The organism is Rhodovibrio salinarum DSM 9154 (assembly GCF_000515255.1).
GTDB classification, from domain to species: domain Bacteria; phylum Pseudomonadota; class Alphaproteobacteria; order Kiloniellales; family Rhodovibrionaceae; genus Rhodovibrio; species Rhodovibrio salinarum.
The window spans coordinates 3681797-3793911 of sequence record NZ_KI911559.1; the positions used below are offsets into that span (position 1 = coordinate 3681797).

The window sequence follows — 112115 nt, forward strand, 5'->3', positions numbered from 1 at the left end:
CTTCCCCCGCGCACGCCTGGCGCGGGGGCTTTTATGGGTAGCTGCGGCCTCTGTGGGTGCGCCGATCTGCGCGGCTGTCTCCAGCGCCGCTCGATACATCCTCCCCCACCGCTAACGGGCCGCCCCTACATCAAACCGGCTGGGCATCAAAGGCGGCTGGGCAGCTTGGCCAATTCCGCGTCCAGGTCCTTCGGCATGGTGTGCTGCCGCAGGTAGTCCTCATCGAACCCAGTCACGGCGCACAACTGAACGCTGTCCAGGATGGTCACGGATTCCCGCTTTACGGCCAACAGGCCTTCGGCAGCGAGCTGGCGCAGCGTGCGGTTCACGTGCACCACCGAAAGGCCAAGCGTGTCCGCGATCACGTTCTGGGTCAGGGGCACATTAAGGTGAGTCGCATCGGCAAGCCCGCGCATCTGTAAGCGGGCCCGCAGCTCTAGAAACAGGTGCGCCACCCGCTCGCGCGCCGACCGTCGGCCAAGACTGACCATATGTTCGGCCAGGACTTCCTGCTCGCCCATAACAACCCAGATCATGGCGGCCGTCAGGCGCGGCGACCGCACGGCCACCGCGAAAACGTCCGTGGGCCTGAACGGAACGACTTCAAGCTCGCTTAGCGCCGTGACCGCGCTTACAGCCGGCGGGGAAATGCCCCCGAACAACCCGACCACGTCCCCCGGTATCAGGAACGACAGAACCTGCCGCCGGCCATCGGACAGCGTTTTGTACCGCGCGGCCCAGCCCCGGAGAACGATATAACCTTCCGGCTTGTGTCTCCCCTGGGCGACCAAATCGGCACCACGGCGTACCCGGCGACCGGATTGGTACACCGCATCACCCAGGGCCTGTTGCTCCCGGTCGGAAAGGGTGGCGAACGGCGTCAACCTCTTGAACAGTGCCTGCGCACCCGGCGACGTTATCGTGCTTTCCATCGGCTTGTCTGGACGCTCCCAACGCACGGCCGCAGCGACCCGGCTTAGCGTCACAATCTTCCCGGGCATTCATATAGCGACCCGTGGAATCGGCGGAATCCCATGCCCGTCACGCCGATCAAACCCAACTTCCACGTGAGTTTGACAGAAGTCGCACTTCCTTAAAAGCCCAACGCTGGCGGGCATTTTCGGCGATATCGAAACTGCCGTTCATGTTCACGGCCTGCTGCCATGATTTTGTTGAATTTCTCGTTTTCTTGCTTTGTGTTGGCGATTTTTGCGGCGCAAAAGGCATACAATTTGATTGTCGATCCTGCCGGAAACCCAAAACAGGCATTTGACCGGGAATAACGGCCAAAGTTCGCCGTTAGCAAACCGCGGGCTCGACCGCCGCACCGGTTGCCGATCTTCCGCGATCGGTACGCTGCGGCACCAGACCGAGGGGAGACCACCTGAATGCTAAGTGAAGGCCAACGCTTCGCGCTACTCGATCACCGCGGACGTCGCGTAGAGGAATGGGAGGTTGCAGCGATCTACCGCGCGCGCGGCGTGCGCACCCGCGCCACCCTGATCGATCCGGATGACCAATTCCGGCAGCTAGAGCTGGCTGCCGACGACCTGTCCGACCGCCGGCGCTTCCGCCCGGTCCCGGCGATGCTTCGGCATCGACCGCTGACCAAGGCTGTTTGAGCGACGGCTTCCTGCGGCCGGCCATCCCCCCGGCCGGCCGCAGCGCTTTTCCGCATGAGCATCGCCTGCGAAGGCAACTCTGAGCGAGGTTGATCGGGAAGGCATCCAGTCGCGCTGTACAACAGCCCGGACCAACCTCACCCATCATCGGAAGAAGCCCAAAAAGGCCACGTCGGGCGCGGCTACCGTCGGGTGCGGAAAAAATCTTCCAACAAGGCGGCGCAGGCGCGCTCGTCCAGACCGCCGATCACCTCCGGACGCCAGTTGCACTGCGGCTGGTCGAAGACGCGGGCGCCGTGCTCGACGCCGCCGCCCTTGGGATCGTAGGCCCCGAAATAGACCCGGCGGATTCGTGACAGCGCCAGCGCCGCCGCGCACATCGCGCACGGCTCCAGCGTGACGTAGAGGTCGCAGTCCTCCAGCCATTTGTGTCCCAGCGCCCGCGTCGCCGCCCGGATCGCCAGCAGTTCGGCATGCGCGCAGGGATCGCCGTCAGCTTCCACCCGATTGTGCGCTTCGGCAACGATCTCGTTCCGGTCGCCCGAAACCACGACCGCGCCGACGGGCACCTCCCCCATCGCGGCGGCCTGCTCGGCCAGCGCGCGGGCGCGGCGCATCGGCGTCTGCTGGGTCGCGCTCTGCTGATGGGTCATGGGGCTGATGGGTCATGGGGATGAAAAACGTATCAGACTCTTGGCGCGGGAGACGGCAAGCTCCCAACTATAGCGATATTAGCTGACACCCTCAGCGGCCCCGTTCCCGAGGTCAAGCGGTCCAGCTGTACCGTTCTCATGAGGTGCGTCCATGCCGCATTCGCACGGCATGTTGATCTGGGGGACGAAAGCCGCTAGCACCCGGAATTCGGGGGACGATCCGGGCGTCCCGCCGAACACGCCAATCGACCACGTGACAGGCAGGGAGCGCGCGCCATGCTGGATACCGACCTCGAGACGATTTGCTGGCTGATCGTCAAGGTGCGCGAATTCGAGGTGGACGACTCGATGCCGACAGAAGCCGCCGACGACGACAGTACGCTCGCGCCCGACCCGCAAGAAACCGACGAGGAACTGGGAGAATCGGACGAGGTCCGCGCCCAGGACGACCCGATCTACGCCGAGGCGAAGCGCGTGATCGACGAGCTGAACGAGGACGCGCAGATCGAGCTGGTCGCACTGACCTGGCTCGGCCGCGGCGACTACACCGGCCCGGACGAGTGGCAGGAGGCCGTCGACGAGGCCACCAACCGCCACGCCGAGATCAACGCCGCGGAGTACCTGCTGGGAAATCCGCACGTCGCCGACTACCTGGAGGAAGGTCTGAGTCAGCTCGGCCTGTCCTGCGAGGGCACCGACGCCTTCTCGATGTAGGCTTTTGTCACCGCCGCCGTTCCCCGCCGCATAAAGGCCCGCAGCCATGTCGACGCGCCCCCTGATCGGTCTTTCGCTGGACAGCGAAGAGGCCGGCGGCTGGTCCAAGATGCCGTGGTACGCCCTGCGGCAGAACTACTGCACGGCCGTCGCCACCGCGGGCGGCCTGCCGGTCGCGCTACCGCACGAGGCGGAGGCCGCCGAGGCCTATCTCGACAAGCTGGACGGCCTGGTGATCACCGGCGGGGCGTTCGACGTCGACCCCAGCCTGTTCGGCGCGGACGCCAAGCACGAGACGGTCAAGACCAAGGACGCGCGCACCCGCTTCGAGCTGGCGATCCTGAAGGGCGCGCTGGCGCGCGACCTGCCGATCCTGGGGATCTGCGGCGGGCAGCAACTGCTGAACGTCGCGCTCGGCGGCACGCTGATCCAGCACATCCCCGACAGCGTGCCGGACGCGCTCGCCCACGAGCAGCCGAACCCGCGCACCGAGGCCGGGCACAGCGTGACCCTGGTCAAGGGCACCCGCCTGCACGCGATCTGCGGGGCGGACGAACTGCAGGTCAATTCCGCTCACCATCAGGCGGCCGCCGACGTCGGCGACGGCGTGGTGGTCAATGCCTGGGCCCCGGACGGCGTGATCGAGGGGATCGAGGCGCCGGACCGCCGGTTCTGCATCGGCGTGGAGTGGCACCCGGAATTCCACATCTCCGAGGGCGACGCCCGGATCTTCGACGCCTTCATCCAGGCCGCGCGGGACGCGTAACGCCATGAGCGACAAGACGGACGAGACTCGCGCCTCCGGGAATGCGGGGGCCCAACGGGTCGCCAAGCTGATCGCGCGCGCCGGCGTGTGCTCGCGGCGGGAGGCCGAGCGGCTGATCGAGCAGGGCCGCGTCGCGGTCGACGACGAGACCCTGACGACACCGGCCGTCACGCTCGACGATCCCCAGCGGATCACAATCGACGGCGAGCGTCTGCCGCAGCCGGAGCCCACGCGCATCTTCCGCTTCCACAAGCCAAGCGGCGTGGTCACGACCGAGCGCGACCCCGAGGGCCGCAAGACGATCTACGACATCCTGCCCCCGGGACTGCCGCGGCTGATGCCGGTCGGCCGGCTCGACCTGACCTCCGAAGGGCTGCTGCTGCTGACCAACGATGGCGCGCTCAAGCGCAAGCTGGAGCTGCCGGATACCGGCTGGCTACGGCGGTACCGGGTGCGCGTGTTCGGCGAGCCGGACCCCGAGCAGCTTGCGACCCTGCAGCAGGGCATCACGGTCGACGGCGTGCGCTACGGCGCGATCGACGCGCAGGTCGACACCACCTCGGGCGCCAACACCTGGATCACCGTCTCGCTACGCGAAGGGCGCAACCGGGAGGTCCGGCGGGTGATGGAACACCTCGGCTACCGGGTGAACCGGCTGCTGCGCGTCGCCTACGGTCCCTTCCAGCTCGGCTCGATGAAACGCGGCGAGGTCCGGGAGGTGCCGCCCAAGGTATTGGCCGAGCAGTTGGGCCTGGAGCAGTCGCCGGCACGCAAGACCGGCACCGCCAAGGCCAAGGCGCCCAAGAACGCACGCAAACCGGACAAACCGCGCAAGCCGGCGGGCACGCCATCCGACCGCCAGACCAAACAGGGCAAGCCACATGCGCATCGTCGCCGGACGTCATAGGGGCCGCCCGCTAAGCGCCCCCGCGGGCGAGCAGACGCGCCCGACCAGCGCGCTTACCCGGGAGTCCGTCTTCAACATCCTGACCCACGGCAAGTTCGCCGCCGACGGCGACCCGCTGCAGGGGGCGACCGTGCTCGACGGCTTCGCCGGTGCCGGCGCCAACGGGCTGGAGGCCTTGTCGCGCGGCGCCACGCACGCCGTGTTCATGGAAAGCCAGGCGGCTGCGATCACGGCTCTGCGTGAGAACCTGAGCGCGCTGGACGAACATGCCAACGCCACGGTGGTGCACGGCGACTGCCTGCATCCCGCGCGCGCAAGCCGGCCCTGCGAGGTCGTTTTCCTGGACCCGCCTTACCGCCAGGGCATGGCGCCACCCGCCCTGCGCGCGCTCTGGTCCAGCGGCTGGATCGCGGCCAACGCGCTGGTGGTGGTCGAGTTGATGAAGACCGAAGACCTGAGCGTGCCGGAGGAGTTCGCGGAAATCGATACCCGCAAGTACGGCAAGGCGAAGGTCATATTCCTGCGCGCACCGGCGGGGTGAGACCAGCGTCAGGGCGCTTGCGCGCCGCGTTCAACAAATCGCGGCGCGCTAAGCGGCGTCTGGTTCAAGCACCCGCTCGGAAACCCGGCGGACGAGCTGGGTCTGAAGGCGACGGATCGCGGCTTCAAGGGCGGTGACATCAACGGCGTTCTGCCGGCCGTATTTGCGCACGCACGCGAGTGCCTCGTCGAGCTTCGCGGTCGTCGCGTCGGGAGTCTGCATACGGTTGCTCATGGGTAATTCCTCTCTGGCCTCTGCCACTTGGGGGCGTGTGCCGACGGTAGGGTGCGCGGCGGCGATCAGGCTGCCTGGGGCTGAGAAGCGGTGGTCGCCGGCGTGCCGTGCGCCCCGTCCAACGTCTCGATCAGCGCGATCAGCTCGCGGAGCTCGCGCGCACTTTCTGGATCCTCTTCCGCAGCGGTGCGCAGGCGGTCCACGGCGAGCCAGAGGTTGATGTTCTGCATGGCGGCACGTCTCCCTTTCTGGGTGACAGAGGTCGTCCAAACGACCGTTTCGACGCCTTCCACCCTCTCGCACCGCCCGTGAAATACCGATTCAATTTTTAGATTGTCGCATTGCACAAAACTATTTCTACAGAATTCGAATGTAACTTTTCCACGCATCACCCAAGGGATACGGGCCTGGGCGGCGCCCCGTCTTATCGAGACCAAGTGACACTTTGTCGCAGACAAGAAAAACCCGGCATCGGGACACCCCAATGCCGGGTTCAAAAACGGCGGCAGGAACCGCCGGCGCCAGTCAGGGACCGTTTACGCTGCCTTTTGCAGCAGCGGCTTGATGTCCTTGCGCGGCCGGGCGCCCAGGTGGGCGATCGCCTCCGCCGCCAGACGGGCGCCAAGCGCGCCGCTGTCGGCATGCGACCAGCCGTGCGTGACGCCGTAGAGGAAGCCGGCGGCGTACATGTCGCCCGCGCCGGTGGTGTCCTCCAGCTGTGCCGGCTTGACCGCCGCGACCTCGGTCGTCTGGCCGCCATCGACCACGATCGAGCCGTTCTCGCTGCGGGTGACCACAGCGATCAGACCATCACGCTTCAGCCATTCGACCGCCGACCAGACATCGCCGGTCCCGGCAAGGGTCTTGGCCTCTTCCTCGTTGGCGAGCAGGATATCGAGACCGTCGTCGAGGACCTTGCGGAACTCCTCAAGATGACGCTCGACGCAGCCGGCGTCCGACAAACTCAACGCCGTCTTGGTGGCATGCTTGCGCGCCGCCGGCAGGGCGAGATGGCAGGCCTCGTTCGCCTGCGGGCTGTCGAACAGATAGCCCTCGAGCAGCAGCACCTCGGCGTCCGCGATCAGGTCGTTGTCGACGTCGTCCTTGGACAGCGTGATCGCCGCGCCCAGCGAGGTGTACATCGTGCGCTGGGCATCCGGGGTCACCGCGACCAGCGAACGCGCGGTGGTCATCTGCCCGTCCGCACGGTCGGCCTGGAAGGTGACGCCGTTGGCCTTCATGTCGTGGGCGTAGACCAGGCCCAGCTCGTCGTCGGCGACCTTGCCGATGTAGCCAGTCTTGGCCCCCAGCGCGCCGAGCGCGGCGACGGTATTGCCGACCGACCCGCCGGAACACTCGATGCCCGACGGCATGGCCTGGTATAGCCGCTCGGCCGTTTCTTCGTCGCCGAGCTGCATGCCGCCCTTGGTCAGGCCGTGCTTCTCCAGGAAGCTGTCCTCGACGTTGACCAGCACGTCGACGACCGCGTTGCCGATCCCGACAACCTTGTAGTTCTTATCGGCCAAGGTTGATCCTCCCTTGTCGAATGGTCTCTCGCGCAGCTAGCGGCTGCCCGTTCGATAGGCGTCGCGGCCCCTCCCTCCCCCTCAAGGAAGCGGGAGGGGCCGCGTCTCCGCCGCGCCGGGCGCGCTTAGTAGCGGTAGTGGTCGGGCTTGAAGGGACCGGTCTTGGGCACGCCGAGGTACTCGGCCTGCTGCTCGGTCATCTGCTCCAGCTTGACGCCGATCTTGGACAGGTGCAGCGAGGCGACCTTCTCGTCCAGGTGCTTGGGCAGCACGTAGACGTCGTGCTTGTAGTCCTTGGCGTTGTGCCAAAGCTCCATCTGCGCCATCACCTGGTTGGTGAAGCTCGCCGACATCACGAAACTCGGGTGGCCGGTGGCGTTACCCAGGTTCACCAGGCGGCCCTCCGACAGCACGATCAGCCGCTTGCCGTCCGGGAACTCGACCTCGTCGACCTGCGGCTTGATGTTGTCCCACTTGAAGTTCTTCAGCCCGTCGATCTGGATCTCGTTGTCGAAGTGGCCGATGTTGCAGACGATCGCCCGGTCCTTCATCGCCCGCATGTGGTCGACCGTGATCACGTCGACGTTGCCCGTCGCGGTGACGAAGATGTCGGCCAGCGGCGCCGCCTCCTCCATCGTCGTCACCTCGTAGCCTTCCATCGCCGCCTGCAGCGCGCAGATCGGGTCAACCTCGGTCACCATCACCCGGCAGCCCGCGTTGCGCAGGCTCTGCGCCGAGCCCTTGCCGACGTCGCCGAAGCCGGCCACCAGCGCCCGCTTGCCGGCCATCATCACGTCGGTGCCCCGGCGGATGCCGTCGACCAGGCTCTCACGGCAGCCGTAGATGTTGTCGAACTTGCTCTTGGTCACGCTGTCGTTGACGTTGATCGCCGGGCACAGCAGCTCGCCCTTGCGCGCCATCTGGTACAGGCGCGCCACGCCCGTCGTGGTCTCCTCCGACAGCCCCTTGACCTGCTCCTTCAGCAGCTCCGGGAACTTCTCGTGCATCATCGCGGTCAGGTCGCCGCCGTCGTCCAGGATCATGTTCGGACGCCAGCCGTCCGGACCCACGATCGTCTGCTCGATCGCCCACCAGAAGCTGTCCTCGTCCATCCCCTTCCAGGCGAACACCGGCACCCCGGCCGCGGCTACCGCCGCCGCCGCCTGGTCCTGGGTCGAGAAGATGTTGCACGACGACCAGCGCACTTCCGCGCCCAGCGCCGTCAGCGTCTCGATCAACACCGCCGTCTGCACCGTCATGTGCAGGCAGCCCGCAATCCGCGCCCCCTGCAGCGGCTTGGCCGCCCCGTACTCCTCGCGCAGCGCCATCAAACCCGGCATCTCCGTCTGCGCGATCTCGATCTCCTTGCGACCCCACTCCGCAAGCTTGATGTCCGCTACCTTGTAGTCGGTGAATTCCTGCATTGATGGCCTCCAATGACCTGATCTGTCGTCTCCGGCGAGAATCGCCTGCGCGCAATCACCGCCCGGGCGACTGTCGGCACCGGGGCGCGCGGGGCGCCGGAGGGATGTTCACGTGATTAAGCGTATGCGTCGTCTCGAAACCGGCCGCGGCCCGGGGCCTGCCGGCCGACTGCCCAATCCTGGATCGGCTGAGCAAAAGACCATCCCCGCGCCGAACCTCCCGGGATCGGCGGCGGGGATGGTTGGTCGCCGTTCAGCAGTACTTACTGCGCGGCGTGGGCCGGCGCCTCGGCGCGCAGCGCCTCGACACGGTCCTTCTTCTCCCAGGTGAAGTCGTCCAGCTCGCGACCGAAGTGCCCGCCGCTGGCGGTCTGACGGAAGATCGGACGCTGCAGATCGAGCATGTTGACGATGCCCTTCGGCCGCAGGTCGAAGGTCTCGCGGATCAGTTGCTCGATGCGGCGCTCGGGGATCTTCGCCGTACCCTGAGTGTTGACGTGGACGCTAGTCGGCTGCGCCACGCCGATGGCATAGGACAGCTGCACCTCGCAGACATCGGCCAGACCGGCCGCGACCACGTTCTTGGCGACGTAGCGCGCGGCGTACGCGGCGGAGCGGTCGACCTTTGTCGGGTCCTTACCGGAGAAGGCGCCGCCGCCGTGCCGGCCGATCCCGCCATAGGTGTCGACGATGATCTTCCGACCCGTCAGGCCGCAGTCGCCGTGCGGACCGCCGACCACGAAGCGCCCGGTCGGATTGACCAGGAACTTGGTGTCCTTGGAGATCATGTCGGTCGGCACGACCGGCTTGATGATCTCCTCGATGACACCCTCGCGGATCGTCTCGTAGTCGACCTCGTTGTCGTGCTGGGTCGACAGCACGACCGTGTCGATCGCCTTCGGGATGTCGTCCTCGTAGATCACCGAGACCTGGGACTTCGCATCCGGACGCAGCCAGTCGAGCTGCTTCTTCTGGTAGGCCTCGGCCTGACGCTCGGTCAGGCGGTGCGAGAGCTGGATCGGCATCGGCATCAGCTCGTCGGTCTCGCGGCAGGCGAAGCCGAACATCAGGCCCTGGTCACCCGCGCCCTGGTCGAGGTCGAGGCCGGAGCCCTCGTCGACGCCCTGCGCGATGTCCGGGCTCTGCTTGTCCAGCGCGATCAGGCAGGCGGCACTGGTGCCGTCGAAACCGAGCGCGCTGTCGGTGTAGCCGATGTCGCAGACCACGTCGCGGGCGAGCTGCTGATAGTCGACCTGCGCGGTCGTGGTGATCTCGCCGGCGAGCAGGATCAGGCCGGTGTTGACCAGCGTCTCACAGGCAACGCGGGCGCCCTTGTCCTGCTTCAGGATCTCGTCGAGCACCGCGTCGGAGATCTGGTCGGCGATCTTGTCCGGGTGGCCCGGACCGACAGACTCGCTGGTGAGGATGTAGCCTTCAGACATGAAGTGCTCCTTTGCGTTGGCGTCTTGCGCGCTTGGTGGCAGCGCCCGATCGCGGCGGCCCAGATGATGAACCGCACGCGCCGAACGGCGCCGAGCGCGCTACGTTTGGCGACACGCCCCAATACGCCGCGCCCTCCCGGGGACGCGCGAACGCGCCCGGCCAGGAACCGCAGCCTAGGGGGAGCGCCGCGCGCCCCGGCAGGCGGCGTCGTTCCGCCGCTTACTTTCGGGCGATGAAGTATTCCCAGCCGATCTTGCCGGCGTTGGCGCTGTCGACCCAGTACTGCAGCTTCTGCGAGGTGTCGTCGACGCGCTCCTTGCCGATGCGCGGCTCGAACTCGTCGCGGCGCTGCTCGAGCTGGGAGCGTACCCAACCGTAGGTCGGGGCCACGTTGGACGACCAATCCTCGTGACGCTCGATCGTGAAGCCGATGTCCTTGAGCGCCTCGACGTAGTGATGGCCGTCCCACATGTCCGGGCTGTTCACCCGCGAATAGATGACCTCGCGGTCCTCTTGCGGAGTGCCGTCACGCACCAGCAGGTCGGTCATCACCAACTTGCCGCCCGGCTTGAGGACCCGATAGGCTTCCTCCAGCACCTTCCGCTTGTCGACGGCGTGCAGGAACGCTTCCTGCGACCAGTAGTAGTCGAAGGTGTTGTCCTTGTACTGCAGGTCGTGGAAGTCGGCCCACTCGAAGCTGACCTTGTCTTCCAGGCCCTCGTCACGGGTCAGCTCGCGGCCCCAGTCCAACTCCTTCTCGGAGATGTTCGAGGCGACCACGCGCACGCCGTAGTTCTTCGCCAGGAAGCGGGCGAGCGCGCCATAGCCGCAACCGACGTCCAGCAGCAGCCCCTCGGGCTTCAGCTCGACCGGGTCGGCCTGCTTGACGTTGGAGCGGTGCATCGCGGTGGGAAGATCCTCGGTCTCGGGATCCTCGAAGTAGCCGATGTGGACGTTCTCGCCCCAGATATCGCGGTAAATCTCGTCCGCGGGACCGTCGTAATAGGCCTTCGTCGTCTCGACGATATCGCGGATGCTTTGAGCGGCTTCCGCCATGATCTCAGCCTCCCTTTACCCTGTCTCGTGGGCCGTCCGCGCCAACACCTGGGCGGTGGAACACCCCCGGTGCGCGCGGCCCAACCTATGCCGAAACGGCCCGCCGCACCGTGGTGCGTCGCGGGCCGTGGACGGGTGGCTTAGTGGCGCGGCTTGCGACCAACGACCTGCAGGAAGTCGACGTTCTCCGGATCGTACTTCTTCTCGAAGTCGCCGTAGCTGTGGAGCTCGGTGAAGCCCGCCTCGTCCATCAGGCTGCGCATGTAGGACTGGCGCAGCGGGAACATGGTGAGGTGGAACTTGTTGCCATCCGGATAGCTGTACTCGAAGCGCACCATGTCGTCCTGGATGATCACCGGACGGGCGTCGACGCCGCTGCCGACGTAGTAGTACTGGTGCTTGCTGTCGTAGCCGTGGTCCAGAATCTTATCGTAGTTGCGGTGGTCGATCACCGCGATACCGCCCGGCTTGAGGACGTTCAGCATGGCCTCCAGCGAGCGCCGACGGTCGTCCTCGTCGAACAGGTGCGTGAAGGCGTTGCCCAGGCATAGCAGCGAATCGAAGCTGTTGTGCGCGAACACCTTGTCCAGTTCACGCCAGTCGACGGTCTTGGCGTCCTTCAGGGTGACGTCCATCTGCCGGGCGTTTTCCTTGGTCTTTTCGACCATCGCCTCGGCGCCATCGGCGGCGGTGACCTCATAGCCCTGGTCGGCCAGGATGACAGCGTGGAAGCCGGTGCCCGTGGCAATGTCCGCCACGCTCTTGCAGTTGTATTGATCGAGCAGGCCTTCGAAGAAGCCATCTTCGCCCTTCGCGCGGCCTTCCCAACCAATCAGCTTGTCCCAGCGGTTCACGAAGTCGTCGGTGTATTCACGCTGATAGGTTTCGCTTTCCATAATCGCCTCCAGCTTTTTTGCGCTATTGACCATTTTCTTTGGCGATATGCCCGGGAGCGCCTTCTGTGCTGCGCCGCACACGTTGGGGCCGAACGCGCAGGTTCGCCCCGCCCCCGGTCGCCAGTATTGTTTTGTTTTTATGTCATCACGGCGTGCGAACGTGGGCCTTGCCCCTAATCGCCGCACCTCCGTCGCGGCTGAGTGCCGCTTTCGTGTGCGTCACCATTGAACGGTGTTTTTTCACATTTTCAACCACATTTTCACGCTATCGGTTGAAGCCTTATCTAAGACCGTATTTTAGCACGGTTTTTTTGGATACTTTTAACCTATATTTCCACTCCTTAGACCCGCCGCTCGGGCGACAGTCGCCGCAGAGCAACATAAGTTGTTCAATAGCGACCGATTGTTTGGTATCTACGTCATCGGGCGGCGAAGGTTCCCTCTCCACACGCAGCGGAATACTGGCCGCCGAACAAGACAGAAACTGGACCGTCTGGCATCGCGATCCGCAGGGTCGTGCCGTGACCCCACGTCCACATAGACCGTGAACGACCGTTATTGACGGGAAAGCGACATCGAGGCGACGCGATATCGATATCGCGCCAGCAGGCGCCGGGAAGCGGAAAAACCAATAGCGCATCGGCGACGGGACGATGCCGCACCGCGTGCCCAAGCTACGGCTACAGACGCAAAAGCGCGCGAAATCATCGGCGCCCAAGGTTGCTCCACGGGGTAGGCGCCGCCATCGCAGAACCAAGGAGGGGCTCATGCCCAAGGTACTGATCGCCGACAAGCTGTCCGAAAGCGCAGTGGAGGTGTTCCGCCAGCGTGGCGTGGACGCCGAGATCGCCACCGGTCTCAGCCCGGAAGAGCTGAAGAAGAAGCTGCCGGGCTTCGACGGCCTGGCGATCCGCTCCGCCACCAAGGTCACCAAGGAGATCCTGGACGCCGCCCCCGACCTCCGGGTGGTCGGCCGCGCTGGCATCGGTGTCGACAATGTCGACCAGGAGGCCGCGACCGCCCGCGGCGTGGTGGTGATGAACACCCCCGGCGGCAACGCAGTGACCACGGCCGAGCACGCGATCTCCCTGATGCTCGCGATGGCGCGGCGAATCCCGCAGGCCGACGCCTCCACCAAGGCCGGCAAGTGGGAGAAGTCGAAGTTCCAGGGCGTCGAGGTGACCAACAAGACCCTCGGCCTGGTCGGCTGCGGCAACATCGGTGCGATCGTCGCCGAGCGCGCCCGTGGCCTGCGCATGAAGGTGATCGCCTACGATCCCTACCTGACCCAGGAGCGCGCCCGGACGCTCGGCATCAAGCGTGTGGAGACGCTCGACGAGCTGTATGGACAGGCGGACTTCATCACCCTGCACGTGCCCAAGACCGACGAAACCACGGGCATGATCGACAAGGCGGCGATGCAGAAAATGAAACCGGGCGTGCGGATCATCAACTGCGCGCGCGGCGGTCTGATCGTCGAGCAGGACCTCGCCGACATGATCCAGGACGGTCATGTCGCAGCGGCGGCGATCGACGTCTACGACGAGGAGCCGGCCAAGGCGAATCCGCTGTTCGAGCTGGAGAACACGGTCTGCACGCCGCACCTGGGCGCCTCGACGTCCGAGGCACAGGAGAAGGTCGCCGTGCAGGTCGCCGAGCAGATGGCCGATTACCTGACCACCGGCGCAGTCTCCAACGCCCTCAACATGCCGAGCCTGACGGCCGAGGAATCCGAGCACCTGGGCCCTTACATGACGCTCGCCGACCAGATCGGCTCGTTCGCCGGCCAGTTGACCCGCAGCGGCATCTCCAGCATCAAGATCGAGTACGAGGGCACCGTTGCCGGCCTGAACACCCGCCCCATCACACAAAGCGCGCTGGCCGCGCTGCTCCGGCCCGTGCTGGCGTCGGTCAACCTGGTCAACGCGCCCGTGGTGGCCCGCGAGCGCGACATCGAGGTGTCCGAGGTCAAGCACGAGCGCGACCACGACTACCAGACGCTGGTCCGGGTCAGCGTACAGTCGGAAAGCGGCAGCCACAGCATCGCCGGCACGCTGTTCGGCGGCGACAAACCACGCCTGGTGGAAATCAACGGCATCGCCGTGGAAGCCGAACTCGGCCCGCGCATGCTATACATCTCCAACGAGGATAAGCCGGGCCTGATCGGCGACGTCGGCAATACGCTCGCCGAATCGGGCATCAACATCGCGACCTTCCACCTCGGCCGGGCAGAACGCGGCCGCGACGCGCTGGCGCTGATCGAGGTGGACGACGACGTCGCCCCGTACGTCGTGGAGAAGCTGAGCAAGCTCCCCGCGATCCGCGACGTGAACGTCTTCCGGCACCCGCAGATCCAGCTGGCCGAGGCCGCGGAATAGCGGCCGGCACGCTTGTGCCGGGCGACCCGAGCCCCCCGGTCGCGGCCCTGCGGCCGGGGGCGTTCTCGTTTGTGCCACCGAACGCGACTCCCGATCCCGGCGTTGGCGTTCACGACCGAGGACGACCGAAAGGACCGATTCTGGCATGAGCCGACACGACGTCTACGGCCGCCGCTACTGGTCCGTCTCAATCTACCAGGCGCGCCTTCTGTTCTTCCTGCCGGCGGACTACGTCACGCTGCGCGAACTGAAAGACCGGGCCGAGAAGGAAGGCGGCCTGTCGCTGAAGAAACTCAATTGGGAAAAGCTGCACGTCCTGGGCCTGCTGGAAGTCGACCGCACCACCTGGTCCTGGGTGATGGTGCGCCAGGGGCCGCTGTGGCGGGCGTTCTGGGACGCACTCGACATTCACCCCGCGGCCGACGACACGGACATCAGCGAACAACTCCGCCATCTGGATAACCTGTTCGCCGACGCCTCCCAGAACACGATCTCCCTGCCCCACCTGACGGTCGAGTGACCCTAACGTCGCCCGTCATCGAACGGTCGCTTGCCGCGCCGCACCGCCCACCGCGATACTGCGGTCCATGGACAGTTCGCATGCGCGTGTAGCAGCGGTGGCGGCCGCCCCAGGGCACAACTTCAGCAAGCAGCGCCTGGCCGCGATCGAGCTGGTCGCAGGTTTCGGCGTGGCCGGAGACGCCCATGCGGGGGCGACAGTCAAGCACCGCTCCCGGGTCGCCCGCGACCCCGATCAGCCCAACCTGCGGCAGGTGCACCTGATCCATGTCGAACTGCTGGACGCGCTGAACGCCCGCGGTTTCGACGTGGCACCAACGGCCCTGGGCGAAAACGTCACCACCCGCGGCATTGACCTGCTGAATCTGCCGACCAGCACCGTGCTGCGCCTGGGCGCGCACGCGGAAGTCGAGATCACGGGGCTGCGCAACCCCTGCCGCCAGTTGGATAGCTACCGCAGGGGGCTGATGCAGGCCGTGCTCGACCGCGACGGCGCGGGCCAACTCGTCCGGCTTGCCGGCGTGATGGCCGTCGTGCGGACGGGCGGCCTGGTCCAACCGGACGACGCCATCGCCCCCCGCCTGCCCGAGCGACCGCACCGGCCATTGGAACCGGTGTGACGCCGCGAAAAGACGTTGCGGTTTCACGAAACCGACGTTACCGGCCGCGCCCGCACGCCCAATCCAGGGTCTGGGTGCTACGCGGGGCGATCGCCGGACCGATTCGGCTCATACCGAGCATCAACTGCACGTCCCGCCCCACGACCCCGGCGACATCGTCGACCGTGCGATTGCCGTCGCGACTGGCAAAACGGGGCTGGCGCGGACGCACCACGATCGGCGCCGACTGGGCGACCCGCCGGCCGGTCTCCGGGTCCAGGCGATAGAGCGCGATCCGTTCGCCCGTCGCCCAGTCGACCGCACCGTCCGTCACCAGCAACAGCCGGTCGGAACGGAAGGCGAGGCTGCCGGGCTCGACGAAATAGCCCCAGCCCGACCAGCAGGCCGCGCGGGCCAGGACGGGCGACGCGCCCATGGAGAGCCCAGCGGCGAGCAAACAGGCCAACAGCATGAGCCCGAAGACGCGGGTCATGGCGCGTTGTACCGCACCGTACCCAGGCCGGAGATGTCGTAGCCGCCCAGACGTTGCGCCCGTTCGGCAAACGCCGACGTGCGCGCGAAGGTCATCAGCGTCTGGACCGCCGGGCCGAAGTAATCCCGTCGGGCCATCAGCAGATCGAAGCGCTCGACCATCAGCGGCACGAAGGCGAGTTGCAGGCTGCGCGCCACCGCCTCCACCGCCACGCCGGCGCGCGCTCGGCCCTCCAGGATCGCCAGCCCCAGATCCATCTCGCTGCGCGCCGTCTCCGCGACGAACGCGAGGTCGCCGGGTGCCAGCCCCGCCTGTCCGGCCAGATAGTCAAGCAGCAGGCCGCTGCCGGATTCGGCCTGGCGCCGGGCAACCGGCAGACGCCGGTCGGCCAGGTCACTCAAGCCTGCCACGCCGTCGGGATTGCCGGCTGGCAGCACCAATCCCTGGGTACGCTGGGCCCATTCGATCAGTACCGCATCCGCGGGCGCGCCCGTCTCCTTGACGTTCGGGAGGTTGAACGCACCGTCCGGGTCGCTGTCGGCAAGGTCGGCATGGAACAGGTGCAGGCCGGCCAGCCGCGCCGCGCCTTCGTTCAACCGCTTCAGCCCGTCCAGGCTACCGCCCGGCAGCAGCGCCAGACCGCAGCCACTTTCCTTGACCGCCCAGTCAAGCAACGGGTCGTGGCTGCCAGCGACCACCGGCGGCGTCTCGCGCGCGCTCGCCGGCGCCATCTCCAGCTGTTCGGCGATCCAGCGGTCGATCAGGGCGCGCGGGAACAGCCACTTTCCGGTCGCCCGGGTACAGGGGATCGCGCGTTGACGGACCAACTCATAGACCCGCCGTTCCTTGATCCGCAGATAGTCGGCGACCTCGTGGGTGGTCAGGTAGTCGTACACGTCCCGTCCGCCTCATGTGATCCGGTTGCTCAATGCCGCGCGGGCCAGTTTCCGCACGATGCCACAACATGCGCCCTGGGCCACACGACGTTTGGGGGTGCCTGGCAAGGCACCATCCCTCACCCCAGAAACGCGATCCAGGCGCCATAGATGGCCGCGCCGGCCAGCGTCGGCAGTACGAAGCCGCCGGCCACGCGTTTAACCGCGATCACGCCCGCAAACGCGACGGCCGCGCCCGCCGCCCCGGTCGTGCCGGTCTGCTGGACGGCGCCCCAGACGGACACCACAAGCAGCCCCATGATCGCGGCCGGCCCAATCGCCCGCAGAAAGCCCTCGAAGCGGGGGTGATCGCCGGCGAGCTGGCCCCGGGTGCTGCGCAGCCACATCGGGCCCAGACGCATCAAAAAGGTCCCGATCCCGCAGAGAATGATCGTCAGGGCTACGCTCGTGTCCATACCGACCTCTGGAACAGGCCGCACGCGGCCCCGGCCAGCATGCCGATCGCCAAGGCTGCATTGGCCGGCAGCATTGTCATCGAAACCACCGTGGCGATCCCGGCTACTCCGATCGGCCCACGGTGAGCCTGCACCCCGAGATCCAGAAGCAGGCTCAGGAACAGCGCCGGCAAGACGAATCCAAGCGCTTCGCGCAACCACACCCAGTCCGCCGGCACCAAGCCGCCCAGCTGGCTACCAAGCAACGTGCCCACGATCCAGGCGGTATAGGCACCGATCCACAGGCCCGTCACCCAGACGTCCCGGTCGTCCTCCACCACCTGGCCCGAACGGGCAACCGCGGTCGCCATCACCTCGTCGGTCAGGCCGAATGCCATCACCGCCAGCGGCACCCGGCTGGGACGGCCGCCCAGGCGGTCCAGCACGGTGGGCCCGTAGAACAGATGCCGGGCATTGATCAGCCAGATCGCCGGCACGGCGGTCAACGGCCCGCCCCCGGACGCGAGCAGCGCCACCAGCAGAAACTGACTGGCCCCGGCGAACACCACCGCCGAGATCAGAAAGGCCGCCAGCGGGGACAAGCCAGCCTGGCTCGCCGACAAACCGAACGAGAACGCGATCGGCAGGTAGCCGGCCGCAATCGAGGTGCTGGCCCATAGCCCGCGCGCGAACGGCCGCAACGCCGAGCGCCCGGTCATGCGGCGGATCCCCGGAAGATGACAATGCGGACGTGGGCAGCCACCGTACGATAAGGCATGGCCTCGCCACTGTCCGGTCGAAAGAGAGAGTGCATTCCCACGAGGCCTACCGAGACGTCGTCCTGCCCTAGTCTGTTCCTCACCGAACGTATGGCAGTATGTCGAACGATCAGTCGCACCGCAAAGCATCGGCCACGATCCAGCGGTCCCGGGCCCGGCCGTTTTTAGAATAATTTTAGGGTCGTCTGCGAGCGTCCCAACTCGTTAGAGTGGCACGACGAATCGAACAAGGCTGGGGCGCTACCGACTGCCGCACGCCACCGCTGGGACACCGCTCGGAACCCCCTAACCATGCATCTCAAGAACAAGCGCGTGCTCGTCTGCAACTGCGCGCGCGACAAGGCGCTTGATCCCAAGAAGCTGACCCGGGCCCTGCACGCCGTCGGCGCGGATGGCGAGGCGGAGGTCTACACTAGCCTCTGCCGCGCGCAGCTGGACAGCTTCCAGAACGCGCTCGCCCAGGATCGCGACGTGCTGGTCACCTGTGCGCAGGAAGCGCCGCTGTTCCGGGAAGTCGCGGCCGAGGAGGCCCCGGAGGCCGGCCTCGCTTTCGCCAACCTGCGGGAAAAGGCGCTCTGGTCGGACGAAGCGAAGCAGGCGCATCCCAAGATGGCCGCATTGGTTGCCGAGGCCGCGCTCGACCTTGAGCCGATGCCGACGGTGGCGATGGAAAGCGCGGGCACCTGTCTGATCTACGGCCGCGACGAGACGGCGATCGCGCTGGGTCGGCAACTGTCCGACAAGCTGGACGTCACCGTGCTGCTCGCCGATCCAGGCGAGATCATGCCGCCGCGCACGATGGACGTGCCGGTGTTCAAGGGCCGGATTCGCGAACTACGCGGCCACCTTGGCGGCTTCGGCGTGATGGTCGACGACTACGCGCCCGCCCTGCCCGCCACACGCCAGAGCCTGCAGTTCGAGCTGGGCCGCAACGGCGCGTTCAGCGAGTGCGATCTGGTGATCGACGTCACCGGCGAAGATCCGCTGGTGCGCGCGCCGGATAAGCGCGACGGCTATCTGCGCGCCGCCCCGGACGACCCCGCGCGCGTGCAGCGAATCGCCTTCGAAGCGGCCGACCTCGTGGGCACCTTCGAAAAGCCGAAGTACGTCGCCTACGACCCGTCGATCTGCGCCCACGGCCGCTCGCGCAAGACCGGCTGCACCAACTGTCTGGACGCCTGCCCCACCGGCGCGATCCAGAGCCTGGGCGAGACGGTTGAGATCGACCCGTACGTCTGCGCCGGCTGCGGCTCCTGCGCCAGCGTCTGCCCCACCGGAGCGGCGAGCTACAACCTGCCCCGCCCGTTCGACCTGGGCGAACGGCTGCGCACCCTGATCGGCGGCTACCTGAAGGCCGGCGGCACGGACCCGGTGCTGCTGATCCACGACGCGGCCCACGGCGAGGAGCAGATCGCCATGATGGCCCGCTACGGCCGCGGCCTGCCGGCGCGCGTGCTGCCCTTCCAGGTCAACGAGGTGACGCAGATCGGTCTGGACGCCCTCTCGGCGGCGTTCGGCTACGGCGCGGCGCGGGTGGTCTTCCTGGTGCCGCCCGCCAAGCGCCGGGAGGGCGAGCTGGACGGCCTGGAAACCCAGATCGCCACGATGGACTCCATCCTGGCCGGCATGGGCTATCGAGCCGGGCGGATCACGCTCATCGAGGAAGCCGACCCGGACGCGGTCGAAGCGCACCTCTGGGACCTGGACAAGCCGGCGGCGCCGGAGCCGGGCACGTTCCTCGCCATGGGCGGCAAGCGCAGCCGCACCATGCTGGGCCTGCGCCATCTATACCAGCACGCGCCGACCCCGCAGGAGATCGTGCCGCTGCCCCAGGGCGCGCCGTTCGGCCGGGTGCACGTCGACACCCAGGGCTGCACGATGTGCCTGGCCTGCGTCTCCGCCTGCCCGACGGGGGCGATGCTGGACGACCCGGACAGCCCCTGGCTCGGCTTCAACGAGGAGACGTGCATCCAGTGCGGCCTGTGCGCCACCACCTGTCCGGAGAACGTCATCCAGCTGGAGCCCCGGCTGAACCTGAGCGAGGACGCCCGCAGCCCGATCGAGCTCAACCGGCAGGAGCCGTTCCACTGCGTGCGCTGTGGCAAGCCGTTCGGCGTGGAAAGCTCGATCCGCCGGATCGCCGACCAGCTGGCCGAAAAGCACTGGATGTTCCAGCGCCCCGACCAGGTCGAGCGGATCATGATGTGCGACGACTGCCGGGTCGTGGTGCAGTTCGAAAGCGGCGATACGCCGTACAAGCACGGCGAGGTCCCCCGGCCGCGCACCACCGACGACTACAAGCCCGGCACCAGCTAGACCCGATTCCCCTTTTCACGTCACCCTAACTCCGAGCCGCGTTACAACTTCCGGTAGGAGGGCAGGTGTCGCGGCGGGTCTTTGGGGGAGGATGGGCCGATGCTGAAGTTCGTCTGGCGGGCGGAGCACGCCGGGGCGCCGGATCACGGCGGCTACGCCGCAGCACGCGACCGGCTGTATCAGCGCACGGAGCAGCCCTACGCCGAACAGGAGTTGGAAGCCTTCCAGAAGCGCTTCGACGGCTGCCCGGCGCCCGGCCGACCGCTTGGCGACGCGGTTCAGACCTGGCTGGCGGACGGCAACCCGCAGCGCGTGGTCGTGCTGGTGCACGGCTACAACTGGGGCCAGTACGACCCCGACCGGGCCGAGTTCGACGGCGACCCTTACCGCACGATCTACGCCGATCCCGCAAACCTGCCCGCCGGCGACCAGGCGCAAAGCTGGCTGCCGCTGGTCGGCGCGGACCGCGCGGTCGCCTTCGCCTGGACCTCCGATCCCGGCTTCTTCGACTACGCCAACGCCTGCTGGTCCAACCCTTACGAATACGCCGTGCAGGATCTGGCCCCGCTGGCCGCCCAGGCGCTGGCGGCGATCATCCGCGCGCTGTTGGACGCCGGTCTGGAGGTCGACCTGCTGGCGCACAGCCTGGGCACCCGCACGGCGATTAAGGCGCTCGACCGCCTGGCGGACGCGGACGCCTATAAGAACGCCGTGCGCCGGGCGGTGATGATGGGCGGGGCGGAATACAGCGTCGACGCGCTGGCGACGGCCTCCCGGGTGGGCACCGATATCTACAATCTGGTGATCCGCGAGGACCCGGTGCTCGACTGGGGCGCCCGTCAGCTGGGCGGCAGCCAGCGCCCGAACAACAGTATGCGTTCCCGCGTCATCGGGCTGGACGGCATGAAGCGCCGGGCGAACTGGCTCGACCTGCAGCTCGACCACCAGGACCACGCCAGCCGGGAGGAATCCCGGCGCTGGTTCGACACCCTGAACGGCTACCGCCTGTCCGGCGAGAAAGCCGGCGGCCGCGGCCTGCACTGGGCCTATTTCCTGAACGAGGGCAACCGCGAACTGATCCGCGATTTGTTCGACAAGCCGAACTTCACCGTGAAATGGCTGCGCGATCAGGGCTGCCCCGACGGCGTCGAACGCTTCCGTTATGACTCCCTGTCCGGCCGACCACCGGCGCCGCTGCTGACCTGCAAGGCGCGCAAGGCGGCGATGCGGTAAGACGCGGGCGCCCACGAGGCATTCATGGTAACAGCATGCGCATCAACATCATGTTGGGACTTGTTATTAGACCGTGAACGATTACCCTATAAAGGTGGCAATCATCAGTGATGTTCGCTGGTGACGTCGTGACTGCAGAGAGATCGAGATGGCTCAGCAGATCGTGCACAACCTGGGCGCCAAGCGCGCGGCCGCTAAACAGGCTGATCGTGCACGCTTGGACCGTCTAATGGCCAATGGCGCCGACGGCATGAAGCTGAACGGCGAGGTCGGTCTTGTGTCTCCAGATCGGAAGCCGTTGCGTAAGCCCAGGCGCATCGGTCGCGGATCTCTCAAACAGGCTGTTAGCGCGCAACGTTCTTGAACGACAGCGATGAGCCGCTTGGGCCATACGATTTCCCCGAGCTCCTTAAAGCGTTCGACCCCCTCCTCGACGATCACAATGCAGCGATTGTAGGCGGCCAAGCGCTCAACGTCTGGGCCACGTACTTTTATGATAAGGCTCCAGGCGAACTCGCCCAGTTCGCGCCTTATACGTCGAAAGACATAGACTACTACGGAAATAGGGAAGCTGCAGAAGCGCTTGCAAACGCGTTGCAGGGTGACGTCCATCTTCCACATCCGGAGGACCAGACTCCCCATACAGCTGTAGCGATCGTTAACTTGAACGGTCATCGTCGTGAAATCGACTTTCTTGGCGTTCTGGCCGGGGTTCCTCAGCGCATCATCTCCGGCGATCTGGCCACGGTCGACCTTGCTTGGGCTGTAGACGATGACGCAGACGTGCGGGTCCGGCTCCTGCACCCACTCCCGATTCTGATGAGTCGCGCGGGCAACATCATCATGCTGCTCAGGGACGACGACCGCGCCGTTCGGCAACTTCAGGCGTCAATCATCGTTTTGCGGGAATATTTACAAGAGCGTCTGGATGTGGCGGTCGAAAATACCGAGTCAGAAGGTCAGCGCACCGACGCCGCCCGCGAAGCTGTCGATGTCGCAAAGGCACTTTTGGGCTGGGCGGCGCACAACAGCAACGCCCGCGGTATCTATGAGCAGGGCCTTGGGGATCCCTTGGCTCCACTAGACGCAGTTCGAAGCCATCATGGATGGGATCCCCGTTTCCTGGAACACGAACTCCTTCCCCAGCTGAAAGGGGTGCGAGAACGGCGAGAAAACCGCTGGGCTGAAGCTGCGCGCAAGCGGGCCCGGCGCCCCACCTGAGATTTCACGCCCACATCCCCATACCAGGCGCGACCGGCGCCAACTCCAAATTAGCATCGCCAGCCCCTCACGCCGCTTTCGCATGCTCCCGCCACCTGCAAACACGGCTTGACTTTGTGCGCCGCAGCGCGCATATCCAGCGCAGTTCTTCTCGCGATCACGCGAACCCGGCTTGAGCACAAGGCGCAGCGTCGCGCCGCCCGGTCATCCCGAGCAGTTCCCAACAAAATCCCGCCTCGTTTCCAACTCGCGTGTGGAACCAGGGCAACGCGCCGGCCTTTGGGCCTTTGTGTACGCGCGTCCCCGGCCCGGTTTCCGCCGTCGTCGTGGGCATGTGTGTGCCTGCCCTGTCCGCCTTCGTGCACGCCGGCGATCTAAAGAAAGAACGTGATCCTTTGAGTAACGAGATTCCTGCCAACCAGACGACCTTCGCCGCGCTCGGCCTGAACGACCAGATCCTGCGCACCCTCGGCGAGCAGGGCTACGAAAACCCAACACCCGTGCAGGCGCAGGCGATTCCCGCCCTGCTCGACGGCCGCGACCTGTTGGGCGTGGCGCAGACCGGCACCGGCAAGACGGCTGCCTTCACCCTGCCGATCCTGCACCGGCTGGCCGCCGACAAGACGCCGGCCCCGAACAAGGGCGCACGCGCCCTGGTGCTGGCGCCGACGCGCGAGCTGGCGATCCAGATCCACGAGGCCTGCCGCACCTACGGCCGTGGTCTTGGCCAGCGCAGCGCAGTCGTGCTGGGCGGCGTCCCCAAGGGCAAGCAGCAGCGCCAGATGAGCAAGGGCGTCGATATCCTGATCGCGACCCCGGGCCGGCTGCTCGACCTCGTGAACGAGCGCAGCGTGCGTTTGGACGCGGTGCAGACGCTGGTGCTCGACGAGGCGGACCGGATGCTCGACATGGGCTTCATCCACGACGTCCGGAAGATCGCCGGGATGGTCAAGAGCGAGCGGCAGTCGATGCTGTTCTCCGCGACCATGCCGGGCGAGATCGACAAGCTGGCCCGCGAGCTGCTGTCGAATCCAGCGCGCGTCGAGATCACTCCGGACGCTCCGGCGGTCGAGCGGATCGACCAGCGGGTCTACCACGTCCGCCAGCCGGCCAAGCGCGACCTGCTGTCCAGCCTGCTGCAGGACCCCGAGATGGAGCGGGTGATCGTGTTCACCCGGACCAAGCACGGCGCCGACCGGCTGGCCAAGCAACTCACCGGCGACGGCGTGCCGTCGGACGCGATCCACGGCAACAAGACCCAGGGCGCGCGCCAGCATGCCCTCAAGCAGTTCCGTGATGGCCGGGTGCGCGTGCTGGTCGCCACCGACATCGCCGCGCGCGGCATCGACGTCGATGGCGTCAGCCACGTGGTCAACTTCGAGCTGCCGAACGTGCCGGAAAGCTACGTCCACCGGATCGGCCGCACCGCGCGCGCCGGGGCGGAGGGCGTCGCCCTATCGTTCTGCGATCCCAGCGAGCAGAACGATCTGCGCCGGATCGAGAAGATGACCAAGCAAAGCCTGACCATTATCGGCGACGGCCCGATCGCCAGCGAGCGGCGGGCGCACGCCGGTCGCAAGCCCGGCCGGGGCGGCGCACCGGGCAAGGGCGCGGCGGCCAACCAGGCCCCGCGCGGCCCCAAGCCGGCCCGCAATGGCGAGCGCCCGCGCCGCCGTCAAGGCCGCGCGGCCTAGCTCTCCCGGGCGGTTTCGTTGTCCCCAGGGCTCAGCCCTGGGGACTCCGCCCTAGCCGGACGTCAAGGCGAAGTTATCCGCCTTATCCACAGGCGGGTGCAGTTTTCCAGAAGCTTATCCACAAGACAGCCGACATGATGGGGAGGCTCGGGACAGGCGCCGGGTCAGGCATCCTCGTCGCTCTCCCGGGCCAGAACACGGGCCAGTTGGGCGATCGCCTCCTGCTGGCGTTCGTCGCCGATCTTGGAGAAGTTGCGCGCCAGGTCGAGGCACATCCGCTGCCGGCCGGATAGGCTCTCCTCCTCCGAGGCCAACTCCACATCGGCGAAGAAGTATCCAACGTCGACGCCAAGCACCATCGCCAGTTCATACAAGCGGCCGGCCGAAACACGGTTGATCCCGCGCTCGTACTTGTGCGCCTGCTGATAGGTGACATCGATCAACTCTGCCAGCTGTTGCTGGGTCAGGCCCAGCATGGTTCGGCGCTCGCGGATGCGCTGACCGACGTGCCGCTCGATGTCCTGCGTGTTAAGGCTTTTGCGTTTCACGGCTATCCCTTGTCGCAACATCGGCGGCCGACGGGTCCGCAGGACATATTTTCGGAAGTAAACAGCCCGCGTTCAATAAAAAGTGGTTCTCACCACACCGCATACCCCTAACGCGGGCATTTGTTTCGGAGCACGTTACACCAGCGCGCGGAAAATCCGACCAGAACGATGAGGTATCGACGGCAACGCGCCGTGGCGCCGATAAGATTCGCGCATCATACGCAAGTCTTCAAAAGTAACCGACATCCGCCGGTCTTCACCGGACTCGCCTATCCACCGTACGCCCCCCGCTGACCGCGCCTCCCCTTCCTCCCCCATGAACCCAGCCAGCACGTGCACCGCGAAGGCAACACTTGGCGCAAGGCCAGCGGAGAGCCGAGGCGCACTCGATACCGGAACCGCGGCGAGGAAAGTTCCACGCCTGTCGTCATGGCCCACGTCTCTCGCCGCTTGGCCCAGCTCCGATCTCCGGTCTTCTAATACCCGGTCGGGCCGACGCGCAGGCTGGGCCTGGGGCCCAGTGTCCTCAGACCGGTCCCGCCCCCCTACTCTTTCGCCTGGCTGAACCGTATGCCCGGCCTGCGTACGAACAACCAGACCACCACGGCTGGAACGGCCGATCGCAGAACCTGCATCCGGCTTGGAGCCGCCGCCAGACGCCCACCCCGCACCCGATGCGATCATCACCCGCCCCACACGACATTGTAGAATATCTCTCCGGCATTTATTCAGGAATCAATTCGAGCTTGATTCAATCACCCATAATTCTCTTTACGTCCTATACCGAAGGAGGCGCCAAATGAGGTATATTAACCTTAATACCTAGCTTTCTTAGCGAAAGTAGCACAAATCCACTTCACGGGTTGTTAAGAGTCGCGCGTAGAAAATCGCCGTCCGGGAATGTTTGCAGCCGCCTTCAAGTAGAGGGCGCGCACCGCTAGGAGGGCAATGTGCGTACGCCGTACGGGCAGAACGACCACTCCACTGAACTCGCACGGCTCCGCGCCGCGATCGAGGCTGCAGGGGATGTGGTTTACGAGTGGAACCTCGCCGACGACAGCGTGTCGTGGCTGGGCGACACCGCACGTTTGTTCGCGCCGCCCCGCAGCGGGGCCCCACAGACTGGCGACGAACTGTCCAGCTGTGTCCACCCGGAAGACGCCCCAAAGCGGCAAAAGGCATTGAGCGACCACCTCAAGCGCGGTCTCCCCTATGACGTCGAATACCGGCTGCGTGTTGGACAAGGCGGCTATCATTGGGTGCACGACCGCGGCGCGGTCGATGCCAAACACAGCGGCATGGTGCTCAAGCTGGCAGGCACGCTGCGTCTGATCACCGACCGCAAGGAGCGTGAAGCACACCTGGAATATCTGGCCAACTTCGACGAGTTGACGGGCCACTACAACAAGGTGCGCCTGCGCGACGACCTGGATAAGACGATCGCCGAAGCCCTGCGTACGGGCGACGGCGGCGCGTTCGTCGTGTTTGGCATTGACCAGCTGGCGATGATCAACAGCGCCTACGGGTATCAGGCCGGTGACCGCGTCCTGTGCGAAATTGGTTCGCGGCTGGACGATTGCCTAAGGGCCGGCGATATCATCGGCCGGATCTCCGGCGACCGGTTCGGCGTAGTGCTTGGCCGGGTCAACCAGAAGCTTGCCGTACGCGCAGCCGAACGGGTGGTCCATGAGATCCGCCGAAAGGCCGTGCAGACACCCGCCGGACCGATCCGGGTCACGGGGTCGGCTGGGGTGTGCATGTTCCCCGACCAAGCAACTGCGGCCGTCGACGCGATCGCCAAGGCAGAGGGGGCGTTGCGCCAGGCCAAGGTACAGGGGCGCAACCGCTGCGGCCTCTACGAGGTCACCGAAGCCCAGCGCGAGACCTACCGCGCGTCCATGGGCATCGGTGACGAGGTTCAACAGGCGATGAAGGACGGTCGCCTGGCCTTCGCCTACCAGCCGATCGTGGGCGCGATCGACCACAAGCCGGCGTTCCACGAGTGCCTGCTGCGCCTGCATCGCCCCGACGGTGAAGTCGTTCCGGCAGGCAAGTTCGTGACCGTGGTCGAACAACTGGGTCTGATGCGCGCCCTTGACCGGCGGGTTCTCGACCTCGCGGTCGACGAACTCGGCAAATACCCGACAGCCACGCTGGCGATCAACATCTCAGGCCTGACCGCGACCGAGCGCTCCTGGCAGCGGGCGCTGGTGGCGAAGCTGAAGGATCGCCCCGATCTCGCCCAGCGGCTGATCATCGAGATCACCGAGACCGCCGCGCTCAAGGACATCGAGGAGACAGCCCACTTCATCACCGCGGCGCAGGATCTCGGCTGCCGGGTGGCGCTCGATGACTTCGGCTCCGGTTACACCACCTTCCATCACCTGAAGTCCCTGACGGTGGATATTGTCAAAATCGACGGCTCGTTCGTGCGCAATCTCGCCGAGGATCCGCACAATCGGCTGTTCGTCCGCAACCTGATCGCGCTGGCACACTCGCTCAATCTGACGACGGTGGCGGAATGTGTGGAAACCGAGGTCGAGTGCCAAATCCTGGCCGACGAAGGTGCCGAGTTGCTGCAGGGCTACCACTTCGGCAAGCCTTCGTTGGAGGCCCCCTGGCCCGAGCAGACCCCCGAACAGAAAGCCGAAGTGGTCGAATTCGTTAAGCTGGATACACCGTCCAAGAACGCCGCCCGGTAAGCGCATCAAGCCTATCGCCTGGACGACCGAAACGGCAGAGGTCCGGTACGGCTCGCCGGTCTTGTCATGTCTGTTTTTTCGGTCTTCCTGTGTTCTCCCAGGCGACGACCGCGGCCTCTCGGAGCTTTCTTGCGCGCCCACTCGAAACGACGCGTGGAACAAACCTGCCCGCGCTGCGGTTCATTCGATTGAAGCCGTCTTCCATTCGGTAACGGGCCCGCTTGGCAGCGACGGCGCAAGAAGACTGCAACTGAGAGGTGTCCCGACCAAATGTCCTGGCTCAAAACTGTCCTGCCGACCCGTGCATTGCATTGGGTGGGCGCCGGCGTCGTGTTCGCGGTCGCCGGCATATTCGGTGCGATCCTGTTTGTCTGGTCCGGCGTCTATAATATTGCCGCGATCGACCCGCACGTCCCTGCGGTCAATTGGTTGATCACCGTTGCCAAGGTCAACTCGATCGACCGTCATTCGAACGACGTTCCAGCGCGCCCGCCGCTCGACCAGCCGGCGCAGGTGCAACGCGGCGCCGTGCAGTTCGACATGGAATGCGGCGCTTGCCACGGCACCCCGGCCGCGCCGCAAACCGGCCTGCTACGCAACATGCGTCCACGACCACCGAAGCTGAGCGAGGTCGTGGATAGGCACACGTCCAAGGAGCTGTTCTGGATCGTCAAGCACGGGATCAAGTACACCGGCATGCCCGGCTGGCCAGCGCCCGAGCGTGACGACGAAGTCTGGTCGATGGTCACCTTTCTGGAGCAGATCCAGGACATGAAGCCGGACGCATACCGCCAGCTTGCCAACACCGACCCGGAACGCCCGCCGGCCGGCGCACCTGACGGCCTCCAGACCTGTGCCCGCTGCCACGGCTATGACGGCCATGGCAAAGGCAAGGGCGCCTACCCGATCCTGTCGATCCAGGAAAAGGAGTACCTCAGCCGCAGTCTACAGGCGTATGCCGACGATCATCGCCACAGCGGCACCATGGGGCCGATCGCAAGCGGCCTGAGCGACAAGCAGATGGACCGGTTGGCCACATGGTATGCCAACCAACCCTCGGATGACCTGCCAGACGATACCTCCCCCGCCTCGGAACTGGTTATGCGCGGGAAAAAGATCGCCGAAAAGGGACTGCCGGACCAAGACGTCGAGGCCTGCATCAGCTGCCACGTCCGCGCCAAAGGCAGGCGCTTCGACATTGTCTTCCCCAATCTCGAGGGGCAGTACGCCAACTATATCGCCGACCAGCTCCTAGCCTGGAAAACACGTGGGCGTGGGCGCACGCGTGAGGGGCAACTGATGAAGCCGATGTCGGATATCTCCCACAACCTGAGCAACCAGGAAATCCGGGCGGTGGCCGCCTACTTCGCCACGGCCAAATGACAACGACGCCGGCCGGTCGGTCGACCGGCCGGCGTTCAAACCGGCAGCATCGCTGTCAGATATCCAGGCCTCAGGAAGAACCCGACCCCGCCTGGCGGGGGCTATCCGATTTGGCCGCATCCGATTTTGGCGTCGCCGCGCCCGTATCCTTGCTCACCGACCCGTTGTTGGCTTGCGTGTCGGCGCCCTGCTGCTGACGGGTCAGCACGTCGAGCTGTTGCTGGAGCAGGTCGACCTGGTGCTTAAGCTGGTGCAGTGTCTCTTCCGACGCCTGCGCGCCCTGCTCGCTCGTGGACGTGGCGGGGACATCCGCCGCGTCCGATGCCTGCTCCCCGCCGGTCGTCTGGGTGGCACCGAAAGGCGCGAACATCTTCATCGCGCTTTCGAACAGCGCGGCGTTCTGCTCGCTCATCTTCTGCAGGTCGCCACCGAACGGGAACATGCCGCTCATCGTCTCGCGCATCTGCGAGCGCATCCGGTCCTGGTTTGCGGCGAACGCCTGCATCATGTGCTCAAGGTAGGAAGGCACCACCGACTGCATGTTGTCACCGTAGAAGCCGATCAGTTGGCGCAGGAAGTTGATCGGCAGCAAGTTGGTGCCCTTGCTCTCCTCCTCGACGATGATCTGGGTCAGAACGGAACGTGTGATATCCTCGCCGGTCTTGGCGTCGTACACCGCGAAGTCGATGTCGTCCTTTACCATCTGGCAGAGGTGGTCGAGCGTCACATAACTGCTGGTCGCGGTGTTGTAGAGCCGGCGATTGGCGTACTTCTTGATGACCACCGGCTTCTTCTGGTCGCCGTCCTTACTTCTGGCGGTCGTCTTGTCGTCTCGCGCCATGTGGTCACTTCCGTTGATTGCGCCTTCGGACTGCGGACTGGCGCGCCCCGGCGCGGGTTTGTGAAACGTCCATCATCCTCGATAGTCCCGCATATAACATAGAGTCAACGTCGGCTGCCTTAAAGCGTTGGACAGCCGGCAATTCCGCCCGTTCCACCCCCGGCACCGGCGCTGGCCACCGTTTGGGCGCCTCGTTATACTCCGCGCCATGGCGGAGCAGGGCGATCTTGACGAACTGGCGCGCCGCTACCTGGACCTGTGGCAAGACCAGATGACGGCGCTTGCCAACGATCCAGACATGGCCGAGGCGACGGAGCAGATGCTCCGCCTCATGGGCTTCGCGCCACCAGACGGGGAGACCTCGGCCCACGCCGGCACGGGGAACGGCAATCCGTGGGCAAACGCGCAGGCTTGGCAGCAGGCGGTTCAGGCAAACGCCCTGGCCGGCGCGCAGGCAACCGGCCAGCAGGCCAGTGCCGCCTGGGGCTGGCCGATGGCTATGATGGCCGCTCTCACCCAGGGGGCGCAGCAGATGCCCTCGGGCTGGCCTGGCCAGGGCGGTGTGCCGCCTGGCTGGCCACCCTACGGCGGTGGGCCGCAGGCCGGCTGGACACCGCCGGGCGCCGCCGGCCACTGGCCCGGCCAGGGGTGGATGCCGCCGATGGGTTGGGGGGCGCCCCCCGGCTATGGTCCACCGCCAGGGTGGGGGTCGCCGACCTCGGCGCCGCCGGCAAACGGCTACAGCGATACGGGCCACAGCGATACGACGGGGGCCGGGCACACCGGCAGCCCAGGCGCGCAAGGGAGCGCCGATGACCGACAGGGCAACCGGGGGCACGGCGAACAGCGCGACGCACGGCCCAGAGACGAACGGCCAGAACGCGCCGCATCAAGAGCCGGAGACGGGCGACCGGACTGCGGACGCGACGACGGGCACGGGGGCGCACGATCGCAGCGGGACGCGCACGGGCACGTCGACAACGGCGCGGCGCGGCCAGCGGCTGGGTCCACGGCCGCTGCCGGCCCATCTGGCAGCGGCGATCTGGACCTGGACGAGTTCGCAAGCCGCCTTGCCCGCCTGGAGGAACGGCTGGCTGCCCTGGAAGGACCCGGCAAACGCGGACCCGACGACGACACCGGCAGCGGGCAGCAGTCGGGCGGAAAGACGGGAAAGTCTGCGCCGCGAAATCGCAAGCGCGGATCTTGAGCGTTTCGCCGCTGCCCTGCAGCGCGAGACGACGCGCCGCCACCTCGACCTGCTGCGCGGCATTCAGGCCTATCGGGCGCATCCCTACACCCGCGCGCTGAACGATCCGCCCGCCCTGTGGCAGGAAGGCACGACACGCCTGCTGGACTACGGCCAATGCCCGGAGGCCACCGATCCGAACGGTCCGCCGCTGCTGGTCGTGCCGTCGCTGATCAACCGCGCCTACATCCTCGACCTGAAGCCCGAGTTGTCGCTGCTGCGCCACCTGGCGGCGCTCGGCTTCCGACCGATGCTGGTCGACTGGGACCGGCCGGGGCCTCAGGAGCGCGGCTTTTCGCTCACCGACTATATCGCCGGCCGGCTGGAACGGGCGCTGGACGCTGCCTGCACCGCCGCCGGACAGGCAATGCCGGCGGTCGGCTACTGCATGGGCGGTCTGCTGGCCCTGGCGCTCGCCGAACGGCGCCGCCGCGATGTCTCCGCCCTCGCCCTGCTGGCCACGCCGTGGGACTTCCATGCCGATCCCGAAGACCACGCAGGCAGCGCGGCCGGACAGGCCACGCAGGCGCGGGTCGCCGCCACCGGGGCGCAGGCCCTGGAACCGGCGATGCAGACGCTGGGCTACCTGCCCGTCGACGCCCTTCAGACGCTGTTCCAGGGGCTGGACCCGTTAACCGGGGTGCGCAAGTTCCTGACCTTCGCCCGGCTGGACCCGGACAGCCGTCGGGCGGAGACGTTTGTCGCCCTGGAAGACTGGCTGAACGACGGCGTGCCGCTGCCAGCCGCGGTCGCGCGCGAATGCCTTTATGGCTGGTACGGTCGGAATGACACCGCCCGTGGTCGCTGGCGAATCGCCGGCCGGCCGGTCGATCCCGCGCGGGTGACGCAGCCCACGCTGTGCCTGCTGCCTGCGCAGGACCGGATCGTCCCGCCCGCCTCCGCGGCCGCGCTCGGCGCGGCCCTGCCGAACGCCGAAGTGCAGCGCCCCGCGTTGGGGCACATCGGCATGGTCGTCTCCAGCAAGGCAAAGACGGAAGCCTGGCGCCCCCTCGCCGATTGGCTCGGCCGAATGGGCGCGTAATCTTCTTCTTTTACGGGGCGGTCTAAATCATAGCCCGCGCGCATTGGAAATTCATGGATAGGCCCGAACCGCCTCGTTAAGCTTGGCCCCGGGAGGGCCCTGGACACAACTTGCTCCCACATCGCCGAAGATGACATCGCCCGACCGTTGCTCCTTCGGCTGCTGGGCTGCGTGCCGGGGTGATGCGTCCACACGGCGCCGCAAGGCGCCGGGGACGCGCGACGAAGCGACCCGTGTGAGCACCCGCCAGCGCGCGGGCGTCGAACATGTAGAGACACACGCCAAGGAGGGACACACACCATGGCAGATGCCAGCGTTGCCGGGACCGGCAGCAACATGGACATCGTGATCGCCGGCGGCGCCCGCACGCCCGTGGGCGCGTTCAACGGCGGCCTGTCCAGCGTGCCGGCGAGCTATCTCGGCACCCACGCCATCAAGGAGGCGATGAAGCGCGCCAAGGTCGATCCCAAGGATGTCGACGAGGTCGTGCTGGGTCAGATTCTCACGGCCGCGCAGGGCCAGAACCCGGCCCGCCAGGCGGCGGTCGACGCGGAGATCCCGGTCGAGCGCACGGCCTACGGCATCAACCAGCTGTGCGGCTCCGGCCTGCGCTCGGTGGCGCTCGGCTTCCAGGCGATCGCACTTGGCGACGCCAACATCGTGGTCGCCGGCGGCCAGGAAAGCATGTCCCAGGCCCCGCACGCCCAGCACCTGCGCAACGGGCAGAAGATGGGCGACCTGAAGCTGGTCGACACCATGCTGAAGGACGGCCTGATGGATGCCTTCCACGGCTACCACATGGGCAACACGGCCGAAAACATCGCCAAGCAGTGGCAGATCACCCGCGAGGAGCAGGACGCCTTCGCCGCCAACTCGCAGCAGAAGGCCGAGGCGGCGATGAAGGCCGACCGCTTCCAGGACGAGATCGTGCCGGTGACGATCAAGACCCGGAAGGGCGACGTCGTCGTCAACAAGGACGAACACCCGAAGGAGGGCGTGACCGCCGACGGGCTCGCCAAACTAAAGCCCGCCTTCGACAAGGAAGGCTCGGTCACCGCCGGCAACGCCTCCGGCATCAACGACGGCGCCGCCGCGGTCGTGCTGATGAGCGCCAAGGAAGCCCAGACCCGCGGCGTGCAGCCGCTGGCCCGGATCGTTTCCTGGGCGACCTGCGGCGTCGACCCGTCGATCATGGGCACCGGCCCGATCCCGGCCAGCCGCAAGGCGCTCGAGAAGGCCGGCTGGAAGGTCGACGACCTGGACCTGATCGAAGCCAACGAGGCGTTCGCCGCCCAGGCTTTGTCGGTCAACAAGGACCTCGGCTGGGACCCGGAGAAGGTCAACGTCAACGGCGGCGCGATCGCTCTGGGCCACCCGATCGGCGCCAGTGGCACCCGCATCCTGATCACCCTGCTGCACGAGATGCAGCGCCGCGACGCCAAGAAAGCGCTGGCGACGTTGTGCATCGGCGGCGGCATGGGGATCGCCATGTGCGTCGAGCGCGGCTAACGCGCGCGACGAAGACGAGACCGGCGGCCGGGCGTGCCTGGAAAGCATCCCGGGGATGCCCGGCCGCCGGCACGTTCGTTGGGTCGAGGAGACAACAAATCCAAGCAAGGGGCGCACGGGATTCAACGCGCGCCCATCGACAAGCGAAGATGGGGAGGAGGTAGACATGGCACGCGTGGCACTGGTCACCGGCGGAACGCGCGGTATCGGGCACGCCATTTCGGTGGCGCTGAAGGATGCCGGCTACACGGTCGGTGCGAACTATGGCGGCAACGACGAGGCCGCCAAGAAGTTCGAACAGGAGACCGGGATCAAGACCTTCAAGTTCAACGTCGCGGACGCCGCCTCGGTCAAGGCGGGCATCGAACAGGTCGAGAGCACCCTCGGCCCGATCGACATTCTGGTGAATAACGCCGGAATCACCCGCGACAGCACCCTGCACAAAATGAAGCCCGAGCAGTGGGACGAGGTGATCAGCACCAACCTGAACAGCGTCTTCTACTGCACCAGCTACCTTATCAACGGCATGCGCGAGCGCGGCTTCGGCCGGATCATCAACATCGCCTCGGTCAACGGCCAGAAGGGCCAGATGGGCCAGGCGAACTACGCCGCAGCCAAGGCCGGCATCATCGGCTTCACCAAGTCGCTGGCGCAGGAGGGCGCGCGCAAGGGCATCACCGCCAATGTCGTCGCTCCGGGCTATATCGACACCGAAATGGTCCAGCAGGTGCCGGAGGAGGTGCGCGAGAAGATCATCGCGCAGATCCCAATCAACCGGCTGGGCGAACCGGAGGAGATCGCCCGTTGCGTGACCTTCCTCGCGGACGACAAGGCCGGCTTCATCACCGGCGCGACCCTCTCGGCAAACGGCGGCCAGTACATGATTTGATGCCGAGGCGTCGGCACGTAACCAAGGCATCGATGTCAGGCCCCGGACGGCTCAGCCCGTCCGGGGCCTTTTCCTGGGAGGCTCCCAAGGCCTAAGCTATCCACGCACATGTCGAAGGCGGCGGCGACAAAACAAACGCGTCTCAAGACGCACCAAGTTTGAAGACGGGAGGGACACCCATGACGAGCATGGTCACCTTGATCGACTATGAACACGCCGCCCCACGGGTCCGCGCGGTCTACGACGACATCATGGCGACCCGGAAGACCAACCACGTGAACAACTTCTGGCGGGCCCTGGCGCATGATCCCGAGACGCTGGAAGCGACCTGGACGCGGATGAAACGCCTGCTCGGCAGCGGCTCGGAGGGGACGCTCGACCCTCTGACCAAGGAGCTGATCTACCTTGCGGTCTCCATCTCCAACGGCTGCGAGTATTGCGTGCGCTCACATGCCGCAGCCGCGCAGCGCAAAGGTCTGACGGAGGCCCAGTACACCGAGATGCTCGCTGTGGTCGGTCTGGCGAACGAGACCAACCGCCTCGCGGTCGGCTACCAGGTCCCGGTCGACGACAGCCTGAAGTAAGCGCCCCAATGCCGCTCTCTCGGGGCCGGATACCCTGAATTGGACGCGGCTCCGATGCGCACCCCGACCCGTTGCCACCGATAGATCACAGCGCGATTGCAAGCGGGCGACCCTAATCTACGCTGAGGTGTGGGGCGAAAAATTGGGGAGGCGGTGCGATGACGCGGGTGACCGGGACGCAGGTGACCGGCCGGCTGTTCCGGGCCGCGACCGTCTTGGGCATGGCGGCAGCGCTGGCCGCGTGCGAAGCCGACGCGCGCGACGATCTTGTCCATTTCGATCAAGGCTGGACCCAAGAGGTTCGGACCAGATTCTACCACTATCCCCAAGGCTCGCGGTTCATCCCCCGCCCCTGGTTCATCGCGCTGGAGCGCGCGGACGGGAACGGGCGCTTCGCCGCGCCGGAGAGCCTGAGCCGCTACGGCCTGCTGCCCTCGGCGGCGCATGATATCTGGAACCCCGACGCTCTCCCGGTCGGCTTCGCGCTGGAAGACGCGGACACACGCCCTGGTTTGGGTCTAACGCCCGAGCTGGCCAAGCAATCGACCGGGCTGCAGCAGGTTGGGTTAACCTGCGCCGCGTGTCACACCGCGACGGTCACGGTCGAAGGCCAGCCGCTGCGGATTGACGGCGCGCCCGCGCACTTCGACTTCGACAGCTTCTACGCCGAACTGGCGCAGGCGGTCACCGCGACCCTGCTGGACGACGCGCGGTTCGCCCACTTCGCACAGCGAGTCCTGGGCGACCAGGCGGCCGAGCAGGGTGCACAGCTGAAGCAGGCGTTCGCCCAGTTCCAGGTGGCGCTTGCCGGTGATGCGGCGCTCCGCCGACCGGCGCTGGACTCCGGTTACGGCCGCGTCGACGCCCTGACCCAGATCGTGAATTCGCTCGCAGTGCGCGACCAGAAGGTGCCGGCCAACATCCGCCCGGTCGCAGCCCCAACCAGCTATCCGCCGCTGTGGCTGACCCCGCAGCTGGAGTTCGTGCAGTGGAACCCGGTCGCGGCCAGCCCGATCGGGCGCAACGGCGGGCAGGTGCTGGGCGTATTCGGCGCCGCCGACCTGACCGGCGCCAGCGGCCAACCGTTCCAGTCGACAATCCGCTTCGAACGGCTGCACACCATGGAAGGCTGGATCGCCGAGCTGCAGCCGCCGCAGTGGGACGCCGAGCTGATGGGCCCAGTCGACCAGCAGCTGGCCGCGGCGGGCAAGCAGCTGTTCGCCGATACCTGCGCCGGCTGCCACAACATGGCGCCCTACGAGACCACCGATCCAGCCGCAAACGCCTTCGGCAAGAGCTTCATCGAGATCGGCAAGGTCGACTACCGCAAGGTCGGCACCGACCCCGCCTACGTCGAATCGCTGTCCCAGCGGTTGGTCGCGACGAACGCGGCGACGGCGCAGTTGATGAACGGCAGACCCGTGGTCCCGGCGGCGGAGTTCTTCCTGACCACGGTGGGCGCGGTGATCAAGACCGGCATGGCCCAGGCCGGCCTCAGCCAGGAACAACAGATCGCCTACAACGGCTTCCGCTTCACCCGGAACGAGCAGGGCGCGCTTCAGCCCTACACGCCGCGTTCGATCACCGCCCTGAAGGCGAGCCCGCTGGCCGGCGTCTGGGCAACCGGGCCCTACCTGCACAACGGCTCAGTTCCGACAGTGTATGAGCTGCTGTCGCCGCCCGAGGAGCGCCGCGATGTGTTTTGGACCGGCGGCCGGGAACTCGATCTGAAGCGGCTCGGCTTTGTCAGCGCGAACGCCCCCGGTCGCTTTCGCTACGACACCCGACTACCCGGCAACGGCAACGGCGGTCATGTCTTCCCCGCGGAAGGCCTGAATCACGACGCGCGAATGGCCATCATCGAATACCTGAAAACACAGTAAGGGCCGGGTCATGAGCAGTTACCTGCAGCAGCTGGAGACGACCCCGGCCGATCAACGCTGGCCACTCGCCCGGCAGTGGCTGGACGCAGAGCCATTGGCGTTCACCCGCGAGCTGCGTGACTACCGCCCGGTGTTGATGCTGCCGGAGGTGACGCTGGTGGCGACCGACCGGGACTGTCGGGAGGTCCTGTTGCGTCCCGACCTGTTCACCGTGCGTCTCTACCGCCCCAAGCAGGGCGACTATTGGATGGCGCAGGACGACACCACGCAGCACTGGCGCGAAAAGGGCGTGATGCGGGCGGTCCTGGACCTGGAGAGTCTGCCGCACATGCGCGCCTGGGTCGGCCAGGAGACGGCGCACCGTCTGACCGCCGCCGGGGACACGCTGGACGTGGTGAACGACGTGACCCGGGCGGTGCCGATTGCCTTTGTCCAACACTGGTTCGGCTTCGCCGACAGCGACGCCAACGCGCTCAAGCGCTGGTCCTACTGGAACCAAATGGACGCCTTCTGGAACCAGCCGTTCCAAGCCCCAGGGTTCGCCACGCCCGACCAGATCACGGCCGAGCGCAACGCTGCAAACACCGAGATGCGCGGCTACCTGAGCCAGCTGATCCAGTCCCGCGCGGCCGCCCTTCAGGCTGGCGAGGACGGCAGCGACATGGTTTCGCGCCTGCTGCTTCTATCGGGCTCGCAGGCGATCCGGTTTGATCCCAAGGCGGTCGTGCTCAACGTCGGCGGTCTTCTGATCGGCGCGGTCGAGACCACGTCGCACGGCGCGGTCAACGCCCTCGCCTTCCTGATGGCCGACCCGGAGCGTTTGGCAGCCGCCTGCGCGGCCGCCCGGGACGACGACACGGCCGCGTTCGACGGCATGGTGTTCGAGGCGCTGCGTTTTGCGCCCGCGTTCGGCTATTTCTTCCGCACCGCGGAACGCGACGCCACGCTGGCACGCGGCACCGATTACGAGATCGTGGTCCCAGCCGGTACCACCGTGCTCGCGCTGACCCACAGCGCCATGTTCGATCCAGCCGCGGTCGCGCATCCAGAACGGTTCGACCCGTCGCGCGCACTCCGCGACACCTACACCTTCGGCCTGGGCCTGCACGAATGCCTCGGCCGGGCGATCGGGGCGGTGATGATTCCGGAGATCGTTCGCCAAACCTTATCGATCGCGGACTTTAGGGCAGGCGAGATCGACCGGGCGGGCGGCCCGGTGCCCGAAAGCTGGCCCTGGGTGCGGAATGCCGAAGGGTCTGCGAGCTAGTGCACGCTGCCCGAAGGCTTGGTGCTGCGTTTGGGCATGTCGCGGCCGGTCAACAGCAAGGCCCCGCCGGCTGGAACCTTGGGGCCGGCCTTGCGGCGGGCGACGTCGGCGATCTGTACCCGGTAGGCCTCCGCGCCATCGATCAGGCGCTCGGCGGAGAGCGGCGCCTCGCCCACCAGTTCTTCGATCGCTTCCGCTGAAACAATGACCTCCAGCCGCGCGTGCCCGATCCGGGCGTCCAGGCGCACGGATTCCGTCTCGCCGTCGTAGCGGGCGTCGGTCTCTTCCAGTTGCAGGCGCTTGGTCTCGCTCATGATGACCGCCAACCTAATCATCTGCACGGATGCGGGGAAGAGCCGAAGCGCCCGGGAAGCCGGGGTGGCTACAACGGGCTGTGCAGGGCGGTCACACGGACCTGCGTTAGACCCTGGTCCTTGAAGCCCAGCCGGCGTGCGGCCATGCGCGACAGATCGATCAGCCGGTCGTCGACGAACGGCCCGCGGTCGTTGATCGTCAAAAGCACCGAGCGACCGTTGGCGAGATTGGTCACCTTCACCCGCGTACCCAACGGCAAAGTCGGGTGCGCGGCCGTAAAGGCTTCCTGATCATACGTTTCGCCGTTCGCGGTCGCGCGGCCGTGGAAGGGATGGCCGTACCAAGACGCGGTGCCGACCGTGCTGTACGCCTCGTACACTTGCGGCTCGTAGCGCACGCCCTGAATCGTGTAGGGCGATAGGCCGCGCCGGCCGTCATAACCGGCGGTGGTCATCACCCAAGCCACGGCCGCAAGCGCTAATACCCCCGCAAGACTCGCAAGCTCGGCCGAGCGGCCATAGCGGCGCACCCGGCTGCTGTGCCGACGCGGGCGGCGCGATGCCGTGGAACGGGTGCGGGACGACGGTTGGACGGGCATGGCGACTATGATCTTACAGTGCCGTCGACGAAGGACCAAGCGACCGCGCCTATCCTGTTGATAACGAAGCAGAATTTTCTGGAGGCGGAGGCCAACGTGCCCCCTTCTGCTTTGGCGCAGGAGCGAACACGGATCCCCGGCCCTCTCGCCCTGTCTGCGAAAACCCCCTATTTTACGGCCATGGCGAACGACCGAATCCCAACGCACCTTTGGATTGGTGGGCACCTGCGCCGCTGCCACGCCGAGGGCGTGTTCGTGACGGTGGCGCACAAGGGCGACCCCACCGGCGGGCTGGTGGTGCTCAAGCTCAACATGCTGGAACACGGCTGCCGCGTCCTGAGCCAGACCCGCGACCTGGACGGCGAACTCGCCTGGATGCCCGCATTGGAAGGCAAGACCGTCCCGGAAGCCGACGCCGACGCCTACATCCAGCGCGCCATCAAGCGCGATCCCGACCTCTGGGCCGTCGAGGTGGAGGACAAATCCGGCTGGCACCCCTTCGAGGGGCGGGTGCTGTCGTAGGCAGCGCCACCCCCGACCGTTCTTCTCTCCACAGAGTCTGAAGAAGCGCCCTACCCGCCGAAGCGGCTGTGGCAATAGTTCTGCGCACGCTCGCGGAACTGGCTGGCTTGGGCGTCGGTAATCGTACCGTCGGCCTGCATCTGCCGGACATCGCCCAAGCGCTTGTCCAGACACCGGGTCAGATCCGGATTCGCCGGCGGACCGCTGCCATAGGTGAACAGACCGTCCCAATCGGGCAGCAGCAGGGCGGCCACCATACCGGCGAACAGCAGGAGCGCGACGACGCGCGCAATCGGTCGGTCGAGCAGCGGGCGGGGATCGGCCATGACGCCAAGCTAGGGCGTCATTCCCGGGCACGGCAAGCCTCCCCGCATCGACGGGCCGCGTGTTTCCCCAAGATATCCGACCCGTGGGGGCGGAAATTTCTTGGCAATGCGCTATGCCTGCTTGAATATAACGCTGCACCGGCCACCTCCTGGTCACGCGACCAGGCCAAGCGCGCCGCCAAGGCACGCACACCAATATCTGGGGAGCCACCGCCGACCATGAGCCAGTTGGTCGACCCGTTCGGGCGCGAGATCACCTATCTCAGGGTGTCTGTCACCGACCGTTGCGACTTCCGCTGCACCTACTGCATGGCGGAAGACATGACCTTCCTGCCCAAGCGGGACATCCTCAGCCTGGAGGAACTCGACCGCCTGTGCAGCGTGTTCGTCGGCATGGGCGTGGACAAGCTGCGCCTGACCGGCGGCGAGCCCCTGGTCCGGCGCAACATCATGTGGCTGATCGAACGCCTCTCCCGCCACTTCGACAGCGGCCAGCTCAAGGAGCTGACCCTCACCACCAACGCCAGTCAGCTCGCGAAGTACGCCCACCGCCTGTATGAGCTGGGCGTCCGCCGGGTGAACGTCTCGTTCGACTCGCTGGATGCGGACAAGTTCCAGGCGATCACCCGCTGGGGCAAGTACGAAAAGGTGATGGAGGGCCTTGAGGCTGCCAAGGACGCCGGGCTGCACGTCAAGATCAACACGGTTGCGCTGAAAGGCGTGAACGACGACGAGTTCGAAAAGCTGGTGCGCTGGTCGCACGAGAATGGCTGGGACGTCACCTTCATCGAGGTGATGCCGATGGGCGACGTCGGGGAATTGCGCCTGGAGCAGTACCTGCCGCTGTCGATGCTGCGCGCACAGCTGCAGAAGTCGTTCACCCTGACCGACCTGCCGGACAAGACCGCCGGCCCGGCGCGCTACGCCTGGTCGGAGGAGACCGGCGGGCGAATCGGCTTCATCACGCCGATGACCCACAACTTCTGCGAAAGCTGCAACCGGGTGCGCCTGACCTGCACCGGCACGCTGTACATGTGCCTGGGCCAGGAGGACTCGGCGGACCTGCGGCAGCCGCTACGCGCCAGCGACGACGACCAGGTGGTCGAAGACGCAGTCCACGAGGCGATCGGCCGCAAGCCCAAGGGCCACGATTTCGTCCTCGACCGCCGCCGCAGCCGTGCCTCCAACCCCCGGCACATGAGCGTGACCGGCGGGTAGGCAACGGCCACCACCCAGCCCCAGGCTTGATTTTTACACGCTGCCGCCGCGATGCTCGGGGCCATGAAGGTCCCCGAGTACGCCCGCTTTGATGCCATCGCGCTCGCCCGACTGGTGGCGACCGGCGAGGTCAGCGCCCGCGAGCTGGTCGAGGCCGCCCTCACCGGCCTCGACGCCCACGATCCCGCACTCGGCGCGCTCGTGCGCCGGCACGATGAGCTGGCCCGGCGACAGGCGGAAGCGGTGTCGCCCGGCAGCTCGCCGCTCGCCGGCGTGCCGACACTGCTGAAGGACCTGGGCGTCCGGCTGGCCGGCGTGCCGACCGGCAACGGCACACGCCACCTGCAGAACGGCGCGAGCGACACCAGCAGCACCTGCGTGCAACGGCTGCTCGACGCCGGCCTCACGATCGTCGGACAAAGCAACACGGCCGAGCTCGGCCTGTCCTACACGACCGAGCCGAAGGACCTCTTCCCCACCCGCAACCCCTGGGACCGCACCCGCACGGCCGGCGGCTCTAGTGGGGGCAGCGCGGCCGCGGTCGCCGCCGGGATCGTGCCGCTGGCGCACGCCAGCGACGGCGGCGGGTCGATCCGCGTGCCCGCGAGCTGCTGCGGCCTCGTCGGCCTGAAGCCGAGCCGCGGGCGGGTGCCAGTCGGCCCCGTGACGGGTGAGGCGTGGTCGGGATTGGCGGGCAACGGTGTGGTCAGCCGCTCGGTACGCGACACGGCCGCCGCGCTCGACGTCATGGCCGGCTGGGAACCCGGCGATCCCTACGCCGCGCCGACGCAGAATGCGCCCTACCTGACTGCGATGGACCATGCGCCAGGGCGTCTGCGCATTGCCCTGTCGACCGACTGGTCGGCCGAGTTGCCAAGCGCGCCCGCCTGTCGCGCCGCCGCCGAGGACGCGGGCCGGCTGCTGGAAAACCTCGGCCACATCGTGGCGCCCGCCGCGCCTGCGTTCGACCGCGACGCCTTCCGAAGCGCCTTCCTGGACGTGGTTGGCGCGCACGCCTTCACCGACCTGAACGCGATTATGCAAGCAGCCGCGAACCGGCGCTGGGCCCCCGGCGACTTCGCCCCGGCGGTGGAGGCGATCGCCGCGCACGGCCGGGATGCGGGCGTGGAAGCGCACCTGCACGGGCGCGAGACGCTGCAGCGGACCGCGCGCACGGTCGGTCGATTCCTGGTCGACACCGATCTATTCCTGACACCGACCCTGGCCCAGTTGCCGCCCAAGCTGGGCGTGCTGGACGACGAATCGGAGGGCGTCTGGGCGCTGCACGCCCGCCAGGGCGCGTTCAGCCCCTTCACCGGCCTCGCCAACGCCACCGGCGAGCCGGCGATCAGCCTGCCGCTTTTCTGGTCGGATGGCCTGCCGGTGGGCGTCATGCTGCACGCGCCCTTGGGGCGGGAGGACCGTTTGCTTCAAGTCGCCCGGCAGTGCGAACAGGCGCGGCCGTGGTTCGACGCGAGGCCATAGGTACCGGCGGGAAGCCGCACGACCCGCGGGGCGTCCTTCGACACGGCCGCTGACGCAGCCTGCTCAGAATGACGTCGACTATTGAAAAACCACAAACACTCTAATCATTTAGGACATAGCGACGCCATCCTGAGCAGCCGACCGCAGGTCGAGGTGTCGAAGGACGCGCTACGGGTATCGCCGCCGCCGTGCACACCCCCTACCCGCGCCGGGTCGCCTTGCTGACCACGCCCAGGAGCGCGCCCAGGCCGGTGCCGGCCAGACGGCGCGGCAGGAAGTAGGGGGCGAGCGCGGCGCGGGAGACGGTGCCGGAGACGTGCACCGTGCATTTGCCCAGGTGCTTCAGCCCGTCGGCGGCGATGTCGTCGGGGTTGGCGGCGAACGGGAAGCTGCCGGGGGTGAAGCCGGAGCGTTCGCCGAACCGGGTCTTGGTCGGTCCGGGGGCGAGCGCCAGTACGTCGACCGGCTTGCGCCGCACCTCCTCGGCCAACGCTTCTGTCCAGGCCTGGATGAACGCCTTGGAGGCGGTATAGGTCGCCAGATACGGCACCGGTTGCACGGCGAAGGTGCTGGAGAGGTTGATCAGCCCGGCCCGGCCGCCATCCAGGCGCGCGCGCTCGATCATGCCCGGCAGCAGCGCGGTCGCGAGCGCGACCGGCGCGGTGCAGTTCAACTCCACCGTCGCAACCTCGTCGCCCGAATCGTTGTCCAGCACGGCGCCGTACTTGCCCATGCCGGCGTTGTTGATCAGCAGGTCGATTTCCAGGTCTTCCGCCCGGTCGATCAGCGCCTGGCGGTGCTCCGGCCGGGTCAGGTCGGCGGTCATCGTCTCCACCCGACGGTCGCCGACGGCAAGTTCCTCCTGCAGGTCGGCCAACCGCTCGGGGTCGCGGCCGGTCAGCAGCAGGTCGGTGGTCTCCGGCAGGGCGCGGGCAAAGGCGGCGCCGATGCCGCTGGTCGCGCCGGTGACAAGGGCAAAGCGATGGTCCATGGCGAGATCGAACTGTCCTGATGCAATCGGTGGCCTACGCCGATAGAAGATCGCGCGGCCGTGCGGCTTGTCAAACCCGGCGCGCGCGGCCGAAGCGCGCTGGTCACGCGCGGGGCGGTGCGGTTAGGCTTCGAGCAGCCCCAGGACCTGCCCCGTCCCACCCGCAACTTGCAAGAGGCCTGCCCGCAGATGACCCGGCGCAGAATCGGCTTCGTCGCTTCCGACGCGCCCGAGGCGGAAGAGGCGCTGGCGCGCCTGACCGACCGCTACGACAGCGTCCCCCCGGAAGAGTCGGACGTGATCGTGGCGCTCGGCGGCGACGGGCTGATGCTGGAGTCGCTGCACAAGCACATGGACCGGCACGTGCCGATCTACGGCATGAACCGGGGCACCATCGGCTTCCTGATGAACGAGTACAGCGAAGACAACCTGGTCGAGCGGCTGCAGCGCGCCGACCTTGTGCGGCTGCACCCGCTACGGATGGTCGCCGAGCGGATGAACGGCCAGGGCGAGACGCAGACGGCGCTGGCGATCAACGAGGTCAGCCTGCTGCGCGAAAGCCGCCAGGCTGCCAAGATCCGCGTCTCGATCGACGGCGTGGTGCGGCTGGAGGAGATGATCTGCGACGGCATCCTGATGGCCACGCCCGCCGGATCGACCGCCTACAACCTCTCCGCCCACGGCCCGATCATCCCGATCGGCGCGCCGCTCTTGGCGCTCACCCCGATCAGCGCGTTCCGCCCCCGGCGCTGGCGCGGCGCCCTGCTGCCGGCGAAGGCGGAGGTCCAGTTCGACATCCTGGAAGCCCGCAAGCGCCCGGTCTCCGCCACCGCCGACTACACCGAAGTGCGCGACGTCACCCGCGTCACCGTCAAGGAAGACCGCTCGCTCACCACCGACCTGCTGTTCGATCCGGAGCACAATCTGGAGGAACGGATCCTGAAGGAGCAGTTCCTGCCCTAGCGGTTTGAGGATCGAAGCCTTCTGTCGAAGACTCGGACTAACGGTGCGCGAACAGGCGCGGATCGAAGCGGAATGGTCGATGCGACGGCGCTTCAAGCAAACTGGCGCCTGGATGCAGTGGGTTGAGGAGAAGGTTCGACGCTTCCGGAATTAAGTGGCTGGCGACACGCAAGCAGGGGGTCCGTCCCTCCGCCAGCCAGGTGTCGCCGAACGATCTGGCGGTTTGCGAGAGCGTCTCCACGTCCGTTGCGTCCTCAACCCCGGCATCGCCATAGCGCGCCAGAAGGGGAGACAGGTCGACACGCATGAGAACATAGTCTGGTGGCAAATCCTCAAGCGCCAGATCCAGATTCATCAAGACTTCGAGAACCGGCAGCGAGGCCTCCAAAGACAGGTAGACCACCGGGCGTCCCTGCGTGTTCCACCGGCCGCTTTTGAGTTGACCGCCGCGGCCGCTGAGGTCGGCGTAGGGAGCTCGGGTGAGACGCCAAGCTGTCGCCGGGGTCGAATCAGGCAGCAAGACCGTGGTCGATCCGCGTCAGCAAGTCATCGACGAGCCCGGCGCCCTCGTCCGTGTCCAGCAGATCCACCGGACGGCTCCCGCCGAGCGCGCGCGTGGGACGCTCGAACCAGCGCCGGGCGCGGTCAGAACTTCCAAAGGTGTCCACACCATGCTGAAACACCCGGAAGAACCGGCTTACGCGATCGGATTGCTGCGGGCTGAAACGGCCCTGCTTACGGCTGTGCGCCACCGTCCGAGCGGCCAGAATCCCCAGCGAGGTAAGGTCCTGAAGCGAAACTCCCAGCCGGCCGGCGGCCTCCTCAACCAGCGAAACCGGTAGACCGTTCCGAACGAGGTCGACAACCGGCAGATGTTCGGACGGTTCGGCCGCTTTCTGGGCGGCAAGGTATTCATCAGCTTTGAGAACGAGCGCCATATGTGCCTCCGCAATATGCCGTCATCTTACCGGCATGTTGCAGAAATTGGAAGCGATCCACCCAATGAACAACCGATACAGCTTCCCTGCGTCCTCCTTCGATACCAATCGAAAAGAACGTAGCAAGTGTGCGCGCCTTGCCGCGCCCCCGATTGCGTCAGCCACGCTCTGCCACACCGCCTCTACCCCTCGCCCGAGGGCGCGCCCTGGCGCTTTTTGTGCCGGGCGAGCTGGACGATCGGGTAGATGAACAGCGCCAGCCCGATCGCCAGGAAGGCCGCCGACAACGGCCGGTCGAGGAAGATCATCATGTCGCCCTGGCTACCGAGCAGGCTCTGCCTGAGCGAGCGCTCGGCGAGCGGGCCGAGCACGATCGCCAGCACCATCGGCGCGACGGGATAGTTCAGCTTGCGCAAGAGATAGCCCATCACACCGAACAGCAGGATCAGCCAGACGTCGTGCATCGACTGCTCGGGCGCGTAGCCGCCGGTGACGCACAGCACGAAGATCACCGGCGCCAGGATCGTGAACGGCAGCTTCAGCATGGCGATGAACACCGGCACGAACGCCAGGTTGATCAGCATCGCGAAGACGTTGGCGATGTAGAGGCTGCCGATCAGGCCCCAGACGAACTCCGGATTGTTTTCGAACAACCCCGGTCCCGGCCGCAAGCCCCAGATGATCATGCCGCCCAGCAGGACCGCGGTGGTCGGCGAGCCCGGGATGCCGAGGGTGAGCATGGGCAAGAGCGAGCCGGTGGAGGCCGCGTTGTTCGCGCTTTCCGGCGCGGTCACGCCGTTGACGTTGCCCTGGCCGAAGCTTTCCGGGTCCTTGGAGAAGGACTTCGCCATGCCATAGGCGACCAGCGAACCCGGCGTGGCGCCGGCAGCCGGCAGGATGCCCATGAAGTAGCCGATGAACGATCCCGCCACCGTCGACTTCACCGTCACCTTCAGGTGGCGGAACGCATCGGCCATGCGCTTCAGCGACAGTTCCACCTTGGAGATCATCACGCTGCCCTGGCTGATCTCCAGCGTCCACAGGATCTCGCCGATGCCGTAGATCCCGATGGCGAGCACCAGGAAGTTGATGCCGTGGTAAAAGCCCGGGAGGTCGAGGAAGATCAGCCGCGGCTGCCCGGAAATGATGTCCAGCCCGACGGTCGCCAGCACGAGGCCCAGCAGGGTCGAGAAGATCGTCTTGGCGACGTCGCTGCCCCCCAGGCCGACGAAGGTCGCGAAGGCGAGCACCATCAGCGCGAACTCCTCCGGCGGCCCGAACTTGAGCGCGAACTCCGCAAGCGGCGGGGCGAACAGCGTGAACAGCACGATCGAGATCGTACCGCCGACGAACGAAGCGACCGCCGCGGCAACCAGCGCACGGTCGGCTTCCCCGCGCATCGCCATCGGCCGGCCGTCGAAGGTGGTCGCCACCGCCGTCGACGCGCCGGGAATCCCCAGCATGATCGAAGAGATCGCGCCGCCGTACATGGCGCCGTAGTAGATCGCCGCCAGGAAGATGATCGCCGCGGTCGGCGGCACCAGGAAGGTGACGGGCAGCAGGATCGCCACGCCGTTGACCGAGCCAAGGCCGGGCATCGCGCCAACGAACAGGCCAATCACGACGCCGAGGACCACCATCATGAGATTGATCGGCTCGATCGCGATGATGATGCCGTTGATCAGCGGCTCAAGCAGCTCCATGGCACGGGCTCTTTCACTGTCATAGGGGTCGTTCGGGCGCAGCCCGCCATGCCCAGCAAGCGCGGGCGGCCCCAAGGCGGCGAACGGGTCAATAGATCAGGCTGTAAAGCGGGTAGAACAGCGGCTCCGTAATTCCCTTGGGCAGGAGGATGCGCAGGGCCGCTTCGAAGAAGAAGAAGGTCGCCACCGGCGCGCTCAGCGACAGGCCGAGCGATAACGCCCAGCCGTGCCGTCCCATGAAGCGCAGGTAGAACAGGAGGAACAGCAGGATCGCGGCATAGATGCCGATAACATGCGTGAGCCCCAGCATGACCGCGATCGACAGCACAGTCGGAACCAGAATCTTCGCGGTCGCCGGGCCGATGAACGCCTCCCGGTCGCGCGATTCCGGGGTGATCCCGCGCCACCAGCGCAGCAGCGTGACAGCACAGCAAACGAGCATGCCCGCAGCCAGCCAGAAGGGCCAGGCACCGCCGCCCGGCCCCTCGCCCTTGATCCAGCCGATGTCGAGTTCGGCACTCTTGGCCATCAGATACACGGAAAACGCCGCCAGCAGGAGCGTCATCGCCAATTCGGCGGTGCGGACCGTCATACGGACTTCACCTGTCGGTTCTTGTCTGGAGTGCGGCGCGTATCCCTCACCCCAGGTGGAGGTGAGGGAGTCCGCCGTCTTGTCGTCGAAAATGCGGGGGAGAAACCGTCGCTTCGGCTACATCTCGCCGGTGGAGGCCAAAAGCTTCTTGTGCTTCTTCACCTCCTCGGCGAAGTAGGCGGCGAGTTCCTCACCCTCGAGCCACTCGCGGAACAGGCCCTCGCTGGCGGTGTACTCCTTCCAGCGGTCGGACTCGTAGACCTTGCGCATCAGCTGCGTGTACCACTGCTGGGCTTCCTTGGAGATCTCCGGCGCGGCGACGATCGAGCGCTGCATGTAATAGACGAGGTCCGGATGGCCGAGTTCGGCGGAGGTCGGCACATCGGGCAGCATGTCCAGGCGCTCCGGCGTCATGGTCATCAGCGGGCGGGTTCGGCCTGCCTCGTAAAAGGCGATCTGCTCAGCCGGATTGTTGACGGTGCTGTCGATGTGCTGGCCGACCAGGTTCTTGGCCACCGTGCCCCCGCCGGGGAAGGGGATGTAGGTCATCTTCAGCCCGAACTTCTGTTCCAGCATCGCGGTGACCAGGGAATCCTCCTGTCCCTTGCCGGTTCCGCCCATCTTCCAACTGCCGTCGGCTTCCTTCACGGCGGCGATGTAGTCGTCCAGGCTCTCGATGTTGGAATTGCTGTGCACCCAAAGCTGGAAGGTATCCAGCGCCATCCGCGCGATCGGCGTATAGGTCTCGATGTCGACGCCCAGGTTCGGGTTCAGCTGCGGGGTGGTGAACAGGCTGTTGAGGGTGATCATCATGACGTGCTCGTTGCCCGCTTCGTCCTGCAGGTAACGCAACGCCTCCGCGCCCGAGCCGCCCGGCTTGTTGATCGGGATCACGGGCACGCGCGAGAAGCCTTCCTTCTCGATGATGCTCTGGAACAGGCGGGCGATCTGGTCGGCGCCGCCACCGGTGCCCGCCATGATCACGAACTCGATCGGCCGCTTCGGCTGCCATTCAGCGGCCGCATCCTTCGGCACGGACACGAGTGCGAGTGACGCACACGCGGCCGTCGCCACCAGCCACGCGCCCCCATCCTTACCGGTTCGTGCCCATCCAAAAGCGCGACGCACTGCCGTAAACACGGTCATCCGAATACCTCCCATGACGTTCACCTGCACCCGATGGCCGATCGTCCGGTCTTCTTACGCTTCGGCATGCGCCGCGCAGACGGCATGCATCGTACCGGTTGTCGTTCGCCGACCAAGCTTATCTCACACCGTTCCCGGCCGCTCAGGACGGATTTGGGATCGGAGACAGATTGTTACTTTAAGGTATCCTTAAAGGCAATTAAGAAATAATTCATTCAGGAAAAGCGAATGTGTGTTTTTCCTTAGAAAACAGATTGGGGCGCCGCCCGTTTCCAAGCGCGCTTGCACGCCCAATCGCCTATCGCGGCGCCTACACGTGACACGCGTGGGTACCTATCGGCATAGCGGGCTCTTGGCCAGCCCTACCGGCCCATCGGATGTGACGGAAAAATCCTCGCAGCGGGTCCAAACCAGCCGGCCGTGCCCGCTAGCAAGGTCGGGCAAGGGGCGTCCCTTGCCCGACCCTCTTGCCCTAACCTCTATGGGAGGAAACGCGGCTGCACGCTTTCGCTAGTAACAGCCCGCGAGCTTGGCCCGCTGAATCAGCAGGCCCAGGACCGTATCGATCGCGGGGGTTTCGATGGTCAGCTTGTCACCGATCTCGGAAACGGCCGTGACCATGGAGTCGACCTCCATCGTGCGGCCGCGCTCCAGATCCTGCAGCATCGATGTCTTGTGCTCGCCGACGTCACCGGCCCATTTGATCCGGGTATCGACATCGACGGTCATCTTGACGCCTAATGCCTCGGCAACCGCCTGCGCCTCCACCATCATCGCCCGGGCGACGCGGCGCGTTCCGGGCTCGCCGGCGATCTGGGCGAGCGTGCCGAGCGACAACGCGCTGATCGGGTTGAACGCGACGTTGCCCCACAGCTTGAGCCAGATGTCGTCGCGGATGCGCGGACGCACCGGCGCCTTCAGACCACCGGCGTTCATCGCCTTGGACAGCGCCTGTGCGCGCTCGGACTTGGAGCCGTCGGGCTCGCCCAGCATGTAGCGGTTACCGTATTCGTGCCGGATCATGCCGGGCTCGACGATCTCCGCCGCCGGGTAGACCACGCAGCCGAGACAGCGCGCCGGCGGTAGCTTCTCGCTCAACTCGCCATTCGGATCGACGCTTTCCAGCCGCGCGCCATCGAGCGGACCGCCATGGGCGTGGAAGTACCACCAGGGCACGCCGTTCATCGCCGTGACGATGGCGGTGTCCGGCCCCAATAACGGCTGCAGCGCGTCGGCGATGGTGCGCACCACCGGCGCCTTCAGCGCCAGGATGACGTAGTCCTGCGGCCCCGCCTCGGCCGGGTCCTCGACCGCTGTCACGTTACTGTAGGTCGACAGCGTATCGCCGTTGTCGAAATAGATGCGCAGGCCATGGTCGTTGATCGCCTGGAGCGTCTTGCCCCGGGCGATCATGGTGACCTCGACCTCCCCGGTGTGGGCCAGCGAAGCGGCGATGTGCCCGCCGATCGCGCCGGCACCGTAGATCGCGACCTTCACTTCGCCGCCCCCTGCGTCTCGACCAGGCCAAGCTTCTCCGCCATGCCGATGCGCTGCATCTTGCCGGTTGGGCCCTTGGGGATTTCCTCCAGGAAGACGATCCGTTGCGGCACCTTGAAGTCGGCCAGCCGCTCGGCGACGAAGCCCTTCAGCGTTTTCTCATCCAGCCCCGCGCCTTCGTGCAGGCGCACCGCCGCGGCGACCGTCTCGCCCAGCTTCTTGTGCGGCAGGGCGAAGGCGACCGCCTGGGCCACGTCCGGGTGGTCCATCAGCGCCTCATCGACCTCGACCGGACTGACCTTCTCGCCACCGCGATTGATCAACTCCTTCAGCCGGCCGGTAATGGTCAGATAGCCCTCGGGGTCGAGGATCCCCTGGTCGCCGGTGCGGAACCAGCCCTGAAAGAAAGCCTTGGCGTTGGCGTCGGGGTTGTTCTCGTAGCCGGGGGTGACGTTGTCCCCCTTGATGCAGACCTCGCCGGCCTCCCCCTGGGGCACGAAGGTGCCGGCCTCATCGGCGATCGCGACTTGCGGGCCAGCGGCGATGCCGACCGACCCCGCCTTGCGCGGTTTCGGCGGCAGGGGGTTGGAGGTCATCTGGTGGGCCGCTTCGGTCATGCCGTAGGACTCGATCACCGGGCAGCCAAAGGTCTCCTCCAGTTGCTTCATGGTCTGCGACGGCAGGCTGGCGGAGGACGAGCGGATGAACCGCAGCCCCAGTCCCTTGGCCGCATCCGGACGCTTCAAAGCGCGGTCCAATAGCGACTGGTGCATGGTCGGCACGCCGGTGTACCAGGTCGCCCCGGACTCCTGCAGCCAGCGCAGCATCGAGAGCGCGTTGAACGGACCCGGCACATAGGCCTGGCCGCCCGCCGACAAGGGGGCGAGCGACGCGGCGATCAAGCCGTGGATGTGGAACAGCGGCATGATCGACAAACAGATGTCGTCCGCCGAAAGCTGCAACACCTCGCGGATGTTGCGGGCGCTGGTCCAGACATTGCGCTGCAGCAGCGGCACGATCTTGGGCCGGGAGGTGGTGCCGGAGGTATGCAGTACCAGCGCCTCATCGCCCTCCCGCGCGAAACCGGGGGTTGCGGCTTCCCCGGGCGTGCCCCCCTTGAGGCAAAAGCTCCCGGCCGGACCGTCGGTGTCGGGGACCAGGTCCAGTACCGGGATGCCGTGGGTTTCCGCGGCCGCACGGGCGAGCTTGGCTTCCTCGCCACCATCCGAGCGCACGACCAGCGCCTTCGCCTGCAAATCGCTCAGGTAATAGGCATGCTCCTCCTGCCGGTAGGCCGGATTGAGCGGGGCGGTCGAGGCGCCGGCACCGATCGTCAGAAAGGCGGCGAGCGTCTCCGGGCTGTTCGGCAATACCATGGCGACCCGGTCGCCGCGACCGATGCCGAGCGCGTTCAGCGCACTGACCGTGTGACCGGCCAGCTCGCGTAACTTGCCGTAGGTCATCGCCGAGCGCTCGGGCGCGGCGATCGCCACCGCATCGGCGGCGCCCGCGTTGCAAATATCCGAAATGGTGCGCTGAGCGCCCTGGACCTCGCCTGCTGCCATACCTGTCTCCCCACCTTCTTGTCGGTTCACGCGGGACTCAGGGACGTGAACCGCTGTTCTTCCAACACAAAAGCATGGGTTTTGCCCGCCAAAACGACGGGCCAACCGGAGGAACAGTATGACCAGTCGAAACGTGCTGTCGAGACGTTAGACTCCCGGCACGGCTGTAGACGCACCGAGTTCGTCAATCACTTACCTGCCACGAGCCGGCACGCGCGCAGCCAACACCAATGCGGCCGCACGCCTACCCCTGCACAGGCGACAGCAGCTCTTCCAGGTCGTCCTCGGTGAAGGCCGGGCCCTTGCCCTGCTCGGCGGACTGCACCAGCGAGGCAAGGTCGCGCTTGCGGTCCTGCATGTCGACGATCCGTTCCTCGACCGTGCCCTCGGCGATCATCTTGTAGACGAACACCGGCTTGTCCTGACCGATCCGGTGCGCCCGGTCGGAGGCCTGCGCCTCCACCGCCGGGTTCCACCAGGGATCGTAGTGGATCACGGTGTCGGCTGCGGTCAGGTTCAAGCCGGTACCGCCGGCCTTCAACGAGATCAGGAAGATCGGCACCTCGCCATCCTGGAACATCTCCACCGGCGTCTGCCGGTCGCGGGTCGCGCCGGTCAGGGTGACGTAGTCGAATCCGGCCTCGTCGAGCTGCTCGGCGATCAGCGACAGCATCGAGGTGAACTGCGAGAACACCAGCACCTGCCGGCCCTCGTCGGTCAGGTCCTCCAGCATGCCCATCAGCCGCTGCAGCTTGGCCGAGGACTTGACCTCCTTCGCCTGCTCCAGCTTGACCAGCCGCGGGTCGCAGCAGACCTGGCGCAGCTTCAAGAGCGCGTCGAGCACGGTGATCTGGCTGCGCGCCAAGCCCTTTTCGCGGATCTCCGCACGGACCTTCTGGTCCATCTGCTGGCGCACCTGCTCGTACAGCGTCACCTGTTCGTCGGTCAGCTCGACCGGCTCACGCATGTCGGTGCGTGGCGGCAACTCGGACGCCACCTCGATCTTGGTCCGGCGCAGCAGGAAGGGGCGCACCCGGCGCGACAGGATCGCCCGGCGGCGCTGGTCGTTGCGCTTCTCGATCGGCGTGCGGAAGGTCTTGCGGAAGGTCTTGCGGTCGGCGAACACGCCGGGCACGCCCACCCGCATCAGCGACCACAGCTCGTCCAGATGGTTCTCCATCGGCGTACCGGTCAGGCAGATCGCCTGGTGCGCGTCCAGCGCGCGCAGCACGCGAGCGGCCTGCGCGTCCGCGTTCTTGACGTTCTGCGCCTCGTCGCACAGCAGCACATGGTAGCCGTTGGCGGTCAACGCTTCCCGGTCACGCGGCAGCAGGGCGTAAGTGGTGACCACCAGATCGTGGTCCTGGATCTCCGGGAACCGTTCGCTGCGGTTGGGACCGTGCAGGACCAGGATACGCAGGTCCGGGGCGAAGCGTCGGGCTTCCGACACCCAGTTGTGCACCACGCTGGTGGGCGCGACCAGCAGCGCCGGCCGGTCCAGACGCCCCTGTTCCTTCTCCGCCAGCACGTGGGCCAGCGCCTGGATCGTTTTACCCAGGCCCATGTCGTCGGCCAGGATGCCGCCGAAGCCATGCCGTGCCAGCGTCTGCAGCCAGGCAAAGCCGTCGTGCTGGTAATCACGCAGCGTGCCTTGCAGGCCGTCCGGCTTGGGGATGTCACCCAGACCGGTGCCGGTGCGCAGCGCCTCCGCCAGCGCGCGCAGCCGCCGGCCGCCTTCCAGCGTCAGCCCGGCGCCGTCGGCTGCGGTTTCCAGCGCGCTCAGTTCGCCCAGGCGCGCGGCGGGGATGCGTGGGCCGCCGTGGGCAACCTCGCCCTCGCCGGCCTCGACCAGTTCTTCCAGCGTGCGCGCGACCGGCTCGATCCTGGCGGTCGGCAGCGGCAGGTAACGGCCTTCGCCCAATGGCACGAACAGCGGCCGCGGCTCGGCCTCCTGCTGCGCTACGGCCGCCTTGTCGCGAGCCTGTTCGGCCGCCTGCGCCTGGGCTTCCTGGCGCTTATCCAGTTGCTGAATGATCGACGAGAGATGCGGGCGCAGATCCAGATGATCGCCGTCGACCTCGACCCCGAAGCGCACGGAGAACGCCTTGCCGTCGTCCTCTTCCGTCACCTCGAAGGTCCAGTCCCGGGGCGCCGGCAAGACCTCGTAGGGGAAGTCGGGATCGATCTCGACGCGCCAGCCGGCCGACTGCAGCTCGGACAACGCCTTGTAGCAGAAGCCCAGCCACGCTTCGCGGTCGTCGTAAGCGTGCTCCTTCAGAAGGCCGCGCCAGATCGGCCCCTGACGCGCGGCCCGACGGCTGCGTCCTTCCGGACGGACTTCCTCCAAACCAGCCTGGGCCAGACGCTCGATCGTCTGACGCTCGATGACGTCGGCGCGCGGCACACGCACCAGCTTGTCGTCTTCCAGCCACTCCAGAGTGGCCGCCGGATCGCCTTCGACGATGCGCGCCCCGCCGTAGTCGAAATGCAGTTCCGCAACCGCCGCGTCGACCACCTCCGGCGGCGGACTGGAACGCCAGCCACGCGGGCTCGGCAAGGGATGGATGCGCGCCTGGGCAAGCCGCAGGATCGGCGAGGGCGTGACCGTACGGGTTTCCTGGCGCGCGGGGGCCGCCGGCATCACCGGCAGCGCCTTGCCGACCCGGCTTTCCAGCGCCTTGACGAACGGCCGCGCCTCACCCGCGGGCAGCGGCGGACCGGCCAGCAGGGCGGCGATCAGCTCGCCCGAGATCGGCTGCTCCGGGTCCAACTGCACCGGACCGGCGCGGCGGTTCTGCAGATCGACATAGTAGGGCGTGGTCAGCGGCAGCAGCGTGGCGTGGGGCGCATCGGGCAACACGGTAAACCGCTGGCTGCCCCGGCCGCCGGTAACCCAGGCCGGCGTTCCTTCCGCCGGCTCGCCACGCGCCAGGGCACCGGCGTGCGCACGGGCGGCCCAATAGGTGCGTCCGGTCGCCAGCATCCGCTCCAGCGCCCAAGCCGCGAATGGACCACGCAACTCGACCTGCGTCTCATGCCCCAGCGAGGAGCCGGAAGCACCGGCCAGCGTCTCCAGCACGCCGACGTCATCGGCGCTCAGGAACGTTGCCCGCGGCTGGTTGTAGACGTTGCGCACGGAATATGGCTTGGGGGCGCTTTCCGTCCCTTCCTCGTCCCAGCTGACGGTGGTGGGCTTCACGACGGCAACCTGCCCCGTCTTATTCGGCTCCAGGGCCAGGTAGTAGCGCAGCTGGGTGCGCTTGGACTCAGCCTCCCGACGCTGCGCGCGCGACTGGCTGGGCGCGGCCTTTTCCAGCGCGTCGAGCTGGCGGATCAGGCCTTCCGACAGACGGTCGTTGCCGCCACTGGGCAGGCTGGGCAGCACGTCGCCCAGGCGATTCGTGACGGCCGTGGCAAACGCGCCCGCCTGATCCTTCGGCACCGGCGGGCCGGCGAGCAGCACGGACGCCAACTCGCCCGGCATATCGAGGTCGATCGGCCCGCATACGCCCGACTGCGGGTCCAGGTAGAACGGCGTGGACAGCGGCAGGACGATCGCGGACATATCGGACAGCGAAGTCTGCGGCATTACGCCGAACTTGCGCCGGGCTTCGCGATCCTTGTGCCAGGCCGGCTGGCCGGTGCGTGCGGGCCCGCGCTGAAGCGCGCCGGCCGTGGGGTTGTCCGCCCAGTAGGTCCGGCCGGTCGCGAGCATGCGCTCCAACGCCCAGGCGGCGAACGGCCCGCGCAGATCGACCTGCTCGCCATCCTCAAGCCCATGCCCCGAGGAACTGGCGAGTGTCTCCAACACCGCGATATCGTCAGCGGTCAGGAAGGCCGGCCGCGGCTTCTGATAAACGTTTTCAAGCGGATAGACCTCCGGCGTGCCGGTCGGCTGGCCGTCCTTGTCGAGCGCGATCTTGAGCGGCCGCACGACCGGACGCGTCGATCCGTCATCCGCACGCTCCACCGCCAGATCGTAGCGTAGCGCGGCCTCCGCACCGGCTTCGACGCGGGCACGCGGCGGCTTGGCGGCGGCCTGTTCGAGGATGTCCAGATAGGTCGCCAGGTCGCCGGAGAGTTCCTCGTCCTCCGGCTCCAGGTTGCTCTCGAACGCCTCCTGCGGCTCGTCCGTGCTCTGCCGGGAGGTCCAGGCATAGATCAGGGCCGCGACGTGCTCGCAGTTGACCATCGTGCGGCAGGTGCAGGTACCGGAGACCTGCGTACTGCCGCCCGCATCGGGCACCAAACGGACGTCCTGCTTGTAGCTGAGGCCATCCTTGTCGTGCACTTCCCCCGTGATCGAGATCGCGCCGGATTCGTCCAGATCCACGGTGCGCAGGCGGGCCTTGCCCTCACGGAAGGCTTCCCAGCCGCGCTCGCGGTAAGCGCCGCGGATGGCGCGCGTAAGATCGATTTCGGACGACGTGGTCTGCATGGGGTCCGTTCGTATCGGATGTGATGATCGGGATGGATCGGAGCCGGCGCGGAAGCCCGCGCGCAAGCGGGCGCCCAAACTCGCGATTGAACCTCGGAAGGTCAACGGGGTCTGTCGACACGGACCGCCGGACGACGGCGGAATACGCCGTCGATTGGGGCCAATCCATCCAGATAAGTGACACGTAAAGCTGAACCACCCCTAAACGCCACATTGCCGGTCTGACGCGCACGCACTTGTCCCGCCGGCGCACGGCCTTTAAGGGCGTCTCATGGTCCTCTCTAACCATCTCAAAGGGGTGGCGATCACCGCCATCGGCGTCACCGTGCTCTCGCTGGACGCCCCGCTCGTTCGCCTGATCGAGGCGGAGGTGGCCACCGTGGCATTTTGGCGCGGCGCGCTGATGGCACTCGGCTTCGCCGTACTGACGGGTATCCGTCGCCGCGGCCATCTGCGCGCCGACCTGCGCGCATTCGGCCGCTACGACCTTTTGGCCGCGCTCGCTTTTGCCTCCGGCAATCTGTGCTTCGTCATCGGTGCGAAGATGATCCCGGTGGCGAACCTGCTGTTGTTCGTCGCCACCACGCCGCTCACGACGGCTGCGATGGCCCGGCTGCTGCTGGGCGAACGGCTTCAACCCAGCACGCTGTTCGCCATCCTGGGCGCATTCGCCGGGATCGTCGTGTTGGTCGCGGGCGAGCTACGGGCGGAAGCCGACCTGCTGGGCCACCTCATCGGGCTGGGCGTTCCCCTGTCGACGGGGCTGTTCTTCACCCTGTTGCGCCGGGCGCGGTCGTCCAACACGGGGCCGATCCTGGTCACCGCCGCGCTGATCATGGCCGGCGTGATGCTACCGTTCGCCTGGGTCCCGGTGATGCCGATCACAAGCATGCCCCAAATGGGGCTGCTCGGGCTTGTGGTGATCCCGATCGCCTTCACCCTGATCTCTCAAGGCCCGCGCTACCTGCCAGCGGCGGAAGCAAGCCTGCTGATGCTGCTGGAGACGGTGTTCGGCCCGATCTGGGCGTGGCTGCTGCTCTCCGAACTGCCTTCGCCGGCCGCGCTCGCGGGCGGCGTGCTGGTGCTGGGGTCCGTCGCCGGGCACGTCTTTGTCAGCACTCGGACACGCTTGGCGCCGAGTTGATTGCAACCGCCTGAAAAACTGCCGAACACAGCCTGCCACGAGAGCGACGGGCGGCGGCATGCGCCGTCGACCCGGCTGACCGCCTGTGTTTCCATGTCGCCCTGGCTGGACCATGCCGCTGAACGATCCCGACGGAGATTCGAGCCGTCGGGGCACGCGAACCGTGTCGAAGGAGCCCGCCCTTGCGCACCGACTGTCGCTTTCGCCGTTTAATCGCCGCCACCCTGGCCGGGATCGCCGCGGCCGCCACGCTGGCGGCCGGTCCCGTGCTGGCGCAGAACCGGATCATGTGCAGCCAACCGGTGGAGCCGACCTGCGTCAGCTCCGACCTGACCTACGAGGACCCGCAACGCGTCAAGCGCTGTGAGCGGGACGTGGAAAACTATAGCCAATCGGTCGAGGAATACCTCAGCTGCCTGGACCAAAAATCCCGGGCCCAAGAGAAGACGCTCAAGGAGTTGCGCCAGCAGTTCCGGTGCAACGTAAACGACGACGTCGACTGCTAGATTTGCCATCTGCCCGGCGCGCCGGTGGGGGTGTCTGGATTTCTTACACCCACACGGCGCGCCGCAGCGGTGTTCAAACGTCTGTCGCGGAAAGATATTTCGGATTAGTCGCTCAGCTCAGGGTGTAGGCATTTTTGACAGATTACGCCTTTATGCCTGCCCACCTCCGACATTCTATCGGTAAGACCTTGATATAAAACGATAGGTAGTAACTGGCATACCTTTTGCTGACCCGTGCGTCACCGTCCAGGAGGGACGCGACATCTTTTGCGGGGACAATCCTGATGAATTTGAAAATTGCAGCCGTGGCGGCGGCTCTTCTCGCCACCGTCGGGACGGCGCCCAGCGCGTATGCCGGCTACATCGACTTCACCGACGACCTGTGGCGTACACAACAAAGTGGCGACAGCGCCAGTTCACGGACCCGAACGATTGGCGGGATCGGCAACGTCACGCTCCAGGCGTTCACCTCGGCCAGCACCCCGGGCACGCTCACCTTTCAAGGCGGCGTGCCGGGCACCCCGGCCACACCCTGCGGCATCCTGGCGTGTGACAACGACGGCGTCGGGATCAACGACGACGAGATCAGCTTCGGCACCGGGAACAAGCAGGACGTCGAGCGGCTGGTCGTGACGTTCGAAACGGCCATCGATCTGGCGCATTTCCATTTCCTGGACCTGTTCGGGGCCGGCGCAACGTCTGATGACCCGGAAAGCGAACGGGTGCAGTGGCAGATCAACGGCAACGGCCCGGGCGGCGTTTTCGATGGCACGGCGATGGATGAGGTCGGCTACGCCGTGACCGGAGAGCTGGGGTACAAGGATGTGTTCCAGATCGAGTTCTTCGCCGATACGGCCCGGCGCAGCTCGCCCGCAAACACGGACTTCGCCTTGGCGGCGATCCAGACCACCGTCCCAAGCCCGGCCACGCTGCTGCTGTTCGCCGGCGGGCTGATCGCGCTCGGCGCCGGAACGCGCCTGCGCGCACACGCCGAAATCTAGGGCGGCAGCCCGAAGCTGCGCCCGATCGTCCTTCGGTTGTCGCCATCAGCCAACGGAGACGATCGGGTGCGCGGCCGCTCTACCAGCGAAAGGCGGGCAGCACGTGGGTGGGGGACTGGCCCTCGCGCGCAAACAGCGCGGTCAACCGGTCGGTTTCCGGCAACTCGCCCATCCGGATGCCCAAGTCGCCGGCATTGATGCCGCCGGGCACGAACGCACTGTCGATGCCGACCCGGTTCGCGCCCTCGATATCGGTGTGCAGCGTATCGCCCACCGCCAGCGTGCGCTTGGGATCGGGATCGCCCAGCAACTGGAAGCAACTGTCGTAGATGCCCTGGTAGGGCTTACCGTGGTAGCGCACCTCGCCACCCAGCTCCTGGTAACGCTTGGCAAGCGCGCCGGCACACAGTTCCACCGAGTCCCCGCGCATCACCCGGATATCCGGGTTCGCGCAGATCATCGGCAACTCGCGGTCGGCCGCCTGGCGCAACACCGGCTCCAGCGCACCGATCTCGGTCGCGTGCAGGGCCGGACCGGTATTGAGCACGAATTCCGCGAACTGCACGTCGGACACCACCGACACGTCCAGTCCTTCGCGCATATTGGCGTCGTGCGGCGGGCCGATATGCAGCATCCGGCGGCCCAGCTCACGGTACCAAGTGCAGGGACGGTCGCGCAGATGGACGTAGGCGTCCTGCCCGCTCGACATCAGATGGTGGTAGCTGTCTTCGGGCAGGCCCAGATTGGCCATCTGCCGGGCCAGGTCCTCGGTCCGACGCGGCGCATTGGACAGCAGCAACAGCTGCTTGCCGCGCGCCTTCAGGGCGTACAGCGCCTCCACCGCCTCGGGGTAGGCGCGCAAACCATCATGCAGCACGCCCCAAAGGTCGAGGATGAATGCGTCGTAGCCGTCGGCCAGCTCTTCGAGGCCGCGGCGAATGGCGGGCTGATCGGTCATCGTGTCGGATCCGAACGTCGCGGAAGGGAGGCCGGCCATGCTGCGCCGCGAGATGACCGGGAAACCGCGTTGTGCCACACGACGACGGTAAAGTTAAGCGTCCGCCGCCGGACGGACGGGAACACCCGTCCGTCCGGCAGCCATTAACCTATTTTCTGTAAACACCCGTGAAGACGCGGACTTAACCGATTTCCCGGAAATTGCCGACGGCCTGAGGCGTCAATGCCGGATGGCAGGCTCTGGCGCGTCCTCGTCGGCCAGCCGCTCGGCAAGGTCCAACAGCACGCGCTCGGCCCAGGCAGAGCCTTCCGCGTCCAGACGGGCGAACGAGCCGACCACCTCGTCCAGCGGATCGTCCAGAAGGACCTGCTCGCCAGATTCGGTCAATTCGATCGGACCGCGGAACCCGCGTTTCACCAGGTAGCCCTTGCCAACCAGGGTCGAGACCGTGGTCGAGGCCGTCCCCATGGTGGTGCGGTGCGCCTTGGCGAAGTCGCTGAGCGAGCGCTTGTCGGCGTCGGCCAGCTTGAAATAACGCAGCGCCGACCATTGTGCTGGATGCATACCGCGGTGGTAGTTGCGCTGCAGGTAGCGGCGCATCACCGATTCCAGCAGCAGCGCCAGGCGGTAGGGGCGCGAGACGGCAACGCCGTCACCCCGCTCCAAGTCGCCCAGGGACCGCTCGAAGGCGACGAAGACATTCGGGTCACCGCCTTCCAGACCGGACGGCCGCGGCGAGCGCACGGCCATGATCTCGACGAAATAGGGCGTGCCGTCGCCCCGATAATTCAGCAGAATCGTTCCGGCGTGGCCATCACCCTGTAAGCGTTCGATGAAAGACCGCGCCATCCGCTGGTCGGTTTCCGGTCCCTGAAGCATGTCAGGCGAACGACCGATCAGATCGTCGCGCGTATAGCCGCACATCTCGCAGAACGCGGCATTGCAATGAAGAATGTCGAAACTGCCGCCGTTCTGGCGCATGCCCGTCATCAACATCGGCACGTTCAGCTCGTCGCTTTGATCGAACAGTGTGTCGATCATGCTGGGCTGCTCCGCCAGAACATTGGCCAGCACACTCGCAGCGTGCGAGATGGTGGTCCCCTCACTCGGCAGACTGCCGGTAGTCACCGGATTGTCGTCTTTCATGTTGCACCGTGCCCGTTTCTGCGGTGTCGCGTTCGCCTCCCACGCGTCTTCCCTTCGCGCAGTCGCGAACTTACCAGTCGCTACATTAGCATTTGAACAGTCCCCGGACGGTTGATCCGAGGCAAATACATCCACCTTTCCCGTTCGCCAAAAATGCCATACGACGTGTATTCGGCTGCGACGAGTTTGCACCCGAAAATATCGAAGATTCAACCCCCACTCAAATCACGCCCCCGAGCGTCTGCAACCGTCGCGAAACCGTCCCCCGCCAGGAGATCGGCAAGCTCGCGCTTGATCCGCCCAACCGCCTCGGGCCCATCGTAGATCAGGGCCGTGTACAGTTGCACCAAGTTCGCGCCCGCCCGGATCTTAGCATAAGCATCCGCACCGCTCGCCACCCCCCCGACACCGACCATCAGCAACCGGCCCTCGGTGCGCCGGGTCATCTCGGCCAGGAGCTCGGTCGATGGTTGGAACAGCGGGCGCCCGGAGAGGCCGCCCGTCTCGGCTTTGCTCGCGCTCTTCAGGCTATCGGGGCGGGCGGTCGTGGTGTTGGAGACGATCAACCCGTCCAACTTCAGATCCAGGGCAATTTCCGCGATGTCGGCGCGGTCCTGGTCGCTTAGGTCAGGGGCGATCTTGAGCAGCAGCGCCGGCGGCGCGTCGGCCATCAACTCCTTGCGCACCGCCTGCAGATGACGGAGCAGCTCGGCCAGCTTGTCCTTGCCCTGCAGCGCCCGCAATCCCGGGGTGTTCGGCGAGGAGACGTTGATCGTGACGTAGTCGGCGTAACGCGACAGCCGTCGCAAGCCCGCTTCGTAGTCCGCAAGCGGATTGTCGCTGGTCTTGTTCATGCCAAGGTTGACGCCAACCACGCCACGCCCACCGGTGCGCCGGTAACGGCCCAGGTTGGCGTCGGCAACGTCCAGTCCGGCGCTGTTGAATCCCAGGCGATTGACGATCGCCTGGTCGGCAGAGAGTCGGAAGATACGCGGTTTCGGGTTGCCGGGCTGCGGCTTGGGCGTGACCGTCCCCACCTCCGCAAACCCGAAGCCGAGCTCGAACAGCCCCGCCACCGCCTCAGCATCCTTGTCGAAGCCAGCGGCGAGCCCGATCGGGTTGGCAAGATCGCGCCCGAACGCACGCACCTTCAGGGACTCCGGATCGTCCCCCACAGATTGGCGGCCGAGGCCGTGCTTCAGGGCAGCGATCGCAAGGTCGTGCGCGCGCTCTGGAGGCAAGCGGCGCAGCAACGCAGCACCAAGGTCGGCCCACGCCATCAAACCGCCCCGTCCATATCCGGCGCAGGCTGTTCGGCGTGCGCGGGCAGAACATGCACGCCCGCCGCGTTCAGGGGCAGGTCGTGCACCGCGCGTACCGCTGCGACGTCGAGCGTCGCATAGAGGTGCGGAAAGGCCACGCCGCCCCGCGATTCCTCCCAGACCAACCCGTCGCCAAGCGTGTCTGTCTCGACCTCCAGCAGACACAAACCGGGCTGACCGGCCAGGTAGGTAGCCAGGGTCCCCGACAGGGTGTTGGGCGTAGAAAAGTGGATGAACCCATCTTTGAGATCGAGCGGCCCACCGCGATAGACCCCCTCGGCCTGCGCCGCGCGCCAGGCTGCCCAGGGACAGACGTGAAAGATCACTGCACTCATAACGCGGGGGAGCCTAGGCCAAGATCGCGCCGGATTTAACCACCTTTAATGCACCGGTCCCGTTCTCGACCGGCGCAGCGTCTTATGCCGACACTTCCGGCGTTGGGTCGGCCTCAATGACACGCGTCAGTGGCAGCCAAACCTGCGCTGTCGTGCCAGCCCCTGGCGCCGTCTCGAACGTCAGCTTGCCGTCATGCAGGGTCAGCAGCGCGATGCAGATATTCAGGCCCAGACCCGTGCCGGCCTCCGGCTGCTCGTCCGGGCGGCGCCCCTGGGAGAACAGGTGCTTAGCAGCCTCAAGCTCGCTTTCGGTCATGCCGGGTCCATGATCGCGTACGGCGATGCACAGCCCATCATCGCGGATTTTCGACTCCACGCGCACCTCGCTGTGCGGTGGCGCGAACTTGATCGCATTGCCGAGCAGGTTGACCAGGACCTGCTTCAAGGCGCGCGGATCGACACGGACGGTGACCGCCCCAACCGCCCGCGTCAGGCGCACCTCTTGCGCATCCGCCCGCCCGCGCACCAGCTTCACCGTCTCATCCACCAAAGCCGGCAACGAGACCGTCGCCTCGGCCAACTCGTAGCGACGCGCCTCGATTTTCGACAAATCGAGGATGTCGTTGATCAACGATAACAGGTGCTGGCCGCTGGTGTGGATATGCTCGGCGTATTCCCGGCTGCGCTCGCCCTCGGCGTATCCCAAGCGGATCGCGTCCGCGAAACCGATCACACTGTTGAGCGGCGTGCGAATCTCATGGCTCATGGTCGCCAGGAACTGCGACTTGGCCTGGTTGGCTTCCCGAGCCTGGTTGCTCGCAATCCGCAGATCGCGCGTTTGTGCGCTCAATTGCTTGGCCTGACGCTCGGCAATGTCGCGTGCAGCCGCCAAGTCCCGGGCGGTCTCCTCCAGCTCGCTGTGATACGCGTTGAGCGTCGCTTGCGCCCGGTTGGCCTGGCGCACGATCAACACCACCACGCCCAACACCACCACAAAGGCCGCGCCCAACGGCCCGCCGAGGGCCGACAACATGTCCGAGCCCGGCCGCGCCGCGGTCCAGGTAAGCTGGCCCAGCGTCTTGCCATTCAACGCGGTTAAAGGGAGCCCCACGGGCGCGCTCATGGATGCCGGCACGAAGCGCAAGGCATCCAAACGAAAATCGGACTCAAGGGCGCCCAAGAGATCCGAATCCAGTGTGCGAAAAAAGACCAGAACGGCCCGGGCATCGCCGTCGCGTGGTGGTGGGCGGTCATCCTCCCATCCGATCGCGGCCCCCGCTGCCACGTGCACGCCTTGCTGGTCCTGAAAATAGGTATCGAGGACGGTGGGTGCCTCGCCGGGCACGCCCGGGTCTGCACGGACCTGCTCGATCAGGGCAACCAGCGCCGGGGGATAGGGCTCGGTTAACCCTGGCTGGATATCCGGGCGTCTGACGCTATGGATCAGACGGTTGCCGGCACCGAACACCGCCGCACCATCCATACCCAGGCCGTCGATCGCCCACTGACCAACGTTCTCGTCGGCCCAGAGCGGATCGTACCCGAGCACCACCTTTTCCGCCGTCGTATTCCAGAAAGCGTAGTCGCCAGTGAAGCCGGCAATGGTTTTGCGCACGTTCAGCATCGCCGAACGCGCCAGGTGCAGTTCACCCTCCGCCGCGAGCCGGTTTTGCCGTTCGGCGGTATAGACGAGCAAACCGGCGGCGAGAGCCAGGAACACAGCGACCAGGACAAGAATCGGCAGGACGATTCGGTTCGCGGAAGGGCGGGGCCCGCGACCGTTGCCGGCTTTCACTGTCACTTGGCATTCCTCGTTCGTCGACGGGGTCGCGCCCTGCCCGGGCAAACACCGATCGCCAGGTCGATAGCCAGCGTGATCACGACGATCGTACCGCAGTTAATCTCAAAAGCCGCAAAAGAAGTGTTAAGTCGAAACCATATTGCGGCGACGATCTTGACTGGCGGCCCTATTCCTTTCGCCCGCCGAACGGCTGCAACAGGCGATCCAGCAAGCCGGGTTCGGACAACTGGCCGGCGGCGATACGTTTATCCTGGCTGCGTTTGGCTACATTGATGCCGAGCACCGAGAGCGCCACGCCCCAGATCACGGACAAATGCGTGGTCGCGGCCAACAGCTCGGCCGCGACCGCCGGGGTCATCACGATGGCGTAGGTGAGAGCGCCGGTCTGCGCGATCCAGGCAAGCGCGACGGCGTAGCCAAAGGTTGGCCGCCAGCGCCGGACGTAGGGGTCGGCGCTGGATGCCTCGGTGCGCATGGTGCGGTTGATCTGGGCAAGGATACGCGCATCACGCCGGGCCTCGATCGCGGCCATGCGTTCAACATGACGATTGGCGATCTGCAACTGGTCGCGGTCGATCTCGCCGCGATCCAGCTTGCTGCCGACGTCATCAAGCGCATCGGCGGCGGCCTTGGCCGTCGGATCGTCGATCGCACGCAGGCCGCTGGAAACCAACTTGCCAAGCAAGGGCACGCCGACGCTTGCGAGCAGGGCAGGAATCATCGGATCGCTCCTCGTGACCGGTAACACGACATGGCTCAGGGGGACGTCACGGATAGAAAATGAAGTCGCCCAGCGTGCCGCTGGGCATGCGTGCGCGCGCCCAGGCGGGCTGAACGTCGGCATGGTGGTAGCGGGTGGCGTCGGCTGCAGCCTCCGGCACCGGCGCACCGGCAAGCACGCGCCGGGCAATCCGGCGACACACGGCCAGATGCCGATCCAGCGAGCTCGGTTCCGGCCTGGGCGCCGGCGGCGGGCCTTCCTGGTGCAGGCGCGCAACCAGCACGGCGGCCAGCGCCTCCAGCACCCGCACCGGTTCGCCCCGGTGACGGGCGTACAGGCGCCGGGCCAACCACTCAGCCAACTCTTCGCGACTGGCCGTACGCTCGGCGTGCGGGATCAACCCGGGCCGGCCAGCGGGATGCAGCGGACCGGCCGATGCGCATGACAGCACGCGGGCGCTCATGGCCGATCCCCCAAGGCCGGTCGGCCGAAGCCGAGGCTGTCCAGTTTCTTCTCGATCCGCACCAGATGGGCGGTCAGGCGGCCCTCGCTCTCCCGCAAGGCCGGGATCGACGCGTAGGTCGTCGCCACATCGACCTTGAAGGCAGCGAGCTGGTCGCGCGTGCCGCTGTTCGCACCGTCCAGACGGTGCGCCAGCCGGTCGAGCGCGTCCTGCGCATCGCGCCGGGCACGCCAGATCAGCACGAACAACCCGGCCAGCGCCGGCAGTTCGACAGCGGTGATCCACCAGATTGGATCGAAGGTCCAGGTCATGAGCTTACTTTCGTGAAAGTGCCAAAACCCCCTCTCCTCGCCGGAAAAGAGGGCGGCGGGTATGCGGCGGAGTCGGCAGGCGCGGCACGGTCCTACACGTCGAAGTCGGCGGGCGCGTGAACGCCGGCCATGCCGGGACGCCAGGTGTGCCGGCCCGCGGAGGGTAGCCGTGGCAAGCGGACCGGCTCGCTCGCCAGGCAGCCGGCGACCGCGTCCAGCCCGTCGTCGCGAGCGTGCGTCAACCCGGGACGCCAGTCGCGCATCTCCTGCACGAAGGAGGTGGCAAACACGCTGTCATGGGCGTGCAACGCCCCGGCGGCGAGCGGCGCGTCGAAAGCCTCCAGAATGCGGAGATCCTTGGGCCGACGGCTGGTAACCTCGCGCACCGCCGCGGGCACGCCGGCAGCCGCCAACTCCCGGCGCAACAGACCGGGCAGGAAGCGGCCGACGCCGTTCACCTCCAGGCTGATCGACGGCAGGTAGAGGTCGCGCGCGAACGCGGTGGCCTGGCGACACAACTGGGTCGCCTCGTCGAGCTCCCCGGCGGTCGCTGGGTCGTGGGTCAGATAGGCCACACGGTGCAGGAAGGCGTTGCCGGCCGCATCCAGGAACACCGCTGCGATCACGCTGGCGTCGCCCCGCCCCGGCGCGCCGTAAGCCGGGTCCCACCAGCAGGCGGCGGCGACCAGCCGGTCGCCCATCAGGGTCAAGACCGCCTCGTCGTTCCCCTCGGCGTAGTCAAGCTCCGCCGAATAGCGGCGCAGACGCGCGGGATCGAGCCGGCCTTCGGCGACGTTGACCGGCTGCAGCAGCATCTGGCTGGCGAAACTGTTGGGCCCGCTGCGCTGGGCCAGCTCGCGGATCGCCTCCTTGGAAAAGCGCTCCGGCCAGGCGGGCGTGCCCTGGGCGTCCTGGATCGGCACGGTGAGGCGGGCGAAGCCATCCAGAAAGGCCCGCGTCTCGCCCACTTCCTCGCGCGGCCCCTCGGCATAGATCGTGAAATAGGTGTGCGGCGTGCCGACGTAGAGCTGCAACCCGCCAGGCACCAGCAGGTAATCGATCTCGCCCAGCCGACGGCGCAGCTCGGCGCGCTTGTCGGGCGTATCGCAGGTGTTCGGCACCTCGACGTCGTCGCAGATCACCACGTCCGCGCGGCTGCCGGTGACGTTTGCCGTGACCCCACGGGCGAGCATGCTGGGATCGCGCAACACGCCAGGGCGTTCGACCGTGAAGCGGTCGGCCGCCCATTCCTGTGCCCGCTGCGGCCGCAGGCCGGCGAGGAAGGGATGCCGCTCGACGATACCGCGCACGTTGCGCACCATCTTGACCGCCAGCGCCTGTTCGGCCGCCAGCACCAGGATGCGCAGGTCGGGCATCCGCCCCAGCAGCCAGGCGCAGAATAGCCCGACCAGCGAGGATTTACCCGCCGACCGGAAAGCCTGAAGCAGCAGCCGCGTTTCGCCGCGCTGCCAGCACGCTTCCAGCCAGCGCGCGATGCGCAGGTGCACCGCTGCCGTCCGCAGGCCCTGCTGACGGTCCCAGACCCAAACGAACTCGCCGAACCCGGGCACACGCGCGCCCGCCCGACGATCCAGGCGGGTCACCGCGCGGCCTCGATTTTGCCCAGCGCCGTGCGCGCCTCACGCAGCAGATGCGTAAGGCGTTCCGTCTCCGCACGATCGCCGGCCGAACCGGACGTGCCCGATTCAGCCGCCAATTCGGCACTGACGCCGGCTTCCGCCCAGCGCAGCAGCTTGATCAACGCGTCCAGATGCGCCAGCGCCGCCTTGCCCGCGCTTTGCCGCGCGGTGAACTCCTTGTCGCCCGCGGCCTCCGGCGGTGGGCTGTCGGTGTGGTCCTGGTAGCCCTGGAGCACCCGTTCGGCGATCCCAGGCAGGGTTTCGAGCAGCCGCAGCTGCAAACGTCGGGTGGCCTCGCTCAAACCGGTCTCCCGATGGGCCTCGCGGCCATGGTGGGTCGTGCAGAGAAGTGGCCGCTCGTGGCTCAGGCGGTGAGCGCGCACATCTCGCCATCCGCCAAGCGACGTGGATAAGCGAGCAGCCGACGGAGGTGTCCCTGCCAAGGCGTGTCGGCATGGTTGCGACCGATCCGAACGGTCGTTGCCCCAACCGGCTCGGCGATGCTGTCGGCTGCGGCCTTCGCGCCGTCGACGAACAGGGCCCGCGCACCGCCGCCAATCGTGATGCCGAAGGTGTGTGTCGCCCCGTCAGCCCAGCCGGCGAGCAGGCCATCGATATTGCCCTGGCTGGCCCACCGGACTTCGCGAACAGCATTACGCGCGTTTGATCGCCGGCGTAGTAGAGGTCGTGGCGGTTGGCGTCCGTACCGTCATCCAGGCTGAACAGCCGCAATATCCCGGTTGCCGGCACATCGCTCAGGTGTGCTTCGATCACGAAGCTCATGCCGGCCGGATCGTACCAGGCGGTGTCGTCCAGCGTGATCAGATCGGCCGCCCGGCTGGCCGGACCGCTAGGCGGCGTTGCGATCGGGCTGGTCGCGCTCGCCCCAGCCTCGCACTGCACGGCCGTCGGTGCGCCGGCCATCGTGAAGGTTACGGCCCTGCTGGTGGTCAAGGTGAAGGTCACGGGCGTACCTTGCCGTGCCGTGCCACTGGGTCCGCCGGACAGGGTACAAGTCCCACCGCCACGCACCGACAGCGTGTAGGTCCCGGGGGCAAGCGTGCGTGTCTGCGTCGCCGGGTTGAAACTGTCGTGCAGCAAGTTGGTCCGCGCGCCCTCGCACAGCAGGCCCAACGGTTCGCCAGTCGCGGGATCGTGGTCAAACCGTGGTGTGTTGGCCGGCACAGGCACGAGCTGCCCCTTGGCGTCGGTCACGTGCGCGGTGCCGCTGCGGATGACCGACAAGGCGTCAGCCCCCGCGCCCAGCGTGGCGTCGAGGCCGAACACCGGCATCACCGCGACCGACGGCACACGCGCGGCGACCCGGGCGCGCACCGCAACCAGATCAGCGCGGCGGCGTTCGGCGGCCATGCTGGCCTGCGCCGCCTTGGCAGCCCAGGCGTGCGCACTTGCCGCAGCCTGCTGGGCCACAGCTGCCCCGCTAGCGGCGCTGGTCGCGCTGGCCGCCGCCACCCTCTCCGACTGGCCAGCGCTGTGTGCACTGTCTGCTGCCTGCGCGGCGGCCCGGGCGCTGCCGGTCACCACGCTGGGGCGGCCGGCGGCATCGAAGCCGAGCACGGCGTCCGCTCGGGCGTCCGCAGGCGGCAGGATCAGGGCGGTGTCCGCGTCCTCCGGGGCGCGCTTGAGCGCCTGCCCCGTCAGCGCCTCGAGCTGTTGCAGCAGCATCGTCAGGCGGTCGAGTTCGGCGTTAATCGCACTGGCGCGGAACTCGCCAGCCTCCAGAAAGTCGGTCGTCCGCGTGATCGCCATGTCGCGGAACAGCGTCAGGGTCCGACCGGCAGCCGGCGGCGTGGCGCAGGTGACACGGCCGCCGGCCTCGTTGCCGACACCACGCACGGTGACACCGGTCGGCGTGGTGCCATCGTCCAGCACCAGCACGAGGTCGTCGGCCGCCAGAATCAGGAAGGGATAGGTAAAGACCGTCTGCACGCCGTCGCAGGCGTACTGCACATACGGTCGCGCATCCGCGACCCGGACGTCGGGCATGGGGGCCTCCGATCAGAAAGAAAGCGGGCGACGCGCGGCCAGGGCTCAGGCGCGCGGTTCGAGTTGCATTTCCAGCCCCAGCATCGCGCGCCGGCGACGGTTCTCCGCCTCTAGCAGGTTCTGCGCGTGGCGCTTGTCCTGCGCGTCCAGCCGGATCTGGTAGCGGGTTTCGTCATGCGCGCCCGACGCCTGGCTGCGGTCGATCAGGTTGCGCTGAATCGCCTTGGCCGTGCCGCCGCCGGTAATGCCGGCCGACGCCGCGCTTGCCCGCGCGCTGGCCTGCGCCGCCGCCAGTTCCTGGGCCCGCGTCTCCCGCGCTTCCGCCCGCGCCTCCAACGTATCCAGGCGCTCGCGGACCAATCCGGGATCGGCCTCGAACGCCGGCAACTCGGCTTCGTAGATCTCGCGCGCCCGTTGGGTCCGCGCGCGTTCCAGCGCCAATTCGCGCTCGAAGGCTTCCTGCTCCATCCGGCGCTGGTGTGCCTGTTCCTCGCGGGCCTGCTGGCGTTCCCAGGCACGCTGCTGACGGGCAGCCTCCAATTGCGCGGCACGGTCGGCACGGGCTTGCCGCGCATCCGCCTGGCTGCTGGCGTAATTGACGGCGCCGCCGACGACGGCGGGCACGACGGACTGAAAACCGGCCATTAATCGTTCACCTTGATTTCGGTTGTCACGGAGAGAAGCGTGAACGCCAGCGGCGCGCCGTCGGCGATCCGCCACAGCGGCGTCGTCCCGGCCGGCCGCCAGCCCAGGGCACGCACCGGCTTGTCGCCCGAGAACGGCGCGACGGGTGCATCCAGAAGATCGCTGCCCAGGAGCTGGAAGGGTGCCGGCTGACTGCCGTCCCCGGTATCGACCGACAGGCTCTGGGTATCGAGCAGCCGGAAGGTCGCCTCGATCAGCCGGACCTTGATGCCATGGCCGGTGCCGATCGCGTTGCTGACCAACGGGGGCAGCGGCTCCACCACATGGCTGTAGGGCAGCCCGGCGGCGAGCTGCGAGGCTGGCGCGTCCAGCACAACCGCGCCGCCCGAAACGGTTCGCGGCGCCTGCACCACGCCATCGGCGACGACGGCAACGGTCTGCCCCTCCAAATGGTCGAGCCCCGACCAGATGGCGGTTGGCGGGTCGGCTGTGCCGACCAAAGCGGCATCCAGGGTCACGGCCGCCTCCAGCACCTCCAGAAAGGTGCCGCCGTCGCGTTCCACGACGAGGTAGACGTACGGGTCGATCACCGCGATCGCCCCCACCCGCCCCTCGGTCGTCAGGCGCGACCAAGCGGTGACCTGCTCGCTGCGGTACTGGGTCAAAACCGCGAGGCTACCGTCACCCTGAACGCAGTACAGCAGCCGCTTGGACGGCTGATAATCCAGCTCGATCACATCGGTGACCATATGCTTGGCGAGCAGGGTCAGGTCGTCGCTTAGATAGGCGCTCTCGACCTCGGAGTAGCTGAACTCGTTCACCCGGTCGCCGGTCCGACCGACGAACACGGTCGCTCCATCGATCACCTTGGGGGCGGTGTAGCGGTCGCTGCGCGAGCCGACCCGGGTCTGGCGCTTCACCTGCACGCTGGTCGGGGTCAGGGGATCGCCGGTGACCCGCCACTCACCGCCGCTGGTGAATACCTGCAGATCGCGCCCGGACAGCAGGCCGCGCACCGCATTGACCTGATCGCTCAGCAGCTCGAAATCGATCGCCTCGTCGTCGAGCCCTGTGCCGGGATCGAAATTGAACAGATCGTCCGTCTTCGACAGGAATATCCGGTTCGGCAGCCTGCCCCCACCGCCCAGCACCAGCCGGTTCTGGTGAAACGCCGCCACCGCTGGCCAGCCGTTGGCGAGCGAATAGGCGCTTTCACTCCAGTCCGCCGTTGCCTCGTCCGAGCCCAGGTCGACGCGGATATCGCAATCGACGTTACGCGCATCCTGCACGGCCGTGATCAGCGCCTCGCCGCCGTGCAGACGCAGGCGGGCGCCCAGGTGATCGGCGGTAAAGGCCGGCGCGCTGGCGACGAACCGAACGTCGCTGCCACTGGTCGCGGCCGGCGCCAGCATGATGTCGGGCGCGGCGACCTTGGCGTGGGGAACCATGTTGCGCGGGCCGATCTGGGCAAACTTCATTTGCTGGATCGACCAGCTTCCGGCCCCGTCGCGGGTGATCAGCCGCGGCACGGACGTCGGATGGGTCACGATCAGCGTGTCCGCGCTCTGCACCCAGGCAAGCTCGGGCAGCGTGCCCTGCTGCCAGGGGGCCGCGAGATTGCCGACGATCAGCAGGCCGTCCTGGTAGACGTCGATGCGGTAGTCGGAGAACGCCAGGACATAGACCTGGTCGACCGAGAACTCGAACGGGACCAGCCGCGCGGACCCCGGCAGTTCAGCCAGGAACTGCAGACCGGGACGGCGCGACACCCCGCCGGTCGGATGCAGGGTCACGTTGGTCAATTCGCGCGCGCCGTTCTCGTAGGCGCGCAGATCGCCGCGGCCGAGCAGCAGCGGATCCAGTTCGCCGCCGGTGAAGTTGGTCTTGTAGACGTGCCGGCGGGTCATGCTCCGCGTGCCTCGATCAGCGGGAAGTCCTCGATCGCCGCCGGAGTCTCCTGCTGCGCGTCGATCTGCCGGGCACGCTGGAACGCCTGTTCGGCCAAGCGGCCCAACGCCTCCGCCCGGCTGGTGCTTTCGGTGATCGGCAGGCAGAACTCGGCTGCCAGGCGTGCCACCAGCGCCTGGTCGAAAAACGGCGGGAAGTCCGCCTCGCGTGGGCGGTAGAGATAGGTCAGGACCAGTTGATCGACGTCGGCATGCACCCGCCGCTCGGCGATCCGGTAGCTGACGCCCCGCCCGCGTGCCGCCGTGCCGGCGGAAAGCGCGCGCAGGAAATCCGGCGGCAGCTGGAAGGCGTGCGCGAAGTCGGCAACCGGCTGCGCGCTCAGCCGCGGCAGCCGGGCCTGGACGGTGGCGAAGCTCCAGGGATGCGCAGACAGGAGCGCATCCCGCAGCCCGCCATAGAGTGTGCGGCAGACCTGCGCCTGTGCGCTGGTCTCTTGAAAACTGGCGATCGGCTGGGCGCCCAGCGCGATCAACGCGCGCGCACACAGCTGGACGGCGGAAGACGCCATGAACGGGGGTCCTTCGGGTGGGAAACGATCGGTCGTCGACGCCCGGATGGGAATCGGCCCTCCCCGAGGCAGCCACCAAGGGGAGGGCCTGCTCTGGCGCTAAGTGCCGCGCGCGGCGAGCGCCGTCATATCGGCGGCGTCGACCGTGCCGGCAGCGTTCGACCGGATCAGGAACAGACCGGCGGCGGGGAGAGCGTCGGTATCGACATTGGCGATCACGATGTCGCCGACGCGCAGCATCTCGGCGGCGGCGTCGAAATAGCCGGCGCTGTCGACAGTCGCGGGCGCGTCGACGGTGGTGTAATGCCACAGCGTGAAGCTGTTGGCGTAAGCGAGGACGCTCAGGTTACGGGCCTGGAATGCCATCGACCGGGTCTCCCTAGGCTTCCAGGCAGCGCATGGTGACGACGCCCTCGGCGTCGATCAGGCAGGCGCCCTGGCTCATCATGTTGTTGACGAAGTGTGCCGCGCGGTCGCCGTGCCAGGAGATGTCGCTGGTCACGTCCGCGCCGGAGGCGTGGCCAACCGCGGTCTTGTGGTACCAGTGGCACAGCCGCACACCGCCCGCCGCGCTCAGCCCGGAATGCGGGATCCACAGCGTGCCCAGCCAACGCTTGGCCTGCGTGCCCTTCCAGGGCAACTCGTCCGCGCCGACGTAATCGGCGTTGGCGAACTCCTGGATATCCAGCAGCTCCGACCACTGCTTCCAGCCGATCACGGCGAAGCGCTCGCCGTCGTCCGGCACGTCCGCGCCGCCCAGCATCTCGAAAGCGGTCAGGATCTTGGCCTTGGTCAGGCCGTCGCTGTCGCCGCCGGCAACGTTGGCGGACGCGTCGAGCCCAGCGATGATCAGCTCGTCCGTCTTGCGACCAAGCGCATAGGCGCCGGCGTTGGCGACCACCATGCGCTCGTCGATGTTGACCTTCAGCTCGTCCAGCTTGTCGACCCAATCGCCGGCGTAATAATCGGCGAGCTGGCAGTCGACCGGCGTGTGGTCGAGCGACATCACCGGCACCTTGCCGTGCCGGGCCTTGGTCGAGGCGGCGCCCTTGCCGACCTTCTGGAAGGTCGTGGTGGCGCCCTTGATGTTGGACTTGGAGCGCACCGTCTGGCGCAGCTTCGAACCCTGACGCTGGTAGGCCGTGTGCACCTCGCTCTGGAAGTGCTTGATGAAGGCCTGATCGACCTGTTGGGACATGGTCTGTCGGTCTCTCTATGCGGTTGTCGGGTGGGGTCGACACACGCAAAACGGTTGTCGCCGGATTGGCGGCCGGTCGCGCGGGCGCACAGCACCGGCCCGCGAGCGCAAAAGCGGCGCGGGTTGTCGGCAAGCGTGCGGGAAACTGGTCATGCAGCGCGGGCAGAAGCCGGCGCTTGGATAAAACAGATGACAGACAGCAAAACGCCCAGGAGCTTTAGGCTCCTGGGCGTTTCAGAACGGCGATTGTGACCGATGCCGAACCACGGTTGTTCAGCCGGTCAGACATGCAGATTGTACCCCGGGTGTGTCTACTCCGCCGCCGCGATCCGCGCAGGCACCTGGAGATCGCGACGCAACTCCTCCTCGACCTCCGAAGCCAGACGCATCTGCTTCTGCGACACGGAGGCGTACGTTCCGCGGCCGTTGCGATAGGTATCGCCGGCGCGGTCACTCAGTTGCTCAAGAATTTCGCGGCTGTACATCGTTCAGCCCTTTCTCGGCTCTGCAAGCCGTCAAACTAGACACCTAGGCTACGTACGTACGGAACTGAGTGCAATCTTTTCGCGCACGAACACCCAGCGGCTGCGGCCCTGGTCGTCTACGTAGCTATCGTGCAGACGATATCCAATCCCGCACACGACATCCGATATCCTTCTATATTTCGTTAGCGCTCTTTCAGGCAGATGAACATCGAACGTCGACATCGTGATCGCATCCGCGTTCGCCGTACGAACCAATTGGCGCGTTGCCTTCAGAATCAGCGACAAAACCACGGGACGATCGTCTTCCGAGATAATCCGGTTCGCCGTTTCGCGATCAAACGCAGGTGCGCTGACGATGAAGTCGTTATCCACCTCCTTCTCGACCAGGCCGAACCGCAGATCGTAAAGACTTTGCACATCGGGATCGCCACCAGGCAGTTCGTGCGTCATGTCGATCAAACTGACCGACATCAGGTGAAGTTTACCGACCTTCGGCGTTCCCTCCGGCCCCTCGCCCCATTCGGCAGCCACGACGAACTCCTGGACGATATCGCCCATCGCCTCATAGATGATGTCCTTTTCCGAAAAGTCGGTTTGGATGTGAGGCTTCAAGAACACGCCGACCTCCAGGATGACCCGGTTAGCGAGTTCTAGATAAGCGCATTACACCTATCAAGTGACGGCGGAAGGCTGCGCGGACGCGTGGCGCCGACCCGCATGGCGCACCGGGCCGGGGAGGGAAACCCGGGGCGCGCGGCCGACACCTTCGGGCAGCCAGCGGCCTTCCGCCGTCCACGGCCGCGCTCGAGCGGTTCCCGTCAGGAATACGAGATCCGCGAGGCGCCGGCCGCTATCCCGGTGCAAACGGCGACGGTCCAGCGGCTATCCGCCGGGCTGTCCGGAGAACAGGCGCTGGAAGCCGGCCTGCACCTTGGCGACCGTGGCGGGATCACGCTGGCGCCAGTACTTCGGATCGGCCATCAGACGCTTCAGGTCGTCCTCGCTCAGCTCGGGGGCGGCGTCGCCGCCGGCGCCAAGGCCCGGTTCGCCGTTGGCCATCATGCGGTGCATCGCCAGGACGCCCTCGTAGGTGGTCGACAGCGCCTCGAACACTTCGCCCGGCAGGTTCTTGCGGCCCCAGGCGCCGAGCGCGCCGGCGACCTCGCGCCACTTCTCCGGCCCACCGAACTGCGCCACCAGGCGCTCCAGCTGACGCTCCGCCTCGAACTCGCCGGCCAGCTCCTGGATCGCCGGCAACATCCGCTCGGCCGCGAGGTCGTAAACCAGCTGTGCCTGCTCGGGCGTGAAGCCGGCGGCGTGGAGCTGGGCGTTGACCTCCGGATCGGGCTGGATCATCGGGTGCGGCGGCTCGACCGGATAGCCCTCCGGCGTGTCCGGCACGCCCACCGCCCGGCGGAAGGTGCCGGCCGTCTCCGGCGGGCTGTCGGCGCGCGGCACCTCGACCATCTGCGCCAGCTTGCGTTCCAGCTCCAGGTAGGAGCGCAGCAACGCCTCCGTGCGCAGGTCGCCGGTCTCGGGATCGCGGAACTTGTCGGGCACCTTCGGGCTGTCGGGGATCCGGCTACGGGCAGCCTTCGGCGGCGTGCGGTCGGACACAGCCGGCGTCGGACCAGCGGCAAGCAGGCTGTCGGTCATGCGGGTCGATCCTTGTGCGAGAGGTGAAAAACATGCGGGACCGCAGCGACCTCAGTCGCCGGCGCGCCCTCGGCGGATCAGGGCGAGCAGGTTGGCGGCCAGGCGGCGCTGGCCTTCCAGGTCGCGCAACGCGGCCTCGCCCACTTCGGGCGCCAGCACGCGTTCGAAGGTGATCCGGCGCAGGTGATCAAGCGCGAGCGCCCCATCAGCCCCGGCGAAGCAGCGAGCGAAGGCGCGCGCGACCGCTTCGCCGTCGGGCCGGTCGCTTTCGGGCGTTGCGCTCACAGGCGCTCTGGGCAGGGCGGCGTCAGACATCCCCGCCCTCCCCTGATTCTCCGTCGGCCGGCGCTTGCGGGCGGATCAGCTCGGCCGGGACGCCCATCGTCTCGCCGATCCAGCGGGCGGCGCCAGCGAGGTCGACGGTCGACAGCCCCGCCTCACCCAATGCCGCCGCCCGCTCGATCCAGCCAACGGTATTGGCAACGTCCTTCTGCGCCTGCAGCTGCGCCAGCGGCGCGCGCAGTTGCAGTTGCACCGTCCGGCCATCCAGGCCGATCTCGTCGATCTCCCCGCGCCGGGACAGGATCGCGAGCGCCCGGGCGACCAGCGGCGTTAGCAATTCCGCCTGCAGCCGGCCATAGGTCGCGCCCAGCACACGGGCGGTCTCCTGGCTGCGTTCCAGCACCTCGGTCGCGGTCATCTGCGCGCTGGCTGGTTGACCGAGCTGGCCGGTCAGGAGCGTCCGGCGGATGCGCTCGCGCAGGTCGGAAAGCACCAGTTCCGAGACATCGAACTGCCCGGGCGCGGCAAGCGGCGTCAGCCCGCTGGAGCCGACCGCCTTGGGGATGATCGTGCCCGGCACCAGCCGCACGGTCGCCGGGTTGAGCACGCCGTCGTCGTCCGCCTGCCAGATGCCGGTCACCGCGATCGACGCGTTCTTCAGCGTCAACTCGACCACCTTGTTGGCCGTGCGGATGTCCGGCAGCGCCCGCATCACGGGCGAGCGGCCGTAGACCTCCCCCGGCGCCTTCATCCAGCGGAAATTGATGAACGGCGAGCGGCCGAACCGCCCTTCCGCCAGCACGCGTGGCCCCGTGCCGCCAGCCGCATCGTCCAGCACGGCGACGTAGTCGTAGGCGCTGCCGTCCGGCAGCACCGCCTCCACGACCGGAAAGCGCTGCGCCGCATCGCCGGACACATCCGCCAACGCGGCTTCGGGCACCTGCGCGCGACCGAACCGGCGGATCAGTTGCGCAGTGGTCAGGTCGCTGCGGCGGAAGGTGACGTCGAGCTGCCCGTCCGGCCCCTCCTCCAGCACCGCCTCGCGCAGCGGCACGGCGCTGAAGCGAAAAGCGCTGGACGCGCCAAGGGCCGCTTCCTCGAACGACAGACACGCAGTGCCCAGCACGACCAGATCGAGGAAGCACTGGTGCATCTCAACCGCGAAGTTGGAGCGGTCGAAATGTCCTTGGAGCACCGCCTCCGCATCCGCCAGGCGCGGCGCGAGACGCGCGGCTTCATCCGCGTCCAGGGCGGTACCGGGCACCAGGCCGATCCAGCGCGACCAGGGCGGTGTCAACTCGGCCAGCAGGCTGGCGGCGAGCTGCTCCGCCGCGTCGCCGGCCGTGGCGTCGAAGATCCGTTCGGCGGCGCGCTGACCGGGGTCCGCCGGCGCGACCGCGCCATCGCGCTGCGGCAGCGTATAGGCAACGCAATCGCGCCAATGGCCGTCCCAGGATGCGCGACGGTCGCGCGCCCGCTGATAACGCGCAAGCAGGGCCGCCGGGTCGTATTTCGGCGCGGGCGGCGAGGCCGGTTCCGGCGACACGGCCGGATCGCGAACGGCCACGGAGGGTGGGGACATACGGCTACTCTCCCAACAGGGTCTTGCGCGTCGGCCGGTCCAGCCGCTCGGTCAGGACGCCGGTGCGCCCGGTCCGGATCAGCCCGACGTTCCGGCGCACCGGGGCGCTGCGATGCGGCGCATTGGCCGGCTCAGGCTCAGGCTGCGGCGGCTCGACCTTAGGCGTCGGGTCGCGCGTTGGAGGGCGGCTGGGTGTTGGTTCAGGTCGTTTCGGCTTCGGCGGCGGCGAAACGGGCCGATGCACTGGCGCCGGGGCTGGCGGCCGCGAGACCGGCGCCGTCGGTGCAGGGGGTGGAGGCGATGGCGGACTGGGGAAGAAGATACCCATGCGGCTCCTCGCGGCTGTCGCGTCCGGCAATCCGGGTGGCCCTATCACGCGCACAAAAAAGCGCCGCCCGCGGGGCATCGCGGACGGCGCTTCGGTTGGGACGCACTTCTGGCGTGTGCAGTTATGTTTATAATCCTATAACGGGAGCCATGTCAAGGACTTTTTTCTCTACTCGTGTCAGGTGCCGGAAAAGCTGCCAGGGCGTGACCACGCACCGGGCGCGGATGCCAAGCGCACGCTTCACCGCCTCGACGCAGGTGAACGGCGCCCAGGGGGCGGCCCGGCGGGCCGGCGCCACCGGGCGCACCGGGACCGGCAGCAGGCCGTGCGCCAGGAACCAGGCGACCGGATCGATCGGTCCGGACACGACGGCGAAGCGGGTGACGTGCGCCATCGGATCGACCAGCAACCAGCCGCCCGACGGCTGCGCCAGGGCCACCAGGCAGTGCCGGAACCCAGGCTTGAGCAGACGCAGCCACCACAGCTCGGCGCCCCCGGAGAAAGCGACCACGGCAACCGCCGGCATTCCAGACTGCGGCGATTCCGCGACCGGCACCGGCTGCGGGCCTGCCAGCGGCGCGCTCACGCCACGATCCCCTTGGCGCGCAAGGCCGGTGTCAACTCGCCCAACGCTTCACCCCACAAGTGGGCGGCGCGCCGCTCGCGCCGGCTGTCCGGGTCGGGCGGCAGCAAACGCCGGCCATAGTCCGCCAGCACGTGCAAATGCTCTGGCAACAGCCGGCGGCGGCGGTACAGCCGGTCGACCACGGCAAGTACGTCCAATGGTTCGCAGGGACGGGCCACCAGCCCCGCCCGCGCGCCGACCCGGGCCCCGTCGAGTTGCGCCAACCGGCACTGCACGTACCAGAACCAAGCCGTCTCCGCGTCGGCGAACGGCTCACCCAACTGCTCGGTCGCAGGACGCGGAACGAAACGATCTCGGCTCATCTGCACTCTCCCTTAGGTTGCATTCTTGCGCGCATCGCGCTAAGAACATATGCAGAACATACCCGTCCGCGAATCCGTTTCAAATGGTAATTATGCTTATTTTCCTAATGCGCGTCGCAACCCCGTATAAGACAATGTTCCCATGTTGCGACACGGGGACATCTGGCGCGCGATCGACCGCCTGGCCGAGGCGCACGGCCTGTCGGCCAGCGGACTGGCCCGCCGGGCCGGGCTGGATGCGACCACCTTCAACAAGTCCAAACGGATGACCGCGCAGGGCAAGCCGCGCTGGCCCAGCACGGAATCGGTCGCCAAGGTTTTACGCGCCACCAACACCTCGCTGGCGGAGTTCGTGGCCCTGCTGGGCGACGCGGGGGCCCAAGCGCTGGCCCAGCGGATTCCGGTGATCGGCCACGCCCAGGCGGGACAGCAGGGCTTCTTCGACGACGCCGGCTTTCCCGTCGGCACCGGCTGGGACGAGGTCTTGTTCCCGCACGTCGGCGATCCGCACGCCTACGCGCTCGAGGTCAGCGGGGACTCGATGGAACCGGTCTATCGCGACGGCGACCTGATCGTGGTCTCGCCGCAGGCCACCGTGCGCCGCGGCGACCGCGTGGTGGTCAAGACGACCGAGGGCGAGGTGATGGCCAAACAACTGGTCCGCCAGACCGCCAGCCGGATCGAACTCGCCTCCCTCAACGCCAGCCACGAAGACCGCACAGTGCCACTGGAAGAAGTGGCGTTCATGGCCCGGATCGTCTGGGCGAGCCAGTAAATTAGGTTATGAGGCGCACGCTGCGCCGCCCCGCCCTACCCCTGGCTCAGGTCCTCGCCCGCCAGCGCGCGGTCGAGCAGGGTCTTGAACTCACCCAGCCCGTAGAGCGCGATGAAGGAGCCCATGCGTGGGCCCTGCTGCTGGCCGAGCAGGATCTCGTAGAGCGCCTTGAACCAGTCGCGCAGCTTCTCGAAGCCGTGCGCCTTGCCGGACTCGTAGACCTCCGTCTGGATCGCCTCGGCCTCGGCGTCCGCCGGCAGCGCGTCCAGGCGCTGGCGCAGGTCCTCTAGCGCCGCGCGCTCGGCGTCGGTGGGCGCGCGGTAGCGCTTATGGGGCTTCACGAAGTCCTGGTAGTAGCGGATCGCGTGATCGACCAGCTTGTCCAGGATCGGGGTCGCCTGCGGTCCCGCATCGGGCACGTAGCGGGTGATGAAGCCCCAGAGGACGGTGCGGTCATCGGTGTTGGTCGCGCTCGCCAGGTTGAGCAGGATCGAGAACGACAGGCCGCTCTCGCTCGCCGGCGGGTTGCCGCCGTGGACGTGCCAGACCGGGTTCTCCAGCCGCTCCTGCGCCGACTGCGCGTCGAACTTGCGCAGGAAGGTCAGGTACTCGTCGACCGCCTTGGGAATGACGTCGAAGTAGAGCTTCTTCGCCGAGCCCGGCTTCTGGAACATGTACAGGCCGAGGCTGTCCGACGGCGCATAGGTCAGCCACTCGTCGACGCTGAGCCCGTTGCCCTTGGACTTGGAGATCTTCTCGCCGTTGTCGTCCAGGAACAGCTCGTAGTGGAAGCCCTCCGGCGGCCGGCCGCCCCAGAGCTTGACCAGCTGACCGCCGATCTTGGCGCTGTCGATCAGATCCTTGCCCGACATCTCGTAGTCGACGTCGAGCGCGAACCAGCGCATCGCCCAGTCGGGCTTCCACTGCAGCTTCGCGTGTCCACCGGTGACCGGCTGGGTGATCCGTTCGCCGTCCTCGTCCGCGAAGGTGATCGTCCCGGCCTCCGGGTCCCGGTCCAGCAGCGGCACCTGCAACACCTTACCGCTCTTGGGGCTGACCGGCAGGAACGGGCTGTAGGTCTGCTGGCGCTCCTTGCCCAGGGTGGGCAGCATCACCGCCATGACCTCGTCGTAGTGGCGCAGCACGGTGAGCAACGCCTGGTCGAACCGGCCACTGGTGTAGCAGTCGGTCGCCGAGACGAACTCGTAGTCGAAGCCGAAGAAGTCGAGGAAACCCTGCAGACGGGCGTTGTTGTGGTGGCCGAAGCTTTCGTGCGTACCGAAAGGGTCGGGAATCCGGGTCAGCGGCTTGCCCAGGTGTTCGCGCACCGCGTCCTGGTTGGGGATGTTGTCCGGGACCTTGCGCAGCCCGTCCATATCGTCGGAAAAGCAGACCAGACGGGTGGGCACGTCGCTCATCGCCTGGAAGGCGCGGCGGACCATGGTGGTGCGCGCCACCTCCCCGAACGTGCCGATGTGCGGCAGGCCGGAAGGACCATAGCCGGTCTCGAACAGCACATGCCCTTTCTCGGGCGTTTTGTGCCCGATCCGCTCCAGCACCTTGCGCGCCTCGGCGAACGGCCAGGCCTTGGCGTTCAGGGCCAGCGCGCGCAGCTCCTCGCGGGAGATGTCATCGCGGCGGTGCAGGGGATCGGCAATCGTCTCGGACACGTCGTTCACTTCCGGGGCTGTTCGGGGATCACCGCGGGCCGCACCCGCGTGCGCGCGGAGGCTAGGCATCGGGGGATGCGGCGTCAATGTGAGGGGTCGTCCCCAGCAGGGGAATCGCATTAGGCCGAGGCCGGCCGGTTCTGGGGTAGCGTAGGCGGGTTTTGACGATTCGAATGTCGGGGACACGAATCCAGAGGAGGTCCCCGTTGTCCTGGTTCGAGTTGACCTTCGCCGAGCTGCCAGATCCGCGGACCGGCAATGCCACGCAGCATGATTTGATGGAGGTGCTGACGATCGCGCTCACGGCGTCGATCGCCGGTGCGCAAAACTGTACCGAGTTCGCGGCTTTCGGTGTCGATCGCAAAGACCTGTTCGACGAGTTCCTGGATCTGAACAACGGCATCCCCAGTCACGACACCTTCTCCCGGGTGTTTCGGCTGTTGGACCCCGAGGCTTTCGCCGAGTGTTTCGGCCGGTTCCTGGAGGAGATGAACCAGGACAGCCGCGGGATCATGGCGATCGATGGCAAGACCCTGCGCCGGTCGTTCGACGCGGCGGCCAACCGGTCGCCACTCGAGGCGGTGACCGCGTTCTCCGCGGAGGGAGGCGTCGTCCTGGGCCAGAAAGGTTTCCGGTCGGGCGACGGCGATAGCGAGATCACGGCGGAGGTGCGAGTGTTTCGGCCGGAGTTGGGCGAGAGACGGCGCGCTGGGCGTGGTTCGACGCGGCGGTGGCGCGACGCGGTCGCTACCGGAGCGGGTGAGCCGGGCGTTCGTCCGGAGGTGGGCAGGTGGGCGCTTCGTCCTGGGCCAGAAAGGTTTCCGGTCGGGCGACGGCGATAGCGAGATCACGGCCGCGCGGGCGCTTCTGGCGTGCCTGGATCTGCGCGGGGTTCTGGTCACCGCGGATGCGATCCACTGCCAGGACGAGACCGTCCGGACGGTGCTGGAGCAGGGCGGCGACTATCTCCTGGCGTTGAAGGACAATCGCCCCGCGTTGCACAGCGAGGTGGCGAAGCTCTTTGAAGCTGCCGAAGGCCACGGCATCGAACCGCTGGTGACGACCGACAAGGGCCACGGGCGGATCGAGGTCCGGCGACACTATGTCAGCCATGATCTCAGCTGGCTCAACGGACCCAAAACCGCCGCAGGGCTGCCAGAGCTACCGCCTGGGCTGGGCTGCCTCGCGATGGTGGAGGCCGAGGTGACACGCAACGGCCAGACCACCATAACGCGGCGCTACTACCTTGGGTCCGCAAAGATGACCGCCCAACGCTTCGCCGAGGCCGTGCGCGGTCATTGGCGGATTGAGAACAGCCTACATTGGGTCCTCGACGAAACCTTCGATGAGGACAGAGCCCGCAACCGGGCCGACAACGCCCCCGAGAACCTCGCTGTGTTGCGCAAGCTGGCCCTCAACTTGCTACGCAACGCGCGACGGGATCTCTCCATCAGCCTGAAACGCAAGCGGGTCGGCTGGTCCAACCAGATCGCCTACGACATCCTCGGCCAAATGCGATAGCCCTGCTTGTCACCCCTTTGAGTCTTGAGAGTCGTCATGTCTGGTCGATATCCGTGGTCCAGCGCCGAGAGTACAGATTCTTGATCTCGGCGGCCTTGGCCTCGGCCTTGCTGGTCACCAGGCACCACGGTTCCTTCATCCCCCTCGCGTGGACGCAGACCACGGCGGGCACCGGCTTGCGAGCCCGGGTGATGCGGGCGTTCGACAGCTTTCGGGCGCGCCCCTGCTTGCCGACCCACTGGGCGCTCTTGCGCGTCTCGCCGTTGGCCGCCTCGACCGTGATGTTGCCGCGGATGCGGATGACATACTCGAAGCCCAGCTCGTCCAGGAAGCCCATGAGCTTGCGGTCGCCGAAGCCGCGATCCGCCAGGACGGTGACCGCCACGTCGGGTGGCAGCACCTCCCAAAGTCGGCGCAAGACGGCATCCTCGTAATCACTCTGGGCGTTTTCGAGCTCGTCCTTCCAGACGGTCAGCCAGATCAGTGGTGTGGACCGGCCGTGGCTGGTGACCAAGCTCGCCACCAGGGTCGCCTGGTCGTCCGCATCGAACTCGGTCCAGTCGATCACCACGGCGATGTCCTGGGCGTTGCCGACCACCTCGGGCACCCAGTCGGCGAACATCTCCCAGACATCGATGGCGGAATTGCTCAGCAGGCGGTCCACCTGCTTGATGGCGTGCTTGGTCGTCAGCTCGCGGGCCTGCGCCAGGGCCTGTCCGATCGTGCAGACCGCCAGCGACGCGCTCTTAATAACGCCCAGCGTCGCCGCGCTGAGGGACTCGATCCGCTTGACGTGGACGTTCTCCCCGAAGACCGAGCCGAGATAGGTGGTCAGCTCCTGGTGACGATCGTCGGTGGGCAATGCGTCGAGCAACACTCCCCTCCGTGCGTAACCGGGAAAGACTCCGCCCGGTTACGACACCGCCCCCGACGCGCTCAAGTCCGCAAAATGCGGGGAGTCCTGAGGTCCGGGACATGATCGACGTGATGACGTCCCTGGCCGCCTGTCTGTAAGGACGTCGATCGGCTCGGCATCGGGCCAAGCGTGCGGTTAAGGCGATGGACGGTGCGGCATGACCCGGACGTTCTGCACGGTCATCCGCGATACGGACGACGAGGCGGTGCTCGGGCCGTGGGCGCGGCACATGGCGTCTCTCCGGCATTGGGCGTTCAAGCAGCAGTATGTGCGCGGTCGGCCGGTCAAGGACGTCAAACGCGATGGCATCGCCCGGTTCGGCGTTTCCGCCCGGCAGTTCAACGGCATCCGGTTCGATCTCGACCAGGCGGTGAACTCCTGGCGGGGGCAGATCGATCACCGGGTGAAAGACCTTGCGGATCAGCTCAAACACGCCGGAAAAGCCGTAACCCGGCTCGAGCGTAAGCTTCAGGACGAGCGGCGAAAGACAGACCCGTCCCGTCGCAAAATCCGCAACGTCCAGTTCGGCTTGCACCAGAAGAAGCGTCGGCAAGCGACCTTGCAGGCCCGTCTCGACGCGGCCCGGGCCGAAGCGCGTCGATCCGTCCCGAAGATCTGCTTTGGCGGCCGTGGGAAACTGCGCCGGGGCGAGATCGGTGAATGGCGTGAGCGACGTACCCGCATGATCACGCTGGTCGGCTCGAAGGATGAGGCGGCCGGCAACCAGACGGTGGAGACCCTCACGGTCCGTCTCCCGGATGCGCTGGGCGGCGGCTTCAAGACGTTGCACGGCGTGCAGTTCCGTTACGGTCAGGCGGAGATGCGCGCCGCCCTGGACCTGGGCGCGGGTATCACGTGGCGTTTTTATCGCCGGGACGACGGCGCCTGGCAGGCCAACGCGACCATCGAGGAACCGGCGCCGGCCGTCACCGCCACGACCCGCGCCGGCACGATAGGGCTGGATCTGAACGTGGAGCACGTGGCGGTGATGGTGGTGGACCGGTACGGCAATGCGGTCGAGCGCTGGTCCGAGCCGTTCCCCACGGCCGGTACGGACACGAACGAAGCCGCGGCGATGATCGGCGATGCGGTGAAGCGGATCGTCGACGCGGCGTGGGCCCGCGGCATGGCTGTGGCGTGCGAGAACCTGGACTTCCAGCAGAAAAAGGCGGGTCTGCACAACGTCTCGAAGCATCATGCCCGGCGCCTGAGCGGGTTCGAGTACACGCAGTTCCACGCCAGGCTGGCCGCCCGCTGGGGGCGCTGCGGGGTGGAGCTTCACGCGGTGAACCCAGCGTACTCATCGCTCATCGGCGAGAAGAAATACGCCCGGGGCTTGAACCTGACGCGCCATCACGCGGCGGCGCTCGTTCTGGCCCGCCGGGCGATGGGATACGGCGAGCGTCTCGTCTGCATGCGCCGTGACGCCCTCGTCTCAGCCGCGCAGCATGAGGCGAGGCACGTATGGCCCCGATGGCGGGGCGCTCGCCCGAGGCGTTCGCGGGAGACGCACCGTCCCACCGCGACGTCGGCGCCCGGACGCACCCGGACCGGGGCGGCTCGCCGGAGCCGGGCCTGCGCGGTGGCCTCGCCACCGGCTGTGTCCACCCGCTCCGACCGGACGTCAGCCGGGGCTGCTGTTCCCCCGGCGAACCCTGTCTGATACGTCAGATACGGGATTCAGGAACGGTTAACCGCGCAGTCTTCTATCTGATTCGCCCGTCACCGTTCGTTCAGCGCGCCCGGCGCAATCAAAGGCGGTTTTCCCGCCGATGCCGAACGTTGCCCGGAGCGGTGATGTTCACGATCGCGCGAAGCACACGGTCGGGGCTTGGGAAAAAGTGAAGGATTTGTGATACAGACTGTTCGCGGAGGGGACCCGAATGAGACGACACGCTGCGCCGCTATGGCTTAGCCGTCGAAAATGACAAGCTCCGCCCCGCGGACGGCCTCAGGTGAAAAGGGGGATAGCCGCGCCGTACACCTGCCCGAAGCGTCCGGTCGGCGCGGCTCACGCGCCGGCGGACACGCTGAACACCAGCTGAGAGCGATGAGGCAACCACAAGAGAGCCATGCCGTGGCTAATAAGCCTATGCCTGCCACCCCCGCCTCGGGGGCGCCAGAGGTAACACCCACCAGCGACCCGTCCCTGGCATACCGCCCTGCCGATTTCGCCAACCTGACCGACGCCCTGGACTACGCAGCCCGGGGTGAGACCGGGCTCAATTTCTACGACCGCCGGGGCCGAGTGGCGACCGTTGTGAGCTACGCCGCGTTGCGGCGGCGCGCACTTGAGGTGGCGCGCGGGCTCCTTGCCCAGGGGCTGGAGCGCGGCGAGCGCGTCGCGCTGGTTGCGGAGATGGCCCCAGCGTTCGCCGTCGGGTTTTTCGCCTGTCAATACGCGGGCCTTCACGCGGTGCCTGTGCCCGCGCAGGCCGGCCTGGGCAACTCGGCGGGTTACGTCGACGGTTTGCGGCGCATCCTTGTTAGTGCGCGCGCCCGGATCGCACTGGGCGGAGAGAGGGACCTCGAACCGCTTAAGGCGGCGGTGGCCGGACTGCAGGTCGGCCGTGTAACCACCGTCGCAGCGCTACTGGACGAGGCCGGTTCGGGGCCTGGGGAAGGCGCGCTGCAGCCGCTCGGCCCGGCGGAGATCAGCCACGTCCAGTACTCCTCGGGCAGCACGCGCGATCCCGTCGGCATACAGATCGATCAGCACGGGTTGATGGCGAACGCCGCACGCGCGGTGCGCGACGGGCTGGCCATCGGCGCCGACGACCGTGCGGTGTCCTGGTTGCCGTTTTACCATGATATGGGCCTCATCGGCTTTCTGGCGATGCCGGTAACCTGTCAGATGTCAGTGGATTATCTGGCGCCGGAGGCGTTCGCCCTGCGGCCCACGTTGTGGCTGGAGCTGATCTCGGCGAACCGCGGCACAGTGGCGTTCAGCCCGACCTTCGGCTACGAGCTCTGCACCCGCCGCGCGCCCGGGCTGAAAGAGCTAGATCTCAGCAGCTGGCGAATCGCGGGGGTTGGTGGCGAGCGCGTGCGCCCGGAAACGCTGGAGGCCTTCGCCGCGACCTTCGCGCCGGCCGGCTTCCACGCGACGGCCTTCACGCCGTCCTACGGGCTGGCGGAAGCGACGCTTGCCGTAAGCTTCCACGCCACGAGGCACGCCCCGGTGGTCGACACGGTGGATGCCACGGCGCTGATGCGGGACGGTGAAGCCCGGCCGGTGTCGGCTGGCGACACCGCGCAGGCATGCCGTTTCGTTGCGTGTGGCCGGCCGCTGACCGACCATCAGGTCCAGATTCGGGACAGCGCCGGGCGCCGTCTTGCCGAGCGCGCGGTGGGCCGGATCTTCGTCGCTGGCCCCAGCCTGATGCGGGGCTACGTCGACAACGATGCGAACAGTGTCGGCGCGCCGCAGCCTGATGGGTGGCCGGACGGCTGGCTGGACACGGGCGATCTCGGCTACCTTGCCGACGGTGCCCTCTACGTCACCGGCCGCCGGAAGGATCTGATCATCGTCAACGGCCGCAACATCCCACCGCAGGACCTGGAGTGGGTTGCTGAACAGGCGGTCGATAGGTTGTCCGACCGCGACACCGCCGCCTTCTCGGTGCTTGATTCGGCGGGGCGGGAAACACCGGTCTTGCTTGCGCAGATTCGCGCACGGGACCCGCAGGTCCGCAAGCGCCTGCGCGAGCGCATCCAGGCCGCGCTGTTCCAGAGCTTAGCTATCACCTGCCGTGTCATACTTGTCCCGCCGCGTAGCTTGCCGTTCACAAGCTCGGGTAAGCTCAGTCGGACCAAGGCGCGCGAGTTGTACCTTTCCGGCAGCTTGGGCAATGCCGGCCCGGCGGCAACAGCTGGCGAGTGAGTGGTGGCACCGTCTGCCGACACCACCGCCGGACCGGGGACTTCCGCCCGGGCGACGCGGGTCGCGGTGACCGGGGCGGGCGGATTTCTCGGGCGGCGCGTCGTCGCCCAGCTGGCTAGGACGGGGTATTCCGTCCGCGCGCTCTACCACAGGCGCGGGCCTGACGGCACTGCGGACGTGGAGCCCGTTCGCGGCAGCCTGGCGGATGCGGAGGCCCTGGACCGACTCGTCGCGGGCTGCGATGCGGTGATCCACTTGGCCGGTCTAGTCGCCGCTGACCGGCCGGGCCGGTTCGACGCGGTCAACCACGCCGGAACCGTCCGGCTGGCCGAGCGCGCGGCCGCCGCACGGGTTGGCCGCTTCCTTTTCGTCTCCAGTCTTGCGGCGCGGCATCCGGCGTTGTCGCCCTACGCGGCAAGCAAGCGCGCCGGAGAGCGGGCGTTGACCGGGCGCATGGATCTGCCGGTCGACGTGCTCCGGCCGCCGGCGGTGTACGGGCCGGGAGACCCGCAGATCCTTATGTTCCTGCGGTTGCTCCGGCTGCGGATCGCCCCGCTTCCCGGTCCGCCCACGGCCCGGGTCTGTCTCATCCACGCCGACGACGCGGCCTCAGCCATCGCCGCCTGGCTCGCGGGCCCGGGCGCGTCCGGGGCGATTTACGAGATCGCCGATGACCGGCCTGACGGCTACAGCTGGCGCGAGCTGATGGAGATAGCCGCATGTGCCTGTGGCGTGCGGCCGTGGTATTTGCGTCTCGGGCGGCCAGCCCTTATCCCGTTGGGGGCACTAGGCGAGGGGGTGGCGCGTCTCACCGGGCGGGCCGCGCCGTTATCGCGCGGCAAGGTGCGCGAGCTGACCCATCCCGATTGGCGGACCGACTGGACGGCCTTTGGCCGGCGAACCGGCTGGGGGCCCACTGTCGAGTTGCGCGCCGGGCTAACCCGGACGGTCGACTGGTACCGGGCGCACGGCTGGCTCTAGGCGAGCCGGCGACCCCGCAACAACTGGAGCCGCAGCCATGACCGAAAATACGGTTGGGACGCCGACCCCGGAGCACCGCGAGATTGTTGAGGCCGTGTGCGCAGAACTGGAAAAACACAACACGACCGGCATTCAACTCCACGAAGATACCGACGTCACCGGCGAACTAGCGATCGACTCGGTCGCCGTGATGGATCTGATGTTCGAATTGGAAGAGCGGTTCGACATCGCGGTGCCATTGAACCAACTGGGGAGTGTACGCACGATCGGGCAGATTGCGGACCTTGTCCGGTCGCAGGCCAAATCCGGGGGGCAGCAAACCGAATGAAAGATCTACTCGCCAAGTTCACCGCCGTCGGGCGCCAGCATGCTGAGCTCTTGGCCCAGGTTGGTAGCGATCCGCTCGGGGTCCGCGTCGATCGCGTGATCGGGCCAACAGAAGCGGAGATTGAGGGCCGTCGCTGCGTGCTCCTGGGCTCCAACAACTACCTGGGGCTGACCTTCGAGCCGACGGCGCTTGAGGGCGCGCACGCCGCCCTCGACGCAGCTGGAACTGGGACCACCGGGTCGCGGGTGGCAAACGGCTCCTACAGTCTGCACCAGGACCTGGAGCGCCAGCTTGCGGCCTTCTTTGGGCGCCGGCACGCGCTGTTGTTCAGCACCGGTTACCAGGCGAATGTCGGCATGCTCTCCGCGATCGCCGGCCGAGACGACACTGTCCTGATCGACTCCGACTGCCACGCCAGCATCTACGACGGCTGCAAACTGAGTGATGCCACGGTCCAGCGCTTCCGCCACAACGACCCGGAGAACCTGGACCGCCGTCTGGCCCGCCTGCAGGCGCCAGGCAACGCGCTGGTGGTGATCGAGGGGATTTACTCAATGCTGGGTGACCGCGCTCCCGTGCGGGAAATCGCCGAGGTCACCCGGCGTCACGGCGCCTATCTTATGGTGGACGAGGCGCATTCCCTGGGCGTGACCGGACCGGGCGCCCGTGGCGTCGCGGCGGAAGCGGGCGTCGCGGACAAGGTCGACTTCATCGTCGGCACCTTTTCCAAGAGTGTGGGCACGATCGGCGGGTTTTGCGCCGCCGACCACGACGCACTGGAAGCGATCCGCCTGTCGGCGCGCGCCTATCTCTTCACCGCATCCCTGCCCCCCGCTGTGGTAGCGTCGGCCAGGTGCACGCTGGAGCGAATGCGTACCGATCCCGGTTTGCGCGACCGGCTGTGGGCCAACGCCGAGATTGTCTACGACGGGCTCGCTCGAATGGGATTTGAGCTCGGGCCGGAGAAGACGCCGGTAATCGCCGTGCGCATGCCGGACACGCAGACCGGCCTCACCACTTGGCGCGACCTGCTGGACGACGGCGTGTACGTAAACCTAGCGCTACCCCCGGCAACCCCGAACGGCAACTGCCTGCTGCGCTGTTCCGTCTGCGCCGCGCACTCAGCCGACCAACTGGACCACGTGCTTGCTGCATTCGCGCGGGTGGCGGACGCGCCCGATTGGCGCGGCACGGCCGCAGAGTAGCGTCTGCGACGGGCGCCGCCCTCAACGCAGCCCGCCGGCCCGGTAGATACGCCACAAAAGCGGCCAGCCGCCGATCAGCGGGTGCCGGCGCTGGAAAGGCGTTGGCCGAACCGCTACGCCGCTGTGCCGCTCGATCTTGGCGCATACGTAATCCACACCGCCGTCGAAGGTAAACGTGGCCTTGATCGCCCGGGCGAGCGACAGCACTTTGCCCGCCGGTCGGGCGACTTGGCTCGCCAGCTGGGCGCGCCCGCGCTGCCAGCGTGTCAGATGCACCCGCACGCGGCCATCATCGCTCAGGGACGCATGCGGCGAGAGGCAGCGGATAGCCGTTGGCGTGCGGGCCGTCAGCGCGGTACCCCCCGCCGCCACGATCGCCCGGGCCCGTGCCGGCGCCTCGCTGCGCAGCTCCCGGGCGTAGGTCTCGGTTAGGCCGGCCTGCCAGAGATCGTGCGGGGTCGTGCGGTCGGGCAAAATGCCTAGAAGCTTGCGGTGAAAGCTCACGGTAGCAGCCGTCAGGGCGTCGAGGATCGCCGACCGGGTCGCCTCGTCGCGGGCGTATATCAGCCGGCACGGCTGGGCGAACCGGGCCCAGATGGAAGGGGTCGCCGACCGCCCAGCGGTCCCACGCGCAAACTGCGTCCAAGTGACCACGGCCACCTTCGCTCCGACGAGTGTCCCGTCTTTGCATACGGTGGTTTCAAGATAGATCACGTTGGGCGGCAGGAGCCGATTAAGGCCGGCCAGTACCGGACCGAAACCGGTCGCGGATGGGGTGTCGACAAGCAGATACAGGTCGATCAAGTCGGCGTGACGCGGCGCCCACAGACTGCTACCGTAGAACAGTACCCCTACCACCTGCTCGCGCCGGCACCGCGCCAGCAGGGCGTCGACCGCCGCGCGAACCTGGGCGTCGACGGCGGTCTCCGCAGCTTCAACCACGAGGGCGCGCAAATCGGTCCACCCCTCGGACATGATCGTAGGCCTCACGCCACGACGAAGCGGAGCGAGCTGTCCGACTGCACCGTAAGGGTGGCGTCGGCCGGACCGTCGAGCGGCTCCCCGTCTAGCACCCAGTCTTCGGTCGCGCTCAGCGCGACCGATCGGCAGCGGCATGCCGCGAACGGTTTCGACTCGATGGCCGTAAAGGACGGCCAAGGGCGCCATAGCGCGGACGGCGCACGCCGCCAGAGGCCTGGGACGTGGGCGTTGATCACCGCCACGCCGACGCCATCGCCGGGCGATACCGGGCGTAAACCGAGCAGCAGCCGTTCAAGGCTGGTGACAATCACGGCGATGCGGGGTGCGGTCGCGCCCGGACTGTCGTTGCAGACGATCCGCACGTCGGCCGGTCGGAGGAGGGGCGTGGTTTTGAGCCCACCACACGCCAGGCGCCAAAGGCTCCAGATCAGGGCGAGCGACCACGCGAGTGGGCCAGCAATGCCGCGGGCATACAGACCGCGCCGCGCGGCTGCCGTTACCCGCGGGATCCCCACGCCGCCGAGGAAGAACCCGTAGGACGGCGGCGCGCCCGCGCTCCGCACCAGAAGCGGACGCCGCGTAACTATTGGCAGCTGGCCGTCGGTCGTGTCCCAGTGTTTGAGCAGGCGTGCAAGAGCGGCCGCGGGCGCGCCTGGGCAGCCGGCATCGCGGGCGATCATGTTGGTGCTGCCGCCGGACAAAACCGCAAGAATCGGCTCGCGAGTGAAAGGCTTGTGCCGGCGCAGCGCGGTCACGACTGCGACCACCGTGCCGTCGCCGCCGTCGATCGCGAGCACGCGAGTGTTCCGCGCCGCGAGGGTGCGCAGCGCGTTGGGAAGTTCCCGTAGCCTCGCCGGTTGTAGATGGTCGATCCCGCGGGCGCGGGTGAGCGCCTCGAGCTCGCGGCGAGCGCGCGTGCGGTTGTTGCCGCTGGCCGGGTTGGACAAGACCGCGATATCGCTCATACTGGTGCCTTGAGCCAAGATGCGACTGGCTGTCCACGGGTGTTCGCCCGCTCCGCTTGCACGGTCCGGAGGAGATGGATGACAGCGGAGGCCAGGATCCATGCGGTCGTGGCCAGGATTCCTAGATCTGGGCGGCCGGCGAGCCAGGCCAGTGTCAGCAGCACGAGGCACGGGTTACGGCGGGCGGTGATTTGTCGGAACCCGGAATCGAACCGTGTCCAGACGAACAACTCAAAGCCGAACCGACGGGTGAAATACCCTTCCGGCAGCCGGCCCAAGACGTAGCCAACGAAAATCGCCGCCACGGTCCAATCGAGCCACGGCTGTGGCAGCGCGTGACCGGTCTCCACCAGCCCGTAAGCCCAGGCCGCGTACCACAGCGGCGGGTGCACAAGATCAATGCCATGGTCGAACAGGTTACCGAACTTCGATGACGACAGGGTAACGCGTGCCAGCTTGCCGTCAACGGTATCGAGGAAGGTCATCAACCAAGCTGCGAGCAACCCCCAACCGTAAGCACTCGTAGCGAACGCCCACAGCGCGGCCAACACCAGTACCGCGCTCAAAAGCGTGACCGCGTTCGGGGTCACGCCCAGGCGGACGCAGCCGCGTGTCGCCCACATCGCCGGTACCGGCCAGACGTGTTTGGTGACGGCGTCCGTTATACCCTTGTAGGCAGCCATGTACACACGCCGCTCCACCGCGCGCTGTGTGGCGCGATCAACTTGCAGGCAGTAGGGGGGCTCGCGCTTACGCAGCTTCCCGCGGTAGGCGTCCCCGGCGTGCTCCGGCGCGCACGGAGTGGTACCGTCCGGTGGCAGGCCTTCGCCTGTCAGCCATGCTCGCGCTTGCTCGGTCTGGCGGGCGGGGACGTGAACGGCCAGGCGCACCGTGCCGTTGTCGGTCGGGCGCTCCAGGCGCGTTCCCGGCTGGTTCAGCAGGGCCGACAGGAGAGGCGTGTCGTACACGACGTCGCCGCGCAGCAGCAGGACGCGCTTGGTCCGGGGGTACGATCCACGTGCCGCCCACGACACGTCCGCCACGCTGAGGCCCTTGAACTGGCGGTGAATCCGCTGTTCCGGTTCGAGCCCCCAAACCTTGACCGGCTCTTCGGACCTCACGACATAAACCGTTACGGCGGAGTTGTTAGGCTCGGTGGTATGTGTCACCAATGAAAATCCCGCCTTGCTTCCGGACATCTGAATGTCGCCGAACGCCCCGATGAGGCTTTTCGCACACATTTCCGATTTGCACCTACCGCCGCTGCCAGCGATCCGGCCGCGCGAATTCACGGGCAAGCGTCTGCTGGGATACGTGGTCTGGCACCGACGGCGCAAGTATGAACATCGCGTCGAGGTGTTAGACGCTTTGCTCCACGAGCTGGCCTGTCAGGCGCCCGATCATGTCGTAATCACCGGCGATCTAACCAACCTCGGCTTGGCCGCGGAGTTTGAGGGCGTTGCGCGCTGGCTCAGACGTCTCGGGCCCACGAGGGCCGTCACCCTGATTCCGGGTAACCACGATGCCTACGTCCAAGCGAGCGAAGAGGCGATGCGATTGGCGTTGCGGCCCTGGCTGCTGGACGACGACGGGGCGGCCGAGTTTCCGCTCCTGCAAGTCCGTGGCGGGGTCGCTTTCATCGGGGTTTCGACGGCGATACCAACGGGCATCGGGCAGGCCCATGGCCGGGTTGGATGCGAGCAGATGTCGCGACTGGCGGCGATTCTCCGCACCGCTTTGGCTCGCGGACTCACACGCGTGGTGGCTTTGCACCATCCACCCCAGTGGGGCGCCGAAAACTGGCGCCGGGGCTTGGACGATGCTTCGGCCTTGCGCGCGATAATCGCCAAGGAGGGCGCGGACTTGGTTCTGCACGGCCATGCCCATGGGCCCCGTCAAGCCGACCTGCCGGGCCCGCACGCGCCTGTCCCGGTTTACGGGGTGGCTTCCGCGTCGTTGCTGAAAAACAGGACGCACCAGACTGGGCACTACCGCCTTTTCCGGCACCGCGCTGGTGGCCACTTCGCCGTCGAGGAGCGATGCTTCGATCCAGCGATCGGGACGTTCACTGCAGCCCGGGTATAAGCCTTGGGTATAAGCCTGCAGCCGCGCGCTTCGAGGCGGCGGCGCTCGCGACGGTGTGAGCCGACAACTGTTTGACATTCACCGACCCGGTATTTACCGAATTCTCCTTAGCGGTCAGCGCCGCCATGGGTCAACGGGGTTTTCATGAAAGCGATCATCCTGAGCGCTGGACAGGGTAAGCGGTGTCTCCCATTGACGAGCGAGACGCCCAAGTGTCTATTGCCGGTCGATCTTGATCACACCATTCTGACGTGGCAAATCTCGGTGCTCACGGCTGCGGGCATTACTGAATGCGTTGTCGTGTCGGGCTTCGAAGCCGGTCGTATTGATGAAGAACTAGCCCGGAAGCGTCTGTCGTCAGCGCGCACGATCTACAATCCCTTCTACGATGTCTCGGACAACCTAGCATCGGTCTGGTGCGCCCTTCCGGAAGCCACGGAGGATTTTCTGCTGATCAACGGCGATACCCTGTTCGCACCGGCCACCGTGCGCCGGTTGTTGGCCTCTCATGCAACGATCACCGTCACGATTTCGCAGAAAGCGCGCTACGATGCCGACGACATGAAGGTGCGAGTGTCCGATGAGTTGGTATGCCAAATCGGCAAGCACCTCAACCCGACCTGTGCGGACGGCGAGGCGATTGGTATGACCCTGTTTCGCGGCTCCGGCCGCGACTGCTTTGCCGAGACCGTGTATCGAAGCTTGCGCCGGCCCGGCGGCCGTGATTTGTGGTACCCAGCCGCGTTAGACGAACTAGCGCGCGGGGACGGGCTGACCGTATCGCATTGTAGTACGGACGCGTGGTGCGAGGTTGATGTGCCAAGCGACCTACAACAGGCCCGCCAGGCCGTGCAGCGTTGGCGCAGCACGGGGGCGCCTCACCTGGCCGCCGTGTCGTGAGCGCCCGGGCCCTGTCGCGCGATCCGGCGGACGAGCGCGAGGTCAGCTGGCGTATCGACATCGATCGCCGCTTCGGGCTGTTCCAGCAAAACCGGCGCAACTCGGCAGCCGATCTGTGCGGAAAGCCGCTCCAGCGCCTGCGCAAGGGTCCAACGGCGCAGAAGATAACCAACCAGGCTCGCCGGGCCGAGTCGCGCGGCGATACGATGCGGGGCCTTACGGCTCTGTTCCAGCTCGCGCCAGAAGGTCACGGCGCGCGACCCGGCCGGGCGCATCATGGCGTAAAGGTTACATCCGCTGTACACTCCGTCGCGCATCCGTAGCCTGCTGCAGCGCACTTCCGGGTAGCGTTGCGCCAGGATCTGAACCTGGTTCATGGCAACTGCGAAGTCACAGGCAGCCCGCTGTGCGCCGACCAAGACGTCGTCTACCATGGCGGCCGTTAGCAGCGGATGGTCTGCGGTGACGATCAGCAGCGGCCGGTCACCGGGTGCTACGGCGGCGCCGTCGAGTGCGCTGGCCGCGCGCGAGGGTCCCGGTTCGCGTAAGCTCACCGACCCCGCGCGAATGTGCGCGGGCAATTCCGTGAGGTGGGCCGTCGTCACGGCGTCTCGGCTCAGACTCAGCGTGACGTGGGTGATCCGATCGCTGGCGAGGAGGGCCGCAACCACCCGCTCGACCATTGCGGTGCCGGCCACTCGCGCGAATGGCTTGGCCGCGACCGAGTCGGCCTGGGCCACGGGATGGGTCCGATCGACGCCGCCTGCGAGCACGAGCGCGTGCGCTCTTGCACCGTCGTTCGTCATCTCAATGCCTTGCGATAGAGCCGGTAACGTTTGTCCTCCTCAGCCCTCAACAGCTCGAGTAAGCGGATCATCGGTTCGTTGTCCTCCAGAATCCACGACAGTTCGAACTCGGCCATGTTTAGGCCGCGGGCGGCCTCATGGAGGCGTTGCATCATCAGTGCGCTCAGCCCGGCGGCAAGGTTGCCGCCTTGGTAACGCCGTCGCACGCCCATAAGCATAACCCTGCCGTGTTCCGGTGGGCGGAACTTAATCCGCCACAGCAGCCACGCCCAACCGAACGGCAGCAGCCGGCCGCGCAACTCGCGCAGAACTATGTAGAGGTCAGGCACGGCGACGATCATTGCCACCGGCTCGCCGTCGTATTCCGAGATACGGACCAACTCCGGGCGGATAATCGGTTTCAGGCTTCGGGTCATGTGGCGGACTTCCGCCTCTGTCATCTGGACAAAGCCCCAATTACCGGACCAGGCATCGTTGAACACGTTGGCGACCCGACGCATCTCCGCATTGAGGTCGCGCATATCGAGTTGCCGTTCCCGAACGCGCGGGTCAGCGGCGGCGCTACGGGCGACGAGCGCGGCTCTTGCGGGAAAGCTCTGATTAACGTTCGCCCGGTACGCGAGCAGGTCCTTGGCCTTGATGTAGCCGGCCTTCTCTAGGGCCTTGGCGTACCATGCAGGGCCGTAGTTCATTAGCACCCTTGGCGGGCGGTCGTGCCCCACCACGAGAAGCCCAGTCTCATCGTTGCTGGACAGGCTGTACGGGCCCTCCGACAGCGCTGCGCCCTCGTCCAGGAGCCAGGCTTCCGCCGCCTCCAGGAGCGCGTGCAGAACCTCTTGGTCGGCGGCCTCAACCAGGCCGAAATGGCCGATCGGCGTACCGAGATCCGGTTGCGCAAGCCAGTCGATCTGCGCGCTTATCCGGCCCACCGGCCGTCGGTTCCGGCATGCGAGGAAGAATCGTGCGCGGGCGTGCTCGAAATAGGGGTTGGCTGTGCCGAAATGCTGGCGCCGCTCGAATTGCAGCGGCGGAACCCAGTTCGGATCGTTGTGATAAAGCGCGAAGGGGACGCGAACGAACGCGCGCAGGTCTCGCCGGCTGTCGACCGGTCGCACCGCGATCTCTTCAGGTTCCGTCATTGCCTCAGCTTTCCGCCATAATCAGCGACCAAAACGCTAGGGCGGCGAACATGACTGCCGGGGCCCAGGCCGCGAAGGCGGGCGGCAGCACGGCAGTCTCACCCAGCGGGATCAGCAACCGTTCCAAGCCGAAGTAAAGCGCGCCCGCGGCCAGGGTTGCCAGCCCCAGTAGCACGAGTTGCCGCCGGCGCGCATGCTGATATGCCATGTGTGCCGGAAGCAGCGCCATCACCAAGCACGAGACAGGTTGAGCCAATTTGCGGTGCGTCCAAAACCGGTAATACCGGGGTGTGCGTTCGCTGTAGCCTGCGTCCTTGCGCAAGGACCATGCTTCGCCGAACGACAGTTCCTCGGGGCCCTGGCCAAAATTGCCGAAACGACTGGGATCCCACCGGAACGCAGGGATAGGTGTTTCTTGCGCAGGACCGCTGTCGCGCGCAGCGACCAGTCGCTCGACCCCGTCCAAGCGCCAGCGCCCGTCGACAAATCGGGCTTTTTGCGCTTTGAAGAACGCCTCGAGCCCGCCGGCGGGATCGCGCTGGATAACAACCACGTCGTGCAGCCTTTGTCCGTCAGCTGATGCCAGTCCGATGTGCACGATGGCGCTGTCCGCGGCCAGCCAGAGCCCCTGCTCCTCCGAGCGCGCGCCTGGAGGCAGCCCGGCGTAACCGCGCGCCTGCCAGGTCGCCAGCCTGCCGGCGGTCTCGACCGCGACCAGGTTGGCGAACAGGAAGTGCGCGCCAGCAACCAGCGCGGCGCCTATCAGAAGGATCCCGGTGATCTGCGTACCGGAAACACCGGCGGCACGCGCGACCACGAGCTCTTGGGAGGCGACTAGCGCGATCAGGGTCAGAAGCGCGCCGATCAGCACGGCGAGAGGAACCAGCAGGACCACCAGCGTGGGCAGCCTGAGACTGGCATAGGCAATCAAGCCAAGCCCGATGGGCGCGCCGCCGTCCAGCACGGCGTGGATGTGCGCAAGTGTGTCGAAAACCGTCAGCACAAGACCCAGTGCGGCGAGGGCGAGAGCGAAGCGCGCAAAGAACGTGACCAGAAGGTAGCGGGCAAAGGTCAACGGCATCGTCAGGCGGCCTTTGAAACGGACGCGTGGCGGCGGCGCAGGGGCCCGAGGTTGCCAGCTTGAGCGATCCGCAGAAGACCCGCCGCTAGAAGCGCAAACGCAGCCACGACCCCCCATTGGCCGCCCCACGGTGGCAGCGTCCCGGACGCGACCAGTCCTTCCGCGAGCGCCAGCAGCTTCTGATAGAGGACCAGCACGCCAATCCCCACGGCGAAGCGCGTCAAGCGGCTGACACGCCCGGCGCGCAGGACCGGTATTGGTGCGGCCAGAACCGCGAGCAGCGGGATCGACACTGCCGACACCAAGCGTTTGTTCAGTTCCGCAACACGGACCTCCTGGCTGAGATCGCCGCCGGCTGCCGGGGTGTCGGAAAGCAGTTCCGGTACTGTAAGTTCGCGCTCGTCCTTGCCGCGCGGACCGCGCGAGGTGGTCCCCTGGACCGGTAGCGGCCAGATGTAGTGCTCGAAGTCGACTTTCTCCACGCCGCTGGCACCTCCTCGGTCGCGGATCAGGGTGCCTTGAGCCATCCGTACAACCAGCCGTTCGGTTTCGCGATCGGTGCTAAGCGTTCCTGCCTTGGCCAGCACGTAGGTACGTCCGTCGCCCGGCCGATCGCGGGCGGCGAAGACCCGCTCAAAATTTTGCCCGCGAGGACCGACTGCCCCCGCCCGCAGCACCGTGCCGTCGCCAATGTCGTAGAACACCCCGGGCAGGATCCGCATCGGCAAACGGGAAGCCATCACGTCGCGCAACGTGTCTCGGTAGGCGTACCGGCCGTAAGGTTGCAGGAAGGCCGTGTTAACGGCCATCAATGCCGCCAACAGCAGAGCCGCGACCACCAGCGGGCGTAGCAGGCGGGTCAGCGGTATGCCGGCGGCATGCATCACCGACAACTCGCTGTCGTGGCGCATTTGGTGGAGAGAAGTCAGGACGGCCAGGAACGCGGCTGCCGGCACGGCCAGCCCGAGGTAGTGGGGAAGCAGCGCGACGATCATGTCGAGCGCGCGCCCAACTGACGCACCTCGATCGGTTACCGTTCGGGTGATCTCGAGCAGACGCTCCAAGGTGAGGGCCAGAAGCATCACGGCCAGCATGACCGTGAAGTGGAAGGCCGCACGACGCAGCAGGTACCGAGATAGAACCGTCATCGGAGTGCGGATGGGGGCGTGGACGTCCCCATCGCTTAGTCTGGCCAAGCCGCAACGAGCCGGGCGTGCAGCCTGTCCGTCGTCACGGCGGGCAGCTCGACGCTGTGTGCCAAGTCAGGCGGACCGGGCCAGCCCGGGTCCGAACAGCTGATCTCGTCGAAAACGCGCGTTTGCGCGTAGCGCGGCAACACATGGTAGTGCACATGGGGATCCTTCATCATCAACATCAGGTAGTTGATTTTGTCGTACGCCAGGGCATCCGTTAGGGCCCGCTCGATCGCCCGGACCACCGTTGCAGCCTCGGCGAACGCCGCGTCAGGAAGCTGGGCGAACGCGGTCGCCTCCGCCTTGGCGATCAGGACGAGCGCACCGAGCGTCGCCTGCCGCGGGCGCCGTTGAACCGTCCAGTGCGTATAGTCCGCGATCACTGTATCCGGGTAGCCAAATTCGGTCATCGTCCCGTGAGCCATGCTCCCACCCCCTTTTGACGCCCCTGTCGTAAGATACGCTGCTGTCCAAGATAGCTCGTCTGCTAGATTGGGAACTTAAAGACCGCGCCTCAACCGCCCAGCGACACCGCCCACCGCGAGAGACGGGTCCGCAGCAGAGTCCACGTCAAGTGAAATCCGCTGCTGGCTGCATCACGATCCGGGAGCCGTCGTCGTGCTGGAATGCAACCCGGAGCAGTAGCCCCCGGTCATCGTACCAGACGTCCCGCTGCACCTCGCCGCCCAGGCGGTAGTGCCGGGCCGTCTGACGTGTGTCGCCGATCCGGACGGCTTCGCGCCCGATGTCCTGCGTGGCGTTGGTTTTCATCCAGCCGTCCTCGACCTCCAGAAGCTGTGGTGCCTGTGGGGTCCGGGGGTGCCAGAGCGTCGTCGTGAGGGGGCTTTCCGGGAACGTTCTGCGTTCACCCTTATGGTTCTCCAGCACCAGCGGACCGTCGCCGTCGCGTACGCCCGCCAGGCTTTTCTCTTTGCCGTTCTTGCGGGTTTGACTGTCGAGACCAATCAGGGTGTCGCCTCGCCAGCGTTCGACAGAGGTATGGCGGTAGCTGTATAAAGGGACGGAGAACAGTGTGACCACAAGATCAATCTCGGTGGTTACCGCCAGAATGTCGCCGTTCTGGCGTAGCGTACGAATGTGTGCGCCGATCGGGCGGCCTTCGCGCAGAACCGTATATCGGTACCGGCCAACGGGAGGCTCGACCGCAGCCCGTGCGTGGACATTCCCCAGGACTGCCAGGCATGCCCCGACCGCGCCGATACGGAGGGCAAAACCGCGTCGCGTGAAACCGCGTCGTGCCAAGGTAATCACTAACCTGCCGATGGTTGCTGGAACGGGTGGCCAGGATTTCAAGATTGTATCTGAACCGGTATACTTAACCATGCCCCAACGCAATTGTTATCGGTGCGTGAGTGCACCTTGACCGCATGCGCACGCCAGCCCGCGGTCCCCGCTCCAGTGCTCGGGAGATGGCCCCAGTGAGCACTGTCGACCCGACGCGGCGCTCCGATAGCCGCGAAGATTTACCGGTCTGGGCGCTGCTCGGCCCCAAGGCAGGCGACAACGAGCAGGTCATCGCGCTGGCGGAGGCGCTGGAGCGGCCGTACCGAATCGTTCGGCTCCGCTACACGGGCGCCTACCGTCTGCCCAACCGGCTGCTCGGCGCGACATTGCACAGTCTTGCGGCAGCCGATCCGGACTTGACGCCTCCCTGGCCGAAGCTTGTCTTGGCGGCCGGCCGGCGAAGCGTGCCGGTCGCCCGTTGGATTCAGCGCGTCGCGGGCCACCGTGTCCGACTGGTGCAGATCGGGCGGCCGCGTGCGCCGCTTGGCTGGTTTGATTTGGTGCTGGCGCCGCCGCAATATCATCTGCCCGCGCGCAGAAATCTGGTCCGTCTGCCCCTGCCCCTCGTAAGAGCGCAGCGCGCGGACGACCCGCATCCAGCGTGGACGGCGCGGATCGCAGATCTTCCCGCGCCGCGTGCCGCCGTCCTGATCGGCGGCGACGCCCGCGCCCGCGATCTAACACGCGCGACCGTCTGGAAAACCCTGGATGCCGCCGCCGAACGCGTCGGCCACGGCGGGTCGCTGATGGTCACTACCAGTCCACGCACGGAGGAGGGGCGTCTGCCGGATCTGCAAACCTCCTGCGCAACGTTGGTCTACCGCTGGCATGCGCAGAGCGGCCGCGACAATCCGATGGATGCGTTCCTCGATAAGGCCGACCGGATTGTCGTCACGGGGGACAGCGTGTCGATGCTGGCCCGAGCGGTGGCAACTGGGAAGCCGGTCACCGTCGTGCCGGTGCCCCGGCGCGCACCGTACAGCTCGCGTGCCGGCGCTGGGCTAGACCTCTTGCGGCTGTGGCAACGCGGCCTGGCCAACGCGCCGCTGCTGACGCCGCCGCCGGACCCGGATGCGGTGTTCGAGGCGCTCGTCGCCGACGGCCGGGCCGCGTGGACAGAAGGGCTTCTGGACCTGCCCGGCCGGCCAGGGGTGAACAGCGCGCTCATCGCCCCCGTGTGCGCTCGAATACTCAGCCTGATCGACGGGAACGGCGCCGGCGGCGCGTAACCCCGCCGGGCGCCCGGTTACCTTGAGCTTGTTCGTCATGTGGCCATAATGGCTCCGCCGCGATCCTCGACGAGCGTGTCCCCACCAGACTGCACTGGAGGTATCAGGCGCACCGCCAGGGCATGATGCACCCTGCCAGTACGCACCCCCGGATACGTCGGCATCATCACCGTCTGAGACCCTGCAAGGAGTCGCGTCGACCGATGCGAAGCCCCCAAGACCAACGCCAAGCCGAAGCTTACGCCTTCCCTTACCATCATCTGCCTGCCCTGACCCCAGTGCCCACGATCTCTAGGTACTGGAGCTTTGCGCCCTCCTACGTTGCCGGTCTCTGGATCGTCACCGACTGGATGGACCGAAACCTGAGCTCAAACCCGAACGCGCGAGCATGGCGGCACGTGGATATCGGTTGCGGCGACGGTGCGCTTCTGCGCCACCTCAGCCGTCGCGTGCCAGCGGACCGGCTGAACCTCACCGGTGTCGATACCGACCGTCGGGCCATCGCCTGGGCACGGATGTTCAACGACGCATCTGTCGATATCGTCTGCGACGCTCACACGAATATGGAACCGGGGCACTTCGACTCGGCCAGCTTGGTGGAGGTCCTCGAGCACGTGCCGCCGGAATGCGTGCCGGCGTTCGTGAGCGGGGCGGCGCGGCTGTTGCGGAACGGCGGTCGGTTGATGGTTACCGTACCAAGCGTCGCAAAACCCACCGAAGCCAAGCACTACCAGCACTTCTCTCGGGGCGGTTTGCTTGCGGCGCTCGCCGACGATTTCGATGTCGACGCCGTGGCCGGATTTGAGAATCGGCTCTGGCCTGCACGGGTGCTGCGTAAGTTGGTCTGGCGAAAGCGCTTCCGACTCGACTGGCCACCAACCACCCACCTGCTGGTCTCCGCCATGGCGCGACGACGTTCGAACACGGAGTGTTGCGGGCGCATTCTGGCCGAAGCGACACGGCGGTCGGCTTGAGCGCGGTGCTCGTCTAACCCCCGCTGGCCTGCTGACGCGCGCCCTAGATCGTGGACCGACACAGACGTTTCCCTCATGGATATTCGCTACTTCGCCGGCTCAACTATCCCGTCGCCAGCCGCCAACACTGTGCACGTCGTGCACATGAGCCAGGCGTTAGGCGCGCGCGGCCATGCCGTAACCCTGTATGCCCGGCGCGGCCCGGGAGGGCGCGCCGGACTGGCCGATTACCTTGATGCCCCGGCCAGATTCCGACTGCGTTTTCTGGGCGATCACCGAGTTCCTCGACTGCGCAAGCCGCTGGAGGCCACCGCCGCTCACTGGCTGGCCCGCAGCCTGGTCCGAGGCGGAGGGCGGGTCGTCTACGGTCGCCACCTCGCCATGCTGCTGCGGCTGGCGACACGAGGGCATCCGGTGGTCGCGGAAGTTCACCGCCCCCCAGATCGCACCGCGAAAGATGAAGCCAAGTTCGCACGCTTGCTGGCGGCGCCAGGGTTTCGGGGGCTGGTGGCGATCTCGGCTGAGCTGGCGCGCGAGATCGAAGGGCGTTTCCCGAGGCTGGCGCGCGGACGGGTCCACGTCATCCATGACGCCGCACCACAGCCGCCGGCGGTCAAACTAGACTATACCACACGTGATCCGGTTCGTGTGCTGTACGCTGGCAGCCTGCATCCTGGAAAGGGCGCCGACGCCCTGGTGCGCGCGGCGTGCGCTCTTCCGGAGCTGGAGGTCCATTTGTACGGCGGCTATCCCGACCAGATCGCGGCGCTGGCCGCGCACGCACCGGCCAACGTGATCTTTTATGGACACCGACCGCACCGACAGATCGTCGCCGGTCTCGCGGACTTCGACATCGCCGCCGCACCGTACGCCGCGACGGTCATGGGCGAAGCCGCCTACCGACGGGGAACCGGCCAAGCAGACGACATTGCCGCATGGATGTCGCCGCTGAAGCTGTTCGAGTATATGAGTGCTGGGCTACCCATCGTCACGGCTGACCTGGCGGTCCTACGCGAGGTGCTGGTCGACGGCGAAACGGCGGACCTCGTCGCGCCGGGCGACGATGCGGCCCTGGTGCGTGCCCTACGGCGACTTGCCGCGGATCCGCGGCGGCGCCGGCGGTTGGGAATCGCGGCACATTCTCGTTTCCAAGCACGGCATTCCTGGGACGCCCGCGCTGCCGTACTGGAGGCGCTCTTGGTGGACACGGTTAGCATGTGAGAGGGCCTGCCCGAGGTCAGCGCCGACGAAAGGGAGTTGGCCCCGGAGACTGGCCGACGAGACGCGGTCCCACGATGCCTTCGGTCGCCGGGCCATCAGGCGGTTGGCGTCGGCGGGGTCGCCGACTCGAGGCCCGTCCCTACCGTGTCGCCGGCTGCGACGCAGAGGAGCGTGTCAAGGTAAGCTTTAACGGCACGCTCAACGGCGAACGTTCCGGCGTGTGCCTCTAGCGTCGCGGCTTCGGGCGGCGCATCGAGCGTCCGCAGCATCGCGACCGCGAGCGCCTCGTCATCGCCCACCGGTACCAATGCGCCGTGACGCCCGTCGTCGAGGACTTCCCGAGCGCCGCACGGGCAGTCGGTGCTGACCGTCGGGCAGCCGCAGGCCAAGGCCTCGATTAAAGCGTTGCACATACCTTCGCGGATCGACGAAAGCACAAACAGCGACGCCTGCGCCATATGGCTGTAGGGGTTGTTATGGAACCCGACTAGATCGACGTCGCCGCCAACGCCCAAATCGTCGGCGAAGGCGCGCAGCGCCTCCCCCTGGCCCATGTCCTGGCCGAATATCACGAGGCGCACCGGTCGGTCGGCGCGGACGCGGGCGAACGCCCGGATCAGCGTCGCCTGGTCCTTTTGCGGTGCCAGCCGGCCCACGTTGACGATCACCGGGGGGGCACCGTTGGCGAACCAAGGATGGTCAGATGGCTTGGCCGCGGCATCAGCGATTTCGGTCAGGTCCACGGCGTTCGGCACTGCACGTACACGCCTCGCCGGAAGGTCGGTGGCTAGACGAACGGTTTCAGCGACCCCCTCGGAGACAGCAATGATGCCGGCCGCGTCTGGCCACAGGGTGGGGATCCATCGATCACGCCGGCGTTCCAGGATGCCATCGTAATCCGGGTGGCCAGGGACGCGCAGCGGGTCGCTCTGCCGGATCACCATGCGGGTCGCTACGCCGCTCAGGCGCTGAGCCAGAATCGCCGCGATCCCGGGTGGCACCGACGCGGCGAGCAGGACGTCCGGCCGGGCGCGACGCAGATAGCGGGCCAAGGTCGGCACGGCTAAATACGTTCGGCGCTTGGCACGAGCGTGTTGGCGCTCCGGTCCCATCCACCAACCGCTCAGGTCGATCAGGTTGGCACCTGAGGGCAGGGCTGAACGGAGCCACGCGGCGCTGGAAGGCGTCAGCAAATCCACCGAGTGACCGTCGGCGAGCGCCTGCCGGGTGATCGCAAGCAACAGGCGCTCGCGCCCAAGCAGACCGACCGGCAGGAAGAAGATCGCTATGCGGCGTTTCGAGGCCACGGCGGACATTCCAACATACGGGGTTACTGCGGCAGGTATAAAGGTGGGTGTCGGGATGGTGTCGGGGCGGGCGCCGCGCTTGGGCGGCCGGCACTCCGACCCTAAGAGAGGTAGAGGGGCAGAAGGCCCGAGCACGTCGCACCTGGCCGCTTTCGGATTTCTGCTCCGCGGCGGCAAGGAGCGCCCTAAGAGCCGTGGGAGTTGACGGACCCGACCGCCTGCCTTTCATTGGCGTCCTTCGATCTCTTGGAGGCCCTGCCTGCTTTGTCGATACGGTCCGTATTCGCCCGCCTGTCTAGCGGTCTCGCCGCTACCGCGAGCAAAGACTGGTTCGAGCCGCTACGCCACGCGGGGATCCTCGCGGTCGGGCGAAGCGGCCAGGGCGTATTAAAGCTCGCCGCCGTGGCCGTCGCCGCCCAGACCCTCGGCGCGAGCGTCTACGGCAGTCTGGTTATGATCAACGCGATGCGCAAGGTTTTGGCCGCGCTGGTGTTCGTCCGCTCGACGCATCTCGTGATGCGCTACGGCGCCCCGGCCCTGGAAGCGGACGATCCGGAGGGCTTTGGCCGGACGGTCGCGTTCGGGGTCTGGTTGGATGCGCTGAGCGCGGTCCTGGCCACGGCCACGGTCCTGGCGGTTACCGGTTGGGTCGGCGGCTTGCTCAACCTGCCGCCCGATACGTTGAGCGCGGCGCGGGTGTTCGGGCTCTGCACTGTGTTCCCAGCGCTGACGATAACCGCGCATGCATTACTCCAGCTGTTCGGCATGTTCCGGTTTATAGCCCTGCAGGGAGTTGTCCTGCCGGGTCTGCAGCTGGCTGGAGGTGGGCTGGCGTTCGCACTGGAGGGCGGCCTGGTCACGTTTCTGGTTGTCTGGTTCTCGGCGATCGCCCTGGCACGGGTGTGCTTGCTCGCGGCCTGCGTGATAGAACTCCGGCACCGTGGCCTGCTGGCGCATGTTGCTGCCAGCTTGCACCGGCCAAGGCGGCCGGGCGGCGGGGCCTGGCGCTACCTTTTTGGCGTCAACGCGCAGGCGTCGATGCGCCAAGTGCAGGATCGTGGCGGCGTTCTCGCCGCAGGTGCCCTTTTCGATCCAGGTGCGGCCGCGCTGGTCCAAGTTGCGCGCCAGCTGGGCGGCGCCTTGCGGCGCCCGGTAAAGACTGTCCTTTCGCCCGCGATCCTCCCGGTACTGATGCGCCAAACCGCCGGCAACCGATGGGAGACCCGACGTAAAACCTTACGCACCTTCTCGTTAGCCTCGCTCTGGGTTGCCCTAGGCTTGGTTGGCGGGCTTGGGGCGTTGGGTCAATCGATCCTGGTAACACTGTTCGGCCCCTCGTTCGAGGCGGCATATTGGGTCATGCTGATATTCGCGATCGGCGGGGGTATCCGCATGGCGACTGTTACCTTCGAGCCGCTGCTGGCGAGTGCGGGCCGTGTGAAAATCTTGTTGTCGGCGCAGGCAACCGCGCTTGGGGCGCACGTCGTGCTCTTGTTCACGCTAATACCTTTCGTTGGTGTAACGGGCGCAGCGTTGGCCGAGGCGTTCGCGCTGGCACTGCACGCCACGATGCTCTGGGTTTTGGGGCGGCAGGAATTTAGTCGATGAATGCTCACGGGATTGGGTAGCCGGAGCGGTTCGCCCGTCGCCAGGATCGGGACACCGTCCGGGCGCGGGCTGATAAGAAGCGTGGCGTGGGAGATCGTCTGTAGGAACATCAACCCACGTTGGTGCGGTTAGACGGGACGCATCGAAGACGTTACCGAAGCCCCGCACGGCTTGCAAAGGCCGAGCGTGGGCGCGACCACAGACGCGATGCCCGAGGCGCGCGGGGGCCGTGTCGCCGGGAAGCGTGCCGGCGTCGCGGGGCTGCGTCGGTTGTGTCCTAGCCGTTGAGCACAAGGCGGATCCGGCGGACCAGCCAACGGGCGGGGCCGGGCAGCCGGCGTTCCCGGTCGCGCGTCATCGGCCGGCCCGTGCGTCGGCCGTCGAGCAGGGCGTCGGTATGTTGGCCCAGCGCGGCCATCTCCGCCTGGATCCGGCGCTGTTGCCGCTCGGGCAAGTTGTCCACGCCCAGGGCCTCGATGGCGTCCCGGGCCATGCGGAGATGGTGCACCACGCGTTCGGGCCCCAGGTAGGTGTCCTCGTTGCCCTTCAGGGTGTCGATCAGCCCCATGACGCCGCGCGCGGTGCGCTGCGCGTCCGCCGGCTCATCGATCCGCGCGCGCAGCGTGTCGGCCAAGGCTTGGTTGACCGGTCGGACCTGGCCGGGCTCCGGCGGGTCGGTCAGGCCGTACTCCGCGGCCAACGCGCGCGGGACCCACTGGACGATTGCCTGCGGCGCCGGCTTCGCGAAGGGAAAATAGTGGTCGATGTCCCGGTCAAGGCCGTCCTGCGCGCGCAGCATGGCGAAGCCGATCCGTGTCCAGAGCGCCGCCATGTGCGGCGCATTGATCGCGTCGAGGCGCGCGTTGAGCTGGACGAAACGCTGCTCCTGATCGGCCACGTGTTCGTACCGGTCCGGGGTGCCCCGCCAGGCGAGGTAGCTTTCGGCGAGCGCGAGCTCCGCCAACTCGGTGTCGATCGCCGAGGGGTCGGCCAAGCGATACGCCTTGGCGACGCGCGCGCGGTCGAGGTCGGCGACATGCTGGCGCAGTTTCAGGCGCCGGTTGATCCAGCTGTAGGGCAGCTTGAGCTCGGGCGCCATCTGCAGCGCCGCTTCGATGTACTCCAGGCGGTCCCGCCCGACGTTCTCCGGCAGCACGGCCGCGGCCACCTGCGCGAAGCCCGCGTAGGCGTCGGGGTCCTGGGCCCGCAGCGCCCGCATGGCGGCCAACCGACGGTTGCCGTTGACCACGACTCCGGTGCGGTCGACCAGCAGGGGCTCCGTCTGATGGGCGTAGCGCGCCAGCTCGGCGTAGATCGGCCCGTCCGGGTCGCGCGCCTTCTCCAGCAGGATGCCGCCAAGCAGCGCCTGGACGTCCGCGCTTTCGCTTCGCGCTTTCAGGTCGTCCACCGTCGTATCGTGTGCATGCCCCGCGTCGACGAGCTCGGATAGGATCCGGCCGTTGTCGGCCCGGTAGACCAAGGCGTCCGGGGGCAGGCTCACGACGGGCAGCGTCAGGTAGCCGTCGTCGGTCGGCACGGAATGCTGTCCGCTGGCACCTTCAGCGAGCGCCCGGTGGATCGCCTGCGCGCGGTCCGATTCGCCCATGGCGCGGGCCGCTGTGGCGGTGGCAGGGTCGTTGACGGCCATGATCGTGCCTTTCCAATTGAGCCCGTCGGCCTGGTCCCGCCCACGACGCGCCGCACCGGCACGGCCGCCGCGGCTGTCCGGGTGGCGAACCGCGGATGGCGTGCCGTGACGGCGTCTGGCGACCCACCGTCCGCACGCCGGCCGGTGGGACCGGCTTACGTCGTGCCGCGCGCTGTCGCAACACCTCCAAGCGGTTCGGTCGGGTAGACGAGCGGCGCAAGCCGCTCGTCTACCCGACGCATCAATAGGGCCCCCACGCTCGCATTGGGGGCCGAAGTCGGGCCAGCTCGGTGGGGGATGCGGGGGCGTACCGTGTCCAGCAGCGCCGGGTGGCCGGCGTCCGCGGCGGCGCCTAAGCCGTCAGCGGGGGCAACCCGGCCCCGGTTTGGCGCCAGACCTCGGCCGCGGACCCGGCGAGCGCACGCGCCACGGCATCCACCCGGGCCCGCGGGTCCGGCGCGAGCCCCATTCGGCGAGCCGGCGGGTCGAAGACGAACAGACGGTCCAGACCGGGTTTGCCGCCGCCGTGAAGCGTGTAGCTGCCGGCGTCGCAGCAGAAGTACAGTTCAATCCACGCCAGGAAGGCAAGCGGGTCCAGGTCGGCTTCGTTGGCTCCGGCCCGTATGCTCTCGGCTGCCGCCAGCGTGGCGCCGGTTTTGATCAGATGCCCGATCGGATCACGGCCGACCAGCGCCTGGGCGCGGCGCACCGCCGCACGCGGAAACAGCAGCCGGTCCAGCACGTGCCCCGCGTCGACCCGGTTGAAGTCATGCTGATCCGCCTTGTTCCCGTTGGCGATCGCGGCCGGTTTGCCGATGTCGTGGAGCAGGAGGATCAGGCGCATGAAGTCGGGATCGACCGGGGAGGGCAACAGGTCGCGGTGGGCGAAATAAGTGTCGAACAGCCCCAGAACCATCAATACGTGTTCGCCCAGGCGGTAGCCCTGACCGACCCCCGCCGGCTGGGCGAGCACGGGGCCGAGGTCGCGATCGACCGCGGCGAGGAGGCCCGGTGGCGTGTAGCGCCGCCGGAAGAGCGCGTCCACCTCGTGGCGCGAGAGCTTCAGCCGAGTCGGCACGCGTCGGACCATGCGGCCCTCCAGAACCGATGGCTGGCCGGCGATTCGCGGCGGGGCATCAGCCGCCGGCGCCCCACGCGGGTCCGCGTCAGGTGCCGCGGACCCGGGCGACCAGCCGCAGGACTGAGATATTCAGCCAGATGAACGTCGTCGTCGTGGCCAAGGCCACGTACCATTCCCCGGCGCGGGGCACGCGCCGGTCTTCGAGGGTGTCGATGCGCTGCAGATCGACGGCGAAATTGAGGCTGGCCACCAGAACGATGAACCCGGTCCACAGGACGCCGCCCCAGCCAGCCCCGTGGATCACGGGCAGCCTCAGGTCAACGAGCCACAGGACGAACCTGGCGGCATAGACCAGCGCAATCACAACGGCCCCGATCATGGCCATGGCCCGGAAGCGCGCGGTCACCTGGATCACACCGGTCGTGTAGCCGCCCACGAGCACGGCCAGGACCACGCTCGTCACGACCATGGACTGCATGGCGATGCCCGGGTAGCGCTGCTCGAAGGCGAGGGCGAGGCCGCCGCCGAACACCCCGCCCAGCACAGCCACCGCCGGTGCGACGTAGGGCGCCAGCCGGGGCTTGTACGCCGTGGCGCACGCCCCGCCGAACGCCGCAACCCCGCAGGCGAAGGCGACGTTGCGCACCCCTTCCACCGTCGCCTGAGCGCCTTGCGCGAGGGCGGGGTAGAAGCTCACCCAGAGCAGGGCGTAGCCGGCCACGAACAAAACGGCGCAGATGACCGTCGCGCGAAGGGCGCCGGCCCGGGTGGCCGTGGCCTCGCCGGGCCGGAACGCCCAGCCACCGCCGCTGGCCGGGGCCTTGGGCGCCATGAGCGGCGAACCAAGTGGAATCTGTCCGATCATGGCAGATCCTTCGGTCGATCCGGCTCCAGGATCGGGGATGCGGCTGGTCGAGGCAACGCCCACGTGATCCTGCCCCGCCGCGCAAAGACGCGGCCGCGTCCGCATCCGACGCGGGCCGCGTCCGTGTCGAGCCAACCGGCTCGGCGAGTCGCGATGGCACGGGCCGTGGTGGTTCCCCGGCGCGTCTGGACGGCATCTACGTCGTGCGCACCAACGTGCCCGCCGAGAGTCTGTCCGCCGCGCAGGCGGTCGGGGCGTACAAATCGCTCGGCCAGGTGGAGCGGGCGTTCCGCAGCCTGAAGACCGTCGACCTGGAGATCCGGCCAGTGTTCCACTGGGCCGCTGATCGGGTCCGTGCGCACGTCTTTTTGTGCATGCTGGCCTACTACGTCTAGGCGCACATGCGCCAGCGCCTGGCGCCGCTCCTGTTCGACGACCACGATCCCGAGGGCGCCGAGGCCGAACGCGCTTCCGTCGTCGCGCCGGCGGAACCCTCGCCGGCGGCCACGCGCAAGGCCGCCACCCGGCGGACCGACGACGACCTGCCCGTGCACAACTTTCAGAGCCTGCTCGATGACTTGGGCACGCTGTGCCTCAACACCGTCACCATGCCCAGCAACCCGGCTTACAGCTTCGATCAGCCGACCCAGCCCACGCCGCTGCAGGCCAAGGCCTTCGATTCGCTCGGCGTCAGCCCATGATGTAGCCAGAGCGGACTCGCCCGTAGCGCCGATTTTTCCCTGTTAATCCGATTTATCAGCCATTTTCCCCGCCCGGCCCCACCAGCCAGGCTGGATAGCCAAGGATCCGCGATAGCGGTGTCGGTGGCGTCAACCACGCCGGGTGTTGATCGGCGAGGGGGCAAAGTGCCGATCGGCGTGCCAAGCTTCTGATTTCGGGGAGTTCTTGTCGGATCACTTTGGCGCCGATCCGCAATTTTGGGGGTGTGCATTGCCGT

Annotated in this window: 108 protein-coding genes and 1 pseudogene; 45 read left to right on the forward strand and 64 right to left on the reverse strand. The window is 67.0% G+C overall.

What is annotated here, in order from left to right:
- Window positions 1-146: 146 nt before the first annotated feature.
- On the reverse strand, window positions 147-1001 hold the full coding sequence (locus RHOSA_RS23220) for a Crp/Fnr family transcriptional regulator (RefSeq protein WP_051432260.1): 855 nt from the start codon (window positions 999-1001) through the stop codon (window positions 147-149).
- A 387-nt stretch (window positions 1002-1388) separates the two neighbouring features.
- Between RHOSA_RS23220 and RHOSA_RS0117110 the strand changes: the two genes are divergently transcribed.
- On the forward strand, window positions 1389-1622 hold the full coding sequence (locus RHOSA_RS0117110; RefSeq protein WP_027289640.1) for a hypothetical protein: 234 nt from the start codon (window positions 1389-1391) through the stop codon (window positions 1620-1622).
- A 182-nt stretch (window positions 1623-1804) separates the two neighbouring features.
- On the opposite strand, the gene RHOSA_RS0117115 is transcribed toward RHOSA_RS0117110, so the two are convergent.
- Entirely contained in the window at window positions 1805-2275 is a 471-nt protein-coding gene (locus RHOSA_RS0117115) for a nucleoside deaminase (RefSeq protein WP_215905015.1), read from the reverse strand.
- Between the two features lie 276 nt (window positions 2276-2551).
- Here RHOSA_RS0117115 and RHOSA_RS0117120 point away from each other — a divergent pair, with 276 nt between their 5' ends.
- Genes RHOSA_RS0117120 through rsmD form a run of 4 tightly spaced genes read left to right on the forward strand, consistent with a single transcriptional unit; the run spans window position 2552 to window position 5203 of the window.
- Complete coding sequence (locus RHOSA_RS0117120; protein ID WP_027289642.1) at window positions 2552-2989, forward strand: DUF3775 domain-containing protein; 438 nt, start codon at window positions 2552-2554, stop codon at window positions 2987-2989.
- A 46-nt stretch (window positions 2990-3035) separates the two neighbouring features.
- Window positions 3036-3755 (forward strand): gamma-glutamyl-gamma-aminobutyrate hydrolase family protein, encoded by a 720-nt coding sequence (locus tag RHOSA_RS0117125; protein WP_027289643.1) that lies wholly within the window; start codon window positions 3036-3038, stop codon window positions 3753-3755.
- Between the two features lie 4 nt (window positions 3756-3759).
- A complete protein-coding gene (locus RHOSA_RS23225; protein WP_051432261.1) occupies window positions 3760-4662 on the forward strand; it encodes a pseudouridine synthase in 903 nt (300 codons plus the stop codon).
- Window positions 4637-5203 carry a 16S rRNA (guanine(966)-N(2))-methyltransferase RsmD gene (rsmD, locus tag RHOSA_RS0117135; RefSeq protein ID WP_027289644.1) on the forward strand — a complete coding sequence of 189 codons (567 nt, stop codon included), beginning with the start codon at window positions 4637-4639 and terminating at the stop codon, window positions 5201-5203. Before RHOSA_RS23225 ends, rsmD begins: the two co-directional genes overlap by 26 nt.
- A gap of 48 nt (window positions 5204-5251) precedes the next feature.
- Here the strand turns inward: rsmD and RHOSA_RS0117140 are convergent, their stop codons facing one another.
- From RHOSA_RS0117140 to RHOSA_RS0117170, 7 genes are all read right to left on the reverse strand, one after another.
- The gene (locus RHOSA_RS0117140; RefSeq protein ID WP_027289645.1) at window positions 5252-5437 is read right to left on the reverse strand and encodes a hypothetical protein; all 186 of its coding nucleotides are present in this window, start codon (window positions 5435-5437) and stop codon (window positions 5252-5254) included.
- A 65-nt stretch (window positions 5438-5502) separates the two neighbouring features.
- Window positions 5503-5667 (reverse strand): hypothetical protein, encoded by a 165-nt coding sequence (locus RHOSA_RS25250; protein WP_156092792.1) that lies wholly within the window; start codon window positions 5665-5667, stop codon window positions 5503-5505.
- Between the two features lie 306 nt (window positions 5668-5973).
- Window positions 5974-6963: an adenosine kinase gene (locus RHOSA_RS0117150; protein ID WP_027289646.1), complete on the reverse strand. Its 990-nt coding sequence runs from the start codon at window positions 6961-6963 to the stop codon at window positions 5974-5976.
- A gap of 125 nt (window positions 6964-7088) precedes the next feature.
- A complete protein-coding gene (gene ahcY / locus RHOSA_RS0117155; RefSeq protein WP_027289647.1) occupies window positions 7089-8387 on the reverse strand; it encodes an adenosylhomocysteinase in 1299 nt (432 codons plus the stop codon).
- A gap of 263 nt (window positions 8388-8650) precedes the next feature.
- Window positions 8651-9829, reverse strand: coding sequence for a methionine adenosyltransferase (gene metK / locus RHOSA_RS0117160; RefSeq protein ID WP_027289648.1), 1179 nt, complete (start codon window positions 9827-9829; stop codon window positions 8651-8653).
- Window positions 9830-10049: 220 nt separating this feature from the next.
- Entirely contained in the window at window positions 10050-10886 is an 837-nt protein-coding gene (locus RHOSA_RS0117165) for a methyltransferase domain-containing protein (protein WP_027289649.1), read from the reverse strand.
- Window positions 10887-11026: 140 nt separating this feature from the next.
- Entirely contained in the window at window positions 11027-11782 is a 756-nt protein-coding gene (locus RHOSA_RS0117170) for a class I SAM-dependent methyltransferase (protein WP_027289650.1), read from the reverse strand.
- A 767-nt stretch (window positions 11783-12549) separates the two neighbouring features.
- Here RHOSA_RS0117170 and serA point away from each other — a divergent pair.
- The 3 genes from serA (at window position 12550) to RHOSA_RS0117185 (ending at window position 15299) form a co-directional block, all read left to right on the forward strand.
- Window positions 12550-14160, forward strand: a complete 1611-nt coding sequence (gene serA / locus RHOSA_RS23230) for a phosphoglycerate dehydrogenase (protein WP_051432262.1) — start codon at window positions 12550-12552, stop codon at window positions 14158-14160.
- Window positions 14161-14305: 145 nt separating this feature from the next.
- Window positions 14306-14680 carry a hypothetical protein gene (locus RHOSA_RS0117180; protein WP_027289651.1) on the forward strand — a complete coding sequence of 125 codons (375 nt, stop codon included), beginning with the start codon at window positions 14306-14308 and terminating at the stop codon, window positions 14678-14680.
- Window positions 14681-14747: 67 nt separating this feature from the next.
- A complete protein-coding gene (locus tag RHOSA_RS0117185; protein ID WP_027289652.1) occupies window positions 14748-15299 on the forward strand; it encodes an MOSC domain-containing protein in 552 nt (183 codons plus the stop codon).
- Window positions 15300-15336: 37 nt separating this feature from the next.
- Here RHOSA_RS0117185 and RHOSA_RS23235 read toward each other — a convergent pair whose 3' ends face one another.
- From RHOSA_RS23235 to RHOSA_RS0117205, 4 genes are all read right to left on the reverse strand, one after another.
- Complete coding sequence (locus RHOSA_RS23235) at window positions 15337-15771, reverse strand: hypothetical protein (RefSeq protein ID WP_027289653.1); 435 nt, start codon at window positions 15769-15771, stop codon at window positions 15337-15339.
- Window positions 15768-16667: a substrate-binding domain-containing protein gene (locus RHOSA_RS0117195; RefSeq protein WP_037256572.1), complete on the reverse strand. Its 900-nt coding sequence runs from the start codon at window positions 16665-16667 to the stop codon at window positions 15768-15770. The genes RHOSA_RS23235 and RHOSA_RS0117195 overlap by 4 nt, the downstream gene beginning before the upstream one ends.
- A gap of 119 nt (window positions 16668-16786) precedes the next feature.
- On the reverse strand, window positions 16787-17122 hold the full coding sequence (locus RHOSA_RS0117200) for an AzlD domain-containing protein (RefSeq protein ID WP_027289655.1): 336 nt from the start codon (window positions 17120-17122) through the stop codon (window positions 16787-16789).
- Entirely contained in the window at window positions 17107-17820 is a 714-nt protein-coding gene (locus tag RHOSA_RS0117205; RefSeq protein WP_037256574.1) for an AzlC family ABC transporter permease, read from the reverse strand. Before RHOSA_RS0117205 ends, RHOSA_RS0117200 begins: the two co-directional genes overlap by 16 nt.
- A gap of 351 nt (window positions 17821-18171) precedes the next feature.
- Here RHOSA_RS0117205 and RHOSA_RS23240 point away from each other — a divergent pair, with 351 nt between their 5' ends.
- The 5 genes from RHOSA_RS23240 to RHOSA_RS23245 all read left to right on the forward strand — a co-directional run bounded on the left by RHOSA_RS23240 (window position 18172) and on the right by RHOSA_RS23245 (window position 24344).
- Window positions 18172-20196, forward strand: coding sequence for a 4Fe-4S binding protein (locus tag RHOSA_RS23240; RefSeq protein WP_051432263.1), 2025 nt, complete (start codon window positions 18172-18174; stop codon window positions 20194-20196).
- Window positions 20197-20295: 99 nt separating this feature from the next.
- Window positions 20296-21429: an alpha/beta hydrolase gene (locus tag RHOSA_RS0117215; protein ID WP_027289657.1), complete on the forward strand. Its 1134-nt coding sequence runs from the start codon at window positions 20296-20298 to the stop codon at window positions 21427-21429.
- 148 nt (window positions 21430-21577) lie between these two features.
- The gene (locus tag RHOSA_RS25255; RefSeq protein WP_156092796.1) at window positions 21578-21793 is read left to right on the forward strand and encodes a hypothetical protein; all 216 of its coding nucleotides are present in this window, start codon (window positions 21578-21580) and stop codon (window positions 21791-21793) included.
- Window positions 21790-22650, forward strand: a complete 861-nt coding sequence (locus RHOSA_RS0117220; protein WP_027289658.1) for a hypothetical protein — start codon at window positions 21790-21792, stop codon at window positions 22648-22650. The genes RHOSA_RS25255 and RHOSA_RS0117220 overlap by 4 nt, the downstream gene beginning before the upstream one ends.
- Window positions 22651-23045: 395 nt before the next feature.
- On the forward strand, window positions 23046-24344 hold the full coding sequence (locus tag RHOSA_RS23245; protein ID WP_242468919.1) for a DEAD/DEAH box helicase: 1299 nt from the start codon (window positions 23046-23048) through the stop codon (window positions 24342-24344).
- A 164-nt stretch (window positions 24345-24508) separates the two neighbouring features.
- On the opposite strand, the gene RHOSA_RS0117230 is transcribed toward RHOSA_RS23245, so the two are convergent.
- Window positions 24509-24913 (reverse strand): helix-turn-helix domain-containing protein, encoded by a 405-nt coding sequence (locus RHOSA_RS0117230; protein WP_081728800.1) that lies wholly within the window; start codon window positions 24911-24913, stop codon window positions 24509-24511.
- Between the two features lie 929 nt (window positions 24914-25842).
- Between RHOSA_RS0117230 and RHOSA_RS23250 the strand changes: the two genes are divergently transcribed.
- Window positions 25843-27594 (forward strand): putative bifunctional diguanylate cyclase/phosphodiesterase, encoded by a 1752-nt coding sequence (locus RHOSA_RS23250; protein WP_051432264.1) that lies wholly within the window; start codon window positions 25843-25845, stop codon window positions 27592-27594.
- A 270-nt stretch (window positions 27595-27864) separates the two neighbouring features.
- Window positions 27865-28977, forward strand: coding sequence for a c-type cytochrome (locus RHOSA_RS0117240; RefSeq protein ID WP_051432265.1), 1113 nt, complete (start codon window positions 27865-27867; stop codon window positions 28975-28977).
- Between the two features lie 70 nt (window positions 28978-29047).
- Here RHOSA_RS0117240 and phaR read toward each other — a convergent pair whose 3' ends face one another.
- On the reverse strand, window positions 29048-29818 hold the full coding sequence (phaR, locus tag RHOSA_RS25965) for a polyhydroxyalkanoate synthesis repressor PhaR (RefSeq protein WP_081728801.1): 771 nt from the start codon (window positions 29816-29818) through the stop codon (window positions 29048-29050).
- Window positions 29819-30026: 208 nt separating this feature from the next.
- On the opposite strand from phaR, the gene RHOSA_RS25820 reads away from it, so the two are divergent.
- The 7 genes from RHOSA_RS25820 to RHOSA_RS23265 all read left to right on the forward strand — a co-directional run bounded on the left by RHOSA_RS25820 (window position 30027) and on the right by RHOSA_RS23265 (window position 38238).
- The gene (locus tag RHOSA_RS25820) at window positions 30027-31025 is read left to right on the forward strand and encodes a hypothetical protein (protein ID WP_242468918.1); all 999 of its coding nucleotides are present in this window, start codon (window positions 30027-30029) and stop codon (window positions 31023-31025) included.
- A gap of 16 nt (window positions 31026-31041) precedes the next feature.
- Window positions 31042-32106: an alpha/beta fold hydrolase gene (locus tag RHOSA_RS23260; RefSeq protein ID WP_037258912.1), complete on the forward strand. Its 1065-nt coding sequence runs from the start codon at window positions 31042-31044 to the stop codon at window positions 32104-32106.
- 300 nt (window positions 32107-32406) lie between these two features.
- Window positions 32407-33615: an acetyl-CoA C-acetyltransferase gene (locus tag RHOSA_RS0117255; protein ID WP_037256577.1), complete on the forward strand. Its 1209-nt coding sequence runs from the start codon at window positions 32407-32409 to the stop codon at window positions 33613-33615.
- 166 nt (window positions 33616-33781) lie between these two features.
- Window positions 33782-34504: an acetoacetyl-CoA reductase gene (gene phbB, locus RHOSA_RS0117260; protein WP_027289662.1), complete on the forward strand. Its 723-nt coding sequence runs from the start codon at window positions 33782-33784 to the stop codon at window positions 34502-34504.
- 179 nt (window positions 34505-34683) lie between these two features.
- Window positions 34684-35088 (forward strand): carboxymuconolactone decarboxylase family protein, encoded by a 405-nt coding sequence (locus tag RHOSA_RS0117265; protein ID WP_027289663.1) that lies wholly within the window; start codon window positions 34684-34686, stop codon window positions 35086-35088.
- Between the two features lie 158 nt (window positions 35089-35246).
- Window positions 35247-36971: a di-heme-cytochrome C peroxidase gene (locus tag RHOSA_RS0117270; protein WP_027289664.1), complete on the forward strand. Its 1725-nt coding sequence runs from the start codon at window positions 35247-35249 to the stop codon at window positions 36969-36971.
- Between the two features lie 10 nt (window positions 36972-36981).
- Window positions 36982-38238, forward strand: a complete 1257-nt coding sequence (locus tag RHOSA_RS23265; protein WP_037256579.1) for a cytochrome P450 — start codon at window positions 36982-36984, stop codon at window positions 38236-38238.
- Here the strand turns inward: RHOSA_RS23265 and RHOSA_RS0117280 are convergent.
- Both RHOSA_RS0117280 and RHOSA_RS25915 read right to left on the reverse strand, forming a co-directional pair.
- Window positions 38235-38552, reverse strand: coding sequence for a DUF1488 family protein (locus RHOSA_RS0117280; protein WP_027289665.1), 318 nt, complete (start codon window positions 38550-38552; stop codon window positions 38235-38237). The genes RHOSA_RS23265 and RHOSA_RS0117280 overlap by 4 nt on opposite strands.
- A gap of 68 nt (window positions 38553-38620) precedes the next feature.
- A complete protein-coding gene (locus RHOSA_RS25915) occupies window positions 38621-39151 on the reverse strand; it encodes a septal ring lytic transglycosylase RlpA family protein (RefSeq protein ID WP_215905018.1) in 531 nt (176 codons plus the stop codon).
- A 180-nt stretch (window positions 39152-39331) separates the two neighbouring features.
- Here RHOSA_RS25915 and RHOSA_RS0117290 point away from each other — a divergent pair, with 180 nt between their 5' ends.
- Window positions 39332-39673 (forward strand): DUF1491 family protein, encoded by a 342-nt coding sequence (locus tag RHOSA_RS0117290; protein ID WP_027289666.1) that lies wholly within the window; start codon window positions 39332-39334, stop codon window positions 39671-39673.
- A 50-nt stretch (window positions 39674-39723) separates the two neighbouring features.
- Here the strand turns inward: RHOSA_RS0117290 and RHOSA_RS23275 are convergent, their stop codons facing one another.
- Window positions 39724-39999, reverse strand: a complete 276-nt coding sequence (locus tag RHOSA_RS23275) for a hypothetical protein (RefSeq protein ID WP_037256583.1) — start codon at window positions 39997-39999, stop codon at window positions 39724-39726.
- A gap of 219 nt (window positions 40000-40218) precedes the next feature.
- Here RHOSA_RS23275 and moaA point away from each other — a divergent pair, with 219 nt between their 5' ends.
- Window positions 40219-41217 carry a GTP 3',8-cyclase MoaA gene (moaA, locus tag RHOSA_RS0117295; protein WP_037256585.1) on the forward strand — a complete coding sequence of 333 codons (999 nt, stop codon included), beginning with the start codon at window positions 40219-40221 and terminating at the stop codon, window positions 41215-41217.
- 63 nt (window positions 41218-41280) lie between these two features.
- The gene (locus RHOSA_RS0117300; RefSeq protein WP_027289668.1) at window positions 41281-42702 is read left to right on the forward strand and encodes an amidase; all 1422 of its coding nucleotides are present in this window, start codon (window positions 41281-41283) and stop codon (window positions 42700-42702) included.
- 199 nt (window positions 42703-42901) lie between these two features.
- On the opposite strand, the gene RHOSA_RS0117305 is transcribed toward RHOSA_RS0117300, so the two are convergent.
- Window positions 42902-43693, reverse strand: coding sequence for an SDR family NAD(P)-dependent oxidoreductase (locus RHOSA_RS0117305; protein WP_027289669.1), 792 nt, complete (start codon window positions 43691-43693; stop codon window positions 42902-42904).
- Between the two features lie 189 nt (window positions 43694-43882).
- Between RHOSA_RS0117305 and RHOSA_RS0117310 the strand changes: the two genes are divergently transcribed.
- Window positions 43883-44656, forward strand: coding sequence for an NAD kinase (locus RHOSA_RS0117310; protein WP_027289670.1), 774 nt, complete (start codon window positions 43883-43885; stop codon window positions 44654-44656).
- A 37-nt stretch (window positions 44657-44693) separates the two neighbouring features.
- On the opposite strand, the gene RHOSA_RS0117315 is transcribed toward RHOSA_RS0117310, so the two are convergent.
- The 8 genes from RHOSA_RS0117315 to RHOSA_RS0117350 form a co-directional block, all read right to left on the reverse strand.
- A complete protein-coding gene (locus RHOSA_RS0117315; protein WP_027289671.1) occupies window positions 44694-45176 on the reverse strand; it encodes an RES family NAD+ phosphorylase in 483 nt (160 codons plus the stop codon).
- Window positions 45166-45594, reverse strand: coding sequence for an Xre family toxin-antitoxin system antitoxin (locus tag RHOSA_RS23280; protein WP_051432268.1), 429 nt, complete (start codon window positions 45592-45594; stop codon window positions 45166-45168). Before RHOSA_RS23280 ends, RHOSA_RS0117315 begins: the two co-directional genes overlap by 11 nt.
- 182 nt (window positions 45595-45776) lie before the next feature.
- Window positions 45777-47297 (reverse strand): tripartite tricarboxylate transporter permease, encoded by a 1521-nt coding sequence (locus RHOSA_RS0117325; RefSeq protein ID WP_027289672.1) that lies wholly within the window; start codon window positions 47295-47297, stop codon window positions 45777-45779.
- A gap of 88 nt (window positions 47298-47385) precedes the next feature.
- On the reverse strand, window positions 47386-47889 hold the full coding sequence (locus tag RHOSA_RS0117330) for a tripartite tricarboxylate transporter TctB family protein (protein WP_200372107.1): 504 nt from the start codon (window positions 47887-47889) through the stop codon (window positions 47386-47388).
- 117 nt (window positions 47890-48006) lie between these two features.
- On the reverse strand, window positions 48007-49035 hold the full coding sequence (locus RHOSA_RS0117335) for a Bug family tripartite tricarboxylate transporter substrate binding protein (protein ID WP_081728805.1): 1029 nt from the start codon (window positions 49033-49035) through the stop codon (window positions 48007-48009).
- 510 nt (window positions 49036-49545) lie between these two features.
- Entirely contained in the window at window positions 49546-50532 is a 987-nt protein-coding gene (locus RHOSA_RS0117340; protein WP_027289675.1) for a 2-dehydropantoate 2-reductase, read from the reverse strand.
- Window positions 50529-52097: an acyl--CoA ligase gene (locus RHOSA_RS0117345; protein ID WP_037256587.1), complete on the reverse strand. Its 1569-nt coding sequence runs from the start codon at window positions 52095-52097 to the stop codon at window positions 50529-50531. The genes RHOSA_RS0117340 and RHOSA_RS0117345 overlap by 4 nt, the downstream gene beginning before the upstream one ends.
- A 244-nt stretch (window positions 52098-52341) precedes the next feature.
- Window positions 52342-56535 carry a DEAD/DEAH box helicase gene (locus RHOSA_RS0117350; RefSeq protein WP_051432269.1) on the reverse strand — a complete coding sequence of 1398 codons (4194 nt, stop codon included), beginning with the start codon at window positions 56533-56535 and terminating at the stop codon, window positions 52342-52344.
- A 271-nt stretch (window positions 56536-56806) separates the two neighbouring features.
- On the opposite strand from RHOSA_RS0117350, the gene RHOSA_RS0117355 reads away from it, so the two are divergent.
- From RHOSA_RS0117355 to RHOSA_RS0117365, 3 genes are all read left to right on the forward strand, one after another.
- A complete protein-coding gene (locus RHOSA_RS0117355) occupies window positions 56807-57679 on the forward strand; it encodes a DMT family transporter (protein WP_027289678.1) in 873 nt (290 codons plus the stop codon).
- 182 nt (window positions 57680-57861) lie between these two features.
- A complete protein-coding gene (locus tag RHOSA_RS0117360) occupies window positions 57862-58185 on the forward strand; it encodes a hypothetical protein (RefSeq protein WP_027289679.1) in 324 nt (107 codons plus the stop codon).
- Between the two features lie 284 nt (window positions 58186-58469).
- Window positions 58470-59186, forward strand: coding sequence for a hypothetical protein (locus RHOSA_RS0117365; protein ID WP_027289680.1), 717 nt, complete (start codon window positions 58470-58472; stop codon window positions 59184-59186).
- A 79-nt stretch (window positions 59187-59265) separates the two neighbouring features.
- On the opposite strand, the gene RHOSA_RS0117370 is transcribed toward RHOSA_RS0117365, so the two are convergent.
- The 22 genes from RHOSA_RS0117370 to RHOSA_RS0117500 all read right to left on the reverse strand — a co-directional run bounded on the left by RHOSA_RS0117370 (window position 59266) and on the right by RHOSA_RS0117500 (window position 79490).
- The gene (locus tag RHOSA_RS0117370; protein WP_027289681.1) at window positions 59266-60144 is read right to left on the reverse strand and encodes a TIGR01459 family HAD-type hydrolase; all 879 of its coding nucleotides are present in this window, start codon (window positions 60142-60144) and stop codon (window positions 59266-59268) included.
- Window positions 60145-60363: 219 nt separating this feature from the next.
- Window positions 60364-61290 carry a PAS domain-containing protein gene (locus tag RHOSA_RS24460; protein ID WP_051432271.1) on the reverse strand — a complete coding sequence of 309 codons (927 nt, stop codon included), beginning with the start codon at window positions 61288-61290 and terminating at the stop codon, window positions 60364-60366.
- A 209-nt stretch (window positions 61291-61499) separates the two neighbouring features.
- A complete protein-coding gene (locus RHOSA_RS0117385) occupies window positions 61500-62573 on the reverse strand; it encodes a quinone-dependent dihydroorotate dehydrogenase (protein WP_437123677.1) in 1074 nt (357 codons plus the stop codon).
- Window positions 62570-62947, reverse strand: a complete 378-nt coding sequence (locus RHOSA_RS0117390; protein ID WP_027289683.1) for a DUF952 domain-containing protein — start codon at window positions 62945-62947, stop codon at window positions 62570-62572. Before RHOSA_RS0117390 ends, RHOSA_RS0117385 begins: the two co-directional genes overlap by 4 nt.
- 82 nt (window positions 62948-63029) lie before the next feature.
- Window positions 63030-64748, reverse strand: coding sequence for a sensor histidine kinase (locus RHOSA_RS24465; RefSeq protein ID WP_156092798.1), 1719 nt, complete (start codon window positions 64746-64748; stop codon window positions 63030-63032).
- Between the two features lie 166 nt (window positions 64749-64914).
- Window positions 64915-65469 (reverse strand): 3TM-type holin, encoded by a 555-nt coding sequence (locus RHOSA_RS0117400; RefSeq protein ID WP_027289684.1) that lies wholly within the window; start codon window positions 65467-65469, stop codon window positions 64915-64917.
- A 46-nt stretch (window positions 65470-65515) separates the two neighbouring features.
- Window positions 65516-65932: a cell wall hydrolase gene (locus tag RHOSA_RS0117405; RefSeq protein WP_027289685.1), complete on the reverse strand. Its 417-nt coding sequence runs from the start codon at window positions 65930-65932 to the stop codon at window positions 65516-65518.
- Window positions 65929-66243: a hypothetical protein gene (locus RHOSA_RS0117410; protein WP_027289686.1), complete on the reverse strand. Its 315-nt coding sequence runs from the start codon at window positions 66241-66243 to the stop codon at window positions 65929-65931. The genes RHOSA_RS0117405 and RHOSA_RS0117410 overlap by 4 nt, the downstream gene beginning before the upstream one ends.
- Before the next feature lie 92 nt (window positions 66244-66335).
- Window positions 66336-67847, reverse strand: coding sequence for a phage terminase large subunit (gene terL / locus RHOSA_RS0117415; RefSeq protein ID WP_215905019.1), 1512 nt, complete (start codon window positions 67845-67847; stop codon window positions 66336-66338).
- A gap of 102 nt (window positions 67848-67949) precedes the next feature.
- The gene (locus RHOSA_RS25265; RefSeq protein WP_156092802.1) at window positions 67950-69890 is read right to left on the reverse strand and encodes a hypothetical protein; all 1941 of its coding nucleotides are present in this window, start codon (window positions 69888-69890) and stop codon (window positions 67950-67952) included.
- Window positions 69891-69935: 45 nt separating this feature from the next.
- A complete protein-coding gene (locus RHOSA_RS0117440; RefSeq protein ID WP_027289691.1) occupies window positions 69936-70535 on the reverse strand; it encodes a hypothetical protein in 600 nt (199 codons plus the stop codon).
- The gene (locus tag RHOSA_RS0117445) at window positions 70535-72442 is read right to left on the reverse strand and encodes a phage tail protein (protein ID WP_027289692.1); all 1908 of its coding nucleotides are present in this window, start codon (window positions 72440-72442) and stop codon (window positions 70535-70537) included. The genes RHOSA_RS0117440 and RHOSA_RS0117445 overlap by 1 nt, the downstream gene beginning before the upstream one ends.
- Entirely contained in the window at window positions 72439-73011 is a 573-nt protein-coding gene (locus RHOSA_RS0117450; protein ID WP_027289693.1) for a phage connector family protein, read from the reverse strand. Before RHOSA_RS0117450 ends, RHOSA_RS0117445 begins: the two co-directional genes overlap by 4 nt.
- Before the next feature lie 99 nt (window positions 73012-73110).
- Window positions 73111-73377, reverse strand: coding sequence for a hypothetical protein (locus RHOSA_RS0117455; protein WP_027289694.1), 267 nt, complete (start codon window positions 73375-73377; stop codon window positions 73111-73113).
- A 13-nt stretch (window positions 73378-73390) separates the two neighbouring features.
- Window positions 73391-74209 (reverse strand): phage capsid protein, encoded by an 819-nt coding sequence (locus RHOSA_RS0117460; protein WP_027289695.1) that lies wholly within the window; start codon window positions 74207-74209, stop codon window positions 73391-73393.
- 311 nt (window positions 74210-74520) lie between these two features.
- Entirely contained in the window at window positions 74521-74694 is a 174-nt protein-coding gene (locus tag RHOSA_RS25270; RefSeq protein ID WP_156092804.1) for a hypothetical protein, read from the reverse strand.
- Window positions 74695-74742: 48 nt separating this feature from the next.
- On the reverse strand, window positions 74743-75312 hold the full coding sequence (locus RHOSA_RS0117470) for a hypothetical protein (protein WP_027289696.1): 570 nt from the start codon (window positions 75310-75312) through the stop codon (window positions 74743-74745).
- Between the two features lie 264 nt (window positions 75313-75576).
- Window positions 75577-76350 (reverse strand): capsid assembly protein, encoded by a 774-nt coding sequence (locus tag RHOSA_RS0117475; RefSeq protein ID WP_037256592.1) that lies wholly within the window; start codon window positions 76348-76350, stop codon window positions 75577-75579.
- A 51-nt stretch (window positions 76351-76401) separates the two neighbouring features.
- Window positions 76402-76665 carry a Bbp19 family protein gene (locus RHOSA_RS23305; RefSeq protein ID WP_156092806.1) on the reverse strand — a complete coding sequence of 88 codons (264 nt, stop codon included), beginning with the start codon at window positions 76663-76665 and terminating at the stop codon, window positions 76402-76404.
- Entirely contained in the window at window positions 76658-78214 is a 1557-nt protein-coding gene (locus RHOSA_RS23310) for a portal protein (protein WP_051432274.1), read from the reverse strand. Before RHOSA_RS23310 ends, RHOSA_RS23305 begins: the two co-directional genes overlap by 8 nt.
- Window positions 78215-78669: 455 nt before the next feature.
- Window positions 78670-79128, reverse strand: a complete 459-nt coding sequence (locus tag RHOSA_RS23315; RefSeq protein ID WP_081728806.1) for a hypothetical protein — start codon at window positions 79126-79128, stop codon at window positions 78670-78672.
- Window positions 79125-79490, reverse strand: coding sequence for a hypothetical protein (locus RHOSA_RS0117500; protein WP_027289698.1), 366 nt, complete (start codon window positions 79488-79490; stop codon window positions 79125-79127). The genes RHOSA_RS23315 and RHOSA_RS0117500 overlap by 4 nt, the downstream gene beginning before the upstream one ends.
- 142 nt (window positions 79491-79632) lie before the next feature.
- Between RHOSA_RS0117500 and RHOSA_RS0117505 the strand changes: the two genes are divergently transcribed.
- Window positions 79633-80265 carry a S24 family peptidase gene (locus RHOSA_RS0117505; RefSeq protein ID WP_027289699.1) on the forward strand — a complete coding sequence of 211 codons (633 nt, stop codon included), beginning with the start codon at window positions 79633-79635 and terminating at the stop codon, window positions 80263-80265.
- Between the two features lie 35 nt (window positions 80266-80300).
- Here the strand turns inward: RHOSA_RS0117505 and RHOSA_RS0117510 are convergent, their stop codons facing one another.
- Window positions 80301-81935 carry a lysine--tRNA ligase gene (locus RHOSA_RS0117510; protein ID WP_081728959.1) on the reverse strand — a complete coding sequence of 545 codons (1635 nt, stop codon included), beginning with the start codon at window positions 81933-81935 and terminating at the stop codon, window positions 80301-80303.
- 173 nt (window positions 81936-82108) lie between these two features.
- Here RHOSA_RS0117510 and RHOSA_RS23320 point away from each other — a divergent pair.
- Both RHOSA_RS23320 and RHOSA_RS23325 read left to right on the forward strand, forming a co-directional pair.
- Window positions 82109-82580 (forward strand): annotated as a pseudogene (locus tag RHOSA_RS23320) (ISAs1 family transposase); the annotation flags it as partial.
- A gap of 114 nt (window positions 82581-82694) precedes the next feature.
- Entirely contained in the window at window positions 82695-83456 is a 762-nt protein-coding gene (locus RHOSA_RS23325) for an ISAs1 family transposase (protein WP_051432276.1), read from the forward strand.
- A gap of 34 nt (window positions 83457-83490) precedes the next feature.
- Here the strand turns inward: RHOSA_RS23325 and RHOSA_RS23330 are convergent, their stop codons facing one another.
- Entirely contained in the window at window positions 83491-84330 is an 840-nt protein-coding gene (locus RHOSA_RS23330) for an IS4 family transposase (RefSeq protein WP_051432277.1), read from the reverse strand.
- A gap of 199 nt (window positions 84331-84529) precedes the next feature.
- On the opposite strand from RHOSA_RS23330, the gene RHOSA_RS0117525 reads away from it, so the two are divergent.
- The 5 genes from RHOSA_RS0117525 (at window position 84530) to spt (ending at window position 90769) form a co-directional block, all read left to right on the forward strand.
- Complete coding sequence (locus RHOSA_RS0117525; RefSeq protein ID WP_027289701.1) at window positions 84530-86035, forward strand: OmpH family outer membrane protein; 1506 nt, start codon at window positions 84530-84532, stop codon at window positions 86033-86035.
- A 414-nt stretch (window positions 86036-86449) separates the two neighbouring features.
- Entirely contained in the window at window positions 86450-88255 is a 1806-nt protein-coding gene (locus RHOSA_RS0117530; protein ID WP_215905020.1) for a fatty acyl-AMP ligase, read from the forward strand.
- A 66-nt stretch (window positions 88256-88321) separates the two neighbouring features.
- Window positions 88322-89236, forward strand: coding sequence for an NAD-dependent epimerase/dehydratase family protein (locus RHOSA_RS23335; protein ID WP_037258979.1), 915 nt, complete (start codon window positions 88322-88324; stop codon window positions 89234-89236).
- Window positions 89237-89273: 37 nt separating this feature from the next.
- Window positions 89274-89564, forward strand: coding sequence for an acyl carrier protein (locus RHOSA_RS0117540; RefSeq protein WP_051432278.1), 291 nt, complete (start codon window positions 89274-89276; stop codon window positions 89562-89564).
- Window positions 89561-90769: a serine palmitoyltransferase gene (gene spt, locus RHOSA_RS23340; protein ID WP_037256595.1), complete on the forward strand. Its 1209-nt coding sequence runs from the start codon at window positions 89561-89563 to the stop codon at window positions 90767-90769. The genes RHOSA_RS0117540 and spt overlap by 4 nt, the downstream gene beginning before the upstream one ends.
- A 21-nt stretch (window positions 90770-90790) precedes the next feature.
- Here spt and RHOSA_RS0117550 read toward each other — a convergent pair whose 3' ends face one another.
- Genes RHOSA_RS0117550 through RHOSA_RS0117560 form a run of 3 tightly spaced genes read right to left on the reverse strand, consistent with a single transcriptional unit; the run spans window position 90791 to window position 93884 of the window.
- Window positions 90791-91744: a hypothetical protein gene (locus RHOSA_RS0117550; RefSeq protein ID WP_051432279.1), complete on the reverse strand. Its 954-nt coding sequence runs from the start codon at window positions 91742-91744 to the stop codon at window positions 90791-90793.
- Window positions 91745-91755: 11 nt separating this feature from the next.
- Complete coding sequence (locus RHOSA_RS24470) at window positions 91756-92715, reverse strand: diacylglycerol/lipid kinase family protein (RefSeq protein WP_027289705.1); 960 nt, start codon at window positions 92713-92715, stop codon at window positions 91756-91758.
- Window positions 92712-93884, reverse strand: a complete 1173-nt coding sequence (locus tag RHOSA_RS0117560; RefSeq protein ID WP_027289706.1) for a CDP-alcohol phosphatidyltransferase family protein — start codon at window positions 93882-93884, stop codon at window positions 92712-92714. Before RHOSA_RS0117560 ends, RHOSA_RS24470 begins: the two co-directional genes overlap by 4 nt.
- A gap of 34 nt (window positions 93885-93918) precedes the next feature.
- Here RHOSA_RS0117560 and RHOSA_RS23350 point away from each other — a divergent pair, with 34 nt between their 5' ends.
- Both RHOSA_RS23350 and RHOSA_RS0117570 read left to right on the forward strand, forming a co-directional pair.
- Complete coding sequence (locus RHOSA_RS23350) at window positions 93919-94800, forward strand: metallophosphoesterase family protein (RefSeq protein ID WP_051432281.1); 882 nt, start codon at window positions 93919-93921, stop codon at window positions 94798-94800.
- A 144-nt stretch (window positions 94801-94944) separates the two neighbouring features.
- Entirely contained in the window at window positions 94945-95700 is a 756-nt protein-coding gene (locus tag RHOSA_RS0117570) for a phosphocholine cytidylyltransferase family protein (protein WP_027289707.1), read from the forward strand.
- Here RHOSA_RS0117570 and RHOSA_RS0117575 read toward each other — a convergent pair.
- The 6 genes from RHOSA_RS0117575 to RHOSA_RS0117600 all read right to left on the reverse strand — a co-directional run bounded on the left by RHOSA_RS0117575 (window position 95679) and on the right by RHOSA_RS0117600 (window position 101182).
- A complete protein-coding gene (locus RHOSA_RS0117575) occupies window positions 95679-96506 on the reverse strand; it encodes an NTP transferase domain-containing protein (protein WP_051432283.1) in 828 nt (275 codons plus the stop codon). The genes RHOSA_RS0117570 and RHOSA_RS0117575 overlap by 22 nt on opposite strands.
- Window positions 96503-97645 (reverse strand): GNAT family N-acetyltransferase, encoded by a 1143-nt coding sequence (locus tag RHOSA_RS0117580; RefSeq protein ID WP_027289709.1) that lies wholly within the window; start codon window positions 97643-97645, stop codon window positions 96503-96505. The genes RHOSA_RS0117575 and RHOSA_RS0117580 overlap by 4 nt, the downstream gene beginning before the upstream one ends.
- Window positions 97646-97649: 4 nt before the next feature.
- Window positions 97650-98726, reverse strand: a complete 1077-nt coding sequence (locus RHOSA_RS0117585) for an LptF/LptG family permease (protein WP_027289710.1) — start codon at window positions 98724-98726, stop codon at window positions 97650-97652.
- A gap of 2 nt (window positions 98727-98728) precedes the next feature.
- Complete coding sequence (locus tag RHOSA_RS0117590; RefSeq protein ID WP_027289711.1) at window positions 98729-99874, reverse strand: LptF/LptG family permease; 1146 nt, start codon at window positions 99872-99874, stop codon at window positions 98729-98731.
- A gap of 35 nt (window positions 99875-99909) precedes the next feature.
- Window positions 99910-100344, reverse strand: coding sequence for an HIT family protein (locus RHOSA_RS0117595; protein ID WP_027289712.1), 435 nt, complete (start codon window positions 100342-100344; stop codon window positions 99910-99912).
- A gap of 145 nt (window positions 100345-100489) precedes the next feature.
- On the reverse strand, window positions 100490-101182 hold the full coding sequence (locus RHOSA_RS0117600; RefSeq protein ID WP_156092808.1) for a DUF6134 family protein: 693 nt from the start codon (window positions 101180-101182) through the stop codon (window positions 100490-100492).
- 176 nt (window positions 101183-101358) lie between these two features.
- Here RHOSA_RS0117600 and RHOSA_RS23355 point away from each other — a divergent pair, with 176 nt between their 5' ends.
- The 3 genes from RHOSA_RS23355 to RHOSA_RS23360 all read left to right on the forward strand — a co-directional run bounded on the left by RHOSA_RS23355 (window position 101359) and on the right by RHOSA_RS23360 (window position 104648).
- Window positions 101359-102453 carry a mitochondrial fission ELM1 family protein gene (locus RHOSA_RS23355; protein ID WP_051432284.1) on the forward strand — a complete coding sequence of 365 codons (1095 nt, stop codon included), beginning with the start codon at window positions 101359-101361 and terminating at the stop codon, window positions 102451-102453.
- A gap of 203 nt (window positions 102454-102656) precedes the next feature.
- On the forward strand, window positions 102657-103427 hold the full coding sequence (locus RHOSA_RS0117610) for an SAM-dependent methyltransferase (protein ID WP_169816649.1): 771 nt from the start codon (window positions 102657-102659) through the stop codon (window positions 103425-103427).
- 75 nt (window positions 103428-103502) lie between these two features.
- Window positions 103503-104648 (forward strand): glycosyltransferase family 4 protein, encoded by a 1146-nt coding sequence (locus tag RHOSA_RS23360; protein WP_081728815.1) that lies wholly within the window; start codon window positions 103503-103505, stop codon window positions 104646-104648.
- 95 nt (window positions 104649-104743) lie between these two features.
- On the opposite strand, the gene RHOSA_RS23365 is transcribed toward RHOSA_RS23360, so the two are convergent.
- A complete protein-coding gene (locus RHOSA_RS23365) occupies window positions 104744-105964 on the reverse strand; it encodes a glycosyltransferase (protein ID WP_081728816.1) in 1221 nt (406 codons plus the stop codon).
- 192 nt (window positions 105965-106156) lie between these two features.
- Here RHOSA_RS23365 and RHOSA_RS0117630 point away from each other — a divergent pair, with 192 nt between their 5' ends.
- Window positions 106157-107563, forward strand: a complete 1407-nt coding sequence (locus tag RHOSA_RS0117630) for a lipopolysaccharide biosynthesis protein (RefSeq protein WP_027289716.1) — start codon at window positions 106157-106159, stop codon at window positions 107561-107563.
- Between the two features lie 277 nt (window positions 107564-107840).
- Here RHOSA_RS0117630 and RHOSA_RS0117635 read toward each other — a convergent pair whose 3' ends face one another.
- The 3 genes from RHOSA_RS0117635 to RHOSA_RS23370 all read right to left on the reverse strand — a co-directional run bounded on the left by RHOSA_RS0117635 (window position 107841) and on the right by RHOSA_RS23370 (window position 111157).
- Window positions 107841-109211: a hypothetical protein gene (locus RHOSA_RS0117635; protein WP_027289717.1), complete on the reverse strand. Its 1371-nt coding sequence runs from the start codon at window positions 109209-109211 to the stop codon at window positions 107841-107843.
- 352 nt (window positions 109212-109563) lie between these two features.
- Entirely contained in the window at window positions 109564-110301 is a 738-nt protein-coding gene (locus tag RHOSA_RS0117640) for a hypothetical protein (RefSeq protein ID WP_027289718.1), read from the reverse strand.
- Between the two features lie 76 nt (window positions 110302-110377).
- Window positions 110378-111157, reverse strand: a complete 780-nt coding sequence (locus RHOSA_RS23370; protein WP_051432288.1) for a Bax inhibitor-1/YccA family membrane protein — start codon at window positions 111155-111157, stop codon at window positions 110378-110380.
- Here RHOSA_RS23370 and RHOSA_RS24875 point away from each other — a divergent pair.
- On the forward strand, window positions 111139-111552 hold the full coding sequence (locus RHOSA_RS24875; protein WP_081728960.1) for a transposase: 414 nt from the start codon (window positions 111139-111141) through the stop codon (window positions 111550-111552). The two genes, RHOSA_RS23370 and RHOSA_RS24875, sit on opposite strands and share 19 nt — an antisense overlap.
- A 6-nt stretch (window positions 111553-111558) precedes the next feature.
- Window positions 111559-111858 (forward strand): hypothetical protein, encoded by a 300-nt coding sequence (locus RHOSA_RS23380; RefSeq protein WP_037259007.1) that lies wholly within the window; start codon window positions 111559-111561, stop codon window positions 111856-111858.
- Window positions 111859-112115 lie beyond the last annotated feature (257 nt).

Bases quoted from the DNA above. Each gene is read 5' to 3' on its own strand.
- RHOSA_RS0117500 (WP_027289698.1), bottom strand. From the start codon at position 79,490: ATGAGCCGAGATCGTTTCGTTCCGCGTCCTGCGACCGAGCAGTTGGGT.
- RHOSA_RS0117355 (WP_027289678.1), top strand. From the start codon at position 56,807: ATGGTCCTCTCTAACCATCTCAAAGGGGTGGCGATCACCGCCATCGGC.
- RHOSA_RS0117550 (WP_051432279.1), bottom strand. From the start codon at position 91,744: ATGTCCGAGGGGTGGACCGATTTGCGCGCCCTCGTGGTTGAAGCTGCG.
- RHOSA_RS0117390 (WP_027289683.1), bottom strand. From the start codon at position 62,947: ATGAGTGCAGTGATCTTTCACGTCTGTCCCTGGGCAGCCTGGCGCGCG.
- RHOSA_RS0117265 (WP_027289663.1), top strand. From the start codon at position 34,684: ATGACGAGCATGGTCACCTTGATCGACTATGAACACGCCGCCCCACGG.
- RHOSA_RS24470 (WP_027289705.1), bottom strand. From the start codon at position 92,715: ATGAGCGATATCGCGGTCTTGTCCAACCCGGCCAGCGGCAACAACCGC.
- RHOSA_RS23360 (WP_081728815.1), top strand. From the start codon at position 103,503: ATGGATATTCGCTACTTCGCCGGCTCAACTATCCCGTCGCCAGCCGCC.
- RHOSA_RS0117525 (WP_027289701.1), top strand. From the start codon at position 84,530: ATGACCCGGACGTTCTGCACGGTCATCCGCGATACGGACGACGAGGCG.
- RHOSA_RS0117325 (WP_027289672.1), bottom strand. From the start codon at position 47,297: ATGGAGCTGCTTGAGCCGCTGATCAACGGCATCATCATCGCGATCGAG.
- RHOSA_RS0117165 (WP_027289649.1), bottom strand. From the start codon at position 10,886: ATGGCGGAAGCCGCTCAAAGCATCCGCGATATCGTCGAGACGACGAAG.
- RHOSA_RS23305 (WP_156092806.1), bottom strand. From the start codon at position 76,665: ATGTCTGACGCCGCCCTGCCCAGAGCGCCTGTGAGCGCAACGCCCGAA.
- RHOSA_RS0117330 (WP_200372107.1), bottom strand. From the start codon at position 47,889: ATGACGGTCCGCACCGCCGAATTGGCGATGACGCTCCTGCTGGCGGCG.
- RHOSA_RS0117345 (WP_037256587.1), bottom strand. From the start codon at position 52,097: ATGGCAGCAGGCGAGGTCCAGGGCGCTCAGCGCACCATTTCGGATATT.
- RHOSA_RS0117505 (WP_027289699.1), top strand. From the start codon at position 79,633: ATGTTGCGACACGGGGACATCTGGCGCGCGATCGACCGCCTGGCCGAG.
- RHOSA_RS0117185 (WP_027289652.1), top strand. From the start codon at position 14,748: ATGGACAGTTCGCATGCGCGTGTAGCAGCGGTGGCGGCCGCCCCAGGG.
- RHOSA_RS0117335 (WP_081728805.1), bottom strand. From the start codon at position 49,035: ATGACCGTGTTTACGGCAGTGCGTCGCGCTTTTGGATGGGCACGAACC.
- RHOSA_RS0117585 (WP_027289710.1), bottom strand. From the start codon at position 98,726: ATGCCGTTGACCTTTGCCCGCTACCTTCTGGTCACGTTCTTTGCGCGC.
- RHOSA_RS0117475 (WP_037256592.1), bottom strand. From the start codon at position 76,350: ATGACCGACAGCCTGCTTGCCGCTGGTCCGACGCCGGCTGTGTCCGAC.
- spt (WP_037256595.1), top strand. From the start codon at position 89,561: ATGAAAGATCTACTCGCCAAGTTCACCGCCGTCGGGCGCCAGCATGCT.
- RHOSA_RS0117570 (WP_027289707.1), top strand. From the start codon at position 94,945: ATGAAAGCGATCATCCTGAGCGCTGGACAGGGTAAGCGGTGTCTCCCA.
- RHOSA_RS0117120 (WP_027289642.1), top strand. From the start codon at position 2,552: ATGCTGGATACCGACCTCGAGACGATTTGCTGGCTGATCGTCAAGGTG.
- RHOSA_RS0117590 (WP_027289711.1), bottom strand. From the start codon at position 99,874: ATGACGGTTCTATCTCGGTACCTGCTGCGTCGTGCGGCCTTCCACTTC.
- RHOSA_RS0117300 (WP_027289668.1), top strand. From the start codon at position 41,281: ATGAAGGTCCCCGAGTACGCCCGCTTTGATGCCATCGCGCTCGCCCGA.
- RHOSA_RS0117640 (WP_027289718.1), bottom strand. From the start codon at position 110,301: ATGGTCCGACGCGTGCCGACTCGGCTGAAGCTCTCGCGCCACGAGGTG.
- RHOSA_RS0117140 (WP_027289645.1), bottom strand. From the start codon at position 5,437: ATGAGCAACCGTATGCAGACTCCCGACGCGACGACCGCGAAGCTCGAC.
- RHOSA_RS0117170 (WP_027289650.1), bottom strand. From the start codon at position 11,782: ATGGAAAGCGAAACCTATCAGCGTGAATACACCGACGACTTCGTGAAC.
- RHOSA_RS23280 (WP_051432268.1), bottom strand. From the start codon at position 45,594: ATGGCGCTCGTTCTCAAAGCTGATGAATACCTTGCCGCCCAGAAAGCG.
- RHOSA_RS0117455 (WP_027289694.1), bottom strand. From the start codon at position 73,377: ATGGCATTCCAGGCCCGTAACCTGAGCGTCCTCGCTTACGCCAACAGC.
- RHOSA_RS0117270 (WP_027289664.1), top strand. From the start codon at position 35,247: ATGACGCGGGTGACCGGGACGCAGGTGACCGGCCGGCTGTTCCGGGCC.
- serA (WP_051432262.1), top strand. From the start codon at position 12,550: ATGCCCAAGGTACTGATCGCCGACAAGCTGTCCGAAAGCGCAGTGGAG.
- RHOSA_RS0117370 (WP_027289681.1), bottom strand. From the start codon at position 60,144: ATGACCGATCAGCCCGCCATTCGCCGCGGCCTCGAAGAGCTGGCCGAC.
- RHOSA_RS0117280 (WP_027289665.1), bottom strand. From the start codon at position 38,552: ATGAGCGAGACCAAGCGCCTGCAACTGGAAGAGACCGACGCCCGCTAC.
- phaR (WP_081728801.1), bottom strand. From the start codon at position 29,818: ATGGCGCGAGACGACAAGACGACCGCCAGAAGTAAGGACGGCGACCAG.
- RHOSA_RS0117290 (WP_027289666.1), top strand. From the start codon at position 39,332: ATGGCGAACGACCGAATCCCAACGCACCTTTGGATTGGTGGGCACCTG.
- RHOSA_RS25255 (WP_156092796.1), top strand. From the start codon at position 21,578: ATGGCTCAGCAGATCGTGCACAACCTGGGCGCCAAGCGCGCGGCCGCT.
- RHOSA_RS0117540 (WP_051432278.1), top strand. From the start codon at position 89,274: ATGACCGAAAATACGGTTGGGACGCCGACCCCGGAGCACCGCGAGATT.
- RHOSA_RS23380 (WP_037259007.1), top strand. From the start codon at position 111,559: ATGCGCCAGCGCCTGGCGCCGCTCCTGTTCGACGACCACGATCCCGAG.
- RHOSA_RS23225 (WP_051432261.1), top strand. From the start codon at position 3,760: ATGAGCGACAAGACGGACGAGACTCGCGCCTCCGGGAATGCGGGGGCC.
- RHOSA_RS23365 (WP_081728816.1), bottom strand. From the start codon at position 105,964: ATGTCCGCCGTGGCCTCGAAACGCCGCATAGCGATCTTCTTCCTGCCG.
- RHOSA_RS23220 (WP_051432260.1), bottom strand. From the start codon at position 1,001: ATGCCCGGGAAGATTGTGACGCTAAGCCGGGTCGCTGCGGCCGTGCGT.
- RHOSA_RS0117595 (WP_027289712.1), bottom strand. From the start codon at position 100,344: ATGGCTCACGGGACGATGACCGAATTTGGCTACCCGGATACAGTGATC.
- RHOSA_RS0117410 (WP_027289686.1), bottom strand. From the start codon at position 66,243: ATGACCTGGACCTTCGATCCAATCTGGTGGATCACCGCTGTCGAACTG.
- RHOSA_RS0117240 (WP_051432265.1), top strand. From the start codon at position 27,865: ATGTCCTGGCTCAAAACTGTCCTGCCGACCCGTGCATTGCATTGGGTG.
- RHOSA_RS0117400 (WP_027289684.1), bottom strand. From the start codon at position 65,469: ATGATTCCTGCCCTGCTCGCAAGCGTCGGCGTGCCCTTGCTTGGCAAG.
- phbB (WP_027289662.1), top strand. From the start codon at position 33,782: ATGGCACGCGTGGCACTGGTCACCGGCGGAACGCGCGGTATCGGGCAC.
- RHOSA_RS0117575 (WP_051432283.1), bottom strand. From the start codon at position 96,506: ATGACGAACGACGGTGCAAGAGCGCACGCGCTCGTGCTCGCAGGCGGC.
- RHOSA_RS0117180 (WP_027289651.1), top strand. From the start codon at position 14,306: ATGAGCCGACACGACGTCTACGGCCGCCGCTACTGGTCCGTCTCAATC.
- RHOSA_RS0117450 (WP_027289693.1), bottom strand. From the start codon at position 73,011: ATGGCGTCTTCCGCCGTCCAGCTGTGTGCGCGCGCGTTGATCGCGCTG.
- RHOSA_RS0117305 (WP_027289669.1), bottom strand. From the start codon at position 43,693: ATGGACCATCGCTTTGCCCTTGTCACCGGCGCGACCAGCGGCATCGGC.
- RHOSA_RS0117445 (WP_027289692.1), bottom strand. From the start codon at position 72,442: ATGACCCGCCGGCACGTCTACAAGACCAACTTCACCGGCGGCGAACTG.
- RHOSA_RS23265 (WP_037256579.1), top strand. From the start codon at position 36,982: ATGAGCAGTTACCTGCAGCAGCTGGAGACGACCCCGGCCGATCAACGC.
- RHOSA_RS23275 (WP_037256583.1), bottom strand. From the start codon at position 39,999: ATGGCCGATCCCCGCCCGCTGCTCGACCGACCGATTGCGCGCGTCGTC.
- moaA (WP_037256585.1), top strand. From the start codon at position 40,219: ATGAGCCAGTTGGTCGACCCGTTCGGGCGCGAGATCACCTATCTCAGG.
- RHOSA_RS0117230 (WP_081728800.1), bottom strand. From the start codon at position 24,913: ATGTTGCGACAAGGGATAGCCGTGAAACGCAAAAGCCTTAACACGCAG.
- RHOSA_RS0117215 (WP_027289657.1), top strand. From the start codon at position 20,296: ATGCTGAAGTTCGTCTGGCGGGCGGAGCACGCCGGGGCGCCGGATCAC.
- RHOSA_RS25250 (WP_156092792.1), bottom strand. From the start codon at position 5,667: ATGCAGAACATCAACCTCTGGCTCGCCGTGGACCGCCTGCGCACCGCT.
- RHOSA_RS0117460 (WP_027289695.1), bottom strand. From the start codon at position 74,209: ATGTCCCAACAGGTCGATCAGGCCTTCATCAAGCACTTCCAGAGCGAG.
- ahcY (WP_027289647.1), bottom strand. From the start codon at position 8,387: ATGCAGGAATTCACCGACTACAAGGTAGCGGACATCAAGCTTGCGGAG.
- RHOSA_RS0117200 (WP_027289655.1), bottom strand. From the start codon at position 17,122: ATGGACACGAGCGTAGCCCTGACGATCATTCTCTGCGGGATCGGGACC.
- RHOSA_RS0117610 (WP_169816649.1), top strand. From the start codon at position 102,657: ATGCGAAGCCCCCAAGACCAACGCCAAGCCGAAGCTTACGCCTTCCCT.
- RHOSA_RS25270 (WP_156092804.1), bottom strand. From the start codon at position 74,694: ATGTACAGCCGCGAAATTCTTGAGCAACTGAGTGACCGCGCCGGCGAT.
- RHOSA_RS23350 (WP_051432281.1), top strand. From the start codon at position 93,919: ATGTCGCCGAACGCCCCGATGAGGCTTTTCGCACACATTTCCGATTTG.
- RHOSA_RS0117635 (WP_027289717.1), bottom strand. From the start codon at position 109,211: ATGGCCGTCAACGACCCTGCCACCGCCACAGCGGCCCGCGCCATGGGC.
- RHOSA_RS25265 (WP_156092802.1), bottom strand. From the start codon at position 69,890: ATGCCCGACGTCCGGGTCGCGGATGCGCGACCGTATGTGCAGTACGCC.
- metK (WP_027289648.1), bottom strand. From the start codon at position 9,829: ATGTCTGAAGGCTACATCCTCACCAGCGAGTCTGTCGGTCCGGGCCAC.
- RHOSA_RS23370 (WP_051432288.1), bottom strand. From the start codon at position 111,157: ATGATCGGACAGATTCCACTTGGTTCGCCGCTCATGGCGCCCAAGGCC.
- RHOSA_RS23310 (WP_051432274.1), bottom strand. From the start codon at position 78,214: ATGTCCCCACCCTCCGTGGCCGTTCGCGATCCGGCCGTGTCGCCGGAA.
- RHOSA_RS0117580 (WP_027289709.1), bottom strand. From the start codon at position 97,645: ATGACGGAACCTGAAGAGATCGCGGTGCGACCGGTCGACAGCCGGCGA.
- RHOSA_RS23240 (WP_051432263.1), top strand. From the start codon at position 18,172: ATGCATCTCAAGAACAAGCGCGTGCTCGTCTGCAACTGCGCGCGCGAC.
- RHOSA_RS25915 (WP_215905018.1), bottom strand. From the start codon at position 39,151: ATGCCCGTCCAACCGTCGTCCCGCACCCGTTCCACGGCATCGCGCCGC.
- RHOSA_RS25820 (WP_242468918.1), top strand. From the start codon at position 30,027: ATGGCGGAGCAGGGCGATCTTGACGAACTGGCGCGCCGCTACCTGGAC.
- RHOSA_RS0117440 (WP_027289691.1), bottom strand. From the start codon at position 70,535: ATGGCCGGTTTTCAGTCCGTCGTGCCCGCCGTCGTCGGCGGCGCCGTC.
- RHOSA_RS0117205 (WP_037256574.1), bottom strand. From the start codon at position 17,820: ATGACCGGGCGCTCGGCGTTGCGGCCGTTCGCGCGCGGGCTATGGGCC.
- RHOSA_RS0117110 (WP_027289640.1), top strand. From the start codon at position 1,389: ATGCTAAGTGAAGGCCAACGCTTCGCGCTACTCGATCACCGCGGACGT.
- RHOSA_RS24460 (WP_051432271.1), bottom strand. From the start codon at position 61,290: ATGAAAGACGACAATCCGGTGACTACCGGCAGTCTGCCGAGTGAGGGG.
- RHOSA_RS0117125 (WP_027289643.1), top strand. From the start codon at position 3,036: ATGTCGACGCGCCCCCTGATCGGTCTTTCGCTGGACAGCGAAGAGGCC.
- RHOSA_RS0117310 (WP_027289670.1), top strand. From the start codon at position 43,883: ATGACCCGGCGCAGAATCGGCTTCGTCGCTTCCGACGCGCCCGAGGCG.
- RHOSA_RS0117365 (WP_027289680.1), top strand. From the start codon at position 58,470: ATGAATTTGAAAATTGCAGCCGTGGCGGCGGCTCTTCTCGCCACCGTC.
- RHOSA_RS23235 (WP_027289653.1), bottom strand. From the start codon at position 15,771: ATGACCCGCGTCTTCGGGCTCATGCTGTTGGCCTGTTTGCTCGCCGCT.
- RHOSA_RS0117115 (WP_215905015.1), bottom strand. From the start codon at position 2,275: ATGACCCATCAGCAGAGCGCGACCCAGCAGACGCCGATGCGCCGCGCC.
- RHOSA_RS0117255 (WP_037256577.1), top strand. From the start codon at position 32,407: ATGGCAGATGCCAGCGTTGCCGGGACCGGCAGCAACATGGACATCGTG.
- RHOSA_RS0117350 (WP_051432269.1), bottom strand. From the start codon at position 56,535: ATGCAGACCACGTCGTCCGAAATCGATCTTACGCGCGCCATCCGCGGC.
- rsmD (WP_027289644.1), top strand. From the start codon at position 4,637: ATGCGCATCGTCGCCGGACGTCATAGGGGCCGCCCGCTAAGCGCCCCC.
- RHOSA_RS0117405 (WP_027289685.1), bottom strand. From the start codon at position 65,932: ATGAGCGCCCGCGTGCTGTCATGCGCATCGGCCGGTCCGCTGCATCCC.